Source organism: Yinghuangia seranimata (genome assembly GCF_029953285.1).
GTDB lineage: Bacteria > Actinomycetota > Actinomycetes > Streptomycetales > Streptomycetaceae > Yinghuangia > Yinghuangia seranimata.
In genome coordinates, this window is sequence record NZ_JASAOI010000046.1 from 1 (window position 1) to 115,343 (window position 115,343).

At 71.6% G+C, this 115,343-nt stretch carries 96 protein-coding genes and 1 tRNA gene (1 of these 97 running past the window's edge); 53 read left to right on the top strand and 44 right to left on the bottom strand.

Annotation, left to right across the window (positions count from 1 at the left end):
- Window positions 1–571: 571 nt before the first annotated feature.
- Together QI554_RS27880 and QI554_RS27885 are read left to right on the top strand one after the other, a co-directional pair.
- Window positions 572–1,702 carry a TDT family transporter gene (locus QI554_RS27880; protein ID WP_281473511.1) on the top strand — a complete coding sequence of 377 codons (1,131 nt, stop codon included), beginning with the start codon at window positions 572–574 and terminating at the stop codon, window positions 1,700–1,702.
- Between the two features lie 42 nt (window positions 1,703–1,744).
- A complete protein-coding gene (locus tag QI554_RS27885; RefSeq protein WP_281473513.1) occupies window positions 1,745–2,329 on the top strand; it encodes a hypothetical protein in 585 nt (194 codons plus the stop codon).
- A gap of 75 nt (window positions 2,330–2,404) precedes the next feature.
- On the opposite strand, the gene QI554_RS27890 is transcribed toward QI554_RS27885, so the two are convergent.
- Both QI554_RS27890 and QI554_RS27895 read right to left on the bottom strand, forming a co-directional pair.
- Window positions 2,405–2,812: a metal-sensitive transcriptional regulator gene (locus QI554_RS27890; protein WP_425528069.1), complete on the bottom strand. Its 408-nt coding sequence runs from the start codon at window positions 2,810–2,812 to the stop codon at window positions 2,405–2,407.
- A gap of 55 nt (window positions 2,813–2,867) precedes the next feature.
- Window positions 2,868–4,685, bottom strand: a complete 1,818-nt coding sequence (locus QI554_RS27895) for a glycoside hydrolase family 3 protein (protein ID WP_281473515.1) — start codon at window positions 4,683–4,685, stop codon at window positions 2,868–2,870.
- Between the two features lie 192 nt (window positions 4,686–4,877).
- Here QI554_RS27895 and QI554_RS27900 point away from each other — a divergent pair, with 192 nt between their 5' ends.
- Window positions 4,878–5,516: a TVP38/TMEM64 family protein gene (locus QI554_RS27900; RefSeq protein ID WP_281473517.1), complete on the top strand. Its 639-nt coding sequence runs from the start codon at window positions 4,878–4,880 to the stop codon at window positions 5,514–5,516.
- Here the strand turns inward: QI554_RS27900 and QI554_RS27905 are convergent.
- Window positions 5,488–6,024 carry a potassium channel family protein gene (locus QI554_RS27905; protein ID WP_281473518.1) on the bottom strand — a complete coding sequence of 179 codons (537 nt, stop codon included), beginning with the start codon at window positions 6,022–6,024 and terminating at the stop codon, window positions 5,488–5,490. The two genes, QI554_RS27900 and QI554_RS27905, sit on opposite strands and share 29 nt — an antisense overlap.
- Before the next feature lie 157 nt (window positions 6,025–6,181).
- Between QI554_RS27905 and QI554_RS27910 the strand changes: the two genes are divergently transcribed.
- The 3 genes from QI554_RS27910 to QI554_RS27920 all read left to right on the top strand — a co-directional run bounded on the left by QI554_RS27910 (window position 6,182) and on the right by QI554_RS27920 (window position 7,203).
- A complete protein-coding gene (locus QI554_RS27910) occupies window positions 6,182–6,616 on the top strand; it encodes a DUF6325 family protein (protein ID WP_281473520.1) in 435 nt (144 codons plus the stop codon).
- A gap of 84 nt (window positions 6,617–6,700) precedes the next feature.
- Window positions 6,701–7,021: an SHOCT domain-containing protein gene (locus QI554_RS27915; RefSeq protein WP_425528071.1), complete on the top strand. Its 321-nt coding sequence runs from the start codon at window positions 6,701–6,703 to the stop codon at window positions 7,019–7,021.
- Between the two features lie 5 nt (window positions 7,022–7,026).
- On the top strand, window positions 7,027–7,203 hold the full coding sequence (locus tag QI554_RS27920; protein WP_281473523.1) for a hypothetical protein: 177 nt from the start codon (window positions 7,027–7,029) through the stop codon (window positions 7,201–7,203).
- 118 nt (window positions 7,204–7,321) lie between these two features.
- Here the strand turns inward: QI554_RS27920 and QI554_RS27925 are convergent, their stop codons facing one another.
- The 3 genes from QI554_RS27925 to QI554_RS27935 all read right to left on the bottom strand — a co-directional run bounded on the left by QI554_RS27925 (window position 7,322) and on the right by QI554_RS27935 (window position 10,546).
- On the bottom strand, window positions 7,322–8,164 hold the full coding sequence (locus QI554_RS27925; RefSeq protein ID WP_281473525.1) for an aldo/keto reductase: 843 nt from the start codon (window positions 8,162–8,164) through the stop codon (window positions 7,322–7,324).
- A 30-nt stretch (window positions 8,165–8,194) separates the two neighbouring features.
- Window positions 8,195–9,802 (bottom strand): VWA domain-containing protein, encoded by a 1,608-nt coding sequence (locus tag QI554_RS27930; RefSeq protein ID WP_281473527.1) that lies wholly within the window; start codon window positions 9,800–9,802, stop codon window positions 8,195–8,197.
- A gap of 78 nt (window positions 9,803–9,880) precedes the next feature.
- A complete protein-coding gene (locus tag QI554_RS27935; protein ID WP_281473529.1) occupies window positions 9,881–10,546 on the bottom strand; it encodes a histidine phosphatase family protein in 666 nt (221 codons plus the stop codon).
- Between the two features lie 321 nt (window positions 10,547–10,867).
- Between QI554_RS27935 and QI554_RS27940 the strand changes: the two genes are divergently transcribed.
- Window positions 10,868–11,071: a cold-shock protein gene (locus QI554_RS27940; protein ID WP_235050025.1), complete on the top strand. Its 204-nt coding sequence runs from the start codon at window positions 10,868–10,870 to the stop codon at window positions 11,069–11,071.
- 106 nt (window positions 11,072–11,177) lie between these two features.
- Here the strand turns inward: QI554_RS27940 and QI554_RS27945 are convergent, their stop codons facing one another.
- The 3 genes from QI554_RS27945 to QI554_RS27955 all read right to left on the bottom strand — a co-directional run bounded on the left by QI554_RS27945 (window position 11,178) and on the right by QI554_RS27955 (window position 14,636).
- Entirely contained in the window at window positions 11,178–12,947 is a 1,770-nt protein-coding gene (locus QI554_RS27945) for an MFS transporter (protein ID WP_281473532.1), read from the bottom strand.
- A gap of 306 nt (window positions 12,948–13,253) precedes the next feature.
- Window positions 13,254–13,886 carry a nucleoside/nucleotide kinase family protein gene (locus QI554_RS27950; RefSeq protein WP_281473534.1) on the bottom strand — a complete coding sequence of 211 codons (633 nt, stop codon included), beginning with the start codon at window positions 13,884–13,886 and terminating at the stop codon, window positions 13,254–13,256.
- A gap of 270 nt (window positions 13,887–14,156) precedes the next feature.
- Window positions 14,157–14,636 (bottom strand): MarR family winged helix-turn-helix transcriptional regulator, encoded by a 480-nt coding sequence (locus QI554_RS27955; RefSeq protein ID WP_281473535.1) that lies wholly within the window; start codon window positions 14,634–14,636, stop codon window positions 14,157–14,159.
- A gap of 63 nt (window positions 14,637–14,699) precedes the next feature.
- Between QI554_RS27955 and QI554_RS27960 the strand changes: the two genes are divergently transcribed.
- Window positions 14,700–15,305: a TIGR03086 family metal-binding protein gene (locus QI554_RS27960; protein ID WP_281473538.1), complete on the top strand. Its 606-nt coding sequence runs from the start codon at window positions 14,700–14,702 to the stop codon at window positions 15,303–15,305.
- A 60-nt stretch (window positions 15,306–15,365) separates the two neighbouring features.
- The gene (locus QI554_RS27965; RefSeq protein WP_281473539.1) at window positions 15,366–15,788 is read left to right on the top strand and encodes an ASCH domain-containing protein; all 423 of its coding nucleotides are present in this window, start codon (window positions 15,366–15,368) and stop codon (window positions 15,786–15,788) included.
- A 184-nt stretch (window positions 15,789–15,972) separates the two neighbouring features.
- On the opposite strand, the gene QI554_RS27970 is transcribed toward QI554_RS27965, so the two are convergent.
- Both QI554_RS27970 and QI554_RS27975 read right to left on the bottom strand, forming a co-directional pair.
- Entirely contained in the window at window positions 15,973–16,746 is a 774-nt protein-coding gene (locus QI554_RS27970; RefSeq protein WP_281473540.1) for an enoyl-CoA hydratase family protein, read from the bottom strand.
- A 396-nt stretch (window positions 16,747–17,142) separates the two neighbouring features.
- Window positions 17,143–17,760 (bottom strand): SACE_7040 family transcriptional regulator, encoded by a 618-nt coding sequence (locus QI554_RS27975; RefSeq protein WP_281473542.1) that lies wholly within the window; start codon window positions 17,758–17,760, stop codon window positions 17,143–17,145.
- A gap of 109 nt (window positions 17,761–17,869) precedes the next feature.
- On the opposite strand from QI554_RS27975, the gene QI554_RS27980 reads away from it, so the two are divergent.
- The 4 genes from QI554_RS27980 to QI554_RS27995 are packed head-to-tail and all read left to right on the top strand — an operon-like array spanning window position 17,870 to window position 23,707.
- Entirely contained in the window at window positions 17,870–19,543 is a 1,674-nt protein-coding gene (locus QI554_RS27980) for a carboxyl transferase domain-containing protein (protein ID WP_281473544.1), read from the top strand.
- Window positions 19,544–19,566: 23 nt separating this feature from the next.
- The gene (locus QI554_RS27985) at window positions 19,567–21,597 is read left to right on the top strand and encodes an ATP-binding protein (protein ID WP_281473720.1); all 2,031 of its coding nucleotides are present in this window, start codon (window positions 19,567–19,569) and stop codon (window positions 21,595–21,597) included.
- A gap of 11 nt (window positions 21,598–21,608) precedes the next feature.
- Entirely contained in the window at window positions 21,609–22,532 is a 924-nt protein-coding gene (locus QI554_RS27990) for a hydroxymethylglutaryl-CoA lyase (protein ID WP_281473722.1), read from the top strand.
- A gap of 11 nt (window positions 22,533–22,543) precedes the next feature.
- Window positions 22,544–23,707, top strand: coding sequence for an acyl-CoA dehydrogenase family protein (locus QI554_RS27995; protein ID WP_281473546.1), 1,164 nt, complete (start codon window positions 22,544–22,546; stop codon window positions 23,705–23,707).
- 57 nt (window positions 23,708–23,764) lie between these two features.
- Here the strand turns inward: QI554_RS27995 and QI554_RS28000 are convergent, their stop codons facing one another.
- From QI554_RS28000 to QI554_RS28030, 7 genes are all read right to left on the bottom strand, one after another.
- Window positions 23,765–23,941, bottom strand: coding sequence for a DUF397 domain-containing protein (locus QI554_RS28000; RefSeq protein ID WP_281473548.1), 177 nt, complete (start codon window positions 23,939–23,941; stop codon window positions 23,765–23,767).
- A complete protein-coding gene (locus tag QI554_RS28005; protein WP_281473550.1) occupies window positions 23,938–24,774 on the bottom strand; it encodes a helix-turn-helix domain-containing protein in 837 nt (278 codons plus the stop codon). Before QI554_RS28005 ends, QI554_RS28000 begins: the two co-directional genes overlap by 4 nt.
- 122 nt (window positions 24,775–24,896) lie before the next feature.
- Window positions 24,897–27,386, bottom strand: a complete 2,490-nt coding sequence (locus tag QI554_RS28010) for a serine/threonine-protein kinase (RefSeq protein ID WP_281473552.1) — start codon at window positions 27,384–27,386, stop codon at window positions 24,897–24,899.
- 72 nt (window positions 27,387–27,458) lie between these two features.
- A complete protein-coding gene (locus QI554_RS28015; RefSeq protein WP_281473554.1) occupies window positions 27,459–28,349 on the bottom strand; it encodes an intradiol ring-cleavage dioxygenase in 891 nt (296 codons plus the stop codon).
- Between the two features lie 87 nt (window positions 28,350–28,436).
- Window positions 28,437–29,021 (bottom strand): hypothetical protein, encoded by a 585-nt coding sequence (locus QI554_RS28020; RefSeq protein WP_281473555.1) that lies wholly within the window; start codon window positions 29,019–29,021, stop codon window positions 28,437–28,439.
- Window positions 29,022–29,038: 17 nt separating this feature from the next.
- Window positions 29,039–31,156: a hypothetical protein gene (locus QI554_RS28025; protein ID WP_281473556.1), complete on the bottom strand. Its 2,118-nt coding sequence runs from the start codon at window positions 31,154–31,156 to the stop codon at window positions 29,039–29,041.
- Between the two features lie 551 nt (window positions 31,157–31,707).
- Window positions 31,708–33,216 carry an MFS transporter gene (locus QI554_RS28030; RefSeq protein WP_281473558.1) on the bottom strand — a complete coding sequence of 503 codons (1,509 nt, stop codon included), beginning with the start codon at window positions 33,214–33,216 and terminating at the stop codon, window positions 31,708–31,710.
- Between the two features lie 168 nt (window positions 33,217–33,384).
- Here QI554_RS28030 and QI554_RS28035 point away from each other — a divergent pair, with 168 nt between their 5' ends.
- The 5 genes from QI554_RS28035 (at window position 33,385) to QI554_RS28055 (ending at window position 37,189) form a co-directional block, all read left to right on the top strand.
- A complete protein-coding gene (locus tag QI554_RS28035; RefSeq protein WP_281473561.1) occupies window positions 33,385–34,389 on the top strand; it encodes a helix-turn-helix transcriptional regulator in 1,005 nt (334 codons plus the stop codon).
- Between the two features lie 168 nt (window positions 34,390–34,557).
- Entirely contained in the window at window positions 34,558–35,538 is a 981-nt protein-coding gene (locus QI554_RS28040; RefSeq protein ID WP_281473563.1) for an SDR family NAD(P)-dependent oxidoreductase, read from the top strand.
- A gap of 59 nt (window positions 35,539–35,597) precedes the next feature.
- Window positions 35,598–36,311, top strand: a complete 714-nt coding sequence (locus QI554_RS28045; protein ID WP_281473565.1) for an alpha-ketoglutarate-dependent dioxygenase AlkB family protein — start codon at window positions 35,598–35,600, stop codon at window positions 36,309–36,311.
- A 43-nt stretch (window positions 36,312–36,354) separates the two neighbouring features.
- Complete coding sequence (locus QI554_RS28050) at window positions 36,355–36,645, top strand: YiaA/YiaB family inner membrane protein (RefSeq protein ID WP_281473567.1); 291 nt, start codon at window positions 36,355–36,357, stop codon at window positions 36,643–36,645.
- A gap of 76 nt (window positions 36,646–36,721) precedes the next feature.
- The gene (locus tag QI554_RS28055) at window positions 36,722–37,189 is read left to right on the top strand and encodes a YbaK/EbsC family protein (RefSeq protein ID WP_281473569.1); all 468 of its coding nucleotides are present in this window, start codon (window positions 36,722–36,724) and stop codon (window positions 37,187–37,189) included.
- A 60-nt stretch (window positions 37,190–37,249) separates the two neighbouring features.
- Here QI554_RS28055 and QI554_RS28060 read toward each other — a convergent pair whose 3' ends face one another.
- From QI554_RS28060 to QI554_RS28080, 5 genes are all read right to left on the bottom strand, one after another.
- The gene (locus QI554_RS28060) at window positions 37,250–38,779 is read right to left on the bottom strand and encodes an acyl-CoA synthetase (RefSeq protein WP_281473571.1); all 1,530 of its coding nucleotides are present in this window, start codon (window positions 38,777–38,779) and stop codon (window positions 37,250–37,252) included.
- A 138-nt stretch (window positions 38,780–38,917) separates the two neighbouring features.
- Window positions 38,918–39,994: a thermonuclease family protein gene (locus QI554_RS28065; protein ID WP_281473573.1), complete on the bottom strand. Its 1,077-nt coding sequence runs from the start codon at window positions 39,992–39,994 to the stop codon at window positions 38,918–38,920.
- Window positions 39,995–40,058: 64 nt separating this feature from the next.
- Window positions 40,059–40,757: a nucleoside/nucleotide kinase family protein gene (locus QI554_RS28070; RefSeq protein ID WP_281473575.1), complete on the bottom strand. Its 699-nt coding sequence runs from the start codon at window positions 40,755–40,757 to the stop codon at window positions 40,059–40,061.
- A gap of 17 nt (window positions 40,758–40,774) precedes the next feature.
- Window positions 40,775–41,218, bottom strand: coding sequence for a GlcG/HbpS family heme-binding protein (locus tag QI554_RS28075; RefSeq protein ID WP_281473576.1), 444 nt, complete (start codon window positions 41,216–41,218; stop codon window positions 40,775–40,777).
- A 262-nt stretch (window positions 41,219–41,480) separates the two neighbouring features.
- The gene (locus tag QI554_RS28080) at window positions 41,481–42,089 is read right to left on the bottom strand and encodes a hypothetical protein (protein WP_281473579.1); all 609 of its coding nucleotides are present in this window, start codon (window positions 42,087–42,089) and stop codon (window positions 41,481–41,483) included.
- 288 nt (window positions 42,090–42,377) lie between these two features.
- Between QI554_RS28080 and QI554_RS28085 the strand changes: the two genes are divergently transcribed.
- The 5 genes from QI554_RS28085 (at window position 42,378) to QI554_RS28105 (ending at window position 46,769) form a co-directional block, all read left to right on the top strand.
- Window positions 42,378–42,986 (top strand): HD domain-containing protein, encoded by a 609-nt coding sequence (locus tag QI554_RS28085; RefSeq protein ID WP_281473581.1) that lies wholly within the window; start codon window positions 42,378–42,380, stop codon window positions 42,984–42,986.
- A 33-nt stretch (window positions 42,987–43,019) separates the two neighbouring features.
- The gene (locus QI554_RS28090) at window positions 43,020–43,277 is read left to right on the top strand and encodes a hypothetical protein (protein ID WP_281473583.1); all 258 of its coding nucleotides are present in this window, start codon (window positions 43,020–43,022) and stop codon (window positions 43,275–43,277) included.
- A 136-nt stretch (window positions 43,278–43,413) separates the two neighbouring features.
- A complete protein-coding gene (locus tag QI554_RS28095; RefSeq protein ID WP_281473585.1) occupies window positions 43,414–44,397 on the top strand; it encodes an ADP-ribosylglycohydrolase family protein in 984 nt (327 codons plus the stop codon).
- A 446-nt stretch (window positions 44,398–44,843) separates the two neighbouring features.
- A complete protein-coding gene (locus QI554_RS28100) occupies window positions 44,844–46,307 on the top strand; it encodes a hypothetical protein (protein ID WP_281473587.1) in 1,464 nt (487 codons plus the stop codon).
- A 75-nt stretch (window positions 46,308–46,382) separates the two neighbouring features.
- Window positions 46,383–46,769, top strand: coding sequence for a VOC family protein (locus tag QI554_RS28105; RefSeq protein ID WP_281473589.1), 387 nt, complete (start codon window positions 46,383–46,385; stop codon window positions 46,767–46,769).
- A 14-nt stretch (window positions 46,770–46,783) separates the two neighbouring features.
- Here QI554_RS28105 and QI554_RS28110 read toward each other — a convergent pair whose 3' ends face one another.
- A complete protein-coding gene (locus tag QI554_RS28110; protein WP_281473591.1) occupies window positions 46,784–46,936 on the bottom strand; it encodes a hypothetical protein in 153 nt (50 codons plus the stop codon).
- Between the two features lie 56 nt (window positions 46,937–46,992).
- Between QI554_RS28110 and QI554_RS28115 the strand changes: the two genes are divergently transcribed.
- Window positions 46,993–47,283 (top strand): hypothetical protein, encoded by a 291-nt coding sequence (locus QI554_RS28115; protein WP_281473593.1) that lies wholly within the window; start codon window positions 46,993–46,995, stop codon window positions 47,281–47,283.
- 21 nt (window positions 47,284–47,304) lie between these two features.
- Here the strand turns inward: QI554_RS28115 and QI554_RS28120 are convergent, their stop codons facing one another.
- Window positions 47,305–48,732: an aldehyde dehydrogenase family protein gene (locus QI554_RS28120; RefSeq protein ID WP_425528070.1), complete on the bottom strand. Its 1,428-nt coding sequence runs from the start codon at window positions 48,730–48,732 to the stop codon at window positions 47,305–47,307.
- A gap of 297 nt (window positions 48,733–49,029) precedes the next feature.
- On the opposite strand from QI554_RS28120, the gene QI554_RS28125 reads away from it, so the two are divergent.
- Complete coding sequence (locus QI554_RS28125; RefSeq protein WP_281473595.1) at window positions 49,030–50,220, top strand: thiolase family protein; 1,191 nt, start codon at window positions 49,030–49,032, stop codon at window positions 50,218–50,220.
- 724 nt (window positions 50,221–50,944) lie between these two features.
- Window positions 50,945–52,090: a nitronate monooxygenase gene (locus tag QI554_RS28130; protein WP_281473597.1), complete on the top strand. Its 1,146-nt coding sequence runs from the start codon at window positions 50,945–50,947 to the stop codon at window positions 52,088–52,090.
- A gap of 6 nt (window positions 52,091–52,096) precedes the next feature.
- On the opposite strand, the gene QI554_RS28135 is transcribed toward QI554_RS28130, so the two are convergent.
- Window positions 52,097–52,747 carry a TetR/AcrR family transcriptional regulator gene (locus QI554_RS28135; RefSeq protein WP_281473599.1) on the bottom strand — a complete coding sequence of 217 codons (651 nt, stop codon included), beginning with the start codon at window positions 52,745–52,747 and terminating at the stop codon, window positions 52,097–52,099.
- Between the two features lie 162 nt (window positions 52,748–52,909).
- The gene (locus tag QI554_RS28140) at window positions 52,910–55,876 is read right to left on the bottom strand and encodes a helix-turn-helix transcriptional regulator (protein WP_281473601.1); all 2,967 of its coding nucleotides are present in this window, start codon (window positions 55,874–55,876) and stop codon (window positions 52,910–52,912) included.
- A 279-nt stretch (window positions 55,877–56,155) separates the two neighbouring features.
- Between QI554_RS28140 and QI554_RS28145 the strand changes: the two genes are divergently transcribed.
- From QI554_RS28145 to QI554_RS28155, 3 genes are all read left to right on the top strand, one after another.
- A complete protein-coding gene (locus QI554_RS28145; RefSeq protein WP_281473603.1) occupies window positions 56,156–56,536 on the top strand; it encodes a nuclear transport factor 2 family protein in 381 nt (126 codons plus the stop codon).
- A 124-nt stretch (window positions 56,537–56,660) separates the two neighbouring features.
- Window positions 56,661–58,130 carry an MFS transporter gene (locus QI554_RS28150; RefSeq protein WP_281473605.1) on the top strand — a complete coding sequence of 490 codons (1,470 nt, stop codon included), beginning with the start codon at window positions 56,661–56,663 and terminating at the stop codon, window positions 58,128–58,130.
- Window positions 58,131–58,334: 204 nt separating this feature from the next.
- Complete coding sequence (locus tag QI554_RS28155) at window positions 58,335–59,150, top strand: hypothetical protein (RefSeq protein WP_281473606.1); 816 nt, start codon at window positions 58,335–58,337, stop codon at window positions 59,148–59,150.
- A gap of 66 nt (window positions 59,151–59,216) precedes the next feature.
- Here QI554_RS28155 and QI554_RS28160 read toward each other — a convergent pair whose 3' ends face one another.
- The 4 genes from QI554_RS28160 to QI554_RS28175 all read right to left on the bottom strand — a co-directional run bounded on the left by QI554_RS28160 (window position 59,217) and on the right by QI554_RS28175 (window position 62,293).
- A complete protein-coding gene (locus QI554_RS28160; RefSeq protein WP_281473609.1) occupies window positions 59,217–60,005 on the bottom strand; it encodes a TIGR03084 family metal-binding protein in 789 nt (262 codons plus the stop codon).
- 149 nt (window positions 60,006–60,154) lie between these two features.
- Window positions 60,155–61,267, bottom strand: a complete 1,113-nt coding sequence (locus QI554_RS28165) for a hypothetical protein (protein WP_281473727.1) — start codon at window positions 61,265–61,267, stop codon at window positions 60,155–60,157.
- Between the two features lie 5 nt (window positions 61,268–61,272).
- Window positions 61,273–61,488 carry a hypothetical protein gene (locus QI554_RS28170; protein WP_281473612.1) on the bottom strand — a complete coding sequence of 72 codons (216 nt, stop codon included), beginning with the start codon at window positions 61,486–61,488 and terminating at the stop codon, window positions 61,273–61,275.
- Between the two features lie 151 nt (window positions 61,489–61,639).
- Window positions 61,640–62,293, bottom strand: a complete 654-nt coding sequence (locus QI554_RS28175) for a TetR/AcrR family transcriptional regulator (RefSeq protein ID WP_281473614.1) — start codon at window positions 62,291–62,293, stop codon at window positions 61,640–61,642.
- A gap of 283 nt (window positions 62,294–62,576) precedes the next feature.
- Here QI554_RS28175 and QI554_RS28180 point away from each other — a divergent pair, with 283 nt between their 5' ends.
- The 3 genes from QI554_RS28180 to QI554_RS28190 all read left to right on the top strand — a co-directional run bounded on the left by QI554_RS28180 (window position 62,577) and on the right by QI554_RS28190 (window position 65,433).
- Window positions 62,577–63,230, top strand: a complete 654-nt coding sequence (locus QI554_RS28180; protein WP_281473615.1) for a DUF6230 family protein — start codon at window positions 62,577–62,579, stop codon at window positions 63,228–63,230.
- A gap of 245 nt (window positions 63,231–63,475) precedes the next feature.
- Window positions 63,476–64,516 (top strand): DUF6114 domain-containing protein, encoded by a 1,041-nt coding sequence (locus tag QI554_RS28185; RefSeq protein WP_281473617.1) that lies wholly within the window; start codon window positions 63,476–63,478, stop codon window positions 64,514–64,516.
- Window positions 64,517–64,518: 2 nt separating this feature from the next.
- Window positions 64,519–65,433: a hypothetical protein gene (locus QI554_RS28190; protein ID WP_281473729.1), complete on the top strand. Its 915-nt coding sequence runs from the start codon at window positions 64,519–64,521 to the stop codon at window positions 65,431–65,433.
- On the opposite strand, the gene lepB is transcribed toward QI554_RS28190, so the two are convergent.
- Complete coding sequence (lepB, locus tag QI554_RS28195) at window positions 65,338–66,120, bottom strand: signal peptidase I (RefSeq protein ID WP_281473618.1); 783 nt, start codon at window positions 66,118–66,120, stop codon at window positions 65,338–65,340. The two genes, QI554_RS28190 and lepB, sit on opposite strands and share 96 nt — an antisense overlap.
- Window positions 66,121–66,232: 112 nt before the next feature.
- Complete coding sequence (locus QI554_RS28200) at window positions 66,233–68,197, bottom strand: phosphocholine-specific phospholipase C (RefSeq protein ID WP_281473620.1); 1,965 nt, start codon at window positions 68,195–68,197, stop codon at window positions 66,233–66,235.
- A 358-nt stretch (window positions 68,198–68,555) separates the two neighbouring features.
- Here QI554_RS28200 and QI554_RS28205 point away from each other — a divergent pair, with 358 nt between their 5' ends.
- From QI554_RS28205 to QI554_RS28230, 6 genes are all read left to right on the top strand, one after another.
- Window positions 68,556–69,692, top strand: coding sequence for a CAP domain-containing protein (locus QI554_RS28205; RefSeq protein ID WP_281473622.1), 1,137 nt, complete (start codon window positions 68,556–68,558; stop codon window positions 69,690–69,692).
- 119 nt (window positions 69,693–69,811) lie between these two features.
- Window positions 69,812–69,895: transfer RNA gene (locus tag QI554_RS28210), tRNA-Leu, on the top strand.
- Between the two features lie 601 nt (window positions 69,896–70,496).
- Window positions 70,497–73,781 carry a DUF6603 domain-containing protein gene (locus QI554_RS28215; protein WP_281473624.1) on the top strand — a complete coding sequence of 1,095 codons (3,285 nt, stop codon included), beginning with the start codon at window positions 70,497–70,499 and terminating at the stop codon, window positions 73,779–73,781.
- A 7-nt stretch (window positions 73,782–73,788) separates the two neighbouring features.
- Window positions 73,789–76,032 (top strand): hypothetical protein, encoded by a 2,244-nt coding sequence (locus QI554_RS28220; RefSeq protein WP_281473626.1) that lies wholly within the window; start codon window positions 73,789–73,791, stop codon window positions 76,030–76,032.
- A complete protein-coding gene (locus QI554_RS28225; protein ID WP_281473628.1) occupies window positions 76,029–79,667 on the top strand; it encodes a hypothetical protein in 3,639 nt (1,212 codons plus the stop codon). The genes QI554_RS28220 and QI554_RS28225 overlap by 4 nt, the downstream gene beginning before the upstream one ends.
- Window positions 79,668–79,783: 116 nt before the next feature.
- The gene (locus QI554_RS28230) at window positions 79,784–81,400 is read left to right on the top strand and encodes a hypothetical protein (protein ID WP_281473629.1); all 1,617 of its coding nucleotides are present in this window, start codon (window positions 79,784–79,786) and stop codon (window positions 81,398–81,400) included.
- Window positions 81,401–81,638: 238 nt separating this feature from the next.
- Here the strand turns inward: QI554_RS28230 and QI554_RS28235 are convergent, their stop codons facing one another.
- On the bottom strand, window positions 81,639–83,699 hold the full coding sequence (locus tag QI554_RS28235; protein ID WP_281473631.1) for a discoidin domain-containing protein: 2,061 nt from the start codon (window positions 83,697–83,699) through the stop codon (window positions 81,639–81,641).
- A gap of 177 nt (window positions 83,700–83,876) precedes the next feature.
- Window positions 83,877–84,470 (bottom strand): TetR/AcrR family transcriptional regulator, encoded by a 594-nt coding sequence (locus QI554_RS28240; protein ID WP_281473633.1) that lies wholly within the window; start codon window positions 84,468–84,470, stop codon window positions 83,877–83,879.
- 129 nt (window positions 84,471–84,599) lie between these two features.
- On the opposite strand from QI554_RS28240, the gene QI554_RS28245 reads away from it, so the two are divergent.
- The 7 genes from QI554_RS28245 to QI554_RS28275 all read left to right on the top strand — a co-directional run bounded on the left by QI554_RS28245 (window position 84,600) and on the right by QI554_RS28275 (window position 92,995).
- Window positions 84,600–85,646 carry an AraC-like ligand-binding domain-containing protein gene (locus QI554_RS28245; protein ID WP_281473635.1) on the top strand — a complete coding sequence of 349 codons (1,047 nt, stop codon included), beginning with the start codon at window positions 84,600–84,602 and terminating at the stop codon, window positions 85,644–85,646.
- A gap of 213 nt (window positions 85,647–85,859) precedes the next feature.
- Window positions 85,860–87,785 carry a DNA helicase RecQ gene (recQ, locus tag QI554_RS28250; RefSeq protein WP_281473730.1) on the top strand — a complete coding sequence of 642 codons (1,926 nt, stop codon included), beginning with the start codon at window positions 85,860–85,862 and terminating at the stop codon, window positions 87,783–87,785.
- 670 nt (window positions 87,786–88,455) lie between these two features.
- Window positions 88,456–90,051 carry an ATP-binding protein gene (locus tag QI554_RS28255; protein WP_281473637.1) on the top strand — a complete coding sequence of 532 codons (1,596 nt, stop codon included), beginning with the start codon at window positions 88,456–88,458 and terminating at the stop codon, window positions 90,049–90,051.
- Complete coding sequence (locus QI554_RS28260; protein ID WP_281473639.1) at window positions 90,051–90,461, top strand: roadblock/LC7 domain-containing protein; 411 nt, start codon at window positions 90,051–90,053, stop codon at window positions 90,459–90,461. Before QI554_RS28255 ends, QI554_RS28260 begins: the two co-directional genes overlap by 1 nt.
- On the top strand, window positions 90,458–90,820 hold the full coding sequence (locus QI554_RS28265) for a DUF742 domain-containing protein (protein ID WP_281473641.1): 363 nt from the start codon (window positions 90,458–90,460) through the stop codon (window positions 90,818–90,820). The genes QI554_RS28260 and QI554_RS28265 overlap by 4 nt, the downstream gene beginning before the upstream one ends.
- Window positions 90,801–91,430: a GTP-binding protein gene (locus QI554_RS28270; RefSeq protein WP_281473644.1), complete on the top strand. Its 630-nt coding sequence runs from the start codon at window positions 90,801–90,803 to the stop codon at window positions 91,428–91,430. Before QI554_RS28265 ends, QI554_RS28270 begins: the two co-directional genes overlap by 20 nt.
- On the top strand, window positions 91,427–92,995 hold the full coding sequence (locus QI554_RS28275; RefSeq protein WP_281473646.1) for a cytochrome P450: 1,569 nt from the start codon (window positions 91,427–91,429) through the stop codon (window positions 92,993–92,995). The genes QI554_RS28270 and QI554_RS28275 overlap by 4 nt, the downstream gene beginning before the upstream one ends.
- An 88-nt stretch (window positions 92,996–93,083) precedes the next feature.
- Here QI554_RS28275 and QI554_RS28280 read toward each other — a convergent pair whose 3' ends face one another.
- The 6 genes from QI554_RS28280 to boxC all read right to left on the bottom strand — a co-directional run bounded on the left by QI554_RS28280 (window position 93,084) and on the right by boxC (window position 101,480).
- Window positions 93,084–94,475, bottom strand: a complete 1,392-nt coding sequence (locus QI554_RS28280; RefSeq protein ID WP_281473648.1) for a cytochrome P450 — start codon at window positions 94,473–94,475, stop codon at window positions 93,084–93,086.
- A gap of 70 nt (window positions 94,476–94,545) precedes the next feature.
- Window positions 94,546–95,598: a selina-4(15),7(11)-diene synthase gene (locus tag QI554_RS28285; protein WP_281473651.1), complete on the bottom strand. Its 1,053-nt coding sequence runs from the start codon at window positions 95,596–95,598 to the stop codon at window positions 94,546–94,548.
- 234 nt (window positions 95,599–95,832) lie between these two features.
- Window positions 95,833–96,705: an amidohydrolase family protein gene (locus tag QI554_RS28290; RefSeq protein WP_281473653.1), complete on the bottom strand. Its 873-nt coding sequence runs from the start codon at window positions 96,703–96,705 to the stop codon at window positions 95,833–95,835.
- Between the two features lie 5 nt (window positions 96,706–96,710).
- Window positions 96,711–98,306 (bottom strand): benzoate-CoA ligase family protein, encoded by a 1,596-nt coding sequence (locus QI554_RS28295; RefSeq protein WP_281473655.1) that lies wholly within the window; start codon window positions 98,304–98,306, stop codon window positions 96,711–96,713.
- 86 nt (window positions 98,307–98,392) lie between these two features.
- Window positions 98,393–99,808: a benzoyl-CoA 2,3-epoxidase subunit BoxB gene (gene boxB / locus QI554_RS28300; protein ID WP_281473656.1), complete on the bottom strand. Its 1,416-nt coding sequence runs from the start codon at window positions 99,806–99,808 to the stop codon at window positions 98,393–98,395.
- Window positions 99,809–99,815: 7 nt separating this feature from the next.
- Window positions 99,816–101,480: a 2,3-epoxybenzoyl-CoA dihydrolase gene (gene boxC / locus QI554_RS28305; protein WP_281473657.1), complete on the bottom strand. Its 1,665-nt coding sequence runs from the start codon at window positions 101,478–101,480 to the stop codon at window positions 99,816–99,818.
- Between the two features lie 153 nt (window positions 101,481–101,633).
- Here boxC and QI554_RS28310 point away from each other — a divergent pair, with 153 nt between their 5' ends.
- The 4 genes from QI554_RS28310 to QI554_RS28325 all read left to right on the top strand — a co-directional run bounded on the left by QI554_RS28310 (window position 101,634) and on the right by QI554_RS28325 (window position 105,061).
- On the top strand, window positions 101,634–102,494 hold the full coding sequence (locus tag QI554_RS28310; RefSeq protein ID WP_281473659.1) for a PaaX family transcriptional regulator: 861 nt from the start codon (window positions 101,634–101,636) through the stop codon (window positions 102,492–102,494).
- A gap of 140 nt (window positions 102,495–102,634) precedes the next feature.
- On the top strand, window positions 102,635–103,495 hold the full coding sequence (locus QI554_RS28315; protein WP_281473660.1) for a 3-hydroxyacyl-CoA dehydrogenase family protein: 861 nt from the start codon (window positions 102,635–102,637) through the stop codon (window positions 103,493–103,495).
- Window positions 103,492–104,235, top strand: coding sequence for an enoyl-CoA hydratase/isomerase family protein (locus QI554_RS28320; protein WP_281473662.1), 744 nt, complete (start codon window positions 103,492–103,494; stop codon window positions 104,233–104,235). Before QI554_RS28315 ends, QI554_RS28320 begins: the two co-directional genes overlap by 4 nt.
- A 193-nt stretch (window positions 104,236–104,428) precedes the next feature.
- Window positions 104,429–105,061, top strand: coding sequence for a dihydrofolate reductase family protein (locus QI554_RS28325; RefSeq protein ID WP_281473664.1), 633 nt, complete (start codon window positions 104,429–104,431; stop codon window positions 105,059–105,061).
- A 217-nt stretch (window positions 105,062–105,278) separates the two neighbouring features.
- Here the strand turns inward: QI554_RS28325 and QI554_RS28330 are convergent, their stop codons facing one another.
- A complete protein-coding gene (locus QI554_RS28330) occupies window positions 105,279–105,647 on the bottom strand; it encodes an ester cyclase (protein ID WP_281473666.1) in 369 nt (122 codons plus the stop codon).
- A gap of 91 nt (window positions 105,648–105,738) precedes the next feature.
- On the opposite strand from QI554_RS28330, the gene QI554_RS28335 reads away from it, so the two are divergent.
- The 3 genes from QI554_RS28335 to QI554_RS28345 all read left to right on the top strand — a co-directional run bounded on the left by QI554_RS28335 (window position 105,739) and on the right by QI554_RS28345 (window position 112,197).
- Window positions 105,739–106,308 carry a TetR/AcrR family transcriptional regulator gene (locus tag QI554_RS28335; protein WP_281473668.1) on the top strand — a complete coding sequence of 190 codons (570 nt, stop codon included), beginning with the start codon at window positions 105,739–105,741 and terminating at the stop codon, window positions 106,306–106,308.
- 364 nt (window positions 106,309–106,672) lie between these two features.
- Window positions 106,673–108,880, top strand: a complete 2,208-nt coding sequence (katG, locus tag QI554_RS28340; protein ID WP_281473670.1) for a catalase/peroxidase HPI — start codon at window positions 106,673–106,675, stop codon at window positions 108,878–108,880.
- A 110-nt stretch (window positions 108,881–108,990) separates the two neighbouring features.
- Entirely contained in the window at window positions 108,991–112,197 is a 3,207-nt protein-coding gene (locus tag QI554_RS28345; protein WP_281473671.1) for a helix-turn-helix domain-containing protein, read from the top strand.
- On the opposite strand, the gene QI554_RS28350 is transcribed toward QI554_RS28345, so the two are convergent.
- Window positions 112,194–112,400: a hypothetical protein gene (locus QI554_RS28350; RefSeq protein WP_281473672.1), complete on the bottom strand. Its 207-nt coding sequence runs from the start codon at window positions 112,398–112,400 to the stop codon at window positions 112,194–112,196. The two genes, QI554_RS28345 and QI554_RS28350, sit on opposite strands and share 4 nt — an antisense overlap.
- A 154-nt stretch (window positions 112,401–112,554) precedes the next feature.
- A complete protein-coding gene (locus QI554_RS28355) occupies window positions 112,555–114,366 on the bottom strand; it encodes an APC family permease (protein ID WP_281473732.1) in 1,812 nt (603 codons plus the stop codon).
- A 261-nt stretch (window positions 114,367–114,627) separates the two neighbouring features.
- On the opposite strand from QI554_RS28355, the gene QI554_RS28360 reads away from it, so the two are divergent.
- On the top strand, window positions 114,628–115,343 hold the 5' portion of the coding sequence (locus QI554_RS28360) for a Gfo/Idh/MocA family protein (RefSeq protein ID WP_281473673.1). 247 nt of this gene lie beyond the right edge of the window; 716 of the gene's 963 nt are visible here — the first part of the coding sequence; the start codon lies at window positions 114,628–114,630; its stop codon lies off the right edge, out of view.

The window sequence follows — 115,343 nt, forward strand, 5'->3', positions numbered from 1 at the left end:
AACGGCAATATCTTGCCGTTTCCGTCTCTTGAAAACCGTTCCCGGTAAGGGGGCGGACGGCCGCAGCCCGGCGCCGCACCCGACCGACACCGCCCGCCCGGCCACCGCGCTGGGACCGCAGCCCGGCACGACCAGCGCAGTCAAAGCGCCTTCACACCCCGCGCCCCTCCCGATAGCTGCCGGGTTGTCTGCGCGGGCGGGCGGCTGTCAAGCCGCCCCCTCCACCCCGGGACAGGCCACCTGTTGATGACTGGTTCACCGCGGCTTGACAGCCGGTCGGCCGCGCGGACCATCAAAAGTCGGGAGGGGCGCCAGGACACCGCCGGCAGACGGGCCGGGGGACCGTGCATGGTCTTCGACGTCCACGCCGCAACAGGCGAGGCCTGCAACGCGGATGGCGGCTGGCTCGCACGCCGACGACGCGCCGCCGCAACGGAGTGGGCCACCCCCCACCGCCCACAACCGCCGCGACCATGCACCGCCAGGTCCCCTGCAGCCCATAAGGCTCCTTTATGGCCTCATCGACACAAGGCCGGTACCGCACGCAGCCACCTCCGTCGAGGGTGGAGGCATGAGCGTGACGACGATGGCCAGGGGCCGACTGCTGCATGAGCTGGATCGTCCGGCCGACGTGTTCCGGGGGATCGGGCCGAACTGGTTCGCGGCGGTCATGGGGACCGGGATCGTCGCGAACTCCGCGGCGGTCGTGCCGGTGCACGTCGGCGGCCTGCACACGGCAGCCGTTCTCGTCTGGCTGCTCGCCTCGGCGATGCTGGTCGCGCTGATCCTCGGGACGGCCCTGCACTGGGTGCGGCACCCCGACATCGCCCGCGGCCACGGTCTCAACCCCGCGATGGCACCCTTCTACGGAGCCCCGCCGATGGCCCTGCTCACCGTCGCGGCCGGAACCATCACCTTCGGCCCCGAGCTCCTCGGCCACACGTCGGCGATCGCGATCGGCTCGGTCCTGTGGATCCTCGGCACGCTGACCGGTCTGGCCAGCGCCGTCGTCGTCCCGTACCTCATGATCACGCGGCACGACCTGCGGCTCGAGAGTGTGTTCGCCACCTGGCTCATGCCCGTCGTGCCCCCGATGGTGTCCGCCGCCACCGGCCCGTTGCTCATCCCTCACGTCGCCGAGGGCCAGCTGCGGCTCGCACTGCTTTTCGCCTGCTACGCCATGTTCGGCATCAGCCTGATGGCCACCGTGGCCCTGCTCCCGCTGATCTGGACGCGCCTCGTCCTGCACCGCACCGGCCCCGCGATCATGGTGCCCACGCTGTGGATCGTGCTCGGCCCGCTCGGCCAGTCGGTCACGGCGGCGAACCAGCTCGGCGGCGTCGCGCACCTCGCGGTCGGCCCGCAGTACGCGCACGCGTTCGAGGACTTCGCCCTCCTGTACGGCATCCCCGTCCTCGGCTTCGCCCTCGTCTGGCTGGCCCTGTCCGCCGCCCTCACGTGGCGTACCGCCCGCGCCGAACTGCCGTTCGCTATGACCTGGTGGGGCTTCACCTTCCCCGTCGGCACCTGTGTGACCGGCGCGGCCGGCCTCTGGGTGCACACCGGGGCGACCGTCTTCAAGGTGCTCACGGTGCTGCTGTTCCTGCTGCTCGTCGGCGCCTGGTCGGTGGTCGGCACGCTGACGGCGCGTGGTGTGGCCAGCGGGCGCCTGTTCCGCACTCCGCCCGCCCCGGCGCGTTGACCCGCGCAGGTTGCGCCCCCGCAACCTCTAGGCTGACATGCCATGAGGTCCCCCGAGCCGACGCCGCCTGAGGGATCGGCGTTGGCCGAACCGGCCACTCGGCGCGCACTGCGCGGCTACCGGCTGCGGGCGTGGGGGCTCATCCTGCTGGGCGCGGTGCTGTACGCCGCGGCCTGGGCCGTCGAGCGCCACACCGACGTCCCGTCGCCCTGGACCCTCGCCGTGATCCTCGCGGCGGGCTGCGCGGTGGTGTTCGGTCTCGTCGCCCAGGTGCAGTCGGCGCGCATGCACCGCGTGCTGTCCCGTCACCCGTGGGTCGCCTGCGCGTGCCGGTTCCACGAGCCGGGCAGCTACCCGGGGGCCTCCAACCAGTCGGTACTGGTGCTCATCGACCCGGCGCGCGACGGCTCGCAGCACGTGCTCGCGGTGGTCGCCACCGCACGCCGTGCGCGCCGTCTGCGACCGTGCGACGGCGCGAAGGTGTGGTTCGCGGGCGACCCCGCGCGCGGGGGCGTGGTCTCCCCGCCGGGCGGCGGCCACCTGCTGTGGACGCGGCCGTTCCTGCTGCGCCCGTGGAGCCGGTACGTCAAACAGCAGGCCACCGGCACCAACCCGGCCGGGGCCTGACCCCCCCCGCTGCCCCCGCCCCCTCCGCGACCGACGCGACGCAAGCCCTGCGACGCGACCCACGCAACCGACGACCTACGACTTCACCAGCCGCGCGATCGCCGCCGACGCCTCGCGGACCTTCTCCTGCGCGTCCTCGCCGCCGCCCGCGACGGCCTCCGCGACACAGCACGCCATGTGCTCGTCCAGCAACGCGAGCGCGAACGACTGGAGCGCCCGCGTAGCGGCCGACACCTGCGTCAGGACGTCTATGCAGTAGGTGTCGTTCTCCACCATCCGCTGCAGCCCCCGCACCTGGCCCTCGATGCGCCGCAGCCGCTTGAGTACATCGTCCTTGTGGTGGCCGTAACCGGTCATCGCCCGCCCCCTCCGGTCGCCGTCCCTCAAGTGTGCCTGTTCGGTTGGCGGTTCCGGCCGATCCTGTCCCGATCCGGCCGCGATCCCGGCCGCGAACGCCGACGGCCCCGCCGTGGATCCCTCCACGACGGGGCCGCTCGTCAGGCAGCTCAGCGGTTCAATGCCTCACCAGCTCACCAGCTCAGTAGCTCAACCCGAACCCGAACTCGAACACCGCGTCCTTGCTGTCGCTCGGCACGTCCTCCCGCTGGCCCTCGACGTCCGCCATCGAGCCCGGCAACTGGAACGGCAGTCGGCCCTCGGGCGTCGCGCGCCCGAACAGCACGTCCAGCAGCGGCCCGTCGCCCGCGCCGTAGTTGGCCACCAGGGCCGCCGCGCCCGCCGCGATCTCCGGCAGCACCGCGGGACGCTCCAGGTACACGTCGACCACGGTCGGCACGGTGCCGCACAGCGCGAGGATCCGGCCGAGCTCCTCCTCGCCGAACGCCAGCGAGCCGGAGTGGAAGAACGCCTCGAACGGGCCCTTGGCCGGGTCCCACGGGGTACGCGTGCGCAGGATCGCCACGTCGGCCTCCTCGGGCGTGGCCACGACCGTGCCGTAGCCGGCCGCGACGCCCGCGTCGACGCCCTCGACGTACACCTTGGTGCCCGCCGCGAGCGGCAGCACCGGGGCGCCGCCCTCCGCGCCGTTCTTCAGCAGCGTGATCGACCGGCTCTGCGCCGCGAGCCCGGCCGCGATCGCCTCGGGCGTGCCGACGAGCGTGTCGGCGGCCTCGATGTCGACGAACGGCTCGTCGAACAGGCCGAGGACGAACTTCTCGCGCAGCAGCCGCTTCACCGACGTGTCGATGCGCTCCTCGCTGACCTTGCCGGCCCGCACCAGCGCGACGACCAGCTCGGGGCACGCCTCGCCGCCGAACTGGTCGCAGCCGGCCTCGATGACCTTCTGCACGCGCTCGGACTCGGTGAGGTGCTCGACACCCCACGCGCGTGCCGGGTAGGAGGCGCCCATGATCTCGGCGTCGGAGATGAGGCCCCAGTCGGTGCACACGATGCCGTCGAAGCCGAGCTCCTCGCGCAGCAGCCCGGTGATGACGCCCTTGTTGAAGCCGAAGGCGACCTCTTCCATGTCCGTCTCGATCGGCATGCCGTAGTAGGGCATCATCTGCGACGTCCCGGCGGCCAGCGCCTTCTTGAACGGCTCGAGGTGGTACTCGAACATGCCGCCCGGGTAGACCTGCTCGCGGCCGTCCGCGAAGTGCGGGTCGGAGCCGTCCTTCTGCGGTCCGCCGCCGGGGAAGTGCTTGGTCATCGCGGCGACCGACTCGGTGCCCAGCTCGGGGCCCTGGAGGCCCTCGATGTACGCGGCGACCATGCGGCCGGTCAGCTCGGCGTTCTCGCCGAAGGTGCCGTTGATGCGCGACCAGCGGGGCTCGGTCGCCAGGTCGATCTGCGGGTGCAGCGCGAGCCGGATGCCGACCGCGAGGTACTCGCGCCGCGCGATGTCGGCGAAGTCGCGCACCAGGTCGGCGTCGCCGATCGCGGCGAGACCGCAGGTCTCGGGGAACTGCGCGAAGCCCTGCGCCATCGCCGCGGTGCCGGGGTTGTCGGTGAAGTGGTGGCGCGGGTCGGTCGACAGCGTGACCGGGATGCCGAGCCGGGTGCCGAGCGCGATCTCCTGCACGGTGTTGTGCCAGGCCGCGATCTGGCTGGGCTCGGCGCCGCCCATGAGGTTGAAGTGCGACATGGCGCGCTCGGCGATCAGCTGGCGCACCGTGGCGTTGCCGGCGAACAGCTCGGCCGGGTCCTCGATGAGCACGCCGTCGGGGCCCATGATCGCGATGGTCTGGAACATCAGACCGGCCTTCTCCTCGAGCGTCATGCGCCCGAGCAGGTCCGCGACGCGCTCGTCGACCGGGAGCGAGGGGTCCTCGTACGGGGCGTCGGCGGCGCCGCGGAAGCGGTTGCGGGCCGAGGCGTCCGCGATGGGGGTGGTCATGGTCACGGCCTCCTGGCGGCGTGCGGAAATGCGGGTCGGGCACGGGCCCGGGCACATCGTTCCACGAAAACCTACCGTTCACTAGGTTTTCATGGGCGGCATCCGCGCGCCCCCCGGCGGTTTCCGTACAATCGGACGGCGGCCGTCCGGCCGCGACGACCGGCGCGACGGCACGAGGGGTGGGGGATCCGGATGTTCGACGGCGTCCGGGACTTCCTGCTGCACGGCTCGTGGACCGAGTACCCGACCCCGGTGACCATCGGCGTCTTCGTCGTCTTCTGCGCGCTCGGCGTGGCCTTCGGCATCCCCAAGACGCTGCTCGCCCCGATCGCTGGGGCGCTGTTCGGCGTCTACACAGGCCTCGTCGTGGCGATGACCGGAACCGTCCTCGGCAGCCTGCTGGCGCTCGGCATCGGCCGCAGGCTGGGCCGCGAGCGGGTCCGCCGCCTGCTGCACCGCAAGCAGGCGCTCGCCGACCTCGACGCGCGGCTGACCAGGCACGGCGTCGTCCCCGTCGCGATCCTGCGCCTTGTCCCGGTGCTCCCCGGCTCCGTCGTCAACTACGGCGCCGCCGCCACCGGCATCCGGACCTCGCACTTCGCCCTGGGCAGCACCATCGGGCTGCTCCCGGCCACGGTCGTGCAGGTCGCCGCGGGGGCCTCGGTGCGCGACGGGCTGTCCATGCCGGTGCTGGTGAGCGCGACCGCCGGGGTGCTGCTCGTGCTGGGCGCCATGGTGTGGGCGCGGCGCCGCTCCGAGGCCAAGGCCGGCGCGGAGCGCGCCGAGACCGAGGCCGCCCCCGTCAGTGAAGGCCCTGTCGCCGCTGCTTGATCCGTTCCATCGCGACCGACACCCCGGCGCCCAGGAACACCAGGTTGAAGACGATGTGCACCATCACCACGATCCGTGCCGCCTGCCCGGCCGCGTTGATGTCGCCGTATCCGACCGTCGCGGTGGTCACCAGCGTGAAGTAGAGCCCGTCGGTGCGGGTGTCCAGCCCGTTGAACTGCCCCTTGATCTGCGCGAGCCGGTAGTACACCGTCGCGAAGAACGCGAGGCTGACCACGACGGTCAGGAGCAGCCCCTCGGCGCGCGCCGGGACGCCGCCGGCGTCGTGGCGCAGGATCAGGAAAAGGATCAGCCCGGCGAGTGCCAGCACGCACAGGGCGAAGCCGACCACGCGGGCGGCGGCCGAGGCGTCCTTCACGTCGTCCGGCAGCACGTAGTAGGCGACGACCACCAGCACGAGCGTGACGACCGTGCGCACCAGGATCCACCAGGCCGAAGGGGTCTTCGGTTCCCTCTGCGGCTCGACCGGCTGCTGCGTATCTGCTCCCATACCGACCCCATGCTGCCCACGCGCGGGGATCGCGCTCGGCAGGCGCGCCGCGCGGTTGCGTGGGCAATTTGCCCGGGTTTGACTGGTTGATGCGCCGCGCGATCGGGGCGCACCTGCCCCATCCGCAACACCGGACCCGAGAGGCGGCGTCGGCAGCATGCAGCTGGGACCCGTGGACTGCCTGGTCGTCGAATTCCCCGGAAACAACTTCCGGGGCGAGATCGCCCCCGCGCTCGCCGCGCTGGTCAACAGCGGCACGATCCGCATCCTCGACCTCACCTTCGTCCGCAAGGACGCGGACGGCGACGTCACCTACTTCGAGCTCGACGACCTCGACCCGGTCGACGTGGCCGGCTTCGACGACGTCGACGGCACCATCAGCGGACTGCTCAACCGGGACGACATCGCCCAGGTGGCCGACGCGCTCGCCCCCGACTCGTCCGCCGCGCTGCTGGTCTGGGAGAACACCTGGGCGGCCCGCATCACCACGGCGATCGCCGACGCCGACGGCCGGGTCGCCGCCTTCGAACGCATCCCCGCCGACGTCGCCGAGGCGGCGTTGCTCGCGGTCGCGTCCCACTCCGGCGCCTGACCCGCGAGACCCCGCCCCGTACCCCCGCACCCCCGTACCCCCGCGCCCCAGGAAGGCGAACCCATGCTGATGCGAGGACCGTTGATGGCGCGCCGGGGTCCCGGCCTGCTCGGCGCGGCCGCGCGCACCGCCGTGGTGGCCGGCACCGCCACCGCGGTCAGCGGCCGGGTCCGCGCCCACCAGGCCGACCGCGCCGCCGAACAGCAGGCCGCCGAGCAGTACGAGGCCCAGCAGCGGTACCTGGCGCAGCAGGAGTACCAGGCCCAGCAGAGCCAGCCGCCGCCCCCGCCGCCGTCCGAACGCGTCGTCGACCAGCTGGAGCGGCTGGTCCGGCTGCGCGACCAGGGCGTCCTGACCGACGCGGAGCTCGCGGCGCAGAAGGCCCGCATCCTCGGCGAGGGCTGAGCGCCGTGCTGCGGTTCGCCCTCGCCACCGGCTGGTTCCTGCTGTGGATCACGCTGCTGTACGTGATGGTCGGCGCGGCGGCACGCCGCCGCCGCAGGGCCCGCGCCGCCGCCTTGCGCCTGCTACCCCGCCAACGACTGCCTATATCCCCGCGCCGCCCACCGCGCCGCCCGTATCCGTAGGCGCCCCGAGGCCCTGAAGCGCGACCGGGGAGTCACCTCCGCCGCACGCCCCGCCGCGGAGTCACCGCCGCCGCACGCGCGACCGCAGCGCGCCCAGTCGGCGCCGCGCCCGCGTCCTTCAAGCGTCGTAGCCGAGGTTGAACGTGTCCGGGTCGGGCCCGGTGCGCCGCCCCGCGTCGAGGTTCCCGAGCGCGGCCATGTCGGCGTCGTCGAGCGCGAAGTCGAACACCGCGATGTTCTCCGCGATCCGGCTCGGGGTGACCGACTTGGGGATCACCACGTTGCCCAGCTGCACGTGCCAGCGCAGCACGATCTGCGCGGGCGTGCGGTCGTGCTTGGCGGCGAGTTCCGCGACCGTCGTGTCGGTCAGCAGCGCGCCGCCCTTCGCCAGCGGGCTCCACGCCTCGGTCTGCACGCCGAACTCGCGGTGGAAGGCCCGCAGTTCCGGCTGCTGGAGGTACGGGTGCAGCTCGACCTGGTTGACCGCCGGCCGCACCCCCGCGGCGTCGAACAGCCGCTCGAGGTGCGGGATCTGGAAGTTCGAGACCCCGATCGCCCGGATCAGCCGGTCGGCGTAGAGCTTCTCGAACGCCTGCCACGTGTCCAGGTACCGGTCGGCGGCCGGCATCGGCCAGTGGATCAGGTAGAGGTCGAGGTACTCCAGGCCGAGCCGCTCCAGGCTCGTCTCGAACGCGCGCAGCGTGGTGTCGTACCCCTGCTGGCGGTTCCACAGCTTGGTGGTGACGAACAGCTGGTCGCGCGGCACCCCGCACGCCGCGATCGCCGCGCCGACGCCGGTCTCGTTCTCGTACGCGGCCGCCGTGTCGATGGACCGGTACCCGGCCTCGATCGCCGTGCGCACCGCGACCTCGGTCTCGGCGGGCGGCACCTGCCACACGCCGAAACCGAGCTGCGGGATCTGGACGCCGTTGCTGAGGGTGATGTTCGGAACCGTGGTCACCCCTGGGACTCTACTGAACTCCCGTGACCGCTACGGGAGCAGCAGGCCCATGCTGCGCGCCCGGTTCAGCCAGTCGGGGTACTCCTCCATCATCAGGTCGAACAGCTGCTCGTCGGTGAGGTTCGCCGGGTCGGTGACCGCGAAGAACGCCGCGTTGTCGGTGTAGCGGCCCTGGAGGTCGTCGAGCTCCTCCAGGAACGCGAAGCCGCCGCCGAGCTTCTCGATGAGCTTGTTGGCGAGCCGCTCGGACAGCTTGCCCTTCTTCTTCGGGGCGGGCGCGCCGCCGGCCGCGGCCGGGTCCTGCTTGTCGACCGCCTTCGGCGACGGGCCGATGCCCATGAACTGCCAGAACAGCGGCTCGTAGCTGGAGTGCACGACCTGCTGGCGGGTGGCGTCCTGCGAGGTGGTCATGCCGTCGGTGATGAACATGACGTACACCGGCAGGCGGTCCGCGACCGGGCCGTGCCGCGGCGCGGAGGTCTTGAAGTAGTTCTCGCGCACCAGCCGCATCGCGGCGGCGTAGTCGGTGCCGCCCTCCAGCGGGTACTTGCGCAGGATCATGTCGGTCCAGCCCTGGTACTGGCCCAGGCCGAGGGTGCCGGCCTCGTGCCCGTTGGCGCCGAACAGGAAGACGTCGACCTCGCCGTTGTCGTCGAAGCGCAGGCCGAGCGACAGCACGCGCTCGATCAGCGCCTGCACCTTGCCGCTCTGGAACAGCTGGTTCATGGACGCGGAGATGTCCAGGCAGAGCGCGACGCGCGCGGTGTGCTCGCCGAGGCCGCGCTTCTCCAGGCTGACGGCGGCCTGCTTGGTCAGGCTCAGCAGGCGCGGGTGGCCCTGGTCGGCGAGACGTTTCTCCATGTTGACGAGCTTCTGCTTCTTCAGGCTCACCGGGGCGCCGGTGCCCTGCGCCGCGGGGGCCGAGGCGGGCGCGGGCTGCGGGGGCGCCGCCGGGGCCGGCGGTTGCAGCGTCGGCGCCGTCGGCATCGTGCGCACCGCCTGGTTCGGCGCGGTCTGCACGGCGGACGGCGGCAGCGTCGGCGGCGTGTACGTCGGCGCGGGCGGGGCCTGCGGCGCCGGCGGGTTCAGCGGGACGGCCGCGGGCGGCGGCTCCTCCTCGACGGCGATGCCGAAGTCGGTGGCCAGCCCGGCGAGCCCGGACGCGTAGCCCTGACCGACCGCGCGGAACTTCCACGCCCCGTTGCGCAGGTACAGCTCGCCGAACAGGTAGGCGGTCTCGGTCGTCGCGTCCGTGATGTCGAAGACGGCGTGCTCGCGGCCCGCCTCGTCGAGCAGCTTGAGGCTGAGCCCGGGTACCTGGCCAAACGTTCCGCCATCCGCCGACGCGCCGATCACGATGCGCTCGACGCCCGCCGGGACGCGGCTCAGGTCGACGCGTATGGCGTCCGTCGCGGTCCCGTCGGCGCCCTGCTGCTTCCCGGCGTGCGCCACCGCGCCGGAGGGGTGCGACGGCTGGTTGTAGAAGACGAAGTCGTCCTCGCCGCGGACCTTGCCGCCGTCGTCCAGCAGCAGCGCGGACACGTCGACGTCCGGCGCGCCGCCGGTCCGCCAGGTGACCACCGCGCGGAGCGAGGTGAACGGCACGGGGATGTTCGAACCCTTGGACATCGTCGTCATGACCACATCATGCCGCGTCCGGTTTGCTGCGGCCCCCGTTCCACGGCGGGACGGTCGGCGCGCCGCCGTGCCGGGCCGTCACTTCCAACGGCTGAAAGGCCGGTCGAGCGTGTAGCGGCCGTCGTCGCCGCGCACGAGAACCCTCGTCTCCCCGTTGTCGGGATTGCTGAGGCACTCGAATTCCTCGACACTCCAGTGGAACCAGCGCATGCAGAACAGCCGCATCGTGAGCCCGTGCGTCACGAGCAGAACGTTGCGGTCGGGGCCGTAGCGCAGCGCGTGGCGGGCGAAATCGCGGTGCATCGTCTCGAGGAACGCGCCCACCCGGTCGTAGACGTCGGCGCCCGACTCGCCGTCCTTGAACCGGTAGAAGAAGTGGCCGTACGCGTCGCGCTCCGCCCGCTGCCGGTCGATGTCGGACGGGTCCTGGAGGTTTCCCCAGTCCTGCTCGCGCAGCCGCGGCTCCTCCTTCATCCGGGTGGTCGCCGGGTCCAGGCCGAGGTGCCGGAACGTCTCGCGGGTACGCCGATAGGGTGACACGAAGGCGGTCACGTGCTCGCCGGCGAAGAGCTCGCGCAGGGCGGCGCCGGCCCTCGCGCACTGGTCGCGGCCGCGTTCGGTGAGCTCGAGCGCGTGGTCGGGGGTCCGCTCGTACACCGCCGGGTCGACGTTTCCCTGGCTCTCGCCGTGCCTGATGAGCACGATGCGCTTGGGGCGGGTGGCACGGTCGACGATCTCGCTCATTCAGCGGACTCTAGGGGCTGCCGTGGTCTGCCGGAGGCGCTCGGGGGCCTCGGGACGCGCCGCGACCGCACCGTGTGACCTGCGGTGTTTCGGTTGTTTCGCCCTCCCGGAATGGGTGTGCTAACGTCGTACTCGTTGCAGTTGTGGTTCCCAGCGAAATCTGTGTGCACCTGTCGAGTTGTAACGGCGGGTGCATTTTTTGGTTTCGGTGGATGTTTTCGGACCGGTGCGTGCGCCGTTTCCCGAATTCAGGGCGATCATCACGGCGACACCGGGCCCACGAGGTGTGGGTTCGTGACCCTTCCCCTGAAGGAGAGAAATATGGCTACCGGTACCGTCAAGTGGTTCAACTCGGAAAAGGGCTTCGGCTTCATCGCGCAGGACGGCGGCGGCGACGACGTCTTCGCCCACTTCTCGGCCATCCAGTCGACCGGCTTCCGCGAGCTCATCGAGGGCCAGCAGGTCGAGTTCGACGTGGTCCAGGGCCAGAAGGGCCTGCAGGCGGAGAACATCCGCACGATCTGAGCCTGAGCCTTCCGCTCACTCTCTCCCGCAGGGGTCCGTACCGGTGCTTCACCGGTACGGGCCCCTGCGGCGTTGTCGGGGTCGGCCCGCCCCGCCGTCCGGCCGGCTAGGCGGTGGCCTCCGCGGCCTCCGCGGCCTCCAGCTCGGCCAGCTCGGCGGCCACCCGCTGCGCGTGCTCGTCGGCGTCCTGCTTGGCCTTCTTCGGGTTCCAGCGCCCGGCCATGATGAACACCGTCGGCAGGAACGCGGCCTGGCACGCGATGGTGAACCACCACCAGCGCTTCCATTCGTCCGGTGCCCGCTCGGCCGTGTTCTGGAGGTCGTCGAGGAGCCGCAGGTCGTTCTGGGTGGCGGGGTCCAGGAACTTCTGCAGCAGGTTCGGCATGTTGTTCTTGGCCCCGTACTCACCGATGGTGGTGATCGCCTTGTTCAGCAGCTCCGGCGGCGCCTTCATGGGGTCCGGGTACTTGTTGAGTTCGGCGAACAGCTCGGGATTCGCCTGCACGACCGCGGCCGCGTCGCCGGACCGCTCGAAGGCCGCCTGCCCCGCGTCGGCTTTGTTCACGAGCGGCGTCACCGACGTCACGATGAGCGGTGTGAAGATCGCCGACACCGACACGATCACGCGCAGGGTCCATCCCCACACCGCCAGACCGGTCGCGGTCGCCGCCGGATTGTGCCGCTCGATGGTCTCGGTGAACGCCGCCATCCACGGTGCGAAGGTGAAGCCACTGCACACGCCGATGCCGACCAGCAGCCACGCGAACGTGTGGTAGCTGGTCTCCGGCTGGTCCGTCTTCATCAGGAACAGCAGGGTGAAGACGACGGTGCCGACCCCGCCGAAGATCATGAACGGCTTGCGGACCTTCAGGACGTCGGACGCGATGCCGACCGCGACCAGGGCGAGCGCGTTCGCCACCCAGTACCAGTTCGCGAGCGCGTTGGTCCGCTGCTCCGAGTAGTTGAAGACCGTCCCGTAGTACACCACCAGGTTGCCGACGACCGAGTAGTAGAACATCAGGTGCAGGCCGATGCCTATCGACGGGCCGATGATGTCCAGCCGCATCATCTGCCGCCACTGGCCCTTGAGCAGGTCCTCGGTCTTCAGGCCGCGCGCCTTGGCCTCGACCAGCGCGCGGTCGCGCAGGTCCACCATCAACTGGTCGCGCAGCGCCGGGGACAGCTCGCGCAGGCCGATGAAGGCGACGAGGAACACCGCGAGACCGGCGTAGCCGGCGTACCGGAACTCCGTCTGCCAGCTGGTGTCGTCCAGCGTGTGGCTGGTGACGAGGGTGGTGACCAGCGAGCCGATGACCGGGCCGAGCGTCCAGAAGCCCATCGCGGCGGCGCGGCCGACCTGCGGTGAGAAGTCGCGGATCAGCGCGGGGGAGGCGACCAGCACCAGGCCCTCGACGAAGCTGACGATCGCCATGTACGCCATCAGCTGGTACTTGCTGTGCGCGTTCGGCACCGCGAAGACGATCAGCAGGCCGACGACGAGCAGGCCGTACACGACGAGGTTCGCGCGCCCCCAGCGGTCGGCGAGGCCCGCGATGAGCGACGCGAAAGCGCCCGCCAGGTTGCCCACCACCGAGATCATCGTGGCGAACATGTACGTCTGGTTGAAGTCGCGGATCAGCGTCGTCGAAACCGAGTACTGCACATAAAGCTCGTAGTACAGGACGATTCCGGCAAGCGTGGACACAAATAGGTAGAACACCCGGGGGAGGGTTTCCGGGTACCGGTCGAGCTGACGGTTCCACAGCCGGGACAGTGGGCTGGGCGCCGGGGCGGCGGCCACCGCGGTCGCGGACGCGGCGGCGAGGCCCGGGTCTCTCTCGCCGGTGTCACCGCTGGGCGACGGTGAATCGGACATGCGGCCTCCTGGGGAGTGCTCGGGACGGAGCTAGGCGGGGAGCGGTGCCGAACTGGGCGATACGGTGCGACTATTCGGCCACCTCGGGGCATGCGCCTGGCCTGTGCCGCACGCGCCGCGATGAGGGCTACGAGAGCGTAGTACTCGTGAGTAGCCGGCACCAGAGACAGAGCTAACGTTCGATTAGTAGGTTTCCGCGTAACGCCCGGCGGACGGCCCGGCGGCGGTTTCCGGACGCCGGTGCCCGGCCGCGGGCCGGTCGTTGCGGCCGCTTGGCCACGGCCGCGGGCCGGGCTCCCGTGGGGGCTACGGCTCTTCGACGAGTGCCGGGCGGCGCGGGTCGTCCCAGCGCACCACGAGGTCGGCGGCGTCCTCGGGCAGGCACTCGACGCGGTAGCGGGCGTACGCGGGCAGCGTCCACCGCTCGTCGTCGGGCGTGCGGCGGGCCAGGGCGGCGTCGGACAGGCTCAGGTGCACCGTGAAGTCGACGGGCAGTCCGCGCCCGAGCAGCAGCGGGCCGTCGAGCAACAGCACGCCGCCGGGCGGGAGTTCGACGTAGGGTGCCCGGCTGGCCCGGTCGCGTTCGGCGTCCCACAGGCTGGGCAGCACGCGCCCGGTGCCGCCGGGGCCCGCCGGTTCGAGCACCTCGCGGACGAGGCCCTTCTCGTCGAGCCACGACCAGTAGAACGCGTCGGCGTCCTGGCGGCCGTGCTCGAGGCGCACCGAGGCCGGCTTGAGGAAGTCGTCGGCCGACACGCGCTGTACGGGGTGGCCGGCGGCGCGGATCGGATCCACCATGAGGTCGGCCAGCGCGCCGGGTTCGGCCGCCGCCGCGCCGTCGACGGCGAACCGCAGCCGGCCGTGCGCCGGCACGCGCGCGACGGCGACCTCGGCCAGGTGGTCGGCCAGTGCCTGCGGGGTCAACGGTCGTACGCGCACGCCCCCATCCTGCCGTGCGGGCCGACGCGTTGCGGGTGAGGGGGCGCGGCGAGCCGCCTATCCGGAGCCCCTCGTTCCTCAGTCGACTGATTGAAATCCGGGCCGGGGCCGGGCAGTCTGTGGGTGCGCCCGCCTTCCCCTGCGGGCGTCGATCCTCCGTCTCCCGCAGGGGCCTGGCCCCCGACCGGCGGTCTGCGGGCAGCGGTGGCGCGTGGCCGGGCTCGCGGGTTGCCTCGTCCGGTCACGCGCCACCCACTCGGCGCGCCGGGGTCAGTCGTCGGCGACGGGCTCGTCGGTGAACTCCTCTGCGGGCAGCGCGGCGAGAAACTGAAGCGCGTTCAGGAAGCCCTTCCGGTCCGCCGGGTCGAGGCGGGCCAGGAGGCGCTCCTCGTTCTCCTGGATGGCGGACTGCACCGAGTCCCGCACGCGGCGGCCCTCCGGGGTCAGCGACAGCAGGCGGGCGCGGCGGTCGTCGGGGTCGGGCTGGCGGCGGATCCAGCCGCGGTCGTCCAGGTCGTCGAGGATCGCGATGATGCGGGTCTTGTCGGCGCCGATGTCGCGGGCCAACGCGGCCTGGGTGCGCACCGGTTCGTCGTCGAGGCGGAGCAGGACGCTGTACCCCCACATGGCCAGGTCGTGCGCGCGCAGCACCGGCAGCTCGGCGTTGATCAGGTTGCGGCCGAGCGGGACGATCATCGCGGCGAGGTCCTGGCGGCCGGCCGGTGCGGGAGGCGGGGCGTTGTCGGGCATGCGGCGAAGATACTCGTTGACCGATGATAGGCGAATACCTATCGTAAGCATATGTATACCACCATGCATACCAGATTGGATCACATAAGGCCTCTGAACGCCCGTGCGGTCCAGGTGAGTGTCCAGGTCGTCGACCACGTGACCGCCGCGCATTTCGCGTACCCCACCCCCTGCGCGGGCTGGAGCCTCCACGACCTGTTGTCCCATATGACCGCGCAGCACCGGGGATTCGCCGCCGCCGCGCGCGGCGACGGCGCCGACCTCACCCGTTGGAAGACCGGCGCCATGGGCCCCGACCCGGCCGCCCGCTACCGCGAGAGCGCCGCGGAGGCGGTCGCGGCGTTCGCCGAAGTCGCCGACCGCGAAGACGAGTTCACCCTGCCGGAGTTCACGCTCGGGATGCCGTTCCCGGCGTGGCAGGCGATCGGGTTCCACCTCGTCGACTCCGCAGTCCACGCATGGGACGTCGCCCGCACCGTCGGCGCGCCGCTCCCGGCCGACCTCGACCTGCTCGACGAACTGCTCCCGCTCGCGCTCGCCGTCCCCGACGGCACCAACCGGCTCAGCGCCGGGGCCGCGTTCGCGCCGAGCCTCCAACCACGCGACGACGACGCCGTCCTCGACCGGATCCTGCGCGCCCTCGGCCGCTCACCGGCCTGGGCGGCCTGATCACCCGACGGTCGCAATTGCACCCACGCGGGAACGGGCCCGCCAGGTAGCGTGTGCCGGATGACCGAGTATGCCGATCTTCCGCTCATGCAGTTCGCTTTCCCGGGGCCGCTGCGCGACAAGCTCGTCGCCGCGGTGCTCGACGGGAGCAAGACGACGACGAGCGGGCTCGTCGAGGACTACGAGCACGAGGGCGAGCCCATCCCGCGGGCGGGCGAACAGGCATTGGTCATCGACTCGGACGAAAGACCGGTCGCCGTCATCGAGATCACCGAGGTCCGCGTCGTCCGCCTCGCCGACGTCGACTGGCCGCACGCCCGCGACGAGGGCGAGGGGTTCACATCGGTCGCCGCGTGGCGCGCCGACCACGAGAAGTTCTGGCACAGCCCCGAGATGCGGGACGCCATGGGCGACCCGGAGTTCACAGTGCACGACGACACACTGGTCGTGGCCAAACGGTTCGCGGTCGTCGAACGGTTCTGAGGGGGAAGGGGGTTGGGCCCGGCACGATGGCCGGGCCCGGACGAGTGAGCCCGGTGCGCAGACGGAGCGCCGCGGACACGCGGCCGGCGAGGCCTGCCACCGCCGGCGTTCCGGCGGGGCGACCCACGCCGCCCGGCCACGTCCGCGCAGACGCCACCGTCGCGCCCGGACCTGAAGCCCCGCGTCAGCCCTTCGTCGCCTCCACCCACCGCGGCGGACGCCGCTCCTTGAACGCCGCCATGCCCTCGGCGGCCTCCTCCGACCCGAAGAGCGTCGCCGAGAGGCGTACGACCGCGTCGCCGTCGGCCGCGACCCGCTCCGCCAGCGCGGCGTTGAGCAGGCCCTTCGTCGCGGTCAGGCCCTGCCGCGAGGCGAGCCGCAGGCCGGACAACAGGTGCGCGGCGGCGGCGTCCGCGCCCTCGACGCCGTCGCCGGTCATCGTCAGCAGGCCGATCCGCTCCGCCTCGGCGCCGTCGAACTCCTCGCCGGTCAGGAAGTAGCGCGACGCCGCGCGCGGGTCGAGGCGCGGCAGCGTCGTCAGCGAGATGATCGCCGGCGCGAGGCCCAGACGGACCTCGGAGAACGCGAACGAGGTCGCCGCGGGCGCGACGGCGAGGTCCGCCGCCCCGACCAGCCCGAGCCCACCCGCCCGCGCGTTCCCGCGCAGATGCGCCAGCACCGGCACCGGCAGCTCGATGATCTTGCGCAGCAGCCCCAGCAGCCGAACGGTCCCCCGCTCCATCCCCCCGTCGGCCGCCTCACGGAGATCGGCCCCGGCACAGAACGTCGGCCCGGTATGCGTCAGCACGACGGCCCGCACCGCGTCATCGCCCGCGACCGCGGTGAGGTGCGCGTCGAGCTCGTCCATGAGCGCGGCCGACAGCGCGTTCCGGTTCTGCGGCGAGTCCAACGTAATCGTCGCAACCGCGGCCTCGACGGACAGGTTCACCAGGGCCATGGGGGCTCCTTCGGAGTGGACGGGAGAGGTACCAGCCGACGACGGGGCCGACGTTATGCCGCCGCGAACGGCGAGACGGCCCCGACACGGCGGCCGATGGCCGACGCGACGGCGGCTTTAGGGCGAGGTCGAGACCTGCCGCGGCGGGCCCGCCCGTCCCCGTGTGGAGCGCGGGCTGACAGGCGCCGCTGCGGCCGACGGTGCGCCCGAACCCGCGCGGGGAGGGTCGGCGCGCGGCGGCGGTGCGTGCGATCTGGCGTCCGCTCCTACGCGTCGTCCGTTCCGCTGGGTCTTCCGGGCACTGGTCGGTCCTGCGGTGCTCGTCGGAGCCTCGGAACGTCGGGGCCGGCCCTTCCGTCGGCTGCGGCCCCGTTCGTCCTCGCGTGGGGCGCGGGCTCACGCGCCCGCCGCGGCGAGGGCGCCCAGGGCCAGGGTGCGCAGCAGGCCTGCCATGGCCTCCGTGTCCGGAGGACGAGGGGCTCGGTGGGTGCTCGCGCTGTGGGGGGTGGAGTTCAGGAGGCCGAAGACGGCGTGGACCGCGGCTCGGGTCCGTGGTTCGCCGTCGACGGCGGCGAAGGCGGGGTAGGCCTCGCGGGCCACCCCGACCCATATCTCGACGTAGGCGCGCTGGAGGCGTCGGACCTTGCGCTGGTCGGCGTCGGGGAGGCTGGACAGGTCGCGGTCGTGCAGCACGATCAGGGCGCGTTCGTTCAGCGCGAAGTCGATGTGGCCGCAGATCAGCGCGTCGAGGCGGGCCGTCGGGTCGGGGGCGTCGGCGACGCGGCGCCGGCCCTCGTCGAGGAGCTTCTCGCTGATGCCGACCAGCAGCTCGGCCAGCATCGCGTCCTTGCCGCGGAAGTGCCGGTACAGCCCGGGCCCGCTGATGCCCGACGCCGCGCCGATCTCGTCGACACTCACGCCGTGGAAGCCGCGCGCGGCGAACAGCTGCGCGGCCTCGTGGAGGATCTGGGCGCGGCGCGGAGTCGGCGCCTGGTCGAGCGACATGGCCACCATGCTAGACAGCCCGGTTAACGATCGCTAACGTCGGGTGCGTCAAGACTTGTTAACGATCGCTAACGTCGCGCACCCGGCGGCGGGGCGGTCGACCAGCGGAGGCGGCGGCATGCGGGCAACCCCCACCATCCCCGGCACGCGGGCACCGGGCGTACCGGCCGGCCCGGCCGACATCGGCCCCCGGCTAGGCACCCGTGCCGACCCGCACGGCGACGCGTACCGGGCCAACGCGGCCGGCCACCGCGCCGCCGCCGACGAGCTGCGGCGCCGGCTGGCCAAGGCCGCCGAGGGCGGCGGCGAGACCGCCCGCGCCCGGCACACCGCGCGCGGCAAGCTGCTGCCCCGCGACCGCGTCGACGCGCTGCTCGACCCCGGCTCGCCGTTCCTGGAGATCGCCCCGCTGGCTGCCGACGGCCTGTACGACGGCGCCGCCCCCGCCGCCGGCGTGGTGGCCGGGATCGGCCGGGTCGCGGGCCGCGAGGTGCTGGTCGTCGCGAACGACGCCACGGTCAAGGGCGGCACCTACTACCCGCTCACGGTGAAGAAGCACCTGCGGGCGCAGGAGATCGCCTTCGAGAACCGCCTCCCGTGCGTGTACCTCGTCGACTCGGGCGGCGCGTTCCTGCCGATGCAGGACGAGGTCTTCCCGGACCGCGACCACTTCGGGCGCATCTTCTTCAACCAGGCCCGCATGTCCGCGGCCGGCATCCCGCAGATCAGCGCGGTGCTCGGCTCGTGCACGGCGGGCGGCGCGTACGTCCCGGCGATGAGCGACCAGACGGTCATCGTGCGCGGCCAGGGCACGATCTTCCTCGGCGGCCCGCCGCTGGTGAAGGCCGCCACCGGCGAGGTCGTCACGGCGGAGGAGCTCGGCGGCGGCGAGGTGCACGCGAAGACCTCGGGCGTCGTGGACCACCTCGCCGAGGACGACGCGCACGCGCTGCGCATCGTCCGCGACATCGTCGCGGGCCTCGGCCCGCGCGCCCCGCGCCCGTGGGACGTCGCCCCCGTCGAGGAGCCCGCCGTCGACCCGTCCGGGCTGTACGGCGTGGTCCCCGCCGACAACCGCACGCCGTACGACGTCCGCGAGGTCATCGCCCGCCTCGTCGACGGCTCGCGCTTCTCGGAGTTCAAGGCCGACTACGGCACGACGCTGGTCACCGGCTTCGCCCGGATCCACGGCCACCCGGTGGGCATCGTCGCGAACAACGGCATCCTGTTCTCCGAATCGGCCATGAAGGGCGCGCACTTCATCGAGCTGTGCGACCAACGCGCCATCCCACTGCTGTTCCTGCAGAACATCACCGGCTTTATGGTCGGCAAGGCGTACGAGAACGGCGGCATCGCCAAGCACGGCGCCAAGATGGTCACCGCGGTCGCGACGACCCGGGTGCCGAAGCTGACCGTCGTCATCGGCGGCTCGCACGGCGCGGGCAACTACTCGATGTGCGGCCGGGCGTACTCGCCGCGGTTCCTGTGGATGTGGCCCGGCGCCAAGATCTCCGTCATGGGCGGCGAGCAGGCCGCGACTGTGCTCGCCACCGTCAAGCGCGACCAGCTCGCGGCACGCGGCGAGGACTGGGCGGACGACGCCGAACAGGCCTTCCGGAAGCCGATCCTCGACCAGTACGAGCACCAGGGCAGCGCCTACTACGCGAGCGCCCGCCTGTGGGACGACGGCGTCATCGACCCGCTCGACACCCGCACCGCGGTCGGCCTCGCGCTGTCCGCCTGCGCCAACGCGCCCCTCGCCGACCCGGGCTTCGGCCTCTTCCGGATGTGAGCCGCATGAGCCCCTCCCTTCGCATGTTCGACACGGTGCTCATCGCCAACCGCGGCGAGATCGCCGTCCGGATCAGCCGTACGCTGCGCGACCTCGGCGTCCGGTCGGCGGTCGTCTACACCGCGCTCGACGAACAGGCCCTGCACGTACGCCAGGCCGACGTCGCCGTCCGCGTCGCCGACTACCTCGACATCGACGAGGTCGTCGCGGCCGCCGTGCGGGCGGGCGCGCAGGCGGTGCACCCGGGCTACGGGTTCCTCGCCGAGAACGCCCGCTTCGCCGCCGCGGTCGAGGCCGCCGGGCTGGTCTTCATCGGCCCGCCCGCCCGCGCCATCGAGCTGATGGGCGACAAGATCCGCGCCAAGCAGACCGTCTCGGCGTACGGCGTCCCGGTCGTTCCGGGAAGCACGGGCTCGGGCCTGACCGACGCCGAACTCGCCGACGAGGCCCGCAAGATCGGCCTGCCGGTGCTGCTCAAGCCCTCAGCGGGCGGCGGCGGCAAGGGCATGCACCTGGTGCGCGACGAGGCCCGGCTCGCCGACGAGATCGCCGCCGCGCGCCGGGAGGCCGCGGGTGCGTTCGGCGACGACACGCTGCTCGTCGAGCGCTGGATCGACCGGCCCCGGCACATCGAGATCCAGGTGCTCGCGGACGCGCACGGCAACGTCGTCCACCTCGGCGAACGCGAGTGCAGCCTCCAGCGCCGCCACCAGAAGATCGTCGAAGAGGCGCCGTCGGCGCTGCTGGACGCCGAAACCCGGGCCGCGATGGGCGCGGCCGCGGTCGAGGCGGCCCGCTCCTGCGGCTATGTCGGCGCCGGCACGGTCGAGTTCATCGTGTCGAGCGACCGGCCCGACGACTACTTCTTCATGGAGATGAACACCCGCCTCCAGGTCGAGCACCCGGTCACCGAAATGGTCACCGGCGTCGACCTCGTCGCCTGGCAGGTCCGCGTCGCGGCGGGCGAGGCACTGGACTTCACGCAGGACGACGTCACGCTCACCGGGCACGCGGTCGAGGCGCGCGTGTACGCCGAGGACCCGGCGCGCGGCTTCCTGCCCAGCGGCGGACCGGTCCTGACGCTGCGCCAGCCCGACGGGGAGGGCGTGCGCGTCGACTCCGGGCTCGTCGAGGGCTACGAGGTCGGCAGCGCGTACGACCCGATGCTGGCGAAGGTCATCGCGTACGGGCCCGACCGCGTGACCGCGCTGCACCGTCTGCGCGGCGCTCTGGAGCGGACGACCGTGCTCGGCGTCCGGACCAACACCCGCTTCCTGACCCGCCTTTTGGCCGACGCGGACGTGCTCGCCGGGCGGCTCGACACCAGCCTCGTCGAGTCCGCGCTGCCGACCCTCACCGCCGCGCACACCGACCAGGCGCTGCGGGACGTCGCGGTCGCCGCCGCGCTGCTCGCCCAGGTGGCGCTGGAGCCGTCGGCCGGCGACGGCGGCTGGATCGACCCGTTCTCGGTGCCCTCCGGCTGGCGGGTCGGCGCCCCCGCGGCGACCGTGCACCGGTTCCGGATCGACGGGGCCGACCCGGTGGTGGTGCGCGTGCGCGGACGCGGAGCTCACACCGAAGTCTCGTACGAAGACGGCGACTTCGAGGCCGCCCACGCCGTCGTCGAGGACGGCGCGCTGCGCGTGACCGACGCAGGCCTGACCCGCACCTACCTCTACGCCTACGCCCCCGACGGCGCCCGCTGGATGTCGCTGGGCGCGGACGCCTGGCGGGTCGTGCCGTTCGACCCGGTCGAGTCGGGCCCCGGCACCGCGGGCGCCACCGGCGACGGGACGCTCGTCGCCCCGATGCCCGGCACCGTCACCGTCGTGAAGGCCGCGGTGGGGGACCGGGTGACGGCGGGTCAAGCGATCGTCGTGGTCGAGGCGATGAAGATGGAGCACGCCGTCACCGCGCCGTTCGACGGCACGGTCAGCGAGCTGCGCGTCGACGTCGGCACGCGCGTGGCACTGGACGAAGTCCTGGCCCTGGTGCACCCGTTGGAAGCCGAAAACGGGCAGGCAGCGAACGAAGAGAGCGAGGCGCGGTCGTGAACGGGCTCCCCATGGTGGTCCCCGAACCGGGGCTGCCGACCGCCGTGACGATCCACGAGGTCGGCCCCCGCGACGGGCTCCAGAACGAGTCGGCCGTCGTCCCGACCGAAGTGAAGGCCGAGTTCATCCGGCGCCTCGTCGACGCCGGGCACCGCACGGTCGAGGCGACGAGCTTCGTGCCGGCCAAGTGGGTGCCGCAACTCGGGGACGCCGAGGAACTGTTCGGGTCTCTTTCCGACCTGCTTCCGGACGTCGACCTGCCCGTCCTCGTCCCGAACGAGCGCGGCCTCGACCGTGCTCTCGCCCTCGGAGCCCGCCACATCGCGGTCTTCGCGAGCGCCACGGAGACCTTCGCCCAGCGCAACCTGAACCGCTCGCTGGACGGCGCCCTCGACATGTTCTCCCCCGTCGTTACCCGCGCGACCGGCGACGGCGTCCGCGTCCGCGGCTACCTCTCCATGTGCTTCGGCGACCCGTGGGAGGGCCCGGTCGACGTCGCGCAGGTCGTCGACGTCGGCGTCCGGCTCGTCGAGATGGGCTGCTGGCAGCTCAGCCTCGGCGACACGATCGGCGTCGCCACGCCGGGCCAGGTCACGGCGCTCATCGACGCGTTCGGCCAGGCCGGCGTAGGAGTGGACAAGCTCGCCGTGCACTTCCACGACACGTACGGCCAGGCCCTGGCCAACACGCTCGCCGCGCTCCGGCACGGCGTCACCACGGTGGACGCCTCCACCGGCGGACTGGGCGGCTGCCCGTACGCCAAGAGCGCCACCGGGAACCTCGCCACCGAAGACCTGGTGTGGATGCTGAGCGGGCTCGGCATCGACACCGGCGTCGACCTCGGCCGCCTCGTCGCCACAAGCACGTGGTTGGCCGACCACCTGGGCCGACCCAGCCCGTCCCGGACCGTCCGCGCACTCGCGGGTGAGAGGTAGAGGAAACCGCCATGCTCGACCACCGGCTCGAAGAAGAACACGAGTTGCTGCGCCAGACGGTGCGCGAATTCGCCCAGGAAGTCGTCGCCCCGGTCATCGGCGACTACTACGAGCGGCACGCGTTCCCGTACCCGCTCGTGCAACAGATGGGCAAGATGGGGCTGTTCGGCCTGCCGTTCCCCGAGGAGTACGGCGGCATGGGAGGCGACTACCTCGCGCTCGGCATCGCCCTCGAGGAACTCGCGCGCGTCGACTCGTCCGTCGCGATCACCCTTGAGGCGGCCGTCTCGCTCGGCGCCATGCCCATCTACAAGTACGGCACCGAAGAGCAGAAGCAGCAGTGGCTGCCGAAGCTCTGCTCCGGCGAGATGCTGGGCGCGTTCGGCCTGACCGAGCCCGACGGCGGCTCCGACGCGGGCGCGACCCGCACGACCGCGCGCCTCGACGAGGCCACCGGCGAGTGGGTGATCAACGGCACCAAGTGCTTCATCACCAACTCGGGCACGGACATCACGGGCCTGGTCACCGTCACCGCCGTGACCGGCACCTCCGAGGATGGCAAGCGCGAGATCTCCACGATCATCGTCCCGTCCGGGACGCCCGGCTTCACCGTCGCCCCCGGCTACTCCAAGGTCGGCTGGAACGCCTCCGACACCCACGAACTGTCCTTCACCGACTGCCGTGTGCCCGCCGAGAACCTCCTCGGGACGCGCGGCCGGGGCTACGCGCAGTTCCTGGGCATCCTCGACGAGGGCCGCATCGCCATCGCCGCGCTGGCGACCGGCCTCGCCCAGGGCTGCGTCGACGAGTCGGTCAAGTACGCCGGCGAACGCCACGCCTTCGGCAAGCCGATCGGGGCGAACCAGGCCATCGCGTTCAAGCTGGCCGACATGGAGATGCGGGCCCACATGTCCCGCCTCACCTGGCGCCACGCCGCCTCGAAGCTGGTCCACGGCGAGCCGTTCAAGCAGGAGGCCGCGATCGCGAAGCTGTACACCTCGGAGGCGGCGGTCGACAACGCCCGCGAGGCCACCCAGATCCACGGCGGCTACGGCTTCATGAACGAGTTCGCGGTGGCGCGGTTCTGGCGCGACAGCAAGATCCTGGAGATCGGCGAGGGCACGTCAGAGGTCCAGCGCATGCTGATCGCCCGCGGGCTGGGCGTCGGGGCTTAGCAGAGGCAGTCGTACGCCGGGCAGGCTCAACGACGCGCCTGCCCGGCGTACGTGCTGTCAGCGGCCGTTCTGGACGAACTCGCTCCACACCCCGGCCCGGAACCCGAGCCGAGGACCGTCGGGGCGCTTCGAGTCGCGGACGAGGACGGTGGCGTCGAGATGAGCGGTCTCGACGCATTCCCCGCCGTTGTCACCGCTGTAGCTGCTCTTCTTCCAATCCAGGTGCCTGGTCATCGCTCTCCCAACATCCGCTTGATGAGCGCGATCGACTCGGGTGGAGTCAATGCCTGCGCGCGGAGTGCGCCAAATCGCACGTTCAGCATACGAACTTCTTCTGCATGCGTGACGATGCGGTTGACTTGTTGGATCTCCAGATACCCCACCGGATGCCGACTGCGCGGCGTCAGCAGGATGAACGGACCGTTCATACCTGAATGTTGTTCGCAACCCAGCGACAGCACTTGCAGCGTGATTCCGGGCAGGCTCGCGAGCCGTAGCAAGTGCTCCAACTGCCCCTGATGCACGTGCGATCCACCGATCCGACGCATCAGCACGGACTCGTCGAGCACGACACTCACCGTCGGCGGCGGCCATCGTGTCAGGATCTCCTGGCGGGCCATCCGAGCCGCCACCCGCTCCTCGAGCTGCTCCTCGCTGAGCGGCGGTTGGGCGCCCAGGAACGTTGCCCGCGCGTAATCCTCGGTCTGCATGAGCCCGGGAACCGCCAGCGTGCTGAAGTAGCCGAGCTCAACCGCCTCCGTCTCCAGCCGTGCATAGCCACGGAACCAGTCCGGATGTCTGATCCGCGTCTTCTCCTTCACCTTTTCGACGTCATCCGCGACCCCCTTCAACAGACCTCGCGCGTTCAACGGTTCGTCCGCCGCACGCAGGAGCTCCGGATGGGGCGTACGCCTGCCGGCCTCCACCGAGTAGATCTGGTCCGGGCTGTATCCCAGCGCGGCGGCCAGCTCCTGCCGACTGAGCCCCGCCTGCTCACGCAGCAGCCTGATCTGAGTGCCGACGGCGTGGAAGAAGCAGCTGACAACTTCGATGTCCTCGTCTGACATCGGGCATCACCCCCGATCGGAAGCGTAGGTTTTCGGCCACCGTTCGAAGCCGGATCGGCCGAACACCACCCGTTCAGCCGAAGCACGCTCGAACACCCCACGCACGCGGGCGCACGCCCCCGTCAGGCGCCCAGTACCGCCGTCACCAGCGCCTGCTTCCGCAAGGACGGGTCGCCGATGCTTTGGGCCAGTTGCTCCGCCCGCATCGGGTCGGTCCGCGCGAGCGTGGTCACGACTTCGGAGACCAGCGGGTCGCGCTCGGGGCCCGGCAGTTGGTCGATGAGCAGCGAGGCGGAGTCGGGGTCCTGCTTGGCCAGCGCGTTCAAGGGCCGCCACACCAGAGAGACGTACTTGGTGAGTTCGGGGGGCTGGTGGACGATCTCGCAAGCACGCCGTACCACTTCCGTCGCCAGCTGTGGATCCGTCTCCACCGCCGCAACGGCCGCCTTGAGCAGGTTCTCGGCAAGGTCGGCCCGTAGAGACACGGACAGCTTCTTCCCGCGAGCGTCGACGTGGTCGACCAGGCGCAGCGCCTGCCCCACGTCGAGAGCGGCCAGGTGTCCGGCCGAATGCACGAGGTTCTTGGTGGTCGGGGCGATGCCGAGGCCCGTCAGGAGGTGCCGGGCGACGTCGCGGGCCAGAGCGGGGGCGAGGGGTGCGGCGGCTTCGACGAATTCGCCGAGCACGCCGAGGTTCTCGGCCGCTTCGAGCCGCAGTGCGGCCTGCCCGGCCGCCTCGAGCCAGTCCCGAGCCTGGGCCGGGTCGGTCGATCCGATCTTGCCGGCCATCCCGACCAGGGCTTTGACCCGGTCGGCGGCGACGGTGATCCGGGCGACGAGCTGCCCGGCCCGGCGGGGGTCCGCGGCGGCGGCCACCGCGATGTCGACGAGGCCGCCGGTGTCGACCAGGGACGGCTGACCGGCCGGTCCGAAGAGACGCCGGATCCCTGTCGGTTCGGTCTGTTGCGGCGGTCCGACGAGGGTCCGTTCAGCCATGTCGATCAGGTAGCGCGCGTGCCCGTGGCCGGCATCGGCCGCCGCTTCGATTGCGGACGTCCAGGCGCTGCGTCGCCGGTGATCGTTCGCCATCGAGCCGATGATGCGAACCGCGCGTTCTGGATCAACCCGTGCCGCCTCGTCGGCGACGCATCGGAGGGCGAACGCCCGATCCCCCTCGTCCTCCACACTCCGTGCGGCCACCTCGGCGGCGTCGAACAGCCGACGCGCGCAATGGGGATCGGCGCTTCGGCCCGCGACGGCGATCTGCGCCATCGCCTGCGGCAGTGCGAACGGGGAGTTCGTCACCGGCGCCAGCAGACGCGCGCGGGCCTCGGCACGTTCCATCAACCGACGTGCGCCGTACGGGTCCGTGGCGGCCAGCATTCCGGCGAGTCGTGCGGATTGGCGTCCGTGTTCCTGCTCTGCGGCGGCGTAGCCGGCGGGATCGGTCATCCGCGGGATGACCTTTCGCGCCTCATCGATCAGCCGTGCGACCTGCGCCGGGTCATCGCTTCGGGCGGCGAGTCCGAGCAGCGCCATTGCGCGGAACTCCTTGGGGATCCGCGGGAGGACGTCGTCCAAGAGCCAGGGAGCGACACCGAGCACCTTGACGAGGGCGGCTGTCCGATGGTCCGGATCCTCGATGGAGTCGGCCAAGAGGGCGGCCCGCTCGAACTGCTCATGCCCCGCCGGTGTCGGCGGTGGCTTCGGCGGGTCGTCCTGCGGCGGGGGTTCATCGGCAATGTGCGGTGGCCTCTGTGCGTCGGCGGTGCGTGTCGGCGAGCCTGCGTCCGAAAGCAGGCCGTCCCGCAGCAGTTCCCGCACCTCACCCGCGGTCGGCCGGGCCTCCGGTGCCTTCTCGAGCAGCCGCAGGATCGTCGGGCCCAGGCGCCCCGAGGCGACCGACAGTTGTGGCTCCTCCGTGCTGATGGCCCGGATCGTTGCCATCATCGTGTTTCGACGGAACGGCGATGAACCCTCGACGAGTTCGTACAGAGTCACACCGAGCGCCCACATGTCGCCGGCCGGTGCGTCGGCGCCGTCGAAGCGCTCGGGGGACATGTACTCCACCGTGCCCACGGCCATGCCGGTCCGCGTGATCCGCGTGTCCTCGGGGTGTTTGGCGATCCCGAAGTCGAGCAGCAGGACCCGACCTTCCAGGGTCAGCATGACGTTCGAGGGCTTCACGTCGCGGTGCATGATCCCGGCCGCGTGCGCGGCGTCCAGCGCGCTGGCCACCTCGCGGCCTATGCGCGCGGCCGCGTCCGGTGTGAACCGCTCGTTCGCGGCCAGTGCTTGAGCGAGCGAGCGGCCGGAGACCAGGTCCATCACCGTCCACGGGGTCCCGCTGTCGTCCTCGACGACGTCGTGTACCGCGGCCACGTTCGGGTGTGTGCGCAGTGCCGCCGCGTGCCGGGACTCCTTGACCGCGTACGCCAGTGCCGTGCGCCGCTCTGCGGGCGTCGCGTACGGGTCCACCACAAGGCGCTTGGCCGCGACGTCGACCTCGAGACGCTCGTCCCGAGCCTTCCACACCTCGCCCATCCCGCCGCCGCCCAGGCGCATGACGAGCCGATACCGCCCGGCGATCAGCGTCCCGTCCGAGTACTCCACAGTCCGTCCCCCGTCAGCAGATCACGCGCCGAGCGGATCAAGACTAGGGTCCGGCAGCCGTCCACGATCGCGCTACCGAGGGGGAGGGCCTCCCGGTGCACCGCCTCCCGAACCTCCGCCGCTCGCACCGCTGTTCTCCTTCGCCGGGTCGATGCCGAGCGTCAGCACCCCCACGTACCCCGTCCCCGACGGGGTCACGGTCATCAGCCCGTCCTTGGCCCCGCCGCCCTGGTACACCATGTCGTCGGCCAGCTTCGTCGGTGTCCCGGTGTGCTCGTTGTACGGGGCCTGCTTGTACACCGCCTCGCCGATGGCGTCCTCGAAGAACAACTGGCCGGTGAAGTTCACCTTCCCACCGACGTACGTCCCATCGGCCTGCTGCCCGCCCGTGTGTACTTTCACGTGGATGTGCGTCACCCGCGGCATGTACCAGCCCGGCACGATGGTCGTGAACTCCACGACGCCATCCGCACCGGCCACCTGGTAACCCCGAAGGTACGTACCGTCGTTCGCCCCACTCGTGTCCGCACTCTCGGCCGGCGCGGACCCGCCGGGATTCGCCGACACGAACCCCGAGTAGTACCCCCACGCATCACAGTGCCAGACCTCCACCGCCGCCCCCGGCACGGGATTGCACCCCGCCGTCGTGTCCTGCACTGTCAGCCGGAGCTTCAACGGCACGCCGGGCTTGCCCTCCGTGATGTCCTGCCGCACCAGCGCCTTGTCGAGGTAGTACGGCCCCTGAGTCACATTCGACGACAACACGCACTGCGCGGACGCAGTCCCCGACGTAGGCGCCGACGCCGAACCTGACGCAGAACCACCCACCCCCGCCGAACTCGTCGGCGGCAAGCCGCTCTTCCCCCCACCCGAGTCCCCACACCCCACCAGCACAAACCCGGCCGCCGCTGTCCCCGCCCCCAGCACCAGGAACTGTCGCCTGCTCACCTCGTTGTCGTTCATGCGCCCAGCCTCGACACCACGCATGAGAAAGCCCTGAGACACGTCTGAAGGCCCGACGAGATTCACCCCACCGGTGGCCGTCTGCCGTTACGACGGCATCGGCACCCGCGAGCCAGTGCAGCCGACGTTGTCCCGCATCGTGTTGACGATCTTGACCAGCGTCTGCGCCATCAGCTTCGGAGTCGGCGGCGTGTCGGGGGCCTTGTACTCGGACAAGGTGATGCCCAGCGTCGCGAGAAACTGCCCGTCGCGCGTGTGGCACGGCGGCACGGCAAGCCATGCCCGATCGGCCATCATGTATCCGTCGATCCCCGCCCCTATCGGGACCCGGGACTGCTCGAAGGAATTCTGCAGTGCGTTCCAGCCGGGGAGTTGCGGGCCTTCGACGAAGATCTCGAGCGTGGCTCCGTGCGTGTCGCCGTAGTCGCACCTATAAAGTCCGGCGGCCGGATAACGAAGGCGCCCGCCGTTGTCGACGTAATCGCGTTTGAGCTTGGGCAACAGTCGGGCGAGGTCCCCGTGTGTGGAGATCCCGCTGCATACCCGAGCATCCGCCGCGACGGGCTTGGGCCCGCCTTCGGTGTCATCGCGGAACGCGAACCACCAAACCGTGACCGCTGTGGCCAGCAAGACCAGTCCGGCGATCGCGTACGCCGAAGGCGAGCGTCTCATCCGATGTGTCTCCATGCTCAGGGGGTGCGGCCGTTCACTCGGTTGAAGTGGTTGCCCCCGTTGTCGATTCCCGAAGTGGCTCTGACATCGACGCCCGTTCCGATGCTGTCCCGGCATTCCTCCTGAGCCTTCTGCCGGTATGCGCCAAGCATCTCCTGGACGCTTGAGATCGTTTGTTCGTGGCGATCCACGATGGCCTTCTTGGCGTCGTCGGAGGTGTCCGTCTCCCAAGCGTCCATGACGTAGTCCAGCCCGGGAGCGACCACGACGTCCAAGGCGGGGCCGATCGGCTTTATGGACGAGGTGATGAAGTTGAGAACGGGCACGCCCCATTTCTTCATGGGCTGGTGGTAGGGGTTGGCGTTGTTGGCGGCCTCGTCATTCGCTTCCTGCCGGGCGGCGATCCCGCTCGTCATGGCGGCGTCGTAAGCGCCGAAAACGGTCGACGACTCCTCGACGAGGGTGCCGGCCGCGGCCTCCCGAGCGACAGCGTTGGTGTCGCCGGGGTGTGCCGCCACAACGGCATCCAGCCCGTTGACCATGTACCTGGACTCGGCGATGTACATCTGCTCGATGTACTTGCCTCCTGCGTCGGCACCGAGACCGTCTAGTACCCGAGACAGGTTTCCGTAGTCCATCGCCGCAACGGGCATTCCGGAGATCGGGTCTGTCAGACGTGTTTGACTGATCATCGCGTTGTGGACGGACTCCGGGTTGGCGACGAGCATGGCCGCGACGCTGTCATGCAGCGCATCCGGGAAGTTCGGAGGCAAACCGGTACCCAGCACGTCGATCGAGTTCCGCAGAGTGCTCAGCATTTGCGGCGTGCGAGCGTCGCCGGTGGTGGTTGCGGCCACCAGGGCGTCCCCGAGAGCGCCGAGATGCGGCTGGCCGGGTGGCAGGGACGACATCATCGGCGCCCGGTTTTCACCGTCCGTGCGTTGGTTCACCAGGTAGTCGATGCGTTCCTTGCCGGTGTCTCCCGCGAAGAACTGCGCGGAACCTTCTGGGCTGTTCTTCAGCGCGGTGAGCAGCCCGGTGACGGGATCCCGCCGTCCGTCCGGGGAACTGAGCACGCCGCCGTGATTGGCGTCTTTGTCGAAGGCGAGGATGTCCGCGCCCACGGCATTGATGAATTTCGTGTCGTAGGTCCCGGTCTGCAACAGCATGCTCAAGGACTGGTACCCGTACGTACCCCCGCCGGAGAACAGTCCGTTGCCCCCGGTCGCCTGGCGCCCGGCATCCTTGAGATCCGCCAGCCATCCAGGGTTCTTGCCGAGTTCGGGGCTTGCGGACGCGAGCGTCTGACCCAGCAGGTCGATGAGCGCTTGGTCGTTTTTTGAGGGAAGCACGTCGATCGGCGATATCGACGCAGGCTTGAGCTTGCGGGTGAGGTCGACCAGCTTCTCCGCGCCGAACTGGGTCAGCAGACGTTCGGCGAAAAGATCGTTCTCCTTGTTCGCGGTGAGCAAGGACTCCAGTTCGGTCCGCTCGGCAGCGGTGAGATCCGGCGACTTCCGCAGCAGCGTCAGCGCTTGGGGGACGTCCCGATACGGGTCCGCGTCGGGGGTGGCGTTGAACTGCTCATCGCTGCCTCCGGTGTTCTGCATGAGCGCGCGCGACGCCCGTTCGTCGGCCTGGGTCGCGGCGTCGAGCGCTGCCTCGACGGCGTTGGCCAAGCGCGTCGCGATCTCCTGGCGCTGCTGCTCGTATTGGACGTCGACGGGAGCGCCCTGCGCGGCGGGAGGCCACGACACGGAGACCCCTTCGAGCCAGTGGCTGATCTGTGGCGCCTGGTCCAGAGTCATACCTTCGTTGGCGACGTCCTGGACGGCCCGTTCGAGCTGTGCTTTGGCCACTTGGAAGTCCGTGTGCGCCTGCCGCAGTGTTTTGGCCAGCGCTTGCGCTTCGATCGCGGCCGAGCTGAGCTGTACGTTCACGAACTTGAGCTCGGATATCGCGTTCTCGGCGGACTGGACACCCTGCCAATGCTGGGAGACCACGGCGACGACGGAGTTGTCGAACCACTGGTCCAGCTCGGCGAGTCGTCTGCCCGCCTGCTCCCAATGGACAGCGGCGTCGTCCAACGGCGTGAGGTTCGCCTGCTGAACCTGGCTGACACTGAGTTTGCCCATGTCAGCAGATCTTCTTCATTGAGGCCGAGTTGGATTTCTCGTCTGCCGTGTACCCCTGGGCGGACTTCTTGAGCTTCTCTTCGCATGCAGCCAAGGCGGCGTGCAGGCTCTTGGTTTGGTGCTCCCACGTCTCGCCCATGTAGCGAAGCGCGTCCGACGTCTGCCAGCCCTTGAGGCTGTTCGCGGCGTCGTCGGCGTGCGTTGGCGATGACTGGGTGGTGAGCGTCAGGTCCCGATCGATCTCGCCCGCAGCCCTCGCCGCGTCATTGAGCTGGTCAGGGTTGACACTGACTGCTCACGACGGGGAAGCGGCTGCGGACTGCAGTCGGGTCGGGGACGGCGGCGGCGAACCCGCCGCGTACAACGATCCGTTGAGTATCCGTGCAATGTCGTCCGTCATCAACGTCCCCCGCGATGATGCCGAAGGCGCCCCCGCACCCCCGTGGTGGGGGACAGGGTACCCGCTCGGCAGGTCGGCGACATTGGGGAACTCGTCGAACGTGCCGCGGGGCGCACCGGCTCGAGGCCGGTGCGCCCTGTGGCGAAACGGGTCACCGGGCCGCTGCCGCCTCGCGGATTACGCGGGCGAGCTTGGCGGCGAGGGCGGCGGTGATCAGGGAGAGGGTGATCAGGATCGCCGCGACCACGAGGGTTCCGGTGCGCCAGTCGTCGGCGGTCGGGTGCTTGCCGATGGTGGAGAAGAGGGTGGAGCCGAGGAGGGAGGCGCCGGTGGCGAGGCCGACCTGCATGGCCGTCGACAGGACGCCGCCGGCGAGGCCGGCGCGGTCGACGGGGAGGGCGCTCAGGGAGAGGCCGAGCAGCGGGACCATGACCATGCCCCAGCCGATGCCCAGGACGAAGAGCGGGCCGAGGAGTTCGGGCAGGTTGAGGGCGTCCTCGGTGCCCGCGGCGACGGCGGCGAAGCCCGCGAAGCCGGCGGCGAAGAGCAGCGCGCCCACGATCAGGAGCTTCGGGCCGTAGCGGCCGACGAGGCGCTGCGCGTACACCGAGATCAGCAGGAACCCGGCCGCCGCGGCGGCCATCGCCAGGCCCGAGCGGATCGGCGAGAACTCGTGCCCGACCTGGAGCAGCATCGCCAGGCTGAACATCAGGCCGCCGATGGACAGGGCGAAGACCACCATCGCGCCGAGGGCGTAGCGCGCGGCGGGCAGCTGGAGCAGCGACGGCGGGACCAGGGGCGTGGCGCCGGCCCGTTCCATGCGGCGCTGCGTCACGACGAACAGCACGGCGGCGGGGACGACGGCCGCGAGGCAGATCCACGTCCACACGGGCCAGTCCTGCGAGCGGCCGAGCGTCAGCGGTATGAGGAGCAGGGCGATGGCGGCGGCCAGGCCGACCGCGCCGCGCACGTCGATGCGGGTGGCGACAGGCGCCTTCGTCTCGGGGACGACGCGTCCCGCGACCGCCAGGGCGAAGATCCCGACGGGCACGTTGACCAGGAACAGCGGCCGCCAGTCCGAGCCGAACAGGTCCGCCTCGAGCAGCAGTCCGCCGACGATCTGGCCGACCGCGCCCGCCGATCCGACGACGACGCCGAACATGCCGACCGCGCGCTGCCGGTCCGCGCCCTCGAAGCCGGCCTGCACCGCGGCGAGCACCTGCGGGAACATCAGCGCGGCCGTGAGGCCCTGGAGGATGCGGAAGGCGATGAGGGTGGTGACGTTGGGCGCCAGCCCGCACGCGGCGGACATGACGGTGAAGCCGGCCATGCCGGCCAGGAACAGCCGGCGCCGCCCGTAGCGGTCGCCGAGGCGGCCGCCCGCGACGAGGGTGCAGGCGTACGCGACGCCGTACCCGGACACGGTCAGTTCGAGCTGGGCCTCGCTCGCGCCCAGGTCGGTGCCGATGTTCGCGAGGGCGACGTTGACGATGAACGCGTCGAGCACGGGCAGGAACGCGCCGAGCAGCAGGATGGGCAGCGCCCGCCACATGCGGGCGGGGGTGAGGGTGGTGCCGGTGGTGCCAGGGGTGGAGAGTCCGGCGGTCGCCGGGTTCGCCGCCGACCCGGCGGCGGAGGGGACTGTGGTCGTGTTCGCCATGGCCCCAACCCTGGGGCAGTCTTTTACCTGGTACCAGAGGCCCGGTGAAACTAGTACTGGCTCAACCTGGATAACGCGGGGCGACCGGGTGAGGATGGGCTGCGGGGCCGAGACCGGTGCCGAGGCCGCGCACCGGAGGACGGAACGGACGGAACTGAAGGGACGACCATGGCACGAATAGGCGGCACATGGGATTCGGACGTGTTCGGGAACGCGGACGCGAAGCCCGCAGCCTCACGGGTCCGGCTGTCCCGCGAGCAGACCGCCGAACGCCGCCGTGAGCTGGGCGAGTTCATCCGATCCAGGCGCGAGCGCACCACCCCGGACATGGTCGGCCTGCCGACGTCCGCCCGCCGCCGCACGCCCGGCCTGCGCCGCGAGGAGGTCTCGCTGCTCGCCGGCATCGGCGCCACCTGGTACACGTGGCTGGAGCAGGGCCGTCAGATCAACGTGTCGGCGCAGGTGCTGCTGTCGGTCGTCCGTGTTCTGGGCCTGGACGACGTCGAGCGCGCCCACGTCTTCCATCTGGCCGACCTCCCGGACCCCGAGCACGTGGTGTCGGAGCCGAAGATCAGCCCCGCGACGCAGTTGCTGATCGACCAGCTGTCGCCGTTCCCCGCGGCGATCATCGGCCCGCGCTGGCAGATCCTCGGCAGCAACGCGGCGTACCTGGGGCTGATCGGCGACTACCGCGAGCTGCCGGAATGCGCACAGAACACCGTCTGGATCTACTTCTGCGACCCGGGCTGGCGCACGCTCGCCGCCGACTGGGCGGGCACCGCGAAGCAGTTCGTCGCGAAGCTGCGCGGCGCCGTCGCGGCGGACCCCGGTGATCCGGGGTGGGGCCCGATGATCGACCTGCTGATGAACGCCTCGCCGGAGTTCCGGGAGTTCTGGGCGCGCCAGGAGGTCGCCGGCCTGGACGGCGCCGTCAAGTGCCTGTACCACAGCGCGGTCGGCGAGCTGGACATCGAGGTGGTGCACCTGATGACGGGCGACCAGCGGGCCCGGATCACGGTCTACACGCCGCAGAACGAGGTGACGCGGCGCCGGCTGGAGCTGCTGGCCGAGGTGACGCCGCGCAAGATGCCCGGTCCGGCGCTGACCCGTGAGGTCGACCACCCGGCCGAGGCGGAGTCCGCCGCGGGGCGCGAGGTCGCCGCCAAGGCCTGAGGCGGATCCGGATCGGGTCGGAGACGGGCCCGCGGCTGATCCCGCGCCCGACCTACCCCGCGTAACTCTTGACCGGGTTAAAGAAAACGTGTTCTCTCTCCCTGTGGGGCACGCCCGGCATCCGGGCCGCGGCGTGCCGGCGGTGACACGTGCGGGAGGCGGCGTTCCATGGCGGACGGGCGGCAGGACCAGACCGACGGACAGCCGGGCGAGGCGTCGGGGCCGGGCGCACCCGCGCCGATCCGCCTCGACGGCCAGGTGGCCCTGGTCACCGGCGCCGGCCGGGGCCTCGGCCGCGAGCACGCGCTGGCCCTGGCAGCGCGCGGCGCGCAGGTCGTCGTCAACGACCTCCCCGACGCCGACGGCACCGACCACGCCGCCGCACTGGTCGCGGAGATCGTCAAGAACGGCGGCACCGCGACCGCCGACACACACAGCGTCGCCGACGAGGCCGACGCCGTCGTCGCGACGGCGATCGACACCTATGGCCGCCTCGACGTCCTCGTCAACAACGCCGGGATCTCGCACGGCGGCATGTTCGACCAGATCCCCGTCGAGGTCTTCGACCGGATGCTCGACGTCCACCTGCACGGCACCGTCGCCGTCACCCGCGCCGCCTGGCCGCACCTGCGCGCCACCGGCGGCCGCGTGGTCAACACCACGTCGAACTCGGTCTTCGGCATCACCGGCACGAGCCACTACATCACCGCCAAGGGCGGCGTCCTCGGCCTGACCAAGTCGCTCGCGATGGACGGCCGCGTGGACGGCATCCGGGTCAACGCGATCATGCCCGTCGCGTACACCCGCATGACCGCGGGCATCCCCGACGAGGTCTTCCGGGCCTTCCTGGAAGAGCACTTCACCAGCGACAAGGTCGCGCCGTTCGTCGTGTGGCTGGCCGCGCCGGACGTGCCCGTCACCGGCGAGATCTTCAGCGTCGGCGGCGGCCGGGCGGCACGTGTCGTGCTCGGCGTCAACGGCGGCGTCCTCTCCGACACCCCCGAGGGGTACGGGGCGCAGGTCGACCGCCTGCTCGACCTCGAGGGCACCGTGTTCCCCGCCGACGCCACGCGCGAGGTGCTGCACGCCGCCGCGGGGCTCGGGCTGTTCGAGGACGGCAACCCGCTCGCGGGCGCCTGGAAGCAATAGGGCCGGCAGCCGGCAGTCGCCACCCCGGGCGCGTCGGAGGGCGCGGTTAGGGTGGCGATATGTCCGCGCTGTTTCCCCAGGAGCGGCGCGAGGTCGCGCCGGGCGCCGTGCACGTGCCCGGGTGGCTGGACGCCGCGGCGCAGGCCCGCCTGCTCGAGGCCTGCCGCGCCTGGGCCAGGCCGCCCGCCGGGCTGCGCACGGTCGTCCTGCCCGGCGGCGGCGTCATGTCGGTGCGGATGGTGTCGCTGGGGTGGACCTGGCGGCCGTACCACTACGTGCGGACCACCGAGGACGGCGAGCCGGTCAAGCCGTTCCCCGGCTGGCTCGGCGACCTGGGGCGGCGTGCGGTGGCGGAGGTGTACGACGACGCGGCGGCCGCCGCGTACCACCCCGACCTCGCGCTGGTGAACTTCTACGACGACCACGCCCGCATGGGCCTGCACCAGGACGCCTACGAGGGCGGCGACGACCCGGTGGTCTCGCTCAGCCTGGGCGACACGTGCGTGTTCCGCTTCGGCAACACCGAGACGCGCGGCCGGCCGTGGACCGACGTCGAGCTGGAGTCCGGCGACCTGTTCGTGTTCGGCGGGCCGTCGCGGTTCGCGTACCACGGCGTGCCGAAGACCTACCCGGGGACGGCCGAGCCGGCGCTCGGGCTGCGCGGGCGGCTGAACATCACCATCCGGGTGTCGGGGCTGTCCCCGAGGCCTTCGTCGGTTCCCGAACCGAATGCTCATTCCGGGACGGAACAGTTCCCTCCGGGAGATGAGTAGCCGTACTCAGGCCTGCGGCCTGACGCGGCGTCACCCTGCTTGTATGACATCACCGTTGCAACCGCGGAACTCCGCGATGTTCTACTTCCAGGCGTGGATCTCGTTCGCCGTGTCGATGGCGGCGGTCGGGATCGGTATCGCTTACCTGCCGGTGTCGGCGTGGGTCCGCGGCTTCTTCGCGGTCGGCGCGCTGTACCTGGTGACGTCCTCGTTCACGCTCGCGAAGGTCATCCGTGACCGCCAGGAGACCGAGGCCGTGGTCAACCGCGTCGACCAGGCCCGCCTCGAACAGCTCCTGACGGACCACAACATCTTCCGGCCCGAGTCGGTGTGACCCCGTGCCCCGCGCGGCGCGCTGGCGGCACATATCCGATAGGCGCGGTGTGCGCGGCACGGCTAGTGTGCCGCGCATGACCAACGCGCTCGAACGCGTCGCGGCCGACCTGGCCCGGCACGGCATCACCGAAGCGGTCCGCGAACTGCCGCACGACGTACCGACCGCCGCCGCGGCCGCCGAGTACCTCGGCTGCGAGGTCGGCGCGATCGCGAACAGCCTGGTCTTCGACGCGGACGGCGAGCCGCTGCTGGTCATGACCAGCGGTGCCCACCGCGTCGACACCAAGCGCGTCGCGGCGCTGATCGGTGCGGACAAAGTGCGGCGCGCCGACCCGGACTTCGTGTACGCCGCGACCGGCCAGCGGATCGGCGGCGTCGCCCCGGTCGGGCACCCCGAGCCGGTGCGCACGCTCGTCGACGCGTGGCTCGGCAAGCACGAGGTGGTGTGGGCCGCGGGCGGCAGGGCGCACACGGTCTTCCCGACGACGCTGGACGAGCTGGTGCGGATGACCGGCGGAACGGTCGTCGAGGTCGGCGACTGAACCCGGCCCCGCGTGGGGCGAGGCCGGGTGTTTTCGTCGTGGACGCCGTCGAGGCCGGCGCTACGCGTACATCGCCCGCACCAGCCGCTTGACCAGCTTGCCGGTGGGCGTGCGCGGCAGTTCGGCGACGAAGTCGACGCTGCGCGGGGCCTTGTAGTGCGCGATGCGCTCCCGGACGAACTCGATGAGCTCACGCTCCAGTTCGGGCCCGGTCTCGATGCCGGAGGCAGCCTGCACGACCGCCTTGACCTGCTCGCCCATCTCGTCGTCCGGCAGGCCGATCACCGCGACGTCGTAGACCTTCGGGTGCAGCGCGAGGACGTTCTCGATCTCCTGCGGGTAGATGTTGACGCCCCCTGAGATGATCATGAACGCCTTGCGGTCGGTGAGGAACAGGTAGCCGTCCTCGTCGACGTAGCCGACATCGCCCGTCGTGGTCCACAGCGGGTGCTCGGGGTGCTCGGCGGCTCGCGTGCGTTCGGCGTCCCCGTGGTAGGCGAACGCCTGTTCCTCGCGCTCGAAGTAGACCGTGCCGACGCCGCCGGGCGGCAGGACGGCGCCGTCGTCGTCGCAGATCCGGACCACCCCGAGGCCGGCACGGCCCACCGAGCCCGGGCGCTCCAGCCACTGCGCCGAGTCGATGAGCGTGACGCCGTTGCCCTCCGTCGCGGCGTAGTACTCGTGGATGACCGGGCCCCACCACTCGATCATCGCCCGCTTGACGTCGACCGGGCACGGCGCGGCGGCGTGGATCACGGTGCGCAGCGACGACAGGTCGTGCCGGGTGCGGACCTCCTCCGGCAGCTTGAGGGCGCGGACGAACATGGTCGGCACCCACTGCGTGTGGGTGATCCGGTACCGCTCGATCGCGGCGAGCGCGGCCTCGGCGTCGAACCGCTCCATCATCACCACGGTGCCGCCCATACGGTGGATCAGGCCGCAGAAGCGCAGCGGCGCGGCGTGGTAGACGGGCGCGGGGGAGAGGTAGACGGTGTCCGGGTCGAAGCCGTAGAGCGCGGCGAACACGGCGGTGAGCGAGTCGCCCGGCTCGTCGATGCGGCCGTCCCGGAGCGGCGGGCGAATTCCTTTGGGACGCCCGGTCGTTCCGGACGAGTACAGCATGTCGGCGCCGGCGGGCTGCTCCTCCGGGTGGTCGGGCGGGAAGCGCTTGACGGCCTCGTCGTAGTCCCCGTGGCCGGCCACCGGTCCGTCGTACGCCAGTCTGACGCGGACGCCGGGCGTCGTGTCCACGACCGCCTCCGCGAGCGCGCCGACCGACGCCGCCACGACCAACGCCTGGGCCGCGCAGTCGTTGACGATGTACGCGACCTCGTCGGCGTTCAGGTGGTGGTTGACGGCCGTGACGTACAGGCCGGAGCGCAGCGCCGCCCAGTAGACCTCGAACGCCCGCGGGTTGTTGTCGCTGAGCAGCGCGATGCCGTCGCCCCTGCGCAGGCCCGCGTCGTACAAGAGGCGCGCCAACCGGGAGGAGTTGTCGTCCAGTTCGCGGTAGGTGACGGTGCGGCCGCTGCCGGCCATGACGACGGCGGGCTTGTCGGGCGTCGTGCGGGCGTGCGTTCCGGGATACATCGGACTCCTCGCCTTCCGCAGGGGCAGACGAGGGCACCGTACTAGCGCTCGCTCAGAACAACCAGGGTGCGCCGGGCGCGCTGCGGCGCCCGACGCGAATCCCCTTATTGGGTAACCGCGTTAGTAGCTCTCTCGGTGTCACTGCTCGACGAACACCAGCGAGAACAGGTCGGCCGACGTGGTCACCACCGAACCGGTCTGGTGCAGCAGGGTGTGCAGCGGCTGCGGGCGTCCGCCGCCGACCTGGACCCGGTCGTCGTGGCCCGGGTTCGCGCGCAGCCACGCGGGCAGCGTGAGCGGCGCGGGCCCCGCCAGGCCGGTCGCCGACTCGTTCGCGACCACGCTTTCGCTCTCGCGCAGCCAGTCCGTCACCCGGCGGAAGAACTTCGGGAAGACCAGGTCGCCGCCGGGGCCGACGGCGTTCTGGTCGACGACGCTGAACCGCGAGCTGGAGTCCATCGCGTACACACCCAGGTGCGCGGCCCGGGCCTTCGATGCCGCCGCCACGATCGCCTTCCGCAACTCCGGTGCGGTGGAGGTGTATTGCAACGGGTACGCGTCGCCGGACGCCAGCATCCGGAAATTGGCGCTGCCGGCCAGCAGTGCGGCGTCGGCCGTGACCGTGCCGCCGTCACGCCCGTGCAGCGCCTTCGCGGCGTCACCTGTGAACAGGAACGCGACGGGGCGGCCGTGGACTTCGGCCATGCGGGCCAGGATCACGCCCGGCACGGACGGCGGTTCGGCGGAGGTGACGGTCATCTCGTTCGCGGCCAGCTTGACCTCGCCGAAGCCGAGCAGCTTGAGGAATGCGTCCCGCGACCGGTCCCCGAACGGCTGGCGCTGTCCCGCGTAATGGAGTTCGGGGGCGTCGATCCCGTCGAGGCGCAACTGCACGCTGCCGTCCGTGCCGGGACGGATCCGCTCGCCGTGCGCGAGGCCCTTGAACAGCTCGGGACGCTCGGCGCGGAACCGCACCGAGTCGCCGTCGGGCTGCTTGCCGACGACCAGCAGCTCACCGGCGATCACCTGGTACTGCGCCGACACCGGCGGCTTGGCCGGCGCCGGAACACGGGGCGGGCCCGGCTTCGGACCCGGCTTCGGCGCCGGGACGCGTGCCGGGGCGGCGGCCTCGGCGGCCGGTGCGCCCGAAGAGGACGGGGAGGCCGGGGGGTTCGCGGGGATGTCTCCCGGGACGGACGCATCGGCGGTAGTCATATCCACACGGTGACAGGGACCGCGTGAGGAAGGGAGCGAGACGGCCGGGTTCTTTGCCAACCGTTCAATCAGACGACTGATCAACTGGGCCCGCGGGACCGGCCGGAGGGAGGCCCTCGCCCAGGTCGGCGGGCAGGTCCTCGGGCCCGACCGCCCGGTCGCATGCGGCCCGACTCGGCTTCACCCACTCGCCGTTCGGCCGGTCGCTCCGCGTCACCCAGTCCCGGGCCGCGACCTCGTCGCGGCCGCCCGCGAGTTGACGGTCGACGAGACGGAACTCGCGTATGGCGTCCGGGGCGTCGACGTACCAGAGGACGTCGATGTGCGCGCGGGCCTCGCGCCAGGCGGGGGTGTCGGCGGCGAGGTAGTTGCCTTCGGTGACGACGAGGCGGGCAGCCGGCGTGACCACGTGCCGGGCGGCCACGGGCTCGTGCAGGGTGCGGTCGTAGTCCGGGACATAGACGTCGCGAGCCCGCTCGTCGACGAGGCGAGCCAACAGCGCGGCATACCCCCAGGCGTCGAACGTGTCGGGAGCGCCTTTTCGGTCGAGCAGCCCGATGCGGGTGAGTTGCTCGTTCGAGAGATGGAAGCCGTCCAGCGGGACGTACGCGGCGACGTCGGCCCCCAGGCGTGCGTTCACCGCGCGCACGAGGTACCGGGCAAGCGTCGATTTCCCCGCCGCAGGCGGCCCGGCCAGCCCAAACACCACCCTCGCACCAGGCGCGGGCACAAACGCAACGACGTCGTCGACGAGAGCCGGCATGAGGGGACTCCCTGCGGTCAGGCCCACCGCGCCACGGCGGCCTCGGCACAAGCGATGTCGTCCGCCGCGTCGGCCGCCCCGCTGACCCCGACCCCGCCGACGATCCGCCCCTGCCAACGCAGCGGCACCCCGCCCCCGAACACGACGAACCGCCCGCCGGACGCCGCATGGAGGCCGTAGAGCCCGCCCCCGGGCGCCGAGGCCTCGGTGAGTTCGTGCGTGGCACAGCTGTTCGCGACCGCCGTGTACGCCTTGTCGACGGCAAGGGCAGGCCCGGCGATCTCGGCCCCGTCCATCCGCGCGAACGCGACGAGGTTCCCCCCGCCGTCGACCACGGCGACGGACACGGCGACGTCCCGCTCCCGCGCCGCACCGACCGCGGCCGCACACAACAGCTGGGCCTCGTCCAACGAGATCTGCCGGACGAGGAGAGGGGCGGTGGCGGGGGAGACGTCGTTCATGGGGCGCAAGCATGCCAGCGGATCGATCATGACGGTATGGGCGAGTTGCCGGTCGGGCGGATCGCTGACGGTGTGGGGTGCTCGACGGCGGAAATGCTGACGGGTTGACGGCTTGACGAGCTCTGACAGCACGTTGTGTCGCATAGAGCGCACACCCTCCGCCCCGGCGCGCCTGTGCCTCCACAGGCGTCCGCCCCCCCCACGTGCGTCCGCCCCCGACCGGCTCCGGTCGGGGGCGGACGGTCCGTCAGGACTGCGTGGGCTACACGCCGGTCAGCTTCGTCACGGCGGCGGTGGCCACCGCGAGCAGGTCCGTGGCGACCGAGGTGACGGCGCTCTTGACGCCGTCGACGTTCGGCGGGACCTTCGTGGCCGCGGCGACGAGGGCGGCGGCGTCCTTCTTCAGGTTGGCCAGGGCGTCTTCGAGGCTGAGGCCCGGGAGGGGGAGGGCGTGGGCGGCCGGGTCGACGTTCGGGGCCAGGGGGATGATCGGCGGCGGGGAGACCGGGAGCGGTTTGTCGGGGAGGACCGCCGGCGGAGAGGCCGGGAGGGACGGCGCGGCGCCGCCCAGCAGGTCGAGGAGGGCCTTCGTCTGCACGTCGAGGACGGTCAGCTTGTCTTCGAGCGCGTCGGCGTCCGGCTTCTCGGCGGTCGCGGCGCTCACGAGGCCGTTGACCGTCTTGAGGACGGATCCGAGCGCCCCCAGCTTTCCGACCGCCGCGGAGGCGTCCGGCACCGCCGGATCCACCGCGGGTGCCGCGGCCCGTACCTCGGGCATGTCGATCAACGCGGCGGCGGCCCCGGCGCCGACACCGACCGCCGATACTCCGAGGACGGTCGTGAGGGCGACGGTGGTCCACTTGCTGTGCATGACGAACTGTTCCTTTCGGGTGGTTTTGCGGCCGAACGGCCTTCACCCACCCTCCGTGTAGCCCACGGTCCCTGCCACCGCGGGTAGCCCGATCGAGTTCCTGATGGTGCATCTGGCCCAACGTGATCGGCTTTGTCTGATCTGCTGACCGTTTGGTTCTTGATCTGATCGATAGCAGGCCCAAGCGGTCCGTTTCGTCCAAGCCCCGCAGATCCATGCGACGCGAAGTTCACCGCGCGGGTGGGGAGTCGTCACAGACGCGACGCAGTTGTGACGTACCGTTAGGTGATGGCGTCTGAAGCATTGCGCCGGGCTCTCGTGGACACCTGCGACCCGGATCCGCGCCCTCTTCCCGACCGGGTGGTCGACCTGCTGTGCCAGGTCGACGCTCCGCCGCGTCTCGCGGCGCACCTCCGGTTGGTGCACGATGTGGCGTTCCGGATCGTCGGCTGGGTCGAACGCGAGTACCCCGCGCTGGAGTTCGACCGCGACGCGGTCCTGTTCGGTGCGGCCACGCACGACATAGGCAAGGCCGTCCACCGAGACGAACTGCTGGGCCCGGGCCACGCGCACGAGCTCGGCGGCTACGAACTCCTTTACGACAGCGGGGTGGACGCCGAGCTCGCGCGGTTCGCGTGCACGCACGGCACCTGGGCGGAACCCGGCCTGCCCGTCGAGGACCTGCTCGTCTGCCTCGCCGACAAGGTGTGGAAGGGCGCGCGCCTGCCGCAGCTCGAGGACCGCATCATGGACGCGCTCGAGGCGGCGGCGTCTCCCGGCGCGGAGCGCTGGGAGGCCTTCCTGCGCTTCGACGAGATGCTCGGCGACCTCGCGGCCGAGGCGGATCTGCGGCTGGCGTTCCAGGCCCGGCACCCGGTGGGCGTGCCCCAGTCCTGACGCCTCGTCGGGCCGCCCGGCACAATGCCGGGCATGACCACGGGGGTACGAACGTCCGGCGTGCTGCGCGCGTGCGCGCTCGGGGCGGCGGTGCTGATCACGACCGCGACGGCGACCGGCTGCGGGACACAACAGGCCGACTCGACACGGACCGGCGGCAGGCCGACCGCCCTGCCGTCCGCCAGGTCGACACCGACGCCGAACCCGACGCCGACCGCGTCCTCGGGCACCGCGTCCCCGACCCGAACGCCGGTCAACTGCGCGGGCGACGGCACCTGCGTCGACCTGTGATCCCGGGCCGCCGCCCGGCTCGTCGAGCCCGTCCGGCGCGGCCGCAATTGGCCTGCGTCCGGCAGGCCGCGCGTGGCAGGATCCCGGGACCCGGCCGCCCCCGCGTACGGGCGAACGACGAAGGGACGCACCGCCTGTGACCACGCCATCCGCCCACCCCGCCTCGCCTGACCGCAACGCACGCGCCGCCGGCGCGCTCGTCGGCACCGCGGTCGGAGACGCGCTGGGCGCGCCCTTCGAGTTCGACATCGAGGGCGTGTTCACGCGGCGCTTCCCGACCGTCGCCCAGGCGGAGTCGAACGGGATGTGCGGCGGCCGCGGTTGGTCGCCGGGCGAAGCGACCGACGACACGCAGATGGCCCTGCACGTCGCGCTGTCCCTGCTGGAGCGTGGAGGCCTGGACCCCGCCGACGTGTTCGCGCGGTTCCAGCGGTGGGCGCTGTCCGACCCGATGGACATCGGCCTGCAGACCGAGGCCGTGCTGCGCTCCGGCCTGCCGTGGGACCGGGCCGCAGACAACTACGCCGCGCACCACCACCGCGCGGCCGGCAACGGCTCGCTCATGCGGGCGGTCACCGGCGCCCTCTACTTCGCGAGCGAGTCGGAGGAGGCGACGGGGCGCGCCGCGCGCGTCGTCTCCGGCCTCACCCACGGCGACCCGGCCACGGGCGAGGGCTGCATGGTCTTCCACCGGCTGATCCGCGTCGCCCTCGACGGCGGCGACCCGCTGGACGCGGTCGAGGACGCGCTCGCGGAGATCCGGCCCGGCCTGCGGGAGCGCTGGGCCGTCGTGCTCGCGCCCGACTGGCTGCCGGAGCACGCCACGGAGTTCAACGGCGCGGTGTGGCCCGCGCTCGGGTCGGCGCTGTGGGCGCTGCGCAGCACCGGCTCGTACGCCGAGGCCGTGATCGCCGCCGTCGACAGCGGCGGCGACACGGACACGGTGGCGGCGATCACCGGCGGCCTGGCCGGCGCGGTGTACGGGATCGGCGCGGTGCCGGCGCCGTGGCGGGACGTCGTGCATGTCCCGCTGCCGGGCGCGGCGGACGGCGAGCTCGGGGTGTGGCGGGACGCCGACCTCGTGGCGTTGGCCCTGCGACTTGCCGCCGATCGCGGCTGAGCTGCGGCGCGCGCGGGTTCTGGCGTAGGGTCTCGGGGGCCGCGGGGTACGCCGGACGGGGTACTCGCGGCTCGTCCGCCATCGGGCGTTCCGCCCCGGTCGCGAACGACGCAACGACGCAACGACGTAACGACGTAATGACGTAGCGACGCGACGACGCCGGACCAGGCTCGGCGACGGCGAGGCGCACGCCACGGCACCACCACGACGCACACGCAGGTCCGCACCACTACCGGCAGGCCCGCCAACCCCGGGCCCGTCGAAGCACTCCGCACCACACCGCACCGCCCGACGGGCGCCGCCACGGCGTCGCGGTCGCGCAGGCGGTCAGTCCAGCAGTCACTCCGGCCCGTCCCGGCCGGACGCGCGGCACGGGGAGTCGGGTTATGCGGCGGTTGCGGTACGCGCCTCAGCGGCGGCCGTCGGTGGGCTCGGAACGGCCGGGGGTGGGCTCGGATCTGGTGCCGGCCGAGGCACCGGGCACACCGGCCGTCAGGCCGTCGGCCAAGCCCGTCGCCAGGACATCGGCCCAACCGGCCGCCAAGTCACCGGCCGAGCCCGTCGCGAACTCGCTCGCCAGGACCCCGGCCAGGACACCCGCCAAGCCCTCCGGCCGCCACGCCGCCAAGCGTCCGCCACGCAAGGCCCCGGCCCTGGTCAAGCCCCTGGTCAAGCCCCTGGTCAAGCCCCTGGTCAAGCCCCTGGTCAAGCCCCTGGCCCTCGTGACCGCCCTGCTGTCGGCCGTCACGCTCGTCCTGCTCGCGACCGTGTCCGGCTGCAGCTCGCACGATGCCCACAGCGTGCCGTTCGGTCCGACGGCGCCGATGCCGCAGGTGGCGAGGCAGCCGGTCGGGCCGTCGGACGGGACCGGGTACTACCGGGTGGCGCAGGAGCCGTCCGGCCGCTGGATGCTGCGGACGCCCGACGGCAGGCCGTTCTACTCGCTCGGTGTCGACGCGGTGCGCCTGGACGAGGCGACCGACCAGGCGACGGGGCGTTGCCCGTACTGCGAAGCGGCCGCCGCCGCGTACCCGGACCCGGGTGCGTGGGTGGCCGCGACCGGCGGTCGGCTGTCGAACATGGGCTTCAACACGCTGGGGCCGGGGTCGCGCTTCGAGGTGTTCGGCGCGCAGTTCGCGTACACGCCGCAGCTCGACCTGTCGGTCGGCGGCCCCGCGGACTGGTTCGACCCGGCGTTTGCGACGCACGCGCAGGAGGTGCTGCGGGCCCGCACGGCGCGGCTCGCCGAGGACCCGAACCTGCTCGGCTGGTACCTCGACGGCACGCTGCGCTGGGACGTCGGGCTGCTGGACGAGTACCTGGCGCTGCCCGAGGGCAGCCCGGGCCGGGAGGCGGCCTCGGCGTACCGCGGGGATCCGTCGGGGTTCCTGGAGTCGCTGGCGAGCCACTACTTCGAGGTGACGACGCGTCTGCTGCGTGAGTTCGACCCGCACCACCTGATCCTCGGCGTGCGGGCGTCCTCGGCGACGCCGCCGGAGGTGGTGCGGGTGGCGGGGCGGTACGTCGACGTGTTCAGCGTCGACGCCGACCGGGAGGAGCTCCCGGACCTCCAGGCGCTGCACGACCTGACCGGACGCCCGGTGCTGGTCTCGGCGTTCACGGTGCGGGCCGGGGACGCGGGGCTGCCGAACACCCGTCCGGAGGCCCTTCCGACGGTGGACACGCAGGAGGAACGCGGCGACCGCTACGCCGAGTTCGCCGCCGCGATGATCGCCGACCCGTGGGTGGTGGGCCACAACTGGGGCCGGTACGTGGACGATCCCCCAGGCGGGGCGGCCGCGCCGGGCGGCGACAGCAACGTCGGCCTGGTCGGCGTGGACGACCAGCCGTGGGCGGCCCTGGTGCTGCGGGTGGCCGGCGCGAACGCCGCCGCCGCGGACCGGCGTTGACGGTCTCGTAGCAGGTCCTCGAAGAGGCGGTTTAATGCCGCGCCGGGTCCGGGCGCCCTGGCTAGGATCCGCCGCATGACTTCCCTGGTGCGCCACATCACGTTCGACTGCTCGGACCCCTACACGCTGGCCGGCTTCTGGGCCGAGGTGACCAGCGGCAAGATCTCCGAGGAGGACAGCCCGGGCGACGACGAGGTACTGGTCGAGAACGAAGGAACGCCGCTGCTGTTCATCCGCGTTCCGGAGGCCAAGCAGGTCAAGAACCGCGTGCACATGGACCTTCAGCCGCAGGACCGCACGCGCGACGAAGAAGTGGCACGCTTCGTGGCCCTCGGCGCCTCGGTCGTCGACGACCGCCGGACCCCGGAGGGCCCCGGCTGGGTGGTCATGGCAGACCTGGAAGGCAACGAGTTCTGCGTCGAACGCAGCGAGGCCGAGCGCGCCGCGACGGCGACGGCCTGACCCCTGCGGCGGGCTTACGGCGTTCCCGTCAGCAGCCGCGCGAGCGTCGTCGTGAACCGGTCGGCGTCGACGTCGGCCGGTCCGCGGCCGAAGTACTCCGAGGCGAGGAAGTAGCCGACCATGGCGGCCATCATGACGGTGGCGGCGGCCTCGGGGTCGTCGTGCACCGGCGCGGCGGCGGGCGCGGAGCGTAGGTCGGCGACGCCGAAGTCGACTGAACGCGATGCTGAAGGACACTGCGGCCGCGGTCGGCGCGCTCTGCGTCGACCCGGCGGCGGTCGGCGGACACGACGCCGGCCAGTGGCTGTGGGACCGCTGGGTGGAGCCGGTACTGCCGGCGTCGCCGACGACACCCGTGCACCCGAACGCGGCGGGCCAGGCGGCCGTCGCCGCGATGGCGAGGAACGCCCCGGGCCGGCAGCTGAGTTCATGCACGACCGGTGTGGTCGCCCCAGCCGACCGCGGCGCCTGTCACAGCGCGGTCGGCCGGGGCCGTTCGTGTCGTCCGGCGTAGGCCGCCGGAGGTTTCCGAGTCCTAGCGCGCCCGGTGCAGGACGCGCGGCTCGGTGAAGCCGTACAGCCCCCACGGCCCGTTCTCGACGCCGATGCCGCTCCACTTGGCGCCGCCGAACGGCTGGCCGGGGCCGAGCGCGAGGTGGGTGTTGACCCACGCGGTGCCGACGTCGAGGCGCGAGGCGACCTCGGCGCCGCGGTCGGGGTCGCCCGACCAGACCGAGCCGCCGAGCCCGAACCGGCCGGCGTTGACGTGCTCGACGGTCGCGTCGAGGTCGCGGTAGGGGATCACCGGCAGTGCGGGTCCGAACTGCTCCTCGTCGACGATGCGCGTGCCGTCCGCGACGCCGGTCAGGATGGTCGGCGCGAAGAAGTAGCCGTCGCCGCCCAGGTCGAGCGGCGCGCCGCCGGCCACCGCGGTGGCGCCGCCCGCGAGCGCGTCGGCGACCAGCTCGCCGACCCGCTCGTACTGCGGGCGGTTGTTGACCGGGCCGAGCTGCACGCCCTCCTGGGTGCCCGGGCCGACGCGCACCGCCTTGGCCTGTTCGGCGAGCGCCTCGACGAGGTCGTCGTGCAGCGCCTCGGGCACGTACACGCGCTTGACGGCCGCGCACACCTGGCCGTTGTTCTGGAAGGCGCTCCAGAAGACGCGCGAGGCGATCGCGGTCGGGTCGGCGTCGTCGAGGACGATCGCGGCGTCGTTGCCGCCGAGTTCGAGGGTGACGCGCTTGAGGTCCGGCGCGGCGGCCGCGGCGACGTGCTTGCCGGTAGCGACCGAGCCGGTGAAGCTGATCTTGCGGGCCGCGGGGTGCGAGGTCATCCAGCGGCCGAGCTCGTCACCGCCGCTGACCGCGTTGACGACGCCGGCCGGCAGGACGTCCCGCAGGATCTCGGCGACCAGCAGCGTCGACAGCGGGGTGTACGGGGACGGCTTGATGACGACGGTGTTGCCGGCCCGCAGCGCCGGGGCGATCTTCCAGAACGCCAGCGTCAGCGGGTAGTTCCACGGCGTGATGGCCGCGACCGGGCCGAGCGGGCGGCGCACCACCTCGACCAGGCCGCGCTCGTCGTCCTGGATGACCTCGCGGGGCACCTCCAGGCCGGCGTAGTAGGTGAGCCACGCGGCGCCGGTGTGCACCTCGCGTATGGCGTCGGCGAGCGGCTTGCCCTGCTCGGCGGTCAGCACGGCGCCGATCTCGGCGGCGCGGGCGACGAGCGCGGCGGCGCAGGCGCGCAGGGCGGTCCGGCGGGCGTCCTCGTCGACGCGCCAGGTGCGGTACGCGCGTTCGGCGGCGGCGAAGGCGGCGTCGAGCTGGTCGCGGGTGCAGTCGGGGGCCTGCGCGAAGACCGCTCCGGTCGCGGGGTCGACGACGTCGAGCACGGCGTGCGTCTCGGCGGCGGCGCCGTCGATGGTCATGGTGTGGGCGGCGGTCGCGGGGGCCTGGGTCATGGCGCGGGCTCCGATCTCGTGGTCCGCCGGCTCGCCGTTCCCTGCGGCGAGCCGGTGGTCGGACGATGGCGCCGCGCGCGTGCGATGTCCAGCGGCACGGCTGTGCAGTCTGAGCCAACGGGTGCTACCCCCGTGCCGATCGCGGCTAACCCTCGGGTCGAATTTTCGCCCCGCACGTCGGTTCGGCCCTTGACACCCCTCGTCGGCCCCGGGATAGGGTGACCTTAGCGATCGTTCAGTAACTCTGTGTGCCGTGCGTTCGATCCCCCCGAACCCCGCGACGGGAGTGCCCGCATCATGACCACCGCAGTGATCGTCGACGCCGTACGCAGCGCCTCAGGCAAGGGCAAGCCCGGCGGCGCGCTGTCCGGGACCCACCCCGTCGCCCTGCTCGGCGACGTGCTGCGGCAGTTGGTCGAGCGCAACGGCCTCGACCCGGTCCTCGTCGACGACGTCATCACCGGCTGCGTGTCGCAGGGCGGCGACCAGTCCCTCAACATCGCCCGCAACGCGCTGCTGGCCGCCGGGTTCCCGGAGTCCGTACCCGGCACCACCGTCGACCGGCAGTGCGGATCCAGCCAGCAGGCCGCGCACTTCGCGGCGCAGGGCGTCATCGCCGGGGCGTACGACATCGTCATCGCGGCCGGCGTCGAGTCGATGAGCCGCGTGCCGATGGGCTTCACCGCGCAGGGCCGCAACCCGTTCGAGCCGTTGGCGGCGCGCTACCCCGAGGGGCTGATCCCGCAGGGCTACTCGGCCGAGATCATCGCGGCGCGCTGGAAGTTCGGGCGCGAGGAGCTCGACGCGTTCTCGGCGCGCTCGCACCGGCTGGCCGCGGAGGCCGCCGCGTCCGGGGCGTTCGACCGCGAGATCGTGCCCATCACCGTGACGGGCCCGGACGGCGCGCCGGTCGAGTTCCGCGTCGACGAGACCGTGCGCCCGTCGACCACCGTCGAGGGCCTGGGCGGGCTCAAGCCGGCGTTCTTCCACGAGGCGATGGGGGAGCGGTTCCCCGAGATCGAGTGGCTGATCACGCCGGGCAACTCCTCGCCGCTGACCGACGGCGCGTCCGCCGTGCTCATCATGAGCGAGGAGAAGGCGGTGCAGCTCGGCCTGACGCCGCGCGCCCGCTTCCACTCCTTCGCGGTCACCGGCGACGACCCGCTGCTCATGCTGACCGGCGTCATCCCCGCGACCCGCAAGGTGCTGGACCGCGCCGGGCTGACCATCGACGACATCGACGCGTTCGAGGTCAACGAGGCCTTCGCTCCGGTGCCGCTGGCGTGGGCCAAGGACACCGGCGCCGACCTGGAGAAGACCAACATCCGCGGCGGCGCCATCGCCATCGGCCACCCGCTGGGCGCCTCCGGCGGCCGCCTGATGGCCACCCTGCTCGGCGTCCTGGAGAGCACCGGCGGGCGCTACGGCCTGCAGACCATGTGCGAGGGCGGCGGCATGGCGAACGCGACCATCATCGAACGCCTCTGAGGCAGCGTCGGACGGCGGGCCACCCGCCGCCCGACCAACGAGCGGCCACCGCGCGCCGGCGCCCGACGCCGCGGGCGGCTCGGCCGCCGGGGGACAGGTGGGGCACCACAACGCGGGGGTGCGCGGGGCCCGGGGCCCCGCCCCCCCCCCCCCCCGGCCCCCGGGGGACAGGTGGGGCACCACAACGCGGGGGTGCGCGGGGCCGGGGCCCGCGCACCCCCGCCCCTCCGTCCCGCGGCGTCGGCGCCGGCTCGTCTTCCGCCCCGGCGTCGCGTAGGCGCGATCCGCTTCGGTGCAGCGTTCGTTGTTCCCGTCTCGTCCCGTCCCGTCCGTCCCCGTCCCGCGTCGTTCTCCCGCTCCCGCCTCGCGTCGCCGCGGTCGCGCTCCTCGCCCGCCCCGCACCGGTCCCACCACGCTTCGCGCCTTGACTCCGCGCCGCCCCCGCCCCACCCCGTCTTGCCGCGCCGGCCTCGCGTCGCCGCGGTCGCTCGCTCCGCCCGCCCCGCAGCGATCCCACCGTGTCCCAAGCCTGCCCCTGCCCCGCCTCGTGCCGCCCTGCATCAGGTCGTGCCACTGCCCCGTCCCACTTCGTCCCGCCTCCGGCGTGGAAGATCACGCGGTTTGCGCGAGAACTCCCCCGCGGTGCGGAAGTCTTGTCTCCCGGGCTCGGCTCGTCGGGTCGCAGCCCGCCCGTCGGAAGCCCGCACCCATCCCTGGAGGGGCGATGCGCACACCGGTCACGGAACTCCTCGGCATCGAGCTGCCGTTGTTCGCGTTCAGCCACTGCCGGGACGTCGTTGCCGCGGTCACCAACGCGGGTGGGTTCGGCGTGCTCGGTGCGGCGTCGCACACGCCTGAGGAACTCGAGCTCGAACTGCGGTGGATCGACGAGCATGTCGGCGGACGGCCGTACGGTGTCGACCTGATCGCGCCCGCCTCGTACGCGGGCAAGGGCGAGGGCCGCGACCCGATCGGGCTGTGGGACCACATCCCGGCCGCGCACCGGAAGTTCGTCGACGAACTGCTCGCCGCGCACGGCGTCGAACCGCACGACCCGCCCGCCGCCGGGCAGCGGCACCGGCCCCGGCTCACCGAGGAACACGCCCGCGACTGCCTGGACATCGCGTTCGCGCACCCGATCCGACTGATCGCCAACGCACTGGGGGTCCCGCCGGACTACCTCCTCGCACGCGGCAAGGCGGCCGGCGTCCCGGTCGCCGCCCTCGTCGGCACGCGCGACCACGCGGTGCGCCAGGTCGAGGCCGGGGTCGACATCGTCGTCGCCCAGGGCACCGAGGCGGGCGGGCACGTCGGCGAGGTGTCCACCATGGTCCTCGTCCCCGAGGTCGTCGACGCGGTCCGCGCCGCAACCCCGCCCGGCACCGCCCCCGTGCCCGTGCTGGCCGCCGGCGGCATCGTCAACGGCGCCCAGATGGCCGCCGCGCTCGCCCTCGGCGCGGCGGGCGCGTGGACGGGCTCGGTGTGGCTGACCTGCGAGGAGGCCGAGACCGCCGAGGCCACGAAGGCGAAGATGGTGGCGGCCACGTCCAGCGACACCGTCCGCTCGCGCGCCCGCACCGGCAAGCCGTCCCGGCAGCTGCGCTCCGCGTGGACGGAGGCCTGGGCCGCCCCCGACGCGCCGCCGCCCCTGCCGATGCCCATCCAGTCGCTGCTGAGCGAGCCCGCGCTGCGCCGCGTCGACCGGCTCGCCGCCGCCGGGCACGAGGGAGCCCGCGAGCTCGCGACGTACTTCGTGGGGCAGGGCGTCGGCATGATGAACCGCGTGCGGCCCGCGCGCGAGGTCGTGTACACGATGGCCGAGGAGTTCGCGGCCGCGGTGGAGCGACTCGGGACGTTCCTGGACGAGTAACCGCCGCTAGGAGGCCACCGGCGCCACGGTGGCGCGGTGCCCCATGCTCGCCAGCGCGATCGCCACGTACCGGTCGGCGATCTGCTGCGGCGTCAGGGGGCCGTCCAGGCGGTACCAGTTGGCCACCGCCTGAGCCATCGTCAGCACCGCGCGGCCGGCGTCGACGGGGTACGGGGTGGTGAACTCGTCCAGCTCCACCGCGTCCCGCACGTTCGTCTGCACGAGCGCTTCGAGCTCGTCGCGCAGCGCGATGTAGCGGGCCCGGTTCTCCGGTTCGAGGCTGCGCATCTCGGTGTCCAGGAACGCCATCGGCGCGCGGTTGGCCATGTACAGCACGATGCACTCCACCAGCGCGGAGAACCGGTCCACCGGCTGGTCGCCCGCGTCCTTGACCGCCGAACGGCAGCGCCCCAGCACCGCGTTCATCGAACCCAGCAGCAGCTCGACGAGCAGCGCCTGCTTGTTCTGGTAGTGGTAGTACAGCGCGGGCACGGTGACCCCGACGCGGCGCGCGATGTCGCGAACCGTCGTGCCGTGGTAGCCGTGCTCGTCGAACGCGTCCAACGACGCCGACAGGATCGGCGGGAGCTTGATGGGCTCGTACGCCCGCCAGTCGTCGTGGCCGTCGGCCCGCAGATCCGCCACCAGCTCGGCCATGGGCACGTCCTTCGCAATCCCGCCGTCTCGTCGCCGGCTCGTCGTCGCGCGGCACGTTCGTCGGACAGTCTAGCGAGCGTTCGTTACGCGTACGTGGCCGACCGGCAAGCGGTCATGGGCCGATGACTGGACATCAGACGGACGGCCCGGCCTGCGGGGACGTCAGCCGGCGCCCAACAGCTCCGGCATGCTCGACAGTTCCGTACGCGACACGATGCCCAGTTTCGGATACGCCTTGTAGAGGTGGTGTCCGACGGTGCGCGGGCTCAGGAACAACTGCGCCGCGATGTCCCGGTTCGACATGCCCTGCGCCGCCAGCCGGGTGATCTGCAGCTCCTGCGGGGTCAGCACCGCCAGCGCGCCGGTCGGCGACGCGGTGGCCGGACGTGCCGTGCCGGTGCCGGTCGCGTCCAGCTCGGTGCGGGCGCGCTCCGCCCACGGGCGCGCGCCGATGCGCTCGAACTCCTCGAGCGCGGTGCGGAGATGGTCGCGGGCGTCGGTCTTGCGGCGCACCCGGCGCAGCCACTCGCCGTACAGCAGTGCGGTGCGGGCCCGTTCCATCGGGCGCCGGTCGGGGTCGTGCAGTGCGAGCGCGCCGGTCCACAGCACCTCGGCGTCGGCGTCGTCGGACAGCAGGGCTTGGCAGCGCAGCACGATCGCGTCCGCCCACGGCTGCCGCACCCGGTCCGCCCAGGCCTCGAACCGCGCGAACGACTCGGCGGCACGCTCCGGTTCGCCCAGCCGCACCGCGGCCTCCAACAGGTCGGGCGTGCTCCGCGTCGCGCAGATGTGGTGCCGCAGCGGCTCCCGGGTCAGCTGCTCGAACCGGCTGAGCGCCGACGCCGCGCGCCCGAGCCCGAGGTCGAGCATCCCGAGCGCCCAGTACGCCCACGGTGTCCCGGAGGCCATCGCCCCACCCGCACCGGTCGTCAACGACGCGTCCGCCGCCTCCCGGCACGCCGCCTCGTCACCGGAGAGCCCGTGCAGGATCGCCAGCACGCTGTGGAACTGGCTCGTCCACTGCTGCTGCCCGGTGTCCCGCGCGAACCCGAGCGCTTCGCTCGCCGTGGCGAGCCCGTCGTTGAAGCGGCTCTGGAAGACCTCGGCCTCGACCTTGAAGAACAGCAGTGTCGGGAGCCGCCCGATCCCACCGTTGCGCCGCGAGTCGGCGACGAGCCGGACGGCGAGGTCGTACGCGTCCTCGTCCTGCCCTTGGGTGAGGGCCACACCGCAGAGCAGCTGGAGCACTCGCGCGTCGACCTCCCCGGCCGCCCTGGCAGCGGCAAGGGCGTCGGAGAGGGGAGGCGAGCCGGTGCGGGATCGGGTGGGCGGCTTGGCGGCGCCCTGTTCTGGCGCGTCGTCGGCGGCGGTTGCCGAGCCGCTCGCCGCGCGCCCGGCGACCACCCCGGCCGCACGGCCCGCGCCGGCTGCGCGGCGGGCGGGTGCGGCAGTGGGGCTTGCGTTTTCGGTTCCGTTCTCCGCCGGTGTGGAACCGCTCGCCGGACCCGCGGCAGGCCCGTCAGGTCCTGTCGTCCCGTCCGCGCCGGAGGCGCCCAGGCAGGCCACCAAATACCGCGCCACCGGTGTGATCGGGTCGTCCTCCGGCAGGTCCAGCGCGTCCAACCGGTCGAGTGTGGCGTGGAGTTCGGCCTCGCTCAGGTACCACGCCGTGTGCGCCGCCTGCACCAGGAGGCGTGCCGCGTACGTTGGGGCCTCGTCGGCGACGTCCTCCGCGCCGGCGAGCAGCAGCTTGTGCGCGCTCGGGAAGCTGCCCTGCCAGAAGTCCGCCAGCCCCTGAACGAGCGTCAGCGTGGCCCGCACCACCGGGTCGGTGCTGTGGCCGACGCTGCGGGCGGCGAAGTCGCGGGCGCGGTCCAGTTCGCCGGCCTCCGACGCCCACTTGGCCGCGAGCGCCAGGCGGCGTACCCGCTGCCGCTGATCGACCGTCAGGCGGGCGGAGTGCTCGTACGCCCGGGCCGCCGCCGCGTATCCGCCCCGCTCACGGGCCCCTTCGGCGGTGGCGTCGAGCGCGTCGGCGACCGCCGCATCCGGTGTCGTGGACGCCGCCGCGAGCTGCCATGCGCGGCGGTCCGCCTGGTCGGGCGCGTCCAGCGCCGCGGCCAGTGCCTGATGGACCGTCAGCCGTCGGTCGAGCGGGGCTCGTTGGTGTACCGCGGCGCGGATCAGCGGGTGCCGGAACCGCGGCGTCCCGTCGTCGAGCCGCACCAGGTCGGCGGCGTGCGCCGGTTCGAGGTCGGTGGCCTGGGCGCCGAGCGCTTCGGCCGCGCGCAGCACGACCCCGATGTCGCCGGTGTCGTCGAGCGCGATCACGAGGAGCAGCGTCTGCGTCGCGGCCGGCAGGCGGCTGACCTGCCCGTGGAAGGCCATCTGCAGCCGGCTGGTGAGCGGCAGCGCGCCGGGCCGGAAGACCGCCGACGGGTTCTCCGAGGCCAGTGCGACCGGGAGTTCGAGCAGGGCGAGCGGGTTGCCGTTCGCCTCGGCGAGCACCCGGTAGCGGGCGGTGGGCGTCAGGTCGGCGGCGTGCGTGTCCAGCAGCGCCCCGGCCTCGGCCGCCGGGAGGCCGGTCAGCCGCAGCTCGGGCAGGCCGGGCGCGGGGAACGAGCCCTCGCCGTCCCGCGCCCCGAACAGCACGACCACGCCTTCCGCGTGCAGGCGCCGCGCGGCGAACACCAGGGCGTCGGAGGACACCTTGTCGAGCCACTGCGCGTCGTCGACGACACACAGCAGCGGCCCGTCGCCGGCGTACTCCGACAGCAGCGACAGCACGGCCAGGCCGACGAACATCGGTTCGGGCGCCGCGCCGGAGGCGAGGCCGAGCGCGGCGTCGAGGGCCTGCCGCTGCGGTTCGGGCAGCGCGGCGGTGTGCGCGAGCGCGGGGCGCAGCAGCAGGCTCAGTCCCGCGTACGCCAGCTCGGCCTCGAACTCGACGCCGGTGCCCTGGACGACGGGTATGCCGGCGGCCTCGGCGGCGGCGACCGCGTGCTTCAGCAGCGTCGTCTTGCCGATGCCCGGTTCGCCGCGCACCACCAGGACCCCGCTGGTGCCGGAGCGCGCCGCGTCGAGGAGCGCCCCGACCGTCGCCTGCTCGGCTGCTCTTCCCTGCACCATGCCGGGCACGTTACCCGCTTGCCCACCCGTCGCCCCCACCGCCCATATTCGAGAGCGCTCCGCGCTCACCCCTCTTGTTGCTCCCGCCGGGGCGCCCGCGGCGGGCGTACTTAAGGGCCCCGGCGACCGTACTTAGGCAAGTACTTATACGTGACCGATTCCCGGTGATCGCAATCTCCGTAACTTCTTGACCTGCGGAAAGGACCGCAAGACAGAAGAAGCGAAGACCCCGGCAAGGCCCCCGCGGGGCCCGCCGGGACCACCGAGAGGACGGACGCCATGACCGCCACCACCCCCGACTTCACCGCCATCGTCGACCGCTACCTCGCCGCCTGGAACGAGACCGACCCGGCCAAGCGCCGCGCGCTCGTCGAGGAGGTGTTCGACGCGGACGCCACGTACACGGACCCGCTCGCGGAGGTCGGCGGACACGACGGCATCGACACCGTGATCGGCGCCGTGCAGGGCCAGTTCGGCGGACTGGTGTTCAGCCTCGCCGGGGCGGTCGACGGCCACCACAACATCGTCCGGTTCACCTGGAACCTCGGCCCCGCGGGCGGCGAGGCGCTCGCCGTCGGCTTCGACGTCGCGGTGCTGGACGACAACGGCAAGGTCACGCAGGTGCAGGGCTTCCTGGACAAGGTCCCCGCCGGCGCGTGACCCGCCCGGGAGCGGGCCCGGCCCCACCCCCCCCGCGCGCCGGACCCGCTCCCCACCCCGCCTTCCCCTCACGCACAGCCCTCCGTACCCGCCCCGCCCCCTGCCCGGAAAGGACGACACAACCGTGTCCACGACCGCGACGCCCCGCAGCGCCGCCCCCGCGCCCGTCGCGGCGGCGCGCACCACCGCCCCCGACCACACCCCCTCGTGGGGAACGCTCCTGGTGCTCCTCGCCGGGGTGTTCATCACCACGCTCGACTTCTTCATCGTCAACGTCGCCATCCCCGCCACCCAGGCCGACCTGGGCGCGAGCTCCGCCGCCATCCAGTGGGTGGTCGCCGGCTACGGCCTGGCGCTGGCCGGACTGCTCATCACCGGCGGACGCCTCGGCGACATGGCCGGCCGCCGCCGGATGTTCATGATCGGACTGGGGGCCTTCACGATCGCGTCCGCCGCGTGCGGGCTCGCGCAGAACCCCGAGATGCTGATCGTCTCGCGGGTGGCCCAGGGCGCCTCCGCGGCACTGCTCATGCCGCAGGTGCTGGGGATCCTCAACGTCGTGTACACGGGGCAGCACCGGGCGCGTGCCTTCATGGCGTACGGCCTGACCATCGGGTTCGCGGGCGTCTTCGGGCAGCTCATCGGCGGCGGTCTGATCGAGATCGACCTGTTCGGGCTGGACTGGCGCAGCATCTACTGGATCAACGTGCCGGTCGGCATCGCGGCGCTGGTGATGACGCCGCGCCTGGTGCCCGAGTCCAAGGGCACGGGCGGTACGCGCCTCGACCTGGTGGGTGCGGTGCTGGTGACGGGCGGCCTGGTCGCCGTCGTTCTTCCGCTGGTGCAGGGCCGCGAGCAGGGCTGGCCGCTGTGGACGTGGCTGTCGCTGGCGGCGGCGCCGGTGCTGATCGCGGAGTTCGCCTGGTACCAGCGTCGGCTGGCCCGGCGTGACGCGGCCCCGCTGATCGACCTCGAGATGTTCAAGGAGCGCTCCTTCTCCGCGGGCCTCGCGGTGACCCTGGCGTACTCCCTGGCGATGGCGTCCTTCTTCCTGGTGCTCGCGCTGTACCTGCAGATGGGCCACGGGATGACCGCGCTGAACTCCGGCCTGCTGTTCATGGCGCTCGGCGTCGGCTACTTCATCGGCGCGGCGCAGGCCGAGAAGATCGCGGCCAGGCTCGGCCGGCAGGTGCTCACCCTCGGCGCGGTCCTGACGGCGGGCGGCTATGCGGTCCTCGCCGAGACCGTCGCCGGCATCGGCGCCACCGGGTCGGTCATGTGGCTCATCCCGGGCCTGGCGCTGGCGGGCTACGGCATGGGTGTGGCGCTGGCCCCGATGTCCGCGATCGTGCTGGCCGGGATCACCCCGAAGCACGCCGCCTCCGCGGCCGGCGTCCTGACCACGGCCCAGCAGGTGGGTGGCGCCCTCGGCGTCGCGGTCGTCGGCATCGTCTTCTACGACGCGCTCGGCACCGGCCTGGCGGCCAACGACTACGCCCACGCCGTCACGTGGGCGCTGATCCCCCTGACGATCTTCTGCGTGGCCACGGCTGCTCTGGTGCAGCTCCTTCCGAAGCCGGCCGCGCGGGACTGACCCCGGGCGGGGCGTAGGGAAAGGGAAACGGCGGGGTGCGGAGCTCACGGGCTCCGCACCCCGCCCTTTCGCATGCCCACGCGGGGAGCGGTCACGCGCCGCCAGCCCGGGGTGACCGTCTGGTCACGGAAAGATTCTTAATGTATTTCGAATTGGTCTCGGTCTAGTCTGGATGTGATCGAACTCAGCTGCGGGAGGTCTGACATGGCGCGCACCGAACTCCGTCGACTGAGCCCGGTGTCCGGGTTCCCGTTCGCCGTCCGGGCCAGTGCCGGGGCCGAGGCGCGCGCCGAGGAACTCGCCGCGCGGACCGAGCGGGCGATCACCTGGATGACCGACGCGCTGCGCTTCGTGCCGACGCTGCGGCTCAACGTCGCCGACGAGCAGGACTGGCCGAGCGTCACCGACATGCCGCTGTACGGCATGCCCCGCGCCATCGACGGCGAGATCACCGTCCCCGTCGGGCCCGCGCCGTTCTACGACGAGCAACTGGCGTCGTACATGCCCTACGTCAGCGAGGCCACCCGCGCGAACCTTCGCGAACAGTACGGCGAGCCCGGCTCGTTGGTGTCGTACTACGAGGCCGTCCACGTCCACGAGCTGACGCACCTGTACCACCAGCAGGACTGGGCGTCGTACCCCGACCTGTGGCTGGTCGAGCTGCACGCCAACATGGCGATGGTCGGCTACCTGTCCGAGATGGAGCCGGACATGCTGCCGGCGATGCGCACCCTCACCGGCGTCGTGTACGACATGCCCGCCGACACGCTGCCGTTCCGTGCCCTGCCGGACATGGAGCACGCGCTGGAGCACGGGCTGTTCAACTACGCCTGGTACTTCTTCCACCTCACCGACGCGGCCGAGGAGCTGTGGGAGACCGGCGGCACCCGTCTCTTCCGCCGCCTGTACGAGTTCGTCCGCGCCCGCCAGCACGCCGCCGAGCCCGGGCATGTGACGCGCGATGAGATGTGGGCCGTGCACCCGGCGTTGGCCCAGGTGATGGACGAGTGGCCGGCCTGAGCCGATCTGCTTTTACGACCTGACCCGCTTTTACGACCTGACCCGCTTTTGCGGTCTGACCCGACCTCACGGCCCGTCCGGGCGGCGGTCCTCTCCGGGCGGGCCCGCGAACGCCTGGGCCAGCGTGAGCCATTCGGCCGCGACCGAGCCCTGAGCGGTGAGGTCCAGGTCGTCGGGATGCCGCCGCCGCGTGACCAGCAGGCAGAAGTCCTCGGCGGAACCGCGCACGACCTGGTCGGTGTCGTCCGGCCCCAGGACCCACAACGACCCGTCCGGCGCGCGCAGTTCGGCCCGCAGCCCGACCGCCGGCGCGTCGAGGCCCCGTACGGTGAACGCGTACCCGAACGTCCGCACGCCCAGGAACGCCACCGCCTTCAGCCGCGAGGTCGGTTTCCGTCGGACGCCGAGCGCGTCGGCGACGTCCTGGCCGTGCGCCCAGGTCTCCATCAGCCGTGAGGTGGCCATCGTCGTCGGCTTCATGGGCGGGCCGAACCACGGCATCTTCACCCCGTCGGGCAGCGCCGCCAGCGCCACGGCCAGGCCCGAGCGCGCCGCACGCCAGCGCGCGAGCAGGTCGCGCGGCGGTTCACTCGCGCCCGCTTCGGCGGCTTCGTCGACGAACCGCGAGCCCAGTTCGTGGAAGCGTTTCGCCTCGGCGGCGAACCCGTCCGGGTCGACGGCCGCGCGTTCGGCCTGGGCGTCCGTCCACGCGAGGTGCGCGATCTGATGCGCGATCGTCCAGGGGACGGCGGGGGTGGGGCGGGCCCAGTCGTCGTCCGGCAGGCCGGCGACGAGCGCGTCGAGCGCCGCGCCTTCCGCGGCGAGGTCGGCGAGCAGGTCGGCGAGGTCGGTCATCGCGGGGCTCCTCGGCTCCTCGGTGCGGTGGACAGAAGGAGCATGCCCCACGCGCGGGGCCGAGGTGGCCGCGCCGCGCCCCGGACGCGGCGCGACCACCCGGATCCGGCATGCGGATCGGTCCGAGGCGTCCCTGGCCGCCTCGGCGTCTAGACCTCGTCCGCTCCGCCGTCGTGGTCCTGGAACGCCGGGAGCGCGAACACCCGTTCCTTCGCCGCGTCGTCCATCAGCTCGACGAGCGGGATCACCGCCTCCCACAGGTCCTGCGCCTGCACCGACTCGGCCATCCGCTCCAGATCGACGTCGCCGAGTGCACCGGCCGCTTCGGCGACCACCTGCCGGGACTTCTCGGGCAGGACCTCGACCAGCGGCAGGAACTGCGCCCACAGCCCCGTGGCCACGACCGCCCGCACGACGTCGGCGAGCACCTCGGGCGCCTGGAGCGCGGGCAGCACCGCGACGGTCTTGCGGTCCTCGTCGCCGAGCAGCGCGACGAGCGGCAACAGCGCCTCCCACAGGTGCCCGGCGTGGACGGCGTGCACCAACGCATCCAGCTGCTCGGCGTCCTGGCGTGCCGTCAGCCGGGCGATCTCGGCGCGTCGTTCGGGGCCGACCTCGGCGGCGACGGCGAGTGCCTCGGCCCACAGCCCGTCGGCGGCGGCCTGGATGACCGCGGCCAGTTTCGCGTCGTCCATCAACCCGACGATGTGGTCGAGGCGTTCGGGCATGTCCATGTAGAAGCCCACCCGCAGCACGACGTCGTCCGGGACCTGCTCGAGGATCCTGGTCAGCGCTCCGTCGCTCAGGTGTCCGACGAACCGGCCCATCGTCACGTAGTCGCCGCGCTTCGCCAGCACGACGCCGATCTTGACCACGAGGTCCTCGGGGAGCCGCTCCACCACGTCCCGCACCTTGCGCGGGTCCAGGTGCGCGCACGACTCCGCGGTGAACCCGATCGGCAGCTTCTCGATGATGTCGGCTGCGCGCGCCGGTTCGAGGCGGCCCGCGACGCGCGCCGCCAGCTTGGAGCCGAGCGCCTTCTGCGAGATGGTCGAGGCGATCGACGTCGGAACGAGCTTGGTGGCCTTGGCGATCCGGTCGAGCATCTCCGGCTGCCCGTCGAACAGCGCGGCCGTGACCTGTTCACGGAACCGCCGGACATCGGGGGCGGGCAACGTGGCCAGGAAAGCCAGGCGTTCGACGTCCGTCTCCAGGAACCGGGAGATCTTCTCGATCTCGGCGCGCGTGCGCAGCGTGTCCATGCCGGTCACCTGAACAGGATGCGCCGCACGGGGCCGCGCGCGATCGCCGGGACCATCTTGAGCGACTCCTCGGCGGCCCGGTCGAGGCCGGCCGCCTGGCCCTCGCGGGCCGCCTTCAGCGTGTCGGCGAGGAATTCCAGGTCGCTGTCGGCCAGTCCGGAGAATCCGTCCGGTGGGGCCGCGCCGAGTTCCGTCGTGAGTTTCTCCACGGCCGTCGCCATGATTCCTCCCCGAGTACGCGGAAAAGTGAGACGCCCATGAAACGTCGCAGCGCCCCGCGCGGCTGTCAACGGGGCGCTGCGAATCAGTGGCGCGACACAGTGTTTTCGCCAGGGAATGCCCGGAGTCCGGCCGTGGCGGCGGCCGGGGAGTTCAATCGCCGACGGTCGGCGCGGGATACTCCGGCGCGAATCGCTCGATCGTGCGCAGCGTGTCGAGGAGTATCGCGGCGCACAGCGCCCGCACCGAATCCCGGTCCATGTCCCGGTGTTCGAGCCAGTCAAGGGTGACGCCCTCGACGTACGACAGCCACCCGGTCAGCGCGGTCCGCGGCAGCGCGGTGAGCCCGGCGCGGCCGTACGCCCCTTCGGCGATCGTGGTCAGCAGCCGCTCGCGCACCCGGTCGCGGATGGCCAGCACCTCGGCGTCCACACCGACCCCGCCGCTGACGATCGTGCGGTACGCCGCCTCGTGCCCGGAGGCGAAGCGCAGGTAGCCGTCGAGGGTATGCAACAGGCGTTCCCTGGGAGGGAGTTCCAGGTCGCCTTCGGCCCTGGCCACCAGCTCGGCGACCGAGTCCTCGACCACCGCGAGGTAGTAGCCGCGCTTGTTGCCGAAGTAGTAGTAGAGCAGGCCCTTGGCGACGCCGGCCTCCCGCGCGATGTCGTCGATCGACAGCGCGTCGTACGTGGTGCGGGCGAACAACCGGCGCCCCACCGCTATGAGTTCCGCGCGGCGCTCCTGCGAGCGGGGGGAGTCGCCCGCGCGGCCCGAGGGGACCCGCGAGGACTGTTGACTTTTGTTCAAAACGGGCCCTACTCTGCGGCTACGAGACGACGCCTGCATTCTGGCAGAGGATGGCAGACGACGTTCACCGAAGCTCCGCAAAGATCAGGCCAGTTCGTTCGGACAGGGCTCGGAGCGCGACCGCTTCGGCGCCGTGTCAGGCAATTCCGTCACGGCCGCGTGCGTGAATCCGCGGCCGTTCCGCGGCAGCCGTTCCATGCTGCCCGAATTCCCCGGCGCGGCGGCTTTCCTCGGAATGCCCGCGCATTGTTTCGACGCACTACGGAGCAATGGAGGGAACCACGTGATCGGCGACAGCGGCTCGGTGTTCGGCCGGGTCACCGCGAAACTCAGGATCGACGACGAGACACCCGAAGGCGGTACCAGCTGGAGGCGCTCCGTCGCGGTCGGCGTGCCTGCGGTCGTCGCCGTCGGCGCCATGACCATGGCCATGGCCTCCGGCGCGCTTGCCGCCTCGTTCGCGGTGTCCGGCACCGCGTTCCAGGTCAGCTCCGGCAAGCTGACCAGCGACGGCCTCGCGTCGTACGTCGGCACCGACAACGACATCGGCGGCAAGGGCCACCCCGTGTCGCTGCTCGCCGTCGGCGACGCGACACTCAGCGACATCTGCCAATCGGCGCGCGTCAGCACGCCGCTCGGCGACGTCGTCTTCAAGCTCACGGCGGGCGGCAGCGCAGGGCCGGTCACCGCCAAGAGCCTCGTCATCGACGCCGAAGACCTCGTCGGCGACGCGGAGTTCGGCACGGTCCAGATCGGCCGCGACGCGTCGACGCTCGACACGGTCCCCGGCGCGCAGGGCACGCCCGGATCGTTCGGCCTGCAGGCCGGCCAGGTCAGTGTGGCCGGCGTCCGCTCCAACGCCTGGTCGGCCACGGGCGGCGACTTCAAGCTCAAGGGCCTGCACGTGTCCGTGTCCCTCGGCGGCAGCGGCTGCTGACGGCCCGTCGACAACCCGCCGCCGGGACGGGCGGACGCGGCTGCTGAAGGGCCGTCTACAGCCCGCCGACGGAACGGGCCCGTCCGCCACGTGCCCACCCGTCGCCCCCCACCGCCCATATTCGAGTCGCTTCGCTCCCGCCCCCTTCTGCCGCCGCGCACCGCGCCGTCCGCCCTACCCCCGGGGCGGACGGGCGCGGTGCCTGGCGTCCCGATGTCGTCGCCCTCACGGAAGGAGTCGCCCGCGTGCACCCCGGAGCATGGCTCGACCGGCACCTGCCGTTCCCCCGCGAACGCCGCGCGCTGCGCCGCTGGCGGCGCACCCGGCCGTTCTGGGGCGGCCTTTACCTCGTTCTCGGCGGCACCGAGATCATCCTCATCCCGATGTCGCCGCTGTCCATCCTCATCACGCTCGGCGTCGGCGGCCTCGCAGCGCTCGGCATCGGGGCGGTGCTCGTCGTCGCCGGGCTGTGCCTGTGGTTCCTGCCCGCACAAAGGCACTTCGTCTCGCTCGTCGCGCTGATCGCGTCGGTCGTCTCCTTCGCCGCGACCAACCTCGGCGGCTTCCTGGTCGGCATGGCGCTGGGCATCGTGGGCAGTTCGATGGGCTTCGGGTGGCGGCCGAAGAAGCCCCTTGCGCCGCAAAAGGGTTCGCCGGATCCGTCGGCCTCAGCCGCGGCCCGGCCCGAACCGGACCCCGCGGAACCGGACGGCCGCTCCGCCGGAGGCACCGGCACCGCCGGACTCGCTCTCGCCGTCCCCCTCGTGCTCGTCGCGACGCTGCTGTTCCCCGCCGCCGGCCGGGCGTACGCCGGCCCCGCGCGCGGCCCCGCGCACGGCACCGACCTGCGCGGCGCGCTGGACGCCGCCGCCCACGCGACCGTCGCCGGTGCCCGTCCCCCGACCGTCACGTCGAGCTTCTTCGCCCCGATCGGCTTCGCGTTCGTCGGCATCGTGGAAGTCCCCACCGCCAACGGCCCGTTGAAGGCGATGAAGCTGACCATGAACGCCGCGAGCCTGCGCGACTACCGGCTCACCACGCACGACCCGGGCCCGGCCTACGCGATCGCCGCCGACCAGCTCGACCTCAACGGCGACGTCACGATCTACGTCACCCGCCTGTACGGCTGCATCGAGGGCCTGATCTGCCTCACCTTCGCCGCCGACGGCCTGCCGCTGCCGCCGATCATCCCGCCGTTCGTGTTCATGACCCGGGTCGAGGCCGACCAGGCACTCGTGGGGTGCACCCGGCTCACCACCAAGAACCTTGCCATCAAGGCGGTGTGACGATGCTTCCGCTCCAGGCCGTGCTGTTCTTCGCGTACGCCCTCGGCGCCACCTTCGCGCTGTCCGCCGCACGGCAGCTCCAGGCCTGGGAACGCCGCCCGCTGCCGGACCCGGACGCCGACCCGGACATCGCGGTGCGGGCCCGCGCGGTCACCGCCAACCCGTACTTCGTCTCGACGGTCCTGTTCGCCGCCGTGCTGGTCGTGCCGCCCGGGCTGTTCCTGCTGTGGCAGAACCCGTCGTGGGCCACGATGCACGTCGCCGCCCGACACCGCGACCTGTGGGCCGGGTTCGTGCTGCTGTACGCCGGGGGAGTGGTCGTCGGCGCCGCGCTCGGCTTCTGGGTCTCGCGTGCGCTCGCGCTGGTCGGCGCCGGCTACTGGGCGTTCCTCCAGGTGGTCAGCGCCTACTTCCTGATGTTCGCGGTGCTGGTGCACGGCTGGGACGGTCGCGGCTACCGGCGCGTCCTGACCACCAATCGCGCGGAGTTCAAGGACTGGCCGCGCGACATGGTGGCGAACAACGTGTCGCACTTCCTCACTTCGGGGACGTTCCTCGCACTGCTGTTCCTCGGCGGCCCGGTCGTGCTGCTGATGCTCCTGACCGAGATCAGCTGGCTGTACGAGGGTTGGCGACTGCCCGGCGCTGACGCCGACCGCAAGGTGCCGCGCGTCGTCGCGCTGGGCATCGCCGCGTTCGGTGTGCACGCGATGCCGTTCGTCGGAGCCGTCTACGCGAGCCTGTTGGTGCACGCCGCCGGCTGGTGGATCGGACTCGCGGTGTTCGCGGCCACGGTCGGCCCGCTGCTGCTGTGGAGGCGGTCACCCGTGCGGTGGCTCTACGGCCTCGTCGGCATCCCCTCCGGGCACTGGCGCGACGCCGGGGCCGCCACCGCCCGAACGACCGCGCACGCGTAGCACGATCGTCGCCACGGCCCACCACAGCGTCGTCCCCGTACTCAGGACGAGCCCCGCAACGATCGCGTACGCCAGCAGCGCGGCCGGGCCGTCCGGCGCCCCTCCGCCCGGTACGCCTGCGGCCCGGAACGCGTCCGAACCGGGCACGCTTTGCTGCCGCGAGAGGGGCCACACGATGTACTCGACCCGCCCGACCACGTCCGACCGCGCGACGGTCGCACTCGTCGGATCCAGCAGGTGCGTACGCGAGTCGAGCGAGACCGAACGGAAGTCGCCCAGCACGAACAGACGTCCCTGCGGCACCGTCACCTCGAACCCCGTCCGCGACGGCAGTTCGTCCGCCGCGAGATACGTCTCGCGCACGGGCTTGCCGTTGACGGTGACCAGCCCGGCGGCGTCGCAGCACGCGACCTTGTCGCCGCCGACGCCGACCACCCGCTTCACGAACTCGTGTGCGGTGGGCGACCACCCGTACTGCGTGAACACGATGACGTCGCCGCGGCCGACATCCGCGCCCTTGTGCACGACGACGCGGTCGCCGCCCCACAGCGTCGGCTCCATCGAGTTCGACGGGATCGAGTAGACGGCGTACGTGAACATCAGGACCACCATCGGGACCACGACCAGCACGCCCGAGAGCGTGTACGCGGCCCGCGAGAACCACAGCCATGTCCGCCCGCGTGTCATTGCGGCACCGTACTGGACGGTAGCCGTGCCTGACGAGGGGGCAAAAGTGTTGGCGGCAAAGGGAGTTCCCGATGCCGCCAACGCTTTCAGCGCTGCCCGAGGGCGCCTCGGATCAGCTGTACAGACGCCCCGCGAAACGCCGCGCGAAGCCGTCACCCGAGTTCGCGGTCACGGTGAAGTCGTACCGGCCGGCGGACGTCGCGGCGAGCACGGTCTCGTACGAACCACCCGGCTGCACCGTCACCGTGGCCGCCGAACCCGCGCCCGCGCCCTCGGCGCCGTTCGCACTGATCACGAACGACACCGCCGCGCCACCCGAGTTGGTCAGCGTGAGCTTCAGCGTGCGGCCCGCCTGGTCGACCACCGCCGCCTCGGGGTGGGCCTTCGCCGCGTCCCGCCAGGTCCGCACGTCGCCCTTGAAGCCGCGCACGTAGCCGTCCGGGCCGTGCGTGTCGATGTCGTACGGGCCGCCGCTCACGCCCAGCGCGCTGAAGTAGTCCTGCACGCTGCCGCCCGCCGGCACGGTGTACTGCCACGCCCCGAACTTGCGGTGGTTGACCGCGTACATCGAGAAGCCCGCGCCGAGTTCGCCGGTGTTCTCGACCTTGACCCAGAGCAGGCCGCTGTCCGGCTGCGTCCACGACGTCGTCGCGAACCGGTAGCCGACCGGCATCGCCTCGCGGTCGCCCGCCTCCTGCGTCGGCTGGTGCTGGATCAGCGGCGGCACGAGCGGCGGCAGCTTCCAGCGCTGGCCGGCCAGGTCGTCCAGCAGCTTCTTGGTGTCCGGCAGCGCCGGGAACGACACGTCCTTGCGCGTGAACGCGAACGCGCTCATCAGGTCGCCGCACACCGTGCGCCGCCACTGCGAGATGTTCGTCTCGCGCACGCCCGTCCAGTTCTCCAGGAAGCGCAGCACCGACGTGTGGTCGAACACCTCCGAACAAGTGCGCGCGCCACGGCTCCACGGCGAGATCACGATCATCGGGACCCGCGCGCCCAGCCCGATCGGCTGCCCGTTGACGAACTCGTCCGGCGTGCCCTCGGGAGCGGTCGGCGGCACGACGTGGTCGAAGAACCCGTCGTTTTCGTCGTAGTTGAGGAACACCACGGTCTTCGCCCAGACCTCGGAGTTCTTCGCGAGCGCGTCCAGCACGTACGACGCGGTGAAGTCCGCGCCCTGCGCCGGCGCGAAGTTCGGGTGCTCGGACTGGGACTCGGGGGCCACCACCCAGCTCACCGCGGGCAGCCGACCGGCCGCCACATCGTCCGCGAACGCCGTCGCGCCGCGCCGGGTCATGCCGTTCACCCACAGCGGCGAGTCCTTGGGCGCGTTCTGGAACTGCTTGAACCACGCCAGGGCGTTGTCGTCGTAGTTGTCCTCCTGCTGGTACACCCGCCACGACACACCGGCCGCCTCGAGGCGCTCCGGGTACGTCGTCCAGGTGTACCCCTTCTCGCTGTTGTCCGTGACCGGCCCACCCGCCTCGCCGCGCGGATCAATGGTCCCCGTCCACAGGAACAGCCGGTTCGGGTTCGTCGACGTCATCGACGAGCAGAAGTACTGGTCGCAGACCGTGAAGTTGTCCGCCAGCGCGAACTGGAACGGGATGTCCCCGCGCTGGTAGTGACCCATCGTCAGCCACGTCTTGGCCGGGATCCAGTTGCTGTACTGGCCGTTCGCCCACGCGCTGTGGCCGCCCTCCCAACTGTGGTCGAGTCCGTTGACCCGTTGCGCGTTGCTGGTCTTGGTGTCGAGATGCCAGGGCAGCAGCGTCGTACCGCCGTTGAGCCCCAACAGCCGCTGATGCAGCACATCACCCCCACCCGCGAACCGCACCAACGACCGGTCCCCGAACCCACGCACCCCGGCCAACGTGCCGAAGTAGTGGTCGAAGCTGCGGTTCTCCTGCATGAGGACGACGACGTGCTCGATGTCGTCCAGCGTGCCCGGGATGCCGTCGGTGGCGGCCATCGCGTCGGCGACCGCGGGAGTCAGGCCACCGGGCCCGGCGAGCGCCAGACCGGCACCTGTCGCGGCCGCGGCACCCAGAAAGCCACGGCGGGAGAGCGGAGACATGCGGAGATCCTCCAAGAAGCATCGGCGCTCCGCCGGTCGAGGGTGTACCCGGCGGTAACACGGTCGCGAAGCATCTTGGCGGCATCGCCCTGCGGTTACATCTCCCGCGCGTGAATTGCCGGAGAACTTTGGCCCGGACCAGTTACCCGACCGAAATCAAGCCGCCAACACTCGTGCCCCACAGGCACCCTGACGCCACGTCAGTGAGATCCTCCGGACGGCGTGAACCAACCCACCCCCTCCGGCGTTCTCTCCAGGCAAAGCCCACCCACCAGGCGGCCCGTCGCCGCGGCGACACCGCACGGCCCGTCGTCCAGGACGACAGCACCCCGCAAGCCCGAAACGAACGGGAGACTCCGTGACCGAGCTGAGCGCAGGAGCGAACCGAGCGCTCCCCACCGGCACCCTCACCCTCCGCGTGCCCGGCCCGTACGACCTCTCGCTCCTTATCACCGGCGACGACAACCGCGTCACGGGCGACGCCGACTTCGTCTTCTTCAACCAGACGACCGCCCCCGGCGTCCTCCTCCGCGACGCGACCACGGCCGTCGTCGACCCGCCCCGCCTCCGCCGAGGCGCCACCCGCGTCACCCTCGCCGTCAGCCCGGCCGACACCCGCGCGACCCTCGGCAGCCTGCCCACCCCGACCCTCATCGTCACCACCCACCCCGACAACACCGCAGCCCGCTTCACCCCACCCCCGGTGACCCGCGAGACCGTCCTCCTCCTCGCCGAGATCTACCTCCGCAACGGCATCTGGAAGATCCGCGCCCTCGGCCAGGGCTACGCCGACGGCCTCGCCGGCATCGCCCGCGACTTCGGCGTCGACGTCATCGACGAGCCCACCCCGCCACCCCTCCCGGCCCCCGAATACGCCCCGATCCCCATCCCGGGCGCCACCCCCTTCACCGCACCCCCCTCGACCCCGTCCGCCCCCTCCGCCCCCTCACCCGCCACCCCCACCTACACCCCACCCGGCGGCGGCGCGAACCCCTTCACCCCCGGCGCGAGCCCCCTCGCCACACCCCCCACCCCACCAACCCCCGCAGCCCCACCCGCCCCGTCCTCCCTGGACCCCCTCCGCGCCGAGGTCATCACCCTCACCAACGCCGCCCGCGCCGCCCACGGCCTCCCACCCCTGGCCGCCGAACCCCGCCTGACCGCCTCCGCCCAGGCCCACAGCGCCGACATGGCCGCCCGCGACTACTTCGAACACGACAGCCTCGACGGCCGCAAACCCGCCGACCGCATCCGCGCCGCCGGCTACGCCTACTCCCGCTGCGCCGAGAACATCGCCGCAGGCCAACCCACCCCCGCCGACGTCGTCGACGGCTGGATGAACAGCCCCGGCCACCGCGCCAACATCCTCACCCCGGAACTCACCCAGATCGGCATCGGCATCGCCTACGGCGGCTCGTACCGCATCTACTGGACCCAAAACTTCGGCACCCCCATGCCCGACCTCCCCCCAGGCACCCGCGTCTACTACACCTGACCCTCACCCTCCGCACCCACCCCGTCACCCAACCCCCCCCCCACCCGATACCTCGTCGCGAGCACCATCCGAATCTTGGTATCGTTATCTCCAGACACGCGGCCCCAACCGCATGTCACGTCCGGGTGGCGGAATAGGCAGACGCGCTAGCTTGAGGTGCTAGTGCCCGCAAGGGCATGGGGGTTCAAGTCCCCCCTCGGACACAAGATCGCCCCACGAGCCTCGGTTTCGGGGCGGCATCGATTGGCACCCGTGCTCGGCTTCGGCCGGGGCGGGTGTTTGTCGTTTCTGGGGCTGTGTCTGTCGGTCACCTCTTGGTCCCCGCCTGTGAGTCGTTCGCCCGGGTGGTGGCGCGGGCGGTTGCGTTCTGGTGTGCGAAGCCCTCTTCGTGCAGGTCGCCGAGTTGGCGTCTCAGGGGGGTGATCTGGCCAGCCATCCGCTGATATTCCGGACATTCTTTGATCATGGCTGGATCGCGCGATGGGTTCGGAAGGGCTGCATATTCGCTGCATTGGGGCAGGTTGAGCGCCTTCTCCGAACAATGATTCAACCGGACGGTTGCCTTCGGGCAGGCGACCGGTTGGCTGGAATCCCTTGATGCGGGAGGCTGATTACCGGAGCAAACGGGGTAATTGGTGCGTACTTTCTCGTTGTTCGGCCAGGACGGCTGGATGGCGACGGTGGCGGGAAGCCACGGCTACTCGGCCCAGGTGGCGGTCGCCTACTTTCTGTATCCGTATCGACACCGGAGCCCCGCAGGTCAGCGGAGGCGCCGCACAGCCATGTCCACAGCCGGGGGTCTTCATGGCAATGACGGTCGACCAACTGCGTGCGCTGTTCCCGTCCGGGGGTTCCGGCGGCTTCGAGCTCGATACCGGGCGGCTGGGGCTGGCGGGGGATTCCGGGACGTTCGAGCACTTCCCGGGCGGTGTGCTGACGCTCGGGCAGGCGACGGCGGATTCCGTGGGGCTGGCGGTGACCGGCACCGTTGCCTTCGCGGGGCAGGAAATGCCCGCCACCGCCCGCTTCTTCTCCTCCGGCAGCGCGGTCACAGGGCTGCTCTTCGAGGCCAGGCCCGCCACCTGGCTGCTCGAGACGGCCGTCTCGCGCGTCGACCTGACCGAACTCGCCCCGCGTGGCCGGGACCTTCGCCTCCTGCTCGCCGCCGGCGCGGCCGCCGCCGAGGCCGGAGAGTGCCCCGCGGCCGGTCCTTGGGCCGCGTTCCACCTCGGCAGCGCCGTCGACAAGTCCGTCGAGTTCCGCGCCGAACTGCGCAAGGACTCCATCGGCGCGGCCCATGCCGTCGAAGGCCGGCCGGTGCTGGTGGCCCCGCTGCTCGAAGCGCTCGGTGAGTACGACGTCGAACTGCCCGGGCCGCTGGTCGAGTGGCTGGAGGAGATCCAGCTCCACCAGCACCCCATGGGCAAGACCGACAACGTGATGGTCACCGCCGGCGCGCCGCTCGACCAAGGCACCGGGGCGAACCCGGTCGAGGTGCTGGTGCTGCGCACCACGGTGCTCGGCCGCACCGGTCAGGACGGCAAGGTCAAGGCCACCACCGTCGCCATGCTCCGCGTCCGCACCGACTGGGACGCCGCGGGGTTGCCGCTGGTGGGTCCGATGATCGGCAACGGACTGCTGTCCATGCCCGCCCTCCAGATCATGTACATCTCCGAGAAGAACCTCAGCGCCGAGGACGTCACGAAGATCAACCGGGTCATCACGGAGTACAACCTCGGCCCGCTCCAGCAGCTGCCGACGGCCAACGAGGCGGCCGGAGTCCCGCTCACCAAGGGCGTGAACGCGGCGGTCTATTTGTCGGTCATGGGCACGCCGAGCCCGGCACTGGTGATCACCGTGCCGCCCAAGTTCGGGCCGGAGCCGGAGGGTAAGGAGAAGCCGAAACTCGAGCACACCTTTGCGATCGGCAAGCCACTGGGCCCGGTGTACCTCGCGGCGATCGTGGTGCGTTACGACTTCAAAAAGGGCCTGCTGATCGAGCTCCAAGGCCAGGTCACGATCGGCGCGCTCACCTGGGAGGTCGCCGGGCTCGGCTTCTACGTCGGCATGAGCGGCGGCTTCCCGCTGCTGCCGTTCCTGCACGGCATGGCCATCGAGGCCACCGCGGCTGACGGGCTCATCGGCATCAGCGGCGGCCTGAGCAACCGCGAACCCGACGACCCCGCCCTGGACTTCCAACTCGCCGGACTGCTCCTGGTCAAGGCGATGGCGGTCCAAATCGGCGCCCAGGCGCTCTGGGCCCGCAGCACCGAAGGCTGGCACTCGGTCTTCATCTACGGCGAGGCCTCTCTCATCGGCGGTGCCTCACTGTTCGGCCCGCCGCCGTTCACCGTCACCGGTTTCTCCGCCGGATTCGGCGTCAACAGCTCGTTCAAGAAGGTCCCCGACGGCGCCGAGATCGCCGAATTCCCGCTGGTGGCACGGTTGGACGCGGCCCAGGCACTGCCCGGCATGCCCGCTCCGACCCCGTACACCCCCGAGGACGCGCTCAAAGCACTCACCGGCCCCACCGGCTGGATCCGTCCCCAACAGGGGCAGTACTGGATCGCCGCCGGCGTGAAGTTCACCAGCTTCGGCTTCATCGAGACCAAAGCCCTGGCCGTCCTCGAACTGGGCGACTCGGTCAAGGCCATGCTGCTCGGCCGCACCTCCGTCAGCCTGCCGCGCAACGTCAATCCCGCTGCCCGCTCGGTCGCCAAGGTGAACATCGGCCTGAGCCTGGGGTTCGACTCCGCCGCGCACTGCCTGTCCATGGACGCGGCCCTCCTGCCCGGCAGCTACGTGCTGGACCCGTCGATCGAACTCACCGGCGGAATCGCCGTGTACGTGTGGACCGGCGGCGGACGCGCGGGGGACTTCGCCATCAGCCTCGGCGGCTACCACCCGAGCTACAACGTCCCCGTGCACTACCCCAACCCCAAGCGCCTCGGGATCGTGTGGTCCCCGGCGAGCGACATCACCGTCCGCGCCGAGGCCTACGCCGCCATCACCCCGGCCGCGTTCATGTTCGGCGGACGCCTGGCGGCGGTGTACGACAAGGGCGTCTTCTCCGCCTGGTTCACCGCGCACCTCGACGTGCTGGTCCAGTGGAAGCCCTTCTACCTCGACGTCAGCCTCGGCATCAGCATCGGCGTCGCGGCCACCGTCAAGGTGTGGTTCGTCCGGGTCCGGATCTCCGTTGAAGTCGGCATCGACCTGCATCTGTGGCTGCCGCCCTTCGGCGGCCGCGCCACGGTCAAACTCTGGTTCATCTCCTTCAGCTTCGGCTTCGGCTCCTCCCGGGACAGCACCCCCAGCGTGGACTGGCCCGAGTTCCGCGCCCAGATCCCCGCCCCGGTCCGGGTCGCCGCCAACGAAGGCCTCCTCACCGACATCGACCAGGAGGAGATCGTCCGGCGCGCGGCCACCAAGGAACCCACACTCGTCTCCTCGGCCGGGTTCAGCTTCACCACCGAGGCCGGCATCCCCGCCTCGCACCTGTACCTCAACGACCGGCTGATCAAGCAGTCCAACGAGGGCACGATCGACATCCGGCCCATGCGCAAGACCGGCGTCACCTCCGCCCACCGGGTGACCGTCACCAAGGACACGGCCCCCTTCGACCCGGTCGAGCACTATTGGACGGTCAAGGAAGTCACCGGGAGCGTAGCCCCGGGTCTGTGGGGCAAACCGCTGGCCAAACCCGGCGACGCGCTCAAGGGCGAGCAGTTGCTCGAAGGCCGCTACACCGGGCTGAAGATCACCCTCCCGCCGCCCGACTACGGCACCGACACCGGACCGGTCACCTCCCAGGCGCTGTCGTACGACGGACTCCCCGACGGCCGCATGCCGCTCCGGGTCGCGGATGCCGCCGGGCCCGCGCCCGTCGCCGACCCGCAGAGCATCAGGACCGTCGTCGACACGGTCGCCGACCCCGCCGTCGCCGCCCGCCGCGGCGCCGCGCACCGTGCCCTCGCCCGGCTCGGCGCGGGGACGGGGCCGGACACCGACAGCCCGCTCACCGGCTACGCCGACCTCGCCGGCCGCAGCCTGACCACCCCGCCCCTGACCACCACCGCGACGAGGTGACCGGACTGTGACCACCGAACCGGATCTGCGGATCCACTTCCTCGACCACCTGATCCCGCGCGCCACCCCGGGCAGGTACCGGGTCGAGGTCATGAACACCCTCACCGATGCCGACGGCGACCTGGACGACGAAGACAGGCTGCCGCCGTCCGAGGAGACCTTCGAGATCAGGGCCGTCCGCTTCGTGCTCAACGAGGCCTCGGTGCACGCCCTTTACCCGCCGCCCGGCAGCACCGCCTCGTACACCAGGACCCTGCCGCACATCACTCTCAACCGGTCGATCCTGCCCTGGGAGCGCAATCTCGCCGGAACCCGGGACGCCGACCGACCCGATGCCCGACCGCCCTGGCTGGCCCTGCTGGTCTTCGGCGAGAACGAACTCCCCGGCGACCCCGCCGCCGTCGGCGCCACCGTGCTGCGCACCGTCGCCGAACTCCGCGACCCCGCCGAAGACGGAGTCGAAGGCCCGAACCTGCCGTCCGGCGGCGTTTCCGACGCGGAAGCGCAGAGCAAGTGCCAGACCGTCGACGTCCCGGCGGACCTCTTCACCGCGGTCGTCCCGCACCACGACGAGCTGTACTACCTCGCCCACGTCCGCAAGGTCACCGACGCGGCCCAGTCGCGCGCCGACGGCGAAGTCCTCGAGGTGGGGGACTACTCGGTCGTCAACGCCAACCGCTTCCCGCGTACCCCCGGCAACTACGCCGTCCACCTCGTCTCCCTCGAAGGCTTCGAAGGCCGGTTGTCCGGCGGCCTCCCGCCCGGCACCGCCGCCGTCCGCCTGTGCTCGCTGCACAGCTGGACCTTCACCAGCAGCGACGGGCCCGCCGCCGATCCCGGCGCGCTGCTGGAGAACCTCGTCGCTCCCGGCGCCGAGGACCCCGAACAGCTCGCCCTGCGGCTGCCCGTGGACGCGTCGGCGGACGCGGACGCCGAGGACGAGTACGTCCGCGACCGGCTCAGCCGCGGTTACACCGCCGTCCCGCACCTCACGCTGTCCGGCGAACGCACGTACGCCTGGTACCGCGGGCCGGCCACGCCCGTCGGCGCCCACGAACTCCCCTCCGACCAGGAGCCAGGCCCGCACACCACCGCCGACCACGCGCTCATCTACGAACCCGAGCACGGCCTGTTCGACGTCAGCTACGCCGCGGCCTGGACCCTCGGCCGAACCATCGGCCTCGCGGACCCCGACTACACCACCGCCGTCAGTCGGGCCCGTCGCGAACTCGCCAACCGCGCCACGACATTGATGGCACAGGCTGCGGACCCGTCCCGCGCCTCCGCCGACCCCGACGCCCCGCCCGCGCTCGGCGCGCTCCGCGAACTCGCCTCCAGCGGCTTCCGGGAGCACCTCAGCACCGGCCTGAAAAGCCGTCAGCTTCCGGACACCGCGGGGCGCAGGACGGCACCGCCGACAGCGCCACGCGCTCAGCTCAGGTCTGCGCTGAGCGAAGAGCGCAACCTCTCCCTGCTGCGGACCACCGCCGAACGCAACGCGGAGAGCATCGCCGCCTGGCAGGCCCGACTCGGCCTGCTCCAGGGCGTGCCGTTCAACCATCTCGTGCCCGACCCGCGCATGCTGCCCTCCGAATCCCTGCGGATGTTCCGTCTCGACCCCGGCTGGCTCGACGCCCTGGTCGCCGGAGCAGCCGACGTCGGCGTGCACACCTCCATCGACACCCGCCTCGCCCCCGAACTCAACCGGGCCACCGCCCGGCGGCGCGGTGCCGCGGCCGCCGGCGGACTGCTCATCCACTCCGAACTCGTCCCCGCCTGGCCGGACATCAGGATCACGGCGTTCCTCGCAGACGGAACCGTCCTCACCGAACTGCGCCGCGCCAAGCCGGACACGAAGATCCTTCTGGTGCTCTGGGACGGCGTGCCCGACAAGGTCGTCATCCGCGAACCCGGCCAGGGCATCCACTACGGCATCGACGCCGGCAACCGGCTCGGCCTGCGCAGCCTGACCGCCGACCCGCCGATCGGCACCCCGCTGGAGACGTACTACCCCGCCACCGGCAGCCTTTTCGACCTCCACCTGCGTCCGGCCGCCGCGGACGGACCCGCCGTGCTGCGGATGTTCGGCGAAGGCGGCCTCGTACCCGCCCTCGCCCGGGCCCTCGGCCTCGACGACCTCGACCCCGGGCAACTCGCCCTGGAGTTCGTCAACGCCCCGCTGCAACAGGAAATCCTCAGCCCCGGCATGGCCCCCGCGGACAGCCCCACCCGGACGGAGAGCACCCGATGACCGCCACGGACCTCATCGTCCCCGTCAAGGTGAACGCCCTGGTCGTCAACCGGCTGGTGCGCACCGCCGAGACCTTCAACCGGTGGACGCCGAACTTCGACGCCATGCTGGACGAAGGCACCGGCGCGGAACCGGCCCCCGGTGTCGGCACCGAGACCATGGGCCCGGAGAGCGAGGGCGTCTACGTCCAGTGGCAGCTGCCCGAGGCGCTGGCCGACGGGCACTACGACCAGACCACCGGCGAGACGACCTTCCCGTTCGTGCCCAACCGGTGGCTGGTCGTCCGCTACAGCACCACCGCAGCGTCGCCGGAGCGGACGGCCGCCGGGTGGATCGTACAGAGCGACTACCTGGAGAGCCGCCCCGTCCAGGACGCCGACGGCAACGACGTCTACGGCACCAACAAACACCCGGACCCCGACTCGCCGGAGGGCGAGAAGCTCCGGCTGACCTTCCTCGGCCGCCGCCATGCGCTGGCCGACGGGCCGTGGACCGAACCGGCACCCCAGCCGCCGCACCTCACGGCGGCCGGTCCCGGCCTGCCCGGGTTCGCGGTCTACCAGCCCTACAACAAAGACGTGTTCTCCCTCCACGACACCCTCGACGACCTCAAGGGCGCGCTGGACAACTACCCGCCGGACGCGACGCTGAGCTACTTCGTCGTCGGCTGGTACAGCGACGACGAACTCGACTACCTCACCACCGCCGCCTCCGTGCCGGGCCTGCTCCCGCCGGACGCCGAGGGAACGGCCGACCTCCTCGAGGCCCTCGGCTGGTCCGTCCCCGCCGGCACCGTCCCCGGTGCCTTGGAGCGCACCCTCTACAGCGGCTCGGCGCTCGGCATCAAGTGGGAACGCGAAGGCGTCACACCCGAATCCGACAAGCCCAGCAACATCCAGCTCAGCGAAATCCTCACGCTGGGCAGCAGCAGCGCCGAGGCCCTGGGCCGGCTGGCCGCCCGCCAGACCCGGTCCGCCCGCACCGGCGACCTCGTGCGCTCGCTCTTCCAGGGCACCCTCGAAACCCTCGACACCGCCGACGGCGAGGAAGACCTCGACACCGTCACCCACCACTCCTGGTTCTCCGGATCCGACGGAGGCCACGTCTGGAAGGTGACCGCCCGCCCCGTCGAAGGCGACGCCGAACTCCCGCCCCCACCTCCGGAACCGGCGTGGCTCGCCCAACTCAACGGCACACAGCGGCAATACGACGAACTCACCCCCCGGCTGCGCCGCGCCCGGCAACGCCTGTGGAACATCTGGTGGCTGCGCCACAAGCCGGTGCCGGCCTTCACCCCCGAACACCCCGAGGGCTTCGACGCCCGGGCCGACCTGGAACTCGACGAGCAACGCGAAGGCAGCCTCGCCCGGAGCACCGCCCAACTGCTCGACGAGCAGTTCGTCCTGGCCCGGCAACTGCCCACCGGCGCCACCCCGGAGGAACTCCGGGCCGCAGTCGACGCCTATGCCGCCGAACGCGGCCTCGACCCGAAGTACCAGCTGGAACGCACCGCCCGCGAGTCCTACTACCGCCCCGCCGACCCGGTGGTGCTCATCAAGGACACCGGCGCCAAGGAACCGCTCACCCGCGACACCCCGCTGCCCTGCCGCCTCCCCGAGGGTCTGCTCACGCGGATCAAAGTGGACGGGCAGTGGATCGACCGGCCCACCACCCCGCCCACCCCCGGCCTGACCGGACTTCCCGCCGCCTGCACGCCGTTGCTCGCCGAGTTCGCTCTGCTCGACCTGGCGGCCCGGGTGCCCGGCGCGCTCCCGGCCGCACTGGCCGACTCCGGCTCCGTTGTCGGGCCTGTCCCCGAATACGCCGCTCAGTGGCGCCAACCCTGGCTGCCCATGCACCTCGAGTATGAAGTCAAGTACTGCCCCACGCCCTACCAGGCCGACGAGACCACCTACTGGACCTTCAACGGAAGCCGCTACGAATGGTCCGGTGAAGGCGCCCAGCGGGGTAACGGCGAGGCCGACCTGCGCTGGCTCACCTTCAAGAACCGGGCCTTCCTCACCCCGAGCGCACCGTACGTCCTGCAGAGGCAGATCGACCGCTACCTCGACACCTACTCCGCGGCACCGGTCGACGGCCTGCTCGCGCTGCGCGAGGAACTCGGCGACCCCGGCCTGCTCTCCCAACGCCTCGACGGCTTCCACGACTGGCTCGTCCAACAGGACGGCGCCGCCCGCACCACCGTGCACGTGCCCGCGGCCACCACCCGGCTCGTCGGCGACATCCAGAGCGTCCCCGACCCCGGCCTGCTCGAACCGCCCCCCGACGACCCCGGAACGCCCTTCCAGCCGGTCCGTGCCGGCCAGTTCTTCTTCCACGACCTGCGCATCGTCGACCGCTTCGGCCAGGCCTACGACATCGTCAACAGCAACAACTACGAACAGGTCTCCCTCACCCTCGGCGAAAGCGTCACGCCCGACGCCCCGCCCGACGAAGACCTCATCGGCCAGGCCCGGTTCGTCCAGCTCGGCCCACGCCTCATGCAGGGCGCCCGGGTCCGACTGGAGACCGTGCGCGCGGTCGACGGAAACCGGCTCTCCCCGATGGCCCGCGCGGCAACGCTCGAAAACCCCCTCGCCGGCTGGCTGCTGCTCAACCACCTCGACCAGACCCTCGTCGTCCACGGACCCGACGGCGTCTGCCTCGGCGAACTCCGCGTCGTCACGGACACCGACGGCCGGGACGACAGCGTGTGGCTTCCGCTGCCCGGCTCGCCGCACCCCGATCCCGACGCCGTCGAGTTCGAACGCGCCATGCCGCACCTCGCCGGGTTCGTCCGGGCGCTGAAGGACAAGCCCGCCGCGGCACTCGCCGGACTCCTCGAGACCATCGACAAGACCCTCGACACCATCCTCGACGACGCCGCCCAGGACGACAGCTCCCCGTTGCGACTTGTCGGCCGTCCGCTCGCACTGGTCCGCGCCGACCTGGGCATCGAACTCGAAGGCCCGCTGCTGAGCAATCCCAGCTGGGACGAGGTGCTCGGCGAATCGGAGGAGGAGTACGACGGCTACCGGTGGCCGGTCCGGCTCGGGAACGAAAAGCGGCTCGGCGACGGACTCATCGGCTACTTCTCCGGCGCCACCGGGCCCGACCAGGACACGTCCTACGACGTCTTCCACGCCGTGCTCCCGGAGGGCGGCGGGGACTACCTGGTCCCGATCGACAAGGGCCACGCCCTCGCCGTGCCCGCGCGGACCCCGGAGCAGCCGGTGACGCATCATCTGACGCTGTTGATGGACCCGTACGCGGCCGTGCACGCGACCACCGACATCCTGCCGGTGACCAGGCTCGAGCTCCCCGACGCCCTGGTGTCCGAGGCGGTGCGGCGGATCAGGACGTCCTTCCGGCTTGGCCCGCTGCTCGCGCCCGAGCGGGCCGACAAGGCCGAGGAACCCCGCCTGGCCGCGGCGGGTGAGGAGCCGCCGACGGCCGGGATCGTGCTCCCGCGGCCGGCCTCATGGCACGGGGAGTGGTCCTGGGCCGAGCCGCGCGGTGCCGAGACCGCGTGGGTGGAGCTGCCGATCGTGCCCGCCGACACGGCGGCGCACTTCGGCGACCCCCAGCCGCAGGCGCGGTACGGATACCTGCTGCTCGACGCGACCGGCGGGTAAGTTCCCCTGCTTCGCGCCCAGGCGGGGCCGCGACCGGCCCCGCCGCCTCCGCATCACCCGTCGACCCCGCCGACGATTCCGCACCCGCGCTCCCACCTCGCCCGGAAGGCCTCGCCGTGTCGCTGCTGCTGGTGAACTCCACCAACCTCCTGCCCTACGAGCCCTCCACCGACCCCAACCCGCTGCGCATCAGCACCCCGGAGGAGACCGAGGTCGCCGCGGTCAACATCAACGTCGGCGGCGGCATCACCACCCCCGCCTGGTGCAACAAGATCACCGTCCGGGTTCCGGTCGGTGCGGGCGCCGAGCACCTCACGTCCAACGGCGCCGGCATCAAGACCGGCGCCAGCACCGGCTGGACCCCCTCGGCCCCGGCCGTCTCCGGCGGCTTCGCGGTCATCACGTTCACCCCCGCCCGCGCCGTGCAGTTCACCGGCCAGCTCGTCACGCTCACCCTCTCCGGCATCGAGGTCAACCGCACCGCCGGTCAGGTCCGCATCGAGATCGTCGAAAGCTCCTCCCCGACCAACAGCGGCTTCACCGACAAGAACGCCGCCGTCGAGGTCGACAAGTTCCCGGCCGGCTTCGTCTTCCGGAACTTCGCCCCCGAGAAGATCATGGTCGAGAACGGCGAGGCGGCCGTCCTGCACTGGGAGGGCTCCGACGCGAAGTACACGATGCACTGGGCAGGTTCGGACAGCGGCGTCCCCGTCGACAAGGAGCGTTCCTGGACGACCCCGCGCGGCCTGACCACCGTCACCGGGTTCATGCTCCGCGCCGAGGTCACCGCCGGTGGCACCACGCTCCACCACACCCTGACCACGGCCGTCACCGTACGCATTCCCGACCTCGTGGTCCGGACCCTGACCGTGCAAGGCGACGCCAGCTTCGAAGGGCTCGGCACGTTCAAGAAGACGCTCCAGGTGACCGGCTCCGGGTCACTGGTCTCGGACGGAAACGTCGAACTCCGCAAGCAGGTCAAGGTCACCAGCGCCGGATCGGTCACCGTCGACGGCGCCAGCACGTTCAACAACAACGTCACCGTCGCGGGGCAGGAGACCACCACCCTGACCGTGAAGGGCTCGCTTCGGGGCCAGGGCACCAACCCCCTCCGGGTCAGCCAGCCCGCCGGACTGAAGGTGGACGCGGCGCTCGCCGTGCACGGAGCGACCACCACGCACGGAGCGGTCACCGCCAACGGCGCCGCCGCCTTCAACAACGACGTCACCGTCGCCGCCGGCAAGACCCTCCGGGCAGCCGGACCGGTCAAGTTCGAGGGCCCCGCCCAGATGATCGGGACCGCGCACTACCGGCGCTCCTGGCGAACCACCACCGTCCCGATGTTCTCCACCTGGTTCCACGCCACGGCACCGACCGACGGAATCCTGACCGCCGCCGTCACCGGCCTGGCCAGCAGCGAGGTCGCGAGCTGGTTGACGGTGTTCGCCGACGGCCACTACTACCGTTGCTCCGCCCCGGCCCCCACAGGCGCCGGCTCCCTCGCCCTGCCGCTGCGCAAGGGACAGCCCTTCTACGCCTACGTCGAGGCCAACAACGACATGTGGCGCCTGTTCATGACGCTGTCGCTGTACTGGTACCCCATCGGTCAGACCGTCGACCTCCAGGTGCATTCCAAGAACGCACCGGAAGCCGTCGAGGAAACCTCCGACGAGTTTCTGGGTGAGCCGGTCCCGCAGGAGTACATCCCGCCGGTCCTGCCCGAAACCCCGTGAACCGGACTCCGCTACGACGCACCTGATTCCACGTCCGCGACCCGCACACCCACCCGAAGGAGATATCCAGACACGGCCATGTGACCGCGCAGTGAACAGGCGATCGAGTCGGAGTTGCGCAAGGCCAAGGGGCTCCGGGACCGGCAGGAGCAACCGACCCTTCCGCCGGCACAGGCAGAACGCTCGGCTGGGGGGTCCCCAGCCGAGCGTTCTGTGTCAGCTCATCGGTGCGGGTGGCCTAGGAGCGGCCGACCGACATTTCGTAGAGGGAGTAGCCCCACTGGGTGCCGCGGGTGAGGCAGTGGACTCGGACGTAGCGGGCTTGTTGGGAGGCGAATTCGGCGGTGTCGTAGCCGCCGTCGCCGGTGGTTGTGGACCACGCGGTTCGCCAGTTGGTGCCGTCGTCGGACAGTTCGACGCGGTACGCGCGGGCGTAGGCGCGCTCCCAGTCGAGGGTGACCCGGCCGACCGGGTGCAGTGCGCCGAGGTCGACCTGGATCCACTGGTCGTCCGACCACCAGCTGGCCCAGCGGGTGCCGGTGTCGCCGTCGACGGCGCGGCCCGCGGAGTAGTTGAAGAAGGGGTTCCACTCGGTGGTGGAGGCCGAGGCCGGCCGGCCGGCGGCGAGGTTGACGCCGAGTTCGTGCTTCTCGGTCGCCTTCCAGGTGGTGAGGTAGGACTCCGCGCCGTGGGTCAGGTCGTTGACGACGTCCTGGCCGCCGGGGGTGAGGCGGATCTGTTCGATCCAGTCGGGCACGAGGCCGACGTGGGCGCCGCCGTCGGTGTTGAGGTCCCAGGTGCGTTCGCCGGTGACCTGCCGGTCGATGACCGAGCCGCCGTCGACGCTCTGGAAGGGGTACTTCACCGCGTTCGGGGCGTTCGCGCCGACCGGGCCCGGGTGGCTGCCGACGCCGTTGAAGTCGGTGCCGTAGCCGAGGCCGACGCCGTACTTCTTGCGGAGCGCCGCGTTCTGCGTGGCCTCGCCGACGAACCCGTCGGCGCCGTTCATGTACCCGGCGACGAAACCGCCGAGCCGGTAGACCCGCTCGGTCCAGGCCGGGTCCATCCAGCTGTGGCTGGAGATGACGCCCGGGTACTCCTCGGCCTCCAGCATGTCCAGGGCGCGCCCGGCGGCCTTGACGCTCATGTGGTCGAGCTCGAGCATCATGCCGCGCTTCATCATGCCCTTGACCGCGTACTCCCCGAGCCGGGTCAGGCCGCGGGAGTTGCACTGGGCGTCCGAGGTGTACAAGGGGATGTTCACTCCGGGCGGCAGCTTCTCGAGTATCGCCGGGGGCGCCACCAGGCCGATCGGGTTGTCCTTCTGCGGGCCGGCGCACTGCTCGGTGCTCCAGAAGGTGCCCGTGGACAGGAACTGGCCGACGTTCACGGCCACTCCGGTGGTGCCGCTGTCGAACCGCACGCCGCACAGGGCGTTGTCGAACTTGTGGCAGAGGAACATGCTGCGCACGCCGAGCCCGTACAGCTCGTCGAGGCCCTTGTCGATGTCGGCCTGGCTGCACTGGGCGACGTCGAGGATCTGCTTGCAGCCGAAGGGCTCCGAGGTCTCGACGCCGAGCACGACCGCCAGCTTGCCCTGCTCGATCACCGAGCGGGCCTGCGCGGAGTTCAGGACGATGCGGAACCAGCCCTTGCCGGGGCCGCCGTACATCTTGTCGACGAAGTCCTGCATCGCGTAGGACTTTTGGGCCTCGAGACGGATCGCGTCCATCTCGTCGCAGCCGCGGTCACGGGGCAGCAGCGAGCAGATCAGCCCGTTGGTGACAAGGTCGTTGACGAGGACGCGCTGGCCGCCGCGCCAGGCCCGCTCGATCCAGGCGTAGTAGTCCTGTTGGTGGCTCATCGAGTCGTTGGCGGGCCAGTCCTTGAAGGTGGGCCAGCCGACCGGGTCGTGCGTGCCGTTGTCACCACCCGTGACGTGCTCGAACAGGGCGCCGGAGCCGTCCGGGTAGTGCTCCGGACAGTCCTTGAGCGCGTCGGCGACGCCCGCGTCCGAGAACGGCTTGCCGCAGATCATGCGGCCGCCGAAGCCCTCGTTCGACATGAGGTGGTTGTGCGCGTCGACGAAGCCGCGCACCTTTCCCTGTGCGTCGGTGCCCGTGAACGGGGCACCTGTGACGTTGATTTGGGAGTCCGGCGCGGGCCGCGCGGTGGGTTCCCACCACGGGCCGCCGTCGGCTGCGGGGACCGGCCCCGCACCGAACACGACGGCGGCCAGGGCGATGAAGAGCGAGACGAGGGTAAACCGCCTGCCCCGTCTGCGTGTTGGTCGACGCATGATCAACGATGCCTCCGGTCATGGGGACGGTACCGGGCTGAGGCCTCCGGGTGTTTCTTGCGGTAACAGGGGCTCGGCCCGAGAATCGCGGGGATCGCCGAGTGAGTCAAGAGTCCGGGTCAAATGACCTGTTGATGATCTGTCGGCCTCCGAGCGGCCTCACGGGTTGATGATCTGTCAGCCTCCGAGCAACGTCACGAACTGCTCGGCCGTCGCGTCGAGCAGCGCCTCCGCCGTCCGTTCGTCGCCCAGCACCAGGTACTGCAGCGTCAGCCCGTCGATCATCGCCGCGAGCAGATGCGCGAGAACGGTCATCGGCACCCGCGGCTCGATCTCGCAGACCGCGCAGACCTGTTCGAGAAGGGCGGCCCCCGAGGCCACGTACTGCTCGTACTGCGCTTGCGCCAGATGCTCGAACCCCTGCTTGCGCAGGGCGTGTTGGGTGAGCTCGTACGTCAGCATGTGCTCGGCCGGGTGGGCCGTCACATGCTCCCAGTACGTGCCGAGGGCGCCCCGGACCGTCTCGCGCAGCGTCGCCTTCGGCTCGACGTGCGCACTCACATCGGCGACGAACGTGTCGGTGATCGACGTGATCACGGCCTCCAGCAGGGCCTGCTTGGAGTCGAAGCAGTAGTGGAAGACGCTCAGCGAGACCCCGGCCTCCGCGCATATCGACCGCGTCGTCGTCCGGGCCACACCGTCCCTGGCCATCGCCCGCACCGCCGCCTCGACCAGCTGCCGGCGCCGTTCGGCCGACGGCATCCGCGCCATGGTTCCTCCTCGTATCGGCTGCACCGGGGCCGACAGGGTAACGGCAGTGCCCCGCGGTCCCAGGCGCGTCACCGGACGGGCCTCGCACACCAACTGCGCCGGGGCCTCCGTTTGGTGCACGATTTGCCCATGTCCGTTGTCGATGCCACCGCCATCTCGGCGATCGATCCCGCAGGCCCGGTCTCGCGGATCAGCACCGATCCGCTGCCCGCCGCCGATCGGTTGGCGTGGTGGGGCGACATGGTGGACGAGACGGTGGTGTCGGTGAGCATCCGCTGCCCGGCGGGCAACGGGTTCCGCGGTGTCGCGGAAGCCGTGCGCTTCGCCGACACCGAGGTCACGACGTTCTCCTTCTCGCCGATGAGCGCCAAACGCTCCCCGCTGCAGGTTCGCCGCCGCGACCCGGAGGCCTACTACCTCGTCGTCGTCCGCAGCGGTGTGTTCCGGCTGGAGCAGCAGCGCCGGGTCGCCTGCGTTCCGGCGGGAGACATGGTGCTGTTCTCCACCTCGCACCCCCTGTCTTGCGAATTCTTCGAGGTGAACGGGCCGGTCGAACTGACCCTGCTCCGCCTGAACCGCACCATGTTGCCCCTGGCCGCCGCCGGGCACGCGGACAAACTGCTGGGCGAAGGCATATCCGGCGGAACCGGGTCGGCGGCGTTGCTCGGCGGCTTCCTCACCGGCCTGCCGTCCGCCGCCGACGGGTGCAGCGCGACCGAGTTGGCCCGGCTCGACGCCATCGGCTCGGACCTCGCGGCGACGGTCCTCGCGGCCCGTCTGGACCGGCTGCGCGACGTCCCCGCCGAATCCCGTACCACCGTCCTGCGCACGCGCGTCAATGCGTTCATCGACCACCACGTCGCCGACCCGGAACTGCGTCCGGCGACGATCGCGGCCGCCCACCACATCTCCGTGCGGACCCTGCACGCGTTGTTCCTCGACCAGCCGGAGACCGTCGCCGCCGAGATCCGCCGCCGCCGTCTGGAACGCTGCCGCGACGACCTGGCCGACCCGGCCCTCGGCCACCGCACGATCGGTGAGATCGCCGCGCGCTGGGGTTTCCGCAGCCTCGGCGACTTCAGCCGCGCCTTCCGCCGCGCGTACGACTGCGCCCCGAGCGACATCCGCCCCCGGCGTGACCGGGAAGCTCAGCCGGCACCCCGCAAGGCCACATAGCCACCGCGAACGCGATCACGGCGGCGCACGGAATGTGCAAGATCCCCGCGCTGGATGCCAACGACACCCGCCCCCGGCCGCGGCACAGTAGACCCCGGCAGATGGCTGGAAGCGCGCGGTCCGCGCCGTCCCGGATCGAATGGGGCGGGCCGCGCGCATCCTCCTCTGTGGTCCGGGGGAGCGGGTGGGACTCTTTAGACTGCATTGGTGAGCATGCTCGAGGGGGACCCCAGGGACAGTGACGCGCGGCGGACGTTGCAGCGGGTGTTTGGGTATGACTCGTTTCGGGGCGAGCAGCAGGAGATCATCGAGCACGTTGTTGCCGGTGGCGATGCGCTGGTCTTGATGCCTACTGGTGGCGGTAAGTCGCTGTGCTACCAGATCCCGGCGTTGGTTCGGGAGGGTGTGGGCGTTGTCATCTCGCCGCTGATCGCGCTCATGCAGGACCAGGTGGACGCGCTGACGGCGCTGGGGGTGCGGGCGGGGTTCCTCAACTCGACGCAGGGGATTGAGGAGCGGCGGCGGGTCGAGGGGGCGTTCCTGGCGGGGGAGCTGGACATGCTCTACCTGGCGCCGGAGCGGCTGCGGCTTGATGCGACGGTGCGGCTGCTGGACCGGGGCGCCATCTCGCTCTTCGCGATCGATGAGGCGCACTGTGTGGCGCAGTGGGGGCACGACTTCCGGCCCGACTACCTCATGTTGTCCGAGCTGCACGAGCGGTGGCCGAAGGTGCCGCGCGTTGCGCTGACCGCGACGGCGACGCCGGCGACGCATGAGGAGATCGCGGCGCGGCTGAATCTGGAGCAGGCGCGGCACTTCGTGGCCAGCTTTGACCGGCCCAATATCCAGTACCGGATCGTGCCGAAGCAGGATCCGAAGAAGCAGTTGTTGCAACTGGTGAACAGCGAGCACGCGGGCGATGCGGGCATCGTGTACTGCCTGTCGCGTGCGTCGGTGGAGAAGACCGCCGAGTTCTTGGTCGCGAACGGGATCACGGCGCTGCCGTATCACGCGGGTCTCGATGCCCGTACCCGCGAAGCGAACCAGGCGCGGTTCCTGCGCGAGGACGGCGTCGTGATGGTGGCGACGATCGCGTTCGGCATGGGGATCGACAAGCCCGACGTGCGGTTCGTGGCGCACCTGGACCTGCCCAAGTCGGTCGAGGGCTACTACCAGGAGACCGGTCGCGCGGGGCGTGACGGGCTGCCGTCCACGGCGTGGCTGGCGTACGGGCTGCAGGACGTCGTCCAGCAGCGCAAGATGATCGACGACTCCGAGGGGGACGCGGCGCACCGCCGCCGGCTCGGGGCGCACCTGGACGCGATGCTCGCGCTGTGCGAGACGGTCGAGTGCCGCCGGGTGCAGCTGCTCGCCTACTTCGGGCAGGCGGGCAAGCCGTGCGGGAACTGCGACACCTGCCTGACGCCGCCGGCGTCGTGGGACGGCACGGTCGCCGCGCAGAAGCTGCTGTCGACGGTGTGGCGGCTGGCCAACGAGCGGCGGCAGAAGTTCGGCGCGGGGCAGGTCATCGACATCCTGCGCGGCAAGAAGACCGCCAAGGTCATCCAGTTCGACCACGACACGCTGAGCGTCTTCGGGGTCGGTGCGGACCTGGACGACAACGCGTGGCGAAGCGTGATCCGGCAGTTGCTCGCGCAGCGGCTGGTCTCGGTGGAGGGCGACTACGGCACGCTCGTCCTGACGGACGAGAGCGGCGAGGTGCTCGGCGGCCGCCGCCAGGTCATGCTGCGGCGCGAGCCCGAGCGGGCCCGCGCGAAGTCGGGTGACGCGTCGGGCTCCGGGAAGTCGCGGCGGGCCGCGCCGGTCGACCTGCCCGAGGGCGCGCTGCCGGTGTTCGAGCTGCTGCGCGCGTGGCGGGGCGCGACGGCGAAGGAGCAGGGCGTGCCCGCGTACGTCATCTTCCACGACGCGACGCTGCGCGAGATCGCCGCGACCGCGCCGTCGACGCTGGCGGAGCTGTCCGCGATCAGCGGCGTCGGCGAGAACAAGCTGGCGAAGTACGGCCAGCAGATCCTGGACACGCTCGCGGGGAAGGACCCGTCCGACGCCCAGCCGCCCGAGGACCTGCCTTTCGGGGACGAACCGTTCGACGAACCGCCGTTCGAAGACGAGCCCTAGGCACACAAAGGCGTTGAAGGAAAACTCCTTCACATGGCGTTCGTCACGTACCCGAGCAAGACGGGTTGGTGGGCGGCGATTTCGGTTCTGCCGGACGTGAGGCCGGTGACCGGTGGCGCGATCGGTGTGTCCGGGGTGTCGTGCGACCTGTAGGTGGGGGATTATCCGGCCTCGCGTGCGGCGGTTTGTCGACTGACCGGCTTCTCCGTGTCCTGTGATGTGTCGGAAGTCGTCGACTAACCGTCTTTCCGGGGGTTTTGGGACGTCTTTCGGCACGCACGACGTCGAACGGGTGTGGCATGCGCATGGATTCGCCAACCAACGCCAGGCGCCGGGCTGATAATCCCTCCGCGTGAAACCGCTATGCTCCGGGAGGCCCTGTGACGTGCGGCGACGACTGCCAGTGGTTGCGCACTGCCGGGGCACCACCGACCGCAGAGATGGGGCGATAGGGCCGCCGTACACCACGACTGCGGCGTGCGTGACGGGGGTCTGCTCCGCCGTGTGCCTTGCCGGTCGCGGCGGTTGACGCGCGGCGCCTGGGCGCCGGCTCGGATCGGACACGTCGCGGGCGCCACACCGTTCGCCGAGAGCCACCAGCGCATCGGTGTCGGACGGCACTCCTGGACGCGACGGCGTATCCCATCGCCCCGTCCGCACGATTTCGAGGATGTCCATGGTACGAGTCGGGTCGCCACCCGATCCCCCACGCCCCGCCGCCGGTGTCGCCTGGCTGCTTCCGGCGGTCTTCTCGCTCGCCTGTTCGGTGGCCGCCGTGGTCATGGTGGACGCCGACGTGCGCGTGCCGCTCGGCGTAGGCCTTGCCGTCGCCACCGTCGCCGTCGCCGCGGCCTGCGCGGAGGCGTCCCGTCGCGGCCGTCGCATACGTGGGCTGCGTGCCCAGCGCGACGCCGCCGTGGCCGAGCAGCACAGCCAGCGTGACGCCGAGGCGGCCGCCCTGCGGCGCCGGCTGGCGGCGCAGGAGGCCGCGCTGCTGCAACTGACCGAGGAAATGCTCCCCAAGACGATCCTGCGTCTCCAGCAGGGCGAGTCCGCCCGGGAGATCGTCCACGAACTCGGTGGATCACCCGACATCAGCCCCGAGTTCGCCGCCGCGCAGCGCACCGTGCTGCGTTCGGTCGCCGAGGCGGTCGAGGCCGAGGAGGGCATGCGCGACTCCGCGCAACGGGCGTTCGTCAACATCGCCCGGCGCGTCCAGGCGATCGTCCACCAGCAGGCCACCGACCTGCGCGAGATGGAAGAGCGGCACGGCGCCACTCCCGACGTCTTCGGCGACCTGCTGCGCCTGGACCACGGCACCGCGCTGATCGGACGCCTCGCGGACAGCATCGCGGTGCTCGGCGGCGCCCGCCCCGGCCGCCAGTGGCAGAACAACGTGGCGCTGTATAGCGTGCTGCGCGGCGCGATCTCCCGTATCACCGACTACCCGCGCGTCGAACTGGCGTCGGTCGCCGAAGTGGCGGTCGTCGGCTCGTCGGTCGAACCGCTCATCCACGCCCTGGCGGAGCTGCTCGACAACGCCACGCGGTACTCGCCGCCCAAGACGCTCGTCCGGGTCACCGCGAGCGAGGTGCAGTCCGGCGTCGCCATCGAGATCGAGGACGGCGGCATCGGCCTGGCCGAGGAGGCGCGCCGCCGTGTCGAGCGCCTGCTCGAAGAGGCGTCCGCCGGCCTGGACCTGACCGACCTCGGCGAGTCGCCGCGACTCGGCCTGGCCGTCGTGGGCCGGCTGGCCCAGCAGCAGGGGTTCCGCGTGTCGCTGCGCCCGTCGGCGTACGGCGGTGTCCGCGCGATCCTCATCGTCCCCACCGAACTGCTGACCAGCGCCCCGATCTCCGTGGTCACCGGCGCGGCGCCCGGCCTCGACGCGCTGCCCGCGGCCCGTACCCGGACCCTGTCGTCCGGCACGACCCGAGGAGCAGCCTCGCCGAAAGACGACGAGCCGATGGAACGCACCCCGAACGGGCTGCCGCAGCGGCGCCGGAGGACGTCGGCCGGCCCGCCCCGTTTGGCATCGGTTCCGCCCAGCCCCCGGACACCGGCGGGCACGGGCCCGGCGACGGCGTCCGCCCCCGCCGGGCAGCGCGGAACGGACACCGCCGACGCGCCCGAACCGGGCCTGTGGCTGGCAGCGTTCCAGGACGCAGTCTCCGGTGAGTCCCCCGGGTCCGGGACCGCGGACAGCCGCGGGCAGCACCCGGACTCGCCCCCGCAGAACACGCCTGCGAAAGAAGGTGAGCGGTGATGCAGAAACGGGCCGATCTGGACTGGATCCTCAAGGACCTCGCGGACGGGGTCCCGCAGACCCGGCATGTGGTGGTGCTGTCCGCGGACGGGCTGTGCATCGCCCAGCACGGCTGCGACGAGGACACCGCCGACCGTATCGCCGCGGCGTGCGCGGGCCTGCAGAGCCTGTCGCGGGCCATCGCGAAGGAACTGCCGCACGGCGACGGGCGCATGCGCCTGGTCGTCATCGAGATCAACGGCGGGTTCTTCTACCTGATGGCCGCCGGTGTCGGGGCGTACCTCGCCGTGCTGGCGGACGAGGGCGTGGACGCCGGGCTGATGGGCCAGCGCATGCGCGACCTGGTCGCCCGTATCGGGGAGCATCTCAGCAGCCCACCGCGGGTCGCCCCCGCCGGGCGGGCCACATGAGTGGACCGCGGCGACTGGACTGGGACGAGGGATCCCCTGAGCGGCTGTACGTCCTGACGGGCGGCCGCAGCGGCTCGACCGCGCGGGAGCCCCTCGACCTGGTCACCCTGATCGTGTCGCGGTCGGCTCCGGATCCGGGCCTGCAGCCCGAGCACGCCGCGATCGTGCGGATGTGCGAATACCCGCTGTCCGTGGCGGAGATCTCCGCCTACCTGGCGTTACCGGCAAGTGTGGTCATGGTGCTCCTGAGCGATCTGCTCTCCCAGCGGCGGGTGGAGGCCCGGCCGCCGATCCCCGCCGCGTCCCTCCCCGACGCGGTGCTGCTCGAGGCGGTGATGCATGGACTACGCAAGCTCTGACCCCGGAAACGTCCCCGGTCCGCGGCCGCAGGACACCCTGCCGGAGACGGCCAGCACCGCCGTCAAGATCGTCATCGTGGGCGGCTTCGGCGTAGGCAAGACCACGATGGTCGGCTCGGTCAGTGAGATCCGGCCGCTGACCACCGAGGAGACCATGACCCGGGCGGGCGAGGGAATCGACCTCGTCACCGGCATAGAGGACAAGACCGAGACCACGGTCGCGATGGACTTCGGCCGCATCAGCCTCAACGAGCGGCTGGTCCTCTACCTGTTCGGCACACCGGGCCAGGAGCGGTTCTGGTTCCTGTGGAACGGGCTGTTCGACGGGGCCCTGGGCGCGGTGGTCCTCGTCGACACGCGACGCCTCGAGGTCAGCTTCGACGTGATCGGCCGCCTGGAGGAACGCGGTATGCCGTTCGTCGTCGCGGTCAACGCCTTCCCCGGGGCGCCCCGGCACGACCTGGACGAGCTGCGGCAGGCGCTGGACCTGCCGGACTGGGTCCCGATGGTCGACTGCGACGCCCGCAGCCGCGCCTCCAGCCGCGATGTCCTGCTCGAACTCACGAGTTACCTGCACGCGATGACGCTCGCAGATGCGGAGAGACGATGAACAGCACCACTGCCGACGGCGGATCCGCGGAAGGGTCCCAGGCACTCGTACCGCCGCCCGGCTGCCCCGCGCACGCCGGATCCGACGCGTACGGTCCGGGCGGCCTCGCCCGGATCTACGGTGAAGCGCACCGCACCGACCCCATGGGCCTGTTCGAGCGGCTGCGAGCCGAACACGGCGCGGTGGCGCCGGTCCTGATGGAGGGTGACCTGCCCGCGTGGCTGGTGCTGGGTTACCGAGAGAACCTGGAAGTGGCCAGGTCCGCCAGCCGGTTCACCCGTGACTCGCGCCTGTGGAAGTCGCAGCTGGACGGCGACGTCGCCGAGGACTCGCCGCTGCTGCCGCTGGTCGGCTGGCAGCCGCTGTGCGTGTTCGTCGACGGCACCGAGCACGAGCGGCTGCGCGCGGCGGTCACCGACGGCGTCGAGGGCCTGGACCGGCGCGGCATGCGCCGGCACATCACGCGCTTCGCGGACCAGCTCATCGACGCGTTCTGCGCCGACGGCGAGGCCGACCTGATGGCCGACTACGCCGAGAAGCTGCCGATGCTCGTGATGACCCAGCTGTACGGCATGCCCGAAGAGTACGGCCCCCGCCTCGTCGACGCCACGCTGGACCTGACCCGCGCCACCGCCACCGCGTTCGAGAGCAACGAGATCGTGGTGGAGGCCCTCCGGGCGCACGTGACCAAGCTGCGCGAGTCCCCGGGCGTCGACTTCGCGTCCTCGCTCATGCAGCACACCGCGGGGATGACCGACGAGGAGGTCGTCCAGCACCTGCGGCTGATCATGGTGTCGGCGCACATCAACATCACCATCCTGATCGGCAACACCCTGCGGATGATGGTGACCGACCACCGGTTCCGTGCGTCGCTGGCGGGCGCGCGCATGACGCTCCCGGACGCGCTGGAGCAGATCCTGTGGGACGAGCCGTCCACGATCGTGTGCCCGGCCCGCTGGGCCACGGGGGACACCGAGTTGGCCGGCAAGTCGATCAAGGCCGGCGACATGCTCCTGCTGGGGCTGGCCGCGGGCAACGTCGACCCCGACATCCGCCCGGACCTGGCCGCGCCGATGCACGGCAACCGCTCGCACCTGGCGTTCAGCGGCGGCCCGCACGAGTGCCCGGGCCAGGACATCGGCCGCGCGATCACGGAGACCGCGGTCGACGTGCTCATCGGGCGGCTGCCGGACATCATGCTCGCGATCGAGGAGAAGGAGCTGACCTGGGCCGCGTCCTGGCTGTCCCGGCAACTCATCTCGCTGCCGGTCAGGTTCACGCCCACGGCGGCCGCGACGCAGCAGCCCCGGAAGACGGACCCGAACACCGCGGTGGCGCAGCCCGCGGCGTCCGAACCGTCGGCCGAACGGTCCGAGGACGAGGCCGCCGCGCGGGAGCCCCGGCGACCCGAGGCCGAGGCCTCCGCGGCCGGCGGAGCTCTCGCCGTCGGCCAGGAAGCGGCCGTCGTGGCGGAGCCCGCCGCTCCGGCTCCGACCCCGGCCCCGCAGCGCGCGTCGTTCGGCGCCCGCGTCGCGGGCTGGTTCGGCCTGCGTCGCAGGAAGTAGCGCCGGAGCCCCGCACAACGCACCGGGCCGCGGAACCCCGAGGGTTCCGCGGCCCGGTGCCGCTTTTCACGCCTGGACGACGAGGCTCCTACGCTCCCGAGCGGGCCGCCGTCTCCTGAGGCACGGCGTCGGCCGCCGCGGGCAGGGTCCGCCGGAACGGCACCATGGGCATCTGGTCGCAGTGCGCCACCGCTGCGGTGACCTCGCGGACGCGGACGCCCTCGACCGGCACGAGCTTCCAGCGCGACAGCAGCGTGGCGAGCCCGATCGTCATCTCCATGCGCGCGAACGTGTCGCCTATGCACTTGCGTGCGCCCGCCCCGAACGGGATGAACGCCTCGCGGGGCCGCCCGTCGCTGTTCTCCGGCGCCCACCGGTCGGGGTCGAAGCGCAGGGGGTCGGGGTAGAGCCGGCGGTCCCGGTGCAGCGCGTACAGGCTGAAGCCGATCTCGGTGCCGGCCGGGAGGGTGACGCCGCCGAGTTCGACGGGTTCGATCGCGCGCCGCATCAGCAGCGGGAGGGCGTGCAGGCGGGCGGTCTCGTCGACGACCTGGGTGAGGAACTTCAACTGCGGTACGTGGTGCGCCTCGACGGGGCCCTGCCCGACCACGGCGTGGACCTCCTCGACGGCCCGCCGTTCCGCCTCGGGGTTGTGGGCCAGTTCGTGGAAGGCCCAGGTGAGGGTCGCCGCGGCGGTCTCGGTGCCGGCGAACAGGATGGTGACCAGTTCGTCGCGGACCTCGGTCTCGGTCAGCGCCTCACCGGTGTCGGCGTCGCGCGCGGCCAGCAGCGACGAGAGGAGGTCGGGCCCGTCGACGCCGCGGTCGCGGGTGGCGGCGACGATGTCGTCGATGATGGCCCGCAGCCGGTGCGAGGCCGCGTCGAACTGCCGGTTGGCCCGCAGCGGGAGGTGGTCCACCACGGTCGGCTGCACGGCGCGGACCAGGCCGTACTTGATGAGGACGGGCACGTCCTCGCGGATGGCCTCGGCCGTGGCCTTGTCGATCGACGACGAGAACAGCGTGTCGGACAGCGCGTTGACGGAGTAGTGGTACAGCTCCTGGTCGAGGGCGACGACGCGGCCCTCCTCCCATCCGTCGGACACCGCGCGGGCCCGCAGCGACATGGCCTCGGCGTAGCCGGCGATGCGCGCGCGGTGGAACATCGGCTGCATGAGCCGCCGGTTCCTGCGGTGCGCCTTGGCCTCCGCCGTGGCGAGTCCGTTGCCCAGCAGGACGCGGGCGCGCTCGAAGAACCTCCCCTTGTCGAACGACCCCGCCTTGCCGACCAGCAGGTCGTGGGTCAGCTGCGGCGTGGTGACGAAGTAGAGCGGCAGCGTGCCGAGGTCCACGCGGACGATGTCGCCGGTGTCGGCGAGTTCGGTGAGGAACTCCAGCGGACGGCGCAGCAGCGGTATCGCGTGGCCCACCAGGGGGAGCCGTCCGGGTGCTCGGGGCAGGGAACGCAGGTCACGTGTCATCGCGGTAACTCCTTGTGGTGCGAGCGTTTCGCCGCTCGGTCCGGATCGGTCGTGGTACGTCTCGCACGGTTCACCCGGGCAGGAGGTCCCACCACCACGCGATGCACGGGATCGGCAGCGGTTCGGTGCTCGTGTCACTCGGGGTGTCGTGGAACATCGCCGGGAGGTTCGCGGGGTCCTCCGGCGTGGTGTAGCGCCGGGAGCTGACACCCCAGTCCTGCGCGGCGCGGATGAACGCCGCAAGGCTGTCGATGTACTGGCGCAGCTCGGTGCTCGCGGTGGCGAGCACCTGCTCGCGGATCCGCAGGAACAGGCACGTGACGCGGTCGCGTTGGGCGATGACCGTCGGCAACGCCTGTTCGGGCGTGAGGTTGTCGTGGTACTCGAGCACACGCAGGACGTTCAGGTAGTACTGACCGGCGCGGCTCTCCTTGTGGTACGAGAAGATGTCGTTGTCCCACGTGATGAGGAAGTACGCCATCTCCGCGAGCGCGCGTACCCGGAGGTCGTCGCGTTCGTTCGGCTTCAGCTCGTAGCCGTAGGCGAACTCCATCATGGGCGGGATGACCGAGGTCGCCCCGTCGTAGAGCCGCATGAGCGTGTAGTCGTTGAGGTCCGGGACGGTGCCGAGCGTGCGGTGCGACGCCTCCCACACCACGGACATGAAGTACTCGCGCAGCGCGTCCACCCAGCGGGCGGTCTGAACGGGGCTGGCGTGCACGGCTATCCGCTGCCGCAGGTCCCGCAGCCCCCGCGCGAGCGGGTCGTCGAGCATCATCGGCGCTTCGGGGTTCTGCGCGATCCGGGTCAGCCGCGACAGGACGGCCACCAGTTCCTTGGGGTCCGTTCCGAGGCTGCCCTCTTCGCAGTGGCCGTCGTCGACGCCGAACAGCCACAGGACGAAGTCCGCGACGATGCCGATCGCTTCCTCGCGGCCCTCGGGCAGGATCCGGGCGGCGAAGGTGCCTATCTCGTGGGTGACCAATTTCGTGCGCAGCGCTTCCGAGCCGATCTGGAACTTGTCGGCCCAGTCGATCGTCTGTTTGTCGATGGCTGCATAACGCGGATGCACGGCTGCTTGGAACGGCGAATATATGGGAGGGACGGCCAGTCTCTGCGTCATGTTTCGATCACCTTGGCTAACCTGCGGCTGAGGACGCCCGCGACACTAGCGGAGTTGATCTTGAAGGCGTGATCGGCTTTTGCGGAATCCGAAGTGGGTTTTCGGCCACATCGGCCACTTGCGATCACCCTGATTGCCGTTGATCCCTTCTGTGCGACCGAGATATGACGCTGCGTCAGAAAGTCTGGGGTGCTCGGTCGCCCACCAACTGAAGCACTTCGTCCGCGGGGGCCGCTAGTGCGTGCCGCCCAGACCGTAGACGCGGGCGGCGTTGCCGCCGAGTGCGAGGGCCAGGGTCGTGTCGTCGACGCCGTGCCGGGAGGCGACCTCCGCGAAGGCGCGGGCGTTGGCGGCGGTGCCCGGCATGCCCGGCCAGTCGGTCGCGAAGACGAACTTTTCAGCCAACCGTGCAAAGTTGAACCTGGCGTAGTACTCCGGCAGTTTGCGCGGCGGCAGACCGGACAGCTCGATCCACACGGTGTCGTGGAGCATCGCCAGCGCCGCCGCCGCCTCGTACCACCAGCCGCGGCCGCCGTGCGCGAGGACGACGGTCAGGCCCGGGAAGTCCCGCAGCACGGTGTCCAGCGCGACCGGGTCGGCGTACGCGTTCGTGGAGCCGGGGAAGCTGCTCGTGCCGCAGTGCACCACGACCGGCAGGCCGCGCTCGCGACAGACGGCGTACGCCGGGTACAGCATCGGGTCGGCGCACGAGAACCCGCCGTGCACGGGGTGCAGTTTGAGACCGCACGCGCCGAGGTCGGCCTGCCGCTCGACCTCGGCGTCCAACGGGTAGTGCAGGTGCGGGTTGACGTTCCCGAGGAACCGGAAGCGCTCCGGGTTGTGCTTGACGATCGGCAGCAGGTCCTCGACCGGCTGGATGCCGGTGGCCTTGGGGCTGTACTCGCACAGCAGGACCGCGTGGTCGACGCCCTGCTCGGCGAAGTGCGCGTCGAGCAGGGCGGGAACGACGGTGCCGTCCTCGTCGTACACGGCGGGCCAGTCGTGCGCGTGCCCGAAGTCGTGGGCCCAGCGCAGCCATGCGGGCGCGAGCGTGGGCAACCGCGGGGCGTGCACGTGGGCGTCGACCAGGAGGTGTCCGTCGAGCATGTGGTTCAGTCCTCTTCCGCGTCGTGCGTCGTGCGTGGGGCGTGCTGCTTGAGCCGCACCGCGACCTCCTGCCGCAGTACGTAGCGCTGGAGTTTGCCGGTCGCGGTCGTCGGCAGGACGTCGAAGGCGATGACGTGCCTCGGCCGTTTGAACGCGGCGAGGCCCTCGCGGCAGTAGGCCACCAGCTCGTCGGGTTCGACGGTGTGTCCGGGCGCGGCGACGACACACGCGACCGGCTTCTCCAGGCCGTCGGTGTCGGTCGCGGCGACCACCGCGACCTGGGCGACCGACGGGTGGGTGAGCAGCCGCGCCTCGACCTCGGCGGGCGACACCCAGATCCCGCCCGCCTTGATCATGTCGTTGCCGCGGCCGAGGCAGCGGTAGTAGCCGTCCGCGTCGCGGGAGTAGATGTCGCCGGTCGCGAGCCACTCGCCCTGGAAGACCGCGCGCGTGGTGTCGGTGCGCGCCCAGTAGCCGGTGGCCAGCGACGGTCCGCGCAGGAACAGGTTGCCGGGCTCGCCGTCGGGCACGTCGCGGCCTTCGGCGTCGCGCAGCCGCAGTTCGTAGCCGGGGACCGCGGTGCCCGTGGTGCCGGGCCGCACCTCGCCGGGCCGGTTGGACAGGAAGATGTGCAGCGCCTCGGTCGAGCCGATGCCGTCCACGATCTCGACGCCGAAGCGCTCCAGGAAGCGCGCGTACAGCTCGGCGGGCAGGGCCTCGCCCGCGGAGACCGCGAAGCGGACCGAGGCGAACGCGTCGCGCGGGACGTCCGGGCTGTGCAGGAGGGCGGCGAAGAAGGTCGGTCCGGCGAAGAACAGCGTGGGCCGGTCGGCGGCCAGCCGGGCGGCGACCCCGGCGGGGGACGGGCGCGCCGGGTCGAGGACGGCGGTGGCGCCGGCGGCGAGCGGGAAGAACGCCGCGTTGCCGAGGCCGTAGGCGAAGAACAGCTTGGCGACCGAGAAGCACCGGTCGTCCGGCGTGGTGCCGAGCACCTGTTCGCCGTACGTCTCGACGACGTGGCGGATGTTGGCGTGCCGGTGCATCGCCGCCTTGGGCGTCCCGGTGGTGCCGGAGGTGTACAGCCACAGCGCGGGGGAGTCGCCGTGCGTCGGGTACGGCTCGGCGTCCTCGCCGTGGTCGAACAGCGACGCCCAGGCGATGCGGGCCACGTGCCCGGGCGGGTCGACGGCCGCGTCGTCGACGACCACGACCCCGGCCAGGTCGGGGGTGTTCCGCACCGCCTCGTCGGCGGCCTCGGCGAACTCCGGGGTCACCAACAGTAGTCGGGCCCGCGAGTCGCGCAGCAGTTCGGCGAGCTCGTGGCCGCGGTACATGGTGGAGACCGGAACCGGGACCGCTCCGGCGCGCATGGCCGCGAGGATGGCGACCAGCAGCTCCGGGCCGTCGGAGGCGAACAGCATGACGCGTTCCTCGGGGCGCAGCCCGTTCGCCCTCAGCCCGGCCGCAACGCGCCGTATCCGATCGCCGAGTTCGCCGTACGTGAGGGTGCCGCGCGGCCCGGCGACCGCGGTGCGGTCCGCGTGCCCCGCACTGATCTGACGGTCCACCAGGTAACTGGCGGCGTTGAACGGCTCTGGCATCGCGGCCCCTTCGGATCGGTTCGGATCGTGCGGAACGCGGGCCGGACGGAGGCCCCGGTGGCTGGGGCGTGTCTGGTGGACACGCCCTAGGCGAGGTGCGCGTACTCGTACTCGAACGGCTGGCCGTTGATGCCCTGCCGCGGCGGGGCGACCCACGAGGCGATGCGGCCCGGCTCGTACACCGGCCGCATGAGCGAGGAGACGAACGCCATGTCGGCGTCGCTCGGCAGCCACGCGTGGCGCCCGGCCTCCCACTGCTCGACGGTGAGGAACTCGCCGGCGGGGGAGAGGTGGCATCCCGCGAAGGCGCCGACCGCGCGGTTGAAGCCGTGGTGCGGGAGCGTGAGCGGAGTGTCGATGCCGTGGTCGGCGAGGATGCGGTTCCAGCGGGTGACGCCGCTGCCGCAGTCGGCCGTGTACTCGGCGCGCAGGTCCTGGTTCAGCGCGACGAGCGCGGGCGTCTCGACCGTCGTGAGCCGGCCGTCGGCGACGGCGTCGACCATGACGTGCCCGTCGGTCAGGACGTGGTCGTCCTTGCGGCGCTCCTCCTGCCAGCGCCCCTTGAGACCGTTGGTGAAGTAGTTGGCGACGTTGGTGGACGTCTCCGAGCCGAACAGGTCGAGCGAGACGCTGTAGTGGAAGTTGAGGTACCGCTGGATGACCGCGAGCGGGATGCCGCCGAACCGGGCGATGTCGTCGGTGTCGTGCTCGCGCATCAGCTCGGCGGTGCGGGTGACCACGCGGTCGATGCCGGTCGTCCCCACCATCATGTGGTGGGCCTCTTCCTTCAGCATGAAGTCGCAGGTGCGCGCCAGCGGGTCGAACGCGCTCTCCTTCAGCGTGCCGAGCTGGTACTTGCCGTCCCGGTCGGTGAAGTAGGTGAACATGTAGAACGCCAGCCAGTCCGGCGTCGGCTCGTTGAACGCGCCCAGGATGCGCGGCGCGTCCTCGCTGCCGGAGTTGCGCAGCAGCAGCGACTCGGCCTCGTCGCGGCCGTCCCGCCCGAAGTAGGCGTGCAGCAGGTACACCATCGCCCAGAGGTGGCGGCCCTCCTCCACGTTGACCTGGAAGAGGTTGCGCAGGTCGTACAGGCTCGGCGCGGTGGCGCCGAGGTGCCGCTGCTGCTCGACCGAGGCGGGCTCGGTGTCGCCCTGAATGACGATCAGCCGCTGCAGGTCCGCGCGGTGTTCGCCGGGTACCTGCTGCCACGCCTTCTCGCCCTTGTGCCGGCCGAACGCGATCGTGCGCTCGGACTGGCGCTCGGACAGGAAGATGCCCCACCGGTACTCCGGCAGCGCGACGTGCCCGAAGTGCGCCCACCCGTCGCGCTGCACCGACACCGCGGTCCGCAGGTACACGTCCGTCGTCGGCAGCGCGGGGCCCATCTCGCCCCACCACGACAGGAACTTCGGCTGCCACGACTCCAACGCCCTCTGCAGCCGCCGGTCGTCGGACAGGTTGACGTTGTTCGGAATCCGCTCGGAGTAGTTGATGGTGCTCATCGCGGCATCACACCCGCTCGTTGTCGAAGTCGGCGCGCTGGCCGGTGCCGTATTTGCGCAGGGCGCCGTCGGGGCCGGCGGCGTTGGGGCGGATGAAGATCCAGTTCTGCCACGCGGAGAGGCGGCCGAAGATCTTCGTCTCGGGGGTCTCGGGGCCGGTGAAGCGGTGGTTGGCCTCCATGCCGGTGAGCGCGTCGGGGCTGAGGGAGGCGCGCTCCTCGACGACGATGCGGACCTCGTCCTCGTAGTCGATGTCGTCGGGGGCGTACGTCACCAGGCCGAGGGCGAGGGCTTCGGCGGCGGGCAGCGGTTCGCCGAGGTGCTTGGCGAGGGCCTCGACGTGGGCCGGGTCGCCGTGGAAGCGCGACCGCAGGCGGGTGAGGCCGTTGCCCATCGGGTACGCGCCGAAGTTGGCGTCGGACAAACGGAGTTCGGCGGGGGCGGCGTCGGGGGCGTCCTCGAAGACGCCGTCCAGCATGTACTGGCGGTCGGCGGCCAGGGCGAGTTCGAGCAGCGGGCCGACGAAGCAGCTGCCGGGCTCGACGAGTGCGAGCAGGGTGCGGCTGGTGACGTCGAGGCGCTTGAGGGTGCGCTTGAGGTAGTGCCGGACCTCGTTCACGAACCAGTCGTCGGCGTGCGCGGCGAGGAACGCGTCGTGGGCGAGGACGGCGTCGGCGTCGCCCGCGGTCTTCAGGATCCACGTGCCGAGCGTGTTCTCGTTGGTGCGCAGGTGCAGGATCGCGTCGTCGAGCTCGCGGGTCACGGCCAGCGGCCAGAACGCGGCGCCTTCGCGGCGCGCGGCGTCGGGGTCGACGGGGGCCGGCGTGGTCGGTGCGCCGACGGTGAGGGTCGCGGTGCGCGCGGCGCGGTCGAGGTCGACGGTGACGTGCGTGTACGCGATGCGCGTGTCGGACTCGTCGCGGACGAGGGGCGTCAGAGCCACGCCTTCGGCGGCGTCCGGGCGCGTCGAGCGGGCGGCGGCCGCGGCGGCGCGCTCGGCGACGGCGTCGGCGAAGCGGCTGCGCGGGACCGTGGCGTCGACCAGCTTCCAGTCCACCGCGGTCTTGCCGCGCACGCCGTCGGCCTTGGTGGCGAACACGTCGGCCAGGTCCTTGCGGACGCCGCGCTTGTCGACGACCCGGGTCAGGCCGCCGGTGCCGGGCAGGACGCCGAGCAGCGGCACCTCGGGCAGCGAGACCGCCGAGGAGCCGTCGTCGATCAGCACGATCTCGTCGCAGGCGAGGGCGAGTTCGTAGCCGCCACCGGCCGCGCTGCCGTTGACCGCGGCGACGAACGCGATGCCGGAGTGCGCGGAGGCGTCCTCCATGCCGTTGCGGGTCTCGTTGGTGAACTTGCAGAAGTTCACCTTCCAGGAGTGCGCGCTCTGGGCCAGCATCCGGATGTTCGCGCCCGCGCAGAACACCTTCTCCTTGGCGCTGCCCACCACGACGGCCTTGACGGCCGGGTGTTCGAAGCGGATGCGCTGGAGCGCGTCGTACAGCTCGATGTCGACGCCCAGGTCGTACGAGTTGAGCTTGAGCTCGTACCCCTCGACGAGGCCGCCGCGTTCGTCGACGTCGAGGGTGAGCCGCGCGACGGCGCCGTCGACGGACAGGGTCCAGTGGCGGTAGGTGTCCGGGTGCGCGTCGAAGCGGACCGGTGTCGGGGGCATGTGGGCGCCTTTCGGCCGACGGGCGGAACTTCGGTGGGGCGAGTTCTACGCCTCGATGTTCTACAAGGCTCCGATGTAGCGTCAATAGCATGTAGGAAATTGGCGGGGTCTGGGATACTCGGGCGCAGCAGGTCGAGCGGAGGACGAACGCAGATGGAGCACCCCGGCGAACCGGCCCGGCCGGCGATGTCGCGACGGCAGCAGGTCGGCGCCGCGAGCGCTCGCTCGCTGCTGATGACGCTGCTCGGCGAGTACGTGCTCCCGCACGGCGGCGCCGCGTGGACCTCGACCCTGCTCAGGGCCTTCGAGGGGCTCGGCGTCGAGGAGAAGTCGGCGCGCCAGGCCCTCGCCCGCACCGCCGCGGACGGCTGGATCGCCTCCGAGCGCGCCGGCCGCCGGGTCCGCTGGGTGCTCACCGCGCCCGGCCGCCGGCTGCTCACCGAGGGCGCCGAGCGCATCTACAGCTTCGGCGCGCCGAGCCCGCCGTGGGACGGCCGCTGGCTGGTCGTCATGGCGACCGTCCCGGAGACCCAGCGCAAACTGCGGCACCAGCTGCGGACCAAGCTCACCTGGGCCGGGTTCGGGAGCCCGGCGCCCGGCATGTGGATCAGCCCGCACCCGGCGCGGGCGCCCGAGGCCGAGGAGATCATGCGCGAGCTCGGGCTCGACGCGTCGGCGTTCTCCTTCTGCGGCGCGTTCGGCGACATCGGCTCGCAGCGCGGGATGGTCGACCAGGCGTGGGACCTCGCCGAGACCGCCGCGCAGTATGAGGCGTTCCTCGACGAGTTCGCCGGCCTACGGCCTCGGCCGGGTGCCGAGGTGGTGCTCGCGCAGGTCCGGCTGGTGCACGAGTGGCGGCGCTTCCCGTTCCTCGACCCGCGGCTGCCGGCCGAGCTGCTGCCCGCGCGGTGGATCGGCGACCGGGCGGCGAAGGTGTTCGCGAAGCTGCACGGGGACTGGCAGGCCCAGGCCCAGGCGTCGTGGGGCGCGCTGGCGGACGACGCGGCGGCGTAGCGTCGGTCGGGCGCGGCTGTGTACGGGGATCGGGTGGCATGCCACAGTCTTCGCCGCCGATACGCCGTCAACTGTCGACATCTAGATCACGCATCGCTAGCCTCCCGTGGAATGTCGTCGGCCCGGAGGAGAGGCACGCCATGAAACCGGACGCCCGCGTCGGAGTCGTCGGCGGCGGCGCGATGGGGATCGGGATCGCCCAGGTCTTCGCGGTCGCCGGCTGCACGGTGACCGTCGTCGAACCGGACGCGGCGCGCGCGGGCGACATCGTGCCCGGCATCCGCGACTCCGCGGCGCGGGCCCTCGCGCGCGGCAAACTCGCGGCCGGCACGGCCGCCGCGGCCCCCGACCGGGTCACCGTCGTCCCGGACATCGGCGACCTGCCCGAAGGCCTCGACCTCGTGGTCGAGGCCGTCCCCGAGCGCCTCGCCCTCAAGCGCACGGTGCTCGCCGCCGCCGAACGCCGCGCGCCGCGCCTGCTCGGCACCAACACCAGCGGCATCGGCATCGGCGAGCTCGGCGCCGAGCTCGCCCGGCCCGGGGTGTTCATCGGACGGCACTTCTTCAACCCGGTCCCGGCGATGCCGCTCCTGGAGATCGTCGTCGCCGACGCGACCGACCCGGCCACCGTCGACGCCGCCCGCGACATCGCCGCGCTGATCGGCAAAGAGGTCATCGTGGTCCGCGACAAGCCGGGCTTCGCCACCTCGCGCCTCGGCGTCATGCTGGGGCTGGAGGCCATCCGCATGCTGGAGGACGGCGTCGCCTCGGCCGCCGACATCGACCGTGCGATGGAGCTCGGCTACCGGCACCCGATGGGCCCGCTGCGGCTGACCGACCTGGTCGGCCTCGACGTACGGCTCGACATCGCCCGCAACCTCGCCGAGGCGTACGGGCCGCGCTTCGACCCGCCGCGGCTGCTGGTCGACAAGGTCACGGCCGGCGAGCTCGGCAGGAAGTCGGGCCGCGGGTTCTACGACTGGGACGGTGGCGCGGCGTGACGTACCGGACCCTCGACGTCACCGAGGCGTCGGACCGCGTGGTGGTCCGGCTCGACCGGCCCGCCGAACGCAACGCGATCTCGCGCGAGATGGTCGACGAACTCCACGCCGTCTGCGGGCGGTTGGAAAAGGAGCCGCGGGCGCTGCTGCTCACCGGCGGCGACCAGGGCGTGTTCGCGGGCGGCGCGGACATCGCGGAACTGCGCGAACGCGGCCGCCTCGACGCGCTCGACGGCATCAACCTGCGGCTGTTCGAACGGATCCGGGCGCTGCCGATGCCGACCGTCGCCGCGATCGACGGCTACGCGCTCGGCGGCGGCGCGGAACTGGCGTACGCGTGCGACCTGCGCATCGCCAGCGACCGCGCGGTGTTCGGCCAGCCCGAACCGCAACTCGGCATCCTCCCGGGCGCGGGTGCCACGTGGCGGCTGGTGCGGCTGCTGGGCGAGAGCGTCGCCAAGCAGATCCTCCTGGCCGGGCGCAGGCTCGACGCCGAGGAGGCGCTGCGCTGCGGCCTCGTCATCGACGTCGTCCCGGCGGACGGGCTGCTCGCCGCCGCCGACGCCCTCCTCGACCGTGTCCTGCGCTCGTCGGCGCTCGCGCTGCGGCTCACGAAGATGGCGGTGGACGCCCCCGAGGGAGCCCACCCCTCCTTCGAACTGGCGGCCCAGGCCGTGCTGTTTGAGGACGAGGAGAAGCGCGAGCGGATGACGGCGTTCCTGGAGAGGCGCGCGAAGTAGATCGGGGGGCGCGCCTCGGGGGAGGCACCGCTTTGCCGCCGCGGATACGGGCCCGGCACCGTCCGGACCGACACGGGATCGGGAACGGCCGGCATGAGCGTCGCGTGAACTATCGTGAGGAAGACCGATGAGTTTGTCGGGCCGCGCGGGTCCAACCCTCTGACCGCTGTATCCGACGCCTCGGGAGCAAGGCATGGGCCTCATCCACATCGCAATGTTCACCACCCTCGACCTCGTCGGGCAGGCGCCCGGCGGCCCCGAGGAGGACCCGGAGGGGTTCCCGTTCGGTGGCTGGCAGGCGCCCCTGATCGAGGAGACCGAGGGGGCGCAGATCCTCGACGCGTACGAGGGCACCGACGCGCTGCTGCTCGGCCGGCGGACGTACGACATCTTCGCGGCCTACTGGCCGCAGCAGGACGACGCGTTCGGCACGCTCTTTAACAGCATCCCGAAGTACGTGGCCTCCCGCGGCAAGCCCGACCTCCCGTGGGCCGGCTCCACGCAGCTCGGCCCCGACCTGCCCGCCGCGGTACGCGAGATCCGCGACCGGCACAAGCACGTCAAGGTCGTCGGGAGCCTTGACCTCGTGCAGACCCTGCTGCGCGAGAAGCTCTTCGACCGGCTCGACCTGTGGGTGCACCCGATCGTGCTCGGCGTCGGAAAGAAGCTGTTCGAGGACGGCACGGTGCCCACGAACGTCACCCTGCTCGCCCCGCCGGCGTCCACTCCGACGGGCGCCGTCTACCTCCGCTACGGCATCGCCGACGGCATCCCGGCCACGGGAGACATGAACGCCCCCGACCGCGGTCTCACCCGCGACGCCTGACGCCTTCGCCGGCCCGACGGCCCCGGACGCGCGCCGTGCGCAGCGCCCGGGCCGTCGTCGGCTGTGCCCCGTCGACAACGGCCCGGGCGCGCGCGGCCAGCAGGCCGCCGCCCTTGAGCCCGCCCGCGTCAGCCGATGCTAGGGACCTCGCCCGCGCCAGGGCTTGTAAGAAATGGACCTGCCGCGGGCCTTCGACCACGCGGTCCCGGGAGTCGCCTCAGAAGGGTTCGGCGACGACCCAGTGCTCGACGAGCTGTCCGGACACCACACGGACCATGTCCATGCCGGTGACCTCGAAGCGTTCTCCGGTCGGCGGCCGGCCGAAGAAGTCGCCGGTGTGGGTGCCGGAGACCGTGTAGTGGTTGGCCACCCACTCGCCGTCCTCGACGCTCCGGACCGTCGTGACCGTGAAGTCGGGGACGCCGGCGACGATTCCCGCCCACTTGCGGCGCCATTGCGCCCGGTCGCACTCGACCCCCTGGTCGAGGGACACGGGCGCGATGAGCGCCAGGGCGGCGTCGAAGTCGCCGGCGGCGCGCAGCGCGTTGATCGCGCGTACGACCTCGGTGGGGCTTGACGTAGTCATGTCCGCTCCCTCCCACAGAAACGAGGACACTCCCCGGAAAGCTCTCGTGCCACAATACGGGGAGACTCCCCGGATAGGCAACGAGGCTGATGTGACCGGACGATCGGTACGCCGAGACGCGCAGCGCAACCGCACACGCCTGCTCGACACCGCCGCGCAGGTGTTCCAGGAGGCCGGCGCCGAGGCCCCGCTCGACCTGATCGCCGAGCGCGCCGGCGTCGCGAACGCCACCCTGTACCGGCACTTCCCGACGCGCCGACTCCTGATCAGCGCGGTCTACGCCCGGGTCATCGACAGCCTCTGCGCGGAGGCGCACACTCTGGCCGAGACCGCCCGCCCCGACGCCTTGTTCGCCTGGTTCGCCGCCGTCGTGGCCCGGATGCAGGAAAGCCGGGGCCTACGCGACACCCTCGTCGCCGCCTACGCCCTGGCCCCGGGCGAGACCACCGCCGAAGTGGACGAATGGCACGACCGCGTCATCGCGGCCGCCCAGCCGCTCTTCGCCAGCGCCCGGCACCACGGGCTCGTCGACCCGGCACTGCCCTGGCCCGAAGTACTCGCCCTCGTCACCGCCATCGCCGGCGCCGCCGGGGACAACCGCGAGGCCGGCCGCCGCATGCTGTCGGTCGTCATCGCGGGCCTGGGCGCCCCGAGCGACTGAGGCCGCCGCACCCGACCGGGGCATGTTGTCGTTTGATCGGCCGAATCCTGGGGAAGCCGTGAGGGCTGTCTCGGGGCAAATCATTACGTAACGTGTATAAACGGTCGCTCATATGGGAGAGGAAGGGCCGGATCCGGCCAAGTGTTTGGTGGAAACACCGAAACGGTTCATGACACGAACACAGAGACTTGGGTCGTTCGTTGCCTTGAACCGTTCGTCTCTACAAAGTTAGCTTTGGTCATGACCGCAACCCGGGCCGAGCCGCCGCCGGACAGGTGGATGGGGTCGGTCTGCGGCGGGTGGCGACCGCGCGCGTCGCGCAGTTTTTGTGCAGCGTGATCCTCTTAGCCCGGAAGGTTTTCCGATGTCCGAGAACCAAGACGCAAACGCTGGTGGCGGCTGCCCCGTCGCGCACGGGCGCGCTCCGCACCCGACGCAGAGCGGTGGCAACGCCCAGTGGTGGCCGAACCGCCTGAACCTCAAGATCCTCGCGAAGAACCCCGCGGTGGCGAACCCGCTCGGCGAGGAGTTCGACTACAAGGCGGCGTTCAACAGCCTCGACCTGCCCGCCGTGAAGCAGGACATCGCCGAGGTACTGACCACGTCGCAGGACTGGTGGCCGGCCGACTTCGGCAACTACGGGCCGCTCATGATCCGCATGGCGTGGCACTCCGCCGGCACGTACCGCATCAGCGACGGCCGCGGCGGCGCCGGCGCCGGGCAGCAGCGCTTCGCGCCGCTCAACAGCTGGCCGGACAACGGCAACCTGGACAAGGCCCGCCGCCTGCTGTGGCCGGTCAAGCAGAAGTACGGCCAGAACCTGTCGTGGGCCGACCTGATGATCCTCGCCGGCAACGTCGCGCTGGAGCAGATGGGCTTCACGACGTTCGGCTTCGGCGGCGGCCGCCCCGACGTGTGGGAGTCCGAGGAGGACGTCTACTGGGGCCCCGAGCAGACCTGGCTCGGCGACGAGCGCTACACCGGCGACCGTGAGCTGGAGAACCCGCTCGGCGCCGTGCAGATGGGCCTCATCTACGTCAACCCGGAGGGCCCCAACGGCAATCCGGACCCGATCGCCGCGGCCCGCGACATTCGCGAGACGTTCCGCCGCATGGCGATGAACGACGAGGAGACCGTCGCGCTGATCGCCGGCGGCCACACCTTCGGCAAGACGCACGGCGCCGGCCCGGCCGAGAGCGTCGGCGCCGACCCCGAGGCCGCCCCGCTGGAGGAGCAGGGCCTCGGCTGGAAGAGCACGTACGGCACCGGCAAGGGCGCCGACGCGATCACCAGCGGCCTCGAAGGCATCTGGACCAACACCCCCACCACGTGGGACAACAGCTTCTTCGACATCCTCTTCGGGTACGAGTGGGAGCTGTTCCAGAGCCCCGCCGGCGCCAACCAGTGGCGGCCGAAGGACGGCGCGGGCGCGGGCACCGTCCCCGACGCGCACGACCCGGCCAAGAAGGTCGCGCCGACGATGCTCACGACCGACCTGTCGCTGCGCTTCGACCCGGCGTACGAGGAGATCTCGCGGCGCTTCCACGCCGACCCGGCCGTGTTCGCGGACGCTTTCGCGCGCGCCTGGTACAAGCTGACCCACCGCGACATGGGCCCGATCGCGCGCTACCTCGGCCCCGAGGTGCCGTCCGAGGAACTGCTGTGGCAGGACCCGGTCCCGGCCGTCACGCACGAGCTCGTCGACGCCGCGGACATCGCGTCCCTCAAGGCGCAGATCCTCGCGTCCGGCGTCTCGACGGCGCGGCTCGTGGCCACCGCGTGGGCGGCGGCCTCGTCGTTCCGCGGCAGCGACAAGCGCGGCGGCGCCAACGGCGGACGCGTCCGTCTGCAGCCGCAGGCCGGCTGGGAGGCCAACGAGCCCGACGAGCTCGCCGGCGTGCTGCGCACCCTCGAGGGCATCCAGCAGTCCTTCAACGCCGCGCAGTCCGGCGGCAAGCGGGTCTCGATCGCCGACCTCGTGGTGCTGGCCGGCAGCGCGGCCGTCGAGCAGGCCGCCCAGGCCGCGGGCTACGACGTGACCGTGCCGTTCTCGCCCGGCCGCGCCGACGCGACGCAGGAGCAGACCGACGTCGAGTCCTTCGCCGCGCTCGAGCCCACCGCGGACGGCTTCCGCAACTACCTGGGCAAGGGCAACCGCCTCCCGGCCGAGTACCTGCTGCTCGACCGCGCGAACCTGCTCACGCTCAGCGCGCCGGAGCTGACCGTCCTCGTCGGCGGCCTCCGCGTCCTCGGCGCGAACCACCAGGGCTCGTCCGTGGGCGTCTTCACCGACACGCCGGGCACGCTGACGAACGACTTCTTCGTCAACCTGCTCGACTACAACACCTCGTGGACCCCGACCTCCGAGGACGCCCAGTCCTTCGAGGGCCGCGACGCCACGGGCAAGGTGAAGTGGACCGGCAGCCGCGTCGACCTCGTCTTCGGCTCCAACTCCGAACTGCGGGCCCTCGCCGAGGTCTACGGCAGCGACGACGCGAAGGAGAAGTTCGTCAACGACTTCGTCGCGGCGTGGGCGAAGGTGATGGACCTGGACCGCTACGACCTGCGCTGACCCCCATCCGACGGGACCGGCCCTTTCGACGGCCGGCCTCCCCCCGGAGACGCCCGACGGAAGGCCCCGCGCCCTGAGCGCGGGGCCTTCCGCGTTACCGCCCGGCCGGTTTGCGGTCGCTCTACGCTCGGTGTCTACGTACGGCGCCGAGTGGGAGGAGTCGCGTGTCGGGCGGCGACGCGGTCGAGGACTTCTGGCGGCCGATCAAGCGGATGGTGGCCCAACGGGGGCTGAGGAACGCCGACTTGGGGAGACGGCTGAACCTGAGCCCGTCCGCGGTGTCGGAGCTGCTCAACGGCCGACGGGCGAAGGCGCCGGACTGGGACGTGGTCAGGACCATCGTCGAGCTCTGCCTGGACCGCGTGGACGAGCGCCGGGTTCGGGAGGAACTCGACTATCGGAAGCGACGCCTGGAGGAGCTTGAGACAGCGCTGGACCGGGCACGAACGCCGGGGGAGACCGGGGCGAAGGCGGCCGTCGCGTCGGAGCCGACGGTGTGCCCGCTGTGCGCGGAGGGCTCATGGGACATCACCACGAAACCGGCGCGCACGTTCGATGCGGCGGCCCGACTGCTCGGCGGCGGCACCGGCCAGGTGGACGACGACGTCGCGGAGATCGGCTCGTGGACGCTGTGCGGGGCCGAGGATCTCGCGCGGTTCCGCGAGCGCCTCGCCGCGCTGGTGGCCGCGATCCTGCCGGTGGCCGAGGCGCGGGTCCGGGGTGGGTGCCGGGCGCATCGGATCCACCTCTGGCACGCGGCACGGGTGGTCGCGGCGGTCGAGTGCCTGGTCGCGAGCCCCCCGATGGGTACGGCCCTCGACCGGTGCGGCTCGATCGGCGTCGGCGCGATCCTGGGGGTGGGTGGGGCCGTCCACCTGTTCACGGTGCCGGGCACGGTCACGTACGACTGGAAGAACGGGCGGACTCGGGTTCTCCAAGCAGCGTACGAGCAGGTGCTGCTCGAAGCCGTAGGCGGTGAGGTCGCGGCCGACGATCTGCCCGACTTCGTCGAAGCAGCGCGGGCCGCGGCTGATGCCCATGCGCAACGGATGGCCGAACTGGGTGCAGAGCACCCGGCGTTGTTCGCCTGGTCGGCTCTTCAGGCGGGGACGACCACCTCGGCCGCCGTGCACGACAACGGCCTGCCGGGCCTGGAGTCCGCGCTGCGGGCGCTCACCTGCCACGAACCCGGCGCGGACTCGTTGGCGACACGGATCGTCCGCGGGCACCGCCGGGCGTTGGCCGAGCCGATCTCACTCGCCGGCGAATTGCGTGAGGACCTGCGGGGCGTCGAGATCCCCAGCATGGAGCGCGGATACGTCAATCCTGCGTTCCGGGCGGCGTTGTACGACCAGTCAGCGGCTCCTCACGTCGACTCGTGGTGGTCGGGCCGGGCCGTGCACGACGACATCGCGGGGTTCCTGGCCGGCGAACTGGTCTCGGCGTACGCACCGCGGCGGCTGCTGATGGTTCTCGGGGATCCGGGGACCGGGAAGTCGCTGCTCACCCGGCTGCTCGCCGCGCGCCTGCCACCCGGCGACTATCTGCCCGTGCGGATCGAGCTGCGCGACGTGCTCCCGGGGACCGCGACCCTGGATCAGCTCGAACGGGCCGTGCGGCAGGCCACGCTGCGGGCGGCGGGTTGGGAGGACGTGCGGGATGCCGCACCCGAGGTGCTCCCGGTACTGATCTTCGACGGGTTCGACGAACTGCTCCAGGCCGGCACGGTCGATCAGTGGAACTACCTGGAGAATCTCGCGGCGTTCCAGGCCGGTTGCCTCGCGAACGGCACTCCGGTGGCCGTCGTCGTGACCAGCCGCACGGTCGTGGCGGATCAGGCGCATATCCCCGACGGCACACTGGTCGCGCGCCTTGAGCCGTTCGACGCCGACAGGATCGAGCGGTGGCTTCAGGTGTGGAACGCCGCGAACGGGGCTGCCTTGCGCCGGAACCGCGGAGCGCTTCCGCCCTCCGACCTGGGTGCCGTACATCCGGAACTCGCATCCCAACCCCTTCTGTTGTTCATGCTCGCGCTGTACTACGCGTTCGCGGGCGGTGCGGAGCCGGGGGTGGTCGCCAGGCTCAGCCGTGGCGGGTTGTACGAGCGCCTGCTGCGTCTGTTCGTGCGCAGGCAGGTCGTCAAACGTGAACCGAAGCTCCGGCCGGCCGCCGTCGAGGAGAAGGTCGAACGGGAGCTGGACGATCTGTCCGTCATCGCGGTGGCGATGTTCATCCGGGGCCGCCAGGGGGTCAGCGCGGAGGAGGCCGCCCACGACCTCGCCTTCCTCCGCGAGCCGGACGACACACCCGAACGTCCCGATGCCTGCATGTTGTTCGGCCGGTTCTTCTTCATCCACGAGGCCCGCACCGGTGCGGACGACGCCCTGAGCCGGAGCCGCCGCTGGTACGAGTTCCTGCACGCGACGTTCGGCGAGTACCTGGTCGCACGCAAGATCGTCCGTACGTTGCGCCGCTGTCCGGACGGCGACGCGCACGACGGCTTGCTCTTCAACCTCCTGGCCGCTGCGCCGCTTACCGACCACATGCGCATCTTGGATGATCTCGGCGAGTTGCTGGAGGAAGACGGCACCGCGTCGGTGCCTGCGCTCTTTCAGGCGTCGCTCAAGGACCGGCCCCTGGGTGCGTGGACCGCATACAACCCGACCGAGGAAACGGCCGTCTTCCGCTGCGCGTCGTACAGCGTGAACCTGGTGCTTCTCGTGCTCGCCAAGTACGGGAAGGTCAGCGTCTCCGACCTGGTCGCACCGGGCGCGAAACCCCGAGCGGCTTGGCACAAGCACGCCATGTTGTGGAACTCCCAGTTCAGCGCGGCGTCGTGGGACGCGCTGACGGGTGTGGTCGCCACGAAGCGGGTGAACAGATGGCCCGCTGAGGCGCCTGATGTGGCTCTGGAGTTCGAGCCGCGCCCGATCGACGCCAATGTGAACGTGCATCGGGCGCAGTGGGTTCGGGACGGTGACATCGACGACGCTGTGGAGCCGGCGCTTCCGCTCTTCGCCGAACTGCCCCGGCTGACCGGGATCGACAGGTACGAGCCCCACGGCGGCAAGTATTCGCGGGCGCATGCCTTGGTCGCACTCGCGATCTGCGACCCGACGGAAGCAGGGGTCGAGGAGTTGATGAAGCGGTACAAAGCGTGTCTTCTGGCTCTGGGTGGGTCGCGCACTCGGGGAGACCGCGACTACGAACGCTTCAGGCGGCTTGTCGCACGCCGTCTCCTGCAGGACGCGGACCTCCTGCCGCCGAGTGTCGTCGCGGACTACCAGGCCTGTCTCGACGAGAGCCACCGCTTCTAGCGTGTACCACCCGCCTCGTCGGCGATCAGCGCGTCGAGCTTCTCCGCGATCCACAGTGCCGCCATGCCCGTGACCACGTGGCCGAGGTGGGGGACGGGGTGGCCCGTCGCGTGCGCGAGCGCCGTCGCGGACTCGCCCGCCGCGGAGCCGGTCGCTGTCGCCGTGCCGAGGATGACGGCGGTGCGGAGGGGGATGAGCTTCATGGTGTCCTCCCGGACCCGTAGTGGTTGGTGGAGCCACTGTCGGGCCGGGGCGGAGGTGTTGCGGTGGGATGCCGAAGCATGCCGAAGGGGGTGGGGTTCGTGCAGGTCGGAAGGCCACTTCGGGGTTCGGGGGCCGAACGCCGTCGAAGGAGGGTCAGCCCACGTGGATGTGGGGGCGGCGGGCTCGGTTGGGTTCCGCTTCGCGGAGGACTTCTCGGGTGACGGGGGCGACCTCGCCGTGGCCGAAGAGGAAGAAGCGGAGGAAGTTGGCGAGCGGGTTGCCCTCGGTCCATTCGAAGTAGATGTGGGGGCGCTGGTCGGTGACGTCGCGGACGTGGATGAGCATGGCGGCGAGGGCGTTGGGGACCGAGGAGCTTTCGAGGCGGAGGACGCGGTAGCGGCCGTGGGCGACCTCGCCTCGGACGGTCAGGCCGGACTCGAACTCGGAGGGGTCGAGGACGGTGACCTCGACGAAGATGATGTCGTCGGAGTCCGGCATGTCGTTGTCGGCGCGCATCTGGTCGAGCTTGTCGCGGTACTCGGCCTCGTCGCGCGTGTCGGGCTGGTTGGCGATGAAGCGGATCGTGCGGTGCGCGCAGTCGCGGACGAAGCGGGCCGCCATCGGGTCGAGGTTGACATCGGTGACGCGCAGTTCGAAGGCGCGGACGATCCGGGACAGCAGGGACAGCGCCATGATGCCGGCGATGAAGCACGCGCCGATTTTGACGCCGTCGGGGCGTTCGGCGATGTTGACCGCCGTGGTGTAGACGAACACGACGGCGATGCAGCCGAAGCCGATGGTCCAGCCGCGTTCCCCTGCCTTCCGGGCGGCGATGGTCACGGCGATGGCGGCGGAGGTGATGAGGACGAGGACGCCGGTTGCGTACGCGCCGCCCTGCTTGTCGACGTTGGCGTCGAAGAGCCAGGTCACCAGGAACGCGACCAGGATGAACACGATGACCATGGGACGCACGGCCCGCGCCCAGCCCGGCGCCATTCCGTACCGCGGGAGGTAGCGCGGCATGAGGTTGAGCAGGCCGGCCATGGCGGAGGCGCCGGCGAACCACAGGATCAGGATCGTCGAGATGTCGTAGACGGTGCCGAAGGCGGATCCGAGGTTCTCGTGCGCGAGGTACGCGAGGGCGCGGCCGTTGGCGGGCCCGCCGGCCTTGAAGTCCTGCTGCGGGATCAGGAGCGTGGTGATCCAACTGCTGGTGATGAGGAAGACGCTCATGATGACGGCGGCGGTGGTCAGCAGCTTCTTCGTGCCGCGGATGCGCGCGGCGGGCTTGGCCGGGTCGTCGTCGGGGGCGCCTTCGACGTGCGGCATGACCGCGACGCCGGTCTCGAAGCCGGACAGGCCGAGGGCGAGCTTGGGGAAGACGACGAGGGAGACGCCGATCATCACCCAGATGCTGCCGCGTTCGGCGACGAGCGCGTGCCGCCAGTCGGTGACGACGCTCGGGTCCTCGGCGACGTGCCAGATGCCGTTGCCGACGACGACCGCGTTGAGCGCGAGGTAGGAGAACACCAGGACGACGGCCAGGCCGATGGCCTCGCCGAAGCCCTTGAGGAAGACCGCCCCCAGAAGTGCGATCAGCAGCAGCGTGATGAGGACTTCGTGGCCTTGGAGGGTGCCGGTCAGGTGCGGGTTCTCGACCATGTGGGCGGTGGCGTCCGCGGCCGAGAGGGTGATGGTGATCAGGAAGTCGGTGGCGGCGAAGCCGAGCAGGGTGAGGACGAACAGCTTGCCCTTCCAGAAGGACAGCAGCCGTTCGAGCATCGCGATCGAGCCCTCGCCGTGCGGGCTCTCCTCGGCGACGCGCCGGTAGACGGGGAGCGCCCCGAAGAGGGTGAGCGCGACGAGGACGATCGTGGCGATCGGGGAGAGCAGGCCGGCCGCGAGGGCGGCGATGCCGGGCTGGTAACCGAGTGTGGAGAAGTAGTCGAGGCCGGTCAGGCACATCACGCGCCACCAGCGCCGGCCCTCTTCGGCGGGGGCCGGCGGGCCACCGGCGCCCTGTTCGTGGCCGTGGTCGAGGGTGGGGTGCTTGGGTCGGGAGGCCTGGTCCTGCAGAAGCCATGTACGCAGACGGGAGGGACGGTGGGTGGGCGCTGCGGCCATGCGAGCGTTCTCCAGTGGTGCGTGGGCCGATCGGCGCGAGCGTAACCCGGCGTGCGTGCGCGGCCCGCGTGCCACGCCGCACCCCGCGCTACGGTCATACGCATGACGGATCCGCTCCGTGTCGGGCTCCTCGGGCTCGGACACATCGCCCAGACCCATCTGGCCGTCCTCGCCGCGCGCGAGGACGTGACCCTGGACTTCACCGTCGATCCCCACGTCCCCGAAGGTCCCTCCTTCCGCGGCGAACAGGCCCCGCACCACCGGTCGTTGGCCGACGCGCTGGACAAGCACGACCCCGACCTGATGGTCATCGCGACGCCGGTCCCCACCCATGTGGACCTGGCCGCAGAGGCGTTGACGCGCACCGGCGCGCGGGTGCTGGTGGAGAAGCCGATCGTGCACGACCTGGCCGCGCTGGATCGGCTGCGGGCGATGGACGAGGACGGTGTCGCCGCCGTCGGTGAACGCCTCTGCACCGCGCACCACTTCGCCTTCTCACCCGAGGTCCGCTGGGCGGAGGAGACCATCGCCCGCTACCCCGAGTGGGGCCCGGTAACCCAGATCACGTCGGCGTTCAACGACCCCTTCGTGCTGCGCGGCCCCGAGGTGTTCGAGACGTACGTGTCCAGCTGGATGGACGGCGGCGTCAACCAACTCAGCCTGCTGGCCCGCTTCGTGGACTTCACGGAACTGCTGGGCGGCGAGGAGCTCGACGGCCGGGCGAGCGCCTGGTACACCTTCGCGTTCGACTCACGCGGCCACCGCGGCACCGCCCGCCTGCGCACCAACTGGCTGACGGGCGCGAGCAGCAAGGAGAG

Coding starts and splice junctions, on each gene's coding strand:
- QI554_RS28090 (WP_281473583.1), top strand. CDS start 43,020: ATGACCACGGGGGTACGAACGTCCGGCGTGCTGCGCGCGTGCGCGCTC.
- QI554_RS28055 (WP_281473569.1), top strand. CDS start 36,722: ATGACCAACGCGCTCGAACGCGTCGCGGCCGACCTGGCCCGGCACGGC.
- QI554_RS28240 (WP_281473633.1), bottom strand. CDS start 84,470: ATGGCGCGGATGCCGTCGGCCGAACGGCGCCGGCAGCTGGTCGAGGCG.
- QI554_RS28330 (WP_281473666.1), bottom strand. CDS start 105,647: ATGACTACGTCAAGCCCCACCGAGGTCGTACGCGCGATCAACGCGCTG.
- QI554_RS28275 (WP_281473646.1), top strand. CDS start 91,427: ATGAACAGCACCACTGCCGACGGCGGATCCGCGGAAGGGTCCCAGGCA.
- QI554_RS28285 (WP_281473651.1), bottom strand. CDS start 95,598: ATGACGCAGAGACTGGCCGTCCCTCCCATATATTCGCCGTTCCAAGCA.
- QI554_RS28170 (WP_281473612.1), bottom strand. CDS start 61,488: ATGGCGACGGCCGTGGAGAAACTCACGACGGAACTCGGCGCGGCCCCA.
- boxC (WP_281473657.1), bottom strand. CDS start 101,480: ATGCCCCCGACACCGGTCCGCTTCGACGCGCACCCGGACACCTACCGC.
- QI554_RS27900 (WP_281473517.1), top strand. CDS start 4,878: ATGTTCGACGGCGTCCGGGACTTCCTGCTGCACGGCTCGTGGACCGAG.
- QI554_RS27945 (WP_281473532.1), bottom strand. CDS start 12,947: ATGTCCGATTCACCGTCGCCCAGCGGTGACACCGGCGAGAGAGACCCG.
- QI554_RS28035 (WP_281473561.1), top strand. CDS start 33,385: ATGGCACGAATAGGCGGCACATGGGATTCGGACGTGTTCGGGAACGCG.
- QI554_RS28070 (WP_281473575.1), bottom strand. CDS start 40,757: ATGCCGGCTCTCGTCGACGACGTCGTTGCGTTTGTGCCCGCGCCTGGT.
- QI554_RS27985 (WP_281473720.1), top strand. CDS start 19,567: ATGTTCGACACGGTGCTCATCGCCAACCGCGGCGAGATCGCCGTCCGG.
- QI554_RS27915 (WP_425528071.1), top strand. CDS start 6,701: ATGGCGCGCCGGGGTCCCGGCCTGCTCGGCGCGGCCGCGCGCACCGCC.
- QI554_RS28265 (WP_281473641.1), top strand. CDS start 90,458: ATGAGTGGACCGCGGCGACTGGACTGGGACGAGGGATCCCCTGAGCGG.
- QI554_RS28005 (WP_281473550.1), bottom strand. CDS start 24,774: ATGTCAGACGAGGACATCGAAGTTGTCAGCTGCTTCTTCCACGCCGTC.
- QI554_RS27975 (WP_281473542.1), bottom strand. CDS start 17,760: ATGGTGGCCATGTCGCTCGACCAGGCGCCGACTCCGCGCCGCGCCCAG.
- QI554_RS27880 (WP_281473511.1), top strand. CDS start 572: ATGAGCGTGACGACGATGGCCAGGGGCCGACTGCTGCATGAGCTGGAT.
- QI554_RS28225 (WP_281473628.1), top strand. CDS start 76,029: ATGACCGCCACGGACCTCATCGTCCCCGTCAAGGTGAACGCCCTGGTC.
- QI554_RS28105 (WP_281473589.1), top strand. CDS start 46,383: ATGACTTCCCTGGTGCGCCACATCACGTTCGACTGCTCGGACCCCTAC.
- QI554_RS28015 (WP_281473554.1), bottom strand. CDS start 28,349: ATGAACGACAACGAGGTGAGCAGGCGACAGTTCCTGGTGCTGGGGGCG.
- QI554_RS28235 (WP_281473631.1), bottom strand. CDS start 83,699: ATGCGTCGACCAACACGCAGACGGGGCAGGCGGTTTACCCTCGTCTCG.
- QI554_RS28125 (WP_281473595.1), top strand. CDS start 49,030: ATGACCACCGCAGTGATCGTCGACGCCGTACGCAGCGCCTCAGGCAAG.
- QI554_RS28355 (WP_281473732.1), bottom strand. CDS start 114,366: ATGTGCCTGACCGGCCTCGACTACTTCTCCACACTCGGTTACCAGCCC.
- QI554_RS28325 (WP_281473664.1), top strand. CDS start 104,429: ATGGGCCTCATCCACATCGCAATGTTCACCACCCTCGACCTCGTCGGG.
- QI554_RS28065 (WP_281473573.1), bottom strand. CDS start 39,994: ATGACTACCGCCGATGCGTCCGTCCCGGGAGACATCCCCGCGAACCCC.
- QI554_RS28215 (WP_281473624.1), top strand. CDS start 70,497: ATGGCAATGACGGTCGACCAACTGCGTGCGCTGTTCCCGTCCGGGGGT.
- QI554_RS28245 (WP_281473635.1), top strand. CDS start 84,600: ATGTCCGTTGTCGATGCCACCGCCATCTCGGCGATCGATCCCGCAGGC.
- QI554_RS27940 (WP_235050025.1), top strand. CDS start 10,868: ATGGCTACCGGTACCGTCAAGTGGTTCAACTCGGAAAAGGGCTTCGGC.
- QI554_RS28190 (WP_281473729.1), top strand. CDS start 64,519: ATGCTTCCGCTCCAGGCCGTGCTGTTCTTCGCGTACGCCCTCGGCGCC.
- QI554_RS28020 (WP_281473555.1), bottom strand. CDS start 29,021: ATGAGACGCTCGCCTTCGGCGTACGCGATCGCCGGACTGGTCTTGCTG.
- QI554_RS28350 (WP_281473672.1), bottom strand. CDS start 112,400: ATGAAGCTCATCCCCCTCCGCACCGCCGTCATCCTCGGCACGGCGACA.
- QI554_RS28000 (WP_281473548.1), bottom strand. CDS start 23,941: ATGACCAGGCACCTGGATTGGAAGAAGAGCAGCTACAGCGGTGACAAC.
- QI554_RS28165 (WP_281473727.1), bottom strand. CDS start 61,267: ATGGACACGCTGCGCACGCGCGCCGAGATCGAGAAGATCTCCCGGTTC.
- QI554_RS27995 (WP_281473546.1), top strand. CDS start 22,544: ATGCTCGACCACCGGCTCGAAGAAGAACACGAGTTGCTGCGCCAGACG.
- QI554_RS28025 (WP_281473556.1), bottom strand. CDS start 31,156: ATGGGCAAACTCAGTGTCAGCCAGGTTCAGCAGGCGAACCTCACGCCG.
- QI554_RS27935 (WP_281473529.1), bottom strand. CDS start 10,546: ATGAGCGAGATCGTCGACCGTGCCACCCGCCCCAAGCGCATCGTGCTC.
- QI554_RS27965 (WP_281473539.1), top strand. CDS start 15,366: ATGACCGAGTATGCCGATCTTCCGCTCATGCAGTTCGCTTTCCCGGGG.
- QI554_RS28115 (WP_281473593.1), top strand. CDS start 46,993: ATGCTGAAGGACACTGCGGCCGCGGTCGGCGCGCTCTGCGTCGACCCG.
- QI554_RS28145 (WP_281473603.1), top strand. CDS start 56,156: ATGACCGCCACCACCCCCGACTTCACCGCCATCGTCGACCGCTACCTC.
- QI554_RS28200 (WP_281473620.1), bottom strand. CDS start 68,197: ATGTCTCCGCTCTCCCGCCGTGGCTTTCTGGGTGCCGCGGCCGCGACA.
- boxB (WP_281473656.1), bottom strand. CDS start 99,808: ATGAGCACCATCAACTACTCCGAGCGGATTCCGAACAACGTCAACCTG.
- QI554_RS28040 (WP_281473563.1), top strand. CDS start 34,558: ATGGCGGACGGGCGGCAGGACCAGACCGACGGACAGCCGGGCGAGGCG.
- QI554_RS27990 (WP_281473722.1), top strand. CDS start 21,609: ATGGTGGTCCCCGAACCGGGGCTGCCGACCGCCGTGACGATCCACGAG.
- QI554_RS28160 (WP_281473609.1), bottom strand. CDS start 60,005: ATGACCGACCTCGCCGACCTGCTCGCCGACCTCGCCGCGGAAGGCGCG.
- QI554_RS28295 (WP_281473655.1), bottom strand. CDS start 98,306: ATGCCAGAGCCGTTCAACGCCGCCAGTTACCTGGTGGACCGTCAGATC.
- QI554_RS28085 (WP_281473581.1), top strand. CDS start 42,378: ATGGCGTCTGAAGCATTGCGCCGGGCTCTCGTGGACACCTGCGACCCG.
- QI554_RS28030 (WP_281473558.1), bottom strand. CDS start 33,216: ATGGCGAACACGACCACAGTCCCCTCCGCCGCCGGGTCGGCGGCGAAC.
- QI554_RS28155 (WP_281473606.1), top strand. CDS start 58,335: ATGGCGCGCACCGAACTCCGTCGACTGAGCCCGGTGTCCGGGTTCCCG.
- QI554_RS28050 (WP_281473567.1), top strand. CDS start 36,355: ATGACATCACCGTTGCAACCGCGGAACTCCGCGATGTTCTACTTCCAG.
- QI554_RS27895 (WP_281473515.1), bottom strand. CDS start 4,685: ATGACCACCCCCATCGCGGACGCCTCGGCCCGCAACCGCTTCCGCGGC.
- QI554_RS28290 (WP_281473653.1), bottom strand. CDS start 96,705: ATGCTCGACGGACACCTCCTGGTCGACGCCCACGTGCACGCCCCGCGG.
- QI554_RS27905 (WP_281473518.1), bottom strand. CDS start 6,024: ATGGGAGCAGATACGCAGCAGCCGGTCGAGCCGCAGAGGGAACCGAAG.
- QI554_RS28135 (WP_281473599.1), bottom strand. CDS start 52,747: ATGGCCGAGCTGGTGGCGGATCTGCGGGCCGACGGCCACGACGACTGG.
- QI554_RS28140 (WP_281473601.1), bottom strand. CDS start 55,876: ATGGTGCAGGGAAGAGCAGCCGAGCAGGCGACGGTCGGGGCGCTCCTC.
- QI554_RS28080 (WP_281473579.1), bottom strand. CDS start 42,089: ATGCACAGCAAGTGGACCACCGTCGCCCTCACGACCGTCCTCGGAGTA.
- QI554_RS28260 (WP_281473639.1), top strand. CDS start 90,051: ATGCAGAAACGGGCCGATCTGGACTGGATCCTCAAGGACCTCGCGGAC.
- QI554_RS28120 (WP_425528070.1), bottom strand. CDS start 48,732: ATGACCCAGGCCCCCGCGACCGCCGCCCACACCATGACCATCGACGGC.
- QI554_RS28075 (WP_281473576.1), bottom strand. CDS start 41,218: ATGAACGACGTCTCCCCCGCCACCGCCCCTCTCCTCGTCCGGCAGATC.
- QI554_RS28310 (WP_281473659.1), top strand. CDS start 101,634: ATGGAGCACCCCGGCGAACCGGCCCGGCCGGCGATGTCGCGACGGCAG.
- QI554_RS28060 (WP_281473571.1), bottom strand. CDS start 38,779: ATGTATCCCGGAACGCACGCCCGCACGACGCCCGACAAGCCCGCCGTC.
- QI554_RS28270 (WP_281473644.1), top strand. CDS start 90,801: ATGGACTACGCAAGCTCTGACCCCGGAAACGTCCCCGGTCCGCGGCCG.
- QI554_RS27955 (WP_281473535.1), bottom strand. CDS start 14,636: ATGCCCGACAACGCCCCGCCTCCCGCACCGGCCGGCCGCCAGGACCTC.
- QI554_RS28045 (WP_281473565.1), top strand. CDS start 35,598: ATGTCCGCGCTGTTTCCCCAGGAGCGGCGCGAGGTCGCGCCGGGCGCC.
- QI554_RS28255 (WP_281473637.1), top strand. CDS start 88,456: ATGTCCATGGTACGAGTCGGGTCGCCACCCGATCCCCCACGCCCCGCC.
- QI554_RS27980 (WP_281473544.1), top strand. CDS start 17,870: ATGCGGGCAACCCCCACCATCCCCGGCACGCGGGCACCGGGCGTACCG.
- QI554_RS27960 (WP_281473538.1), top strand. CDS start 14,700: ATGCATACCAGATTGGATCACATAAGGCCTCTGAACGCCCGTGCGGTC.
- QI554_RS27930 (WP_281473527.1), bottom strand. CDS start 9,802: ATGACGACGATGTCCAAGGGTTCGAACATCCCCGTGCCGTTCACCTCG.
- QI554_RS28315 (WP_281473660.1), top strand. CDS start 102,635: ATGAAACCGGACGCCCGCGTCGGAGTCGTCGGCGGCGGCGCGATGGGG.
- QI554_RS27970 (WP_281473540.1), bottom strand. CDS start 16,746: ATGGCCCTGGTGAACCTGTCCGTCGAGGCCGCGGTTGCGACGATTACG.
- QI554_RS28280 (WP_281473648.1), bottom strand. CDS start 94,475: ATGACACGTGACCTGCGTTCCCTGCCCCGAGCACCCGGACGGCTCCCC.
- QI554_RS27910 (WP_281473520.1), top strand. CDS start 6,182: ATGCAGCTGGGACCCGTGGACTGCCTGGTCGTCGAATTCCCCGGAAAC.
- QI554_RS28130 (WP_281473597.1), top strand. CDS start 50,945: ATGCGCACACCGGTCACGGAACTCCTCGGCATCGAGCTGCCGTTGTTC.
- lepB (WP_281473618.1), bottom strand. CDS start 66,120: ATGACACGCGGGCGGACATGGCTGTGGTTCTCGCGGGCCGCGTACACG.
- katG (WP_281473670.1), top strand. CDS start 106,673: ATGTCCGAGAACCAAGACGCAAACGCTGGTGGCGGCTGCCCCGTCGCG.
- recQ (WP_281473730.1), top strand. CDS start 85,860: ATGCTCGAGGGGGACCCCAGGGACAGTGACGCGCGGCGGACGTTGCAG.
- QI554_RS27885 (WP_281473513.1), top strand. CDS start 1,745: ATGAGGTCCCCCGAGCCGACGCCGCCTGAGGGATCGGCGTTGGCCGAA.